A 115343-nucleotide genomic window follows, 5' to 3' on the forward strand; every position below is an offset into this window, starting at 1 on the left:
GTTCCAGCGGCGACGCCCGGATCGACCGGATCATGTGCGCGATGCTCAGCGCCTGCGTGCGCGAGGGCGTCAGCGATCCGACCGGTGGCAAGGCCTGCATCAACGCCAAGATCGCCAGTTTCGAGGATGAGGTCGTGCCGGTGTCCGCGCCCCTGCCCCCGCCCGCGCCGGCCGCCGTCGCCGCCATGGCCGGCCCGCCTCCAGCCACGCCACCCCTGTCCCCGGCCCCGCCGGACCAGCCGCCCGCCCCGCCAAAGGGGCCGCCGATCGTCGTCACCGGCCGCCCCAACCCGATCCTCGCGGGCCAATGGGCGTTCAGCCAGCACCAGACCGTGATCCGCGATTTCAGCACCCGCACCCTGCCGATCCGCACCTGGAACCTGTGCATCCCCGACGGCACGATCGACGCGACGATCGAAACCATGCTGGACGACAGTTTCGCCGGCCCCGGCACGTCCAGCTATTGCCGGCAATGGAAACTGGACGGCGACGGCGCCGCCATACACGGCAATCAGCGCTGCTGGCTCGGGCCGGGGGTGCGGATGCAGGGCAAGCTGGAAGGCGAAATCGGCCCGCGCAGTGTCGAGATAAAACGCAACATCCGCCTGTTCGAGGTCAACAGCGCGCCCGCCCGCGATCTGGGCAGCCCCATGGGTGGCGACGCAGAATTTCTCATGTCGATCACCGGCACCCGCGTCGGCAATTGCAGGCCCCGGCGCTGAGCGCGGCTCGGTGTCGAGCCGATAGCCATGTGGCTGAAGAAGGCATCGGATATCGAACAATTGCCCCGGATTGCCGGCAACAGTTCCGAATTGAAACCAAAATTGACAGGCCCCTGCTGTCACCATAACCTCCTTTCGTCTAGCGAAGGAGTGCCCCGATGCGTTTCGCGTTTCTTCTACCGGTAATCGCTTCCGTACTCGCCGCCCCGGCGACAGCCCAGTCGCCCGATCAGGCCCGCTCTTACGAAGGGCTCCGTCCCAGCTGGGACAATCTCTACAACGTCGATTCGGGCGTCTATGGGGATTTTCGATCGCCGCAATATGGCCAGGTCCGCCATTTGATGCAGCAAGGCCATTATGCCCAGGCCGACAAGGCGCTGGACAGGATCATGAGCGGATCGAACGATCTTGAGGCGCGCTTCCTGAAAGGGGTGACGGCGCTGGCGCTCAACAATCCCGAAGGCGCACGGCGCTATTTCGAACGGGCATTGCCCCATGGGCGCAGCGGCCATCCCGGCGCCATGTCGGGCCTAGCGCTGGCCGAAATCCGCCTCGGCAATCCCGATGCAGCGCGCGACCTGCTCCAGAAGCTGGAATATCAGAAGGGGAAATGCGCCGCCAACTGCGATCGGGCGCAGGCCATCGATCAGGCCATTGGTGTCGTGACCAAGGCGCTAGGCTGACCAGCAGGCCCGGCAACCATTCCCTGCCGGGCCAGTCGTGACTAGGGCGCCTCCATGGATGGCGACATGGAATTTCTCATGTCGATCACCGGCGCCCGCATCGGCAATTGCAGGCCCCGGCGCTAGCCACGCCAGACCACGCCAGCACCATAGGGCAAGCCCTGCGCAATTGGCCGCCATGCTTTCCAAGCCGGGCGGATCGATATAATATCGCGCGCACAAATCCGCCGTCCCGTCATCGGTCTCGCGCCAATAGGGGACTGGAGAAGGATCGACCGTCATGGCCAATCGCTACGGAACCAAGAATAACAATATTCTGAGCGGCACCACCGGTCGCGACCGGATCGTCGGGCGCGGCGGCAATGACATTCTCTATGGCCGCGGCGGCCGGGACGTACTGCTCGGCGGATCGGGTGGAGACCGCATCCATCTCGGCATTGCCAGCCGCTATTCGGACGTGTTCGGCAGCCGGATCGACGGTGGCGAGGGCACCGACCTCGCTTATCTCTACCTCAGCGAAATGACGCAGAAGCTGAAGATCCTGCCCAATTTCGAACGCATCACCGCCGATGCGGGCGACGGCACAGCCCCGCGCACCCTGGTCACGATCCACGGCATCGAAGTGCTGATCGCCTATCTGGGCACGGGCGACGATTATGTCCTGCTCGGCCCTCGCGAGGCGATCATCCGGGCCGGCGATGGCAGGGACAGGTTGATCGGCGGCGACATGCACGACGATTTCAGGGGCGATGGCGGCGATGACGTGCTGTTCGGCCGGGGCGGCGGCGACAGCCTGGATGGCGGCGCGGGCACGGATCTCATCCTTGGCGGCGCCGGCGCGGACGACATTGTCGGCGCCGACGGTGCCGATCGCCTATATGGCGGCGATGATCGCGATACGCTCTCGGGTGGCAACGGCGATGATCGCATCCATGGCGATGCCGGCGATGACATACTTTATGGCGGGTCGGACGCGGACATAATGTTCGGCGACGACGGCGCCGATATCCTGTGGGGCGAATGGGGCGACGACCGGCTCTATGGCGGCAGCGGCAATGACCAACTCGATGGCGGTGAAGGCCGCGACATAGTGGACGGAGGCGCCGGGGACGATGCCGTCGCCGGCGGCGCGGGCAATGACAGGACCTATGGCGGCCTCGGCGCCGATCGCCTGCTCGGCGGCGCCGGCAAGGATCGCTTCGTCTGGCGCGACCTGGCCGAAGGCGGCGATACCGTCCGCGATTTCGAACAGGGCGTGGATCGGCTGATCGTGGCCGGCCGCGCCGTAGGTGGCCTGACCAGCGTGGACGACAGCAATTTTTCCAGCAATGCCAACGGCGTGGCAACCGATGCCAATGATCGATTCCTCTATGCGCAGGACAGCAGGATGCTGTTCTTCGATCCCGATGGCAGCGGCGCGGCCCCCGCCGCGCTGATTGCCCAAATTCAGTTCAGCGTCGGCATCCAGCTTTACGCCAGCGACATCGTCATTGGATGAAGCCGGCATCGCGAAGGCGCCCCCGGCAAGCAAAGCTCAACCCATAACCGATCGATTATCGTATTTCGTCCATCTGTTCCCTAGCAGCCTTGGCTTCGGCGCAAAATTCCCCCGCCTCCCGGCAGCGCCGCTCCATCTTCTCGACGGCCACCTTCCATTGCTGCAAAACATAGGGGTCTCCCGCAATCGAGGGAGAGAATATCCGTCGGCCCGACGGCGACGATACCGGCCCGCCCGACGACATGGCAGAAGGCGGCGCCTCCTGCCGATGCGCCGCGCGCGGCGACACCCCTATGCCCAGCAGGAAAAAGCCCGCCGCCCCCACCACCAGCCCGCATCCGGTCAGCACGCGCCTGGCCTGGTTCATGATCGTTCTCCGCCGCTCGCCCTGCGCCCTATTTCACGAACCGCCTATTTCACGAACCGCTTGAAGAAGCTGTCGCTGTTCCAGCTCGGCCGCGTGTCCGCATTGGCGACCCGCAGCGTCACCGCGGTCACATAATCGTTCAGCTTCGCCGTCTCGGCCGGCATCACCGGCTGGTTCGCGTCGTCGAAGGGCGAATGATAGATGTTCGCGCGCCAGGCCTTCTCCACCGTCGCTTCCGGCGTCCCGGCCTTGAAGCCATATTTGAAGAACAGCGCCGGTATCCCCTCGCGGATGAAGGCATATTGGTCGGACCGGATGAAGACGTTGCGGTCGGGGAAGGGATCGGGCGTGATCGGCAGGCCCATCGCCTCGCTCACCGCCGCCGCATCCTGGCCCAGGCTGCTCTGGTCATAGCCGACCGGGGTCACGCTGGTCAGCTTGAAGATCGGCAGCGCCATGTCGAAATTGAGGTCGGCGACGATGCTCTTGCTCGGCACGGTCGGCCGCCGCGCGAAATAGCGCGATCCCAACAGGCCCTTTTCCTCGCCGGTGACGATGGTGAACAGGATGGATCGTTTCGGCTTCACCTTGCTCGCCTTCAACGCCTTGGCGATCTCGATCAGGCTGGCGACGCCCGACGCATTGTCCAGCGCGCCGTTATAGATGGCGTCGCCCTTGATCGGCGTGCCAACGCCATAGCCGTCCAGATGCGCCGACAGCACGACATAGTCCTTGGCCAGCTTGGGGTCGCTGCCCGGCATCACCGCCACCAGATTGGGCGAGGACAAGGCCACCCGTTTGGCCGCGACCGCCGCCTTGAGCCGCAGCGTCAGCGGGAAGCTGGCAACCGGCTTGGACGCATCGGCCGCCGCCGCGATCGCGGCGAAATCCTCGCCGCTGCCGGCGAACAGGTCGGCCGACCGGGCCGGGTCGAACTGGGCATTGAGGAAGGGCGTCTGCGTGTCGCGCATCGCCACATCCTCATAATAGACCGCCGGCGCGCTCGCCAGCGCCTTGCGCCGGTCCCAGGGAATCTCGACCTGCCCCGGCGTCACCAGGCTGATCATGCCGACCGCCCCCTGCGCCGCCAGCCAGTGGCCCCGCTCCGATCGGGCATGGGATTTGAGCGCGCCGCTGATCTCCGCCGGCCCGCCCGAAACGACCACCACGATCTTGCCTTTCAGGTCCAGCCCGGCAAAATCGTCATGGCCCACTTCGGGCAGATGCAGGCCATAGCCCGCAAACACCATCGGCGCGTCGATCGCGCCGGGCACCGGGCCGCCGCTGCCGGAAAAGATGATGTCGCCCGGCACTGCCAACGCCGTCTCGCCACTCGCGCCGACCAGGCTGGCCCTGCTCTCGCCCGACAGCACTGTCTGCTCGACAAAGGCGATCGGCTGCTTATAGCCCTCGACCCCGGCGGGTTTCAGCCCCAATGCCTGAAACTGGCCGATCACATAGTCGGCCGCCTTGTCATAGCCCGGCGTGCCGGTGCCGCGCCCCTGCATGTCGTCCGCCGCCAATATCTGGACATGGCGCCACCATGTCGCGCCGCGCGCCGTCAGATCATCCTCAGCCGGCGCGGCGCTGGCCGCCGCTCCCATCATCGCGACCAGCGGCAGGGCGGAAAACAGCTTGCGCATCGGTGGAATACCCTTCTTTTATCCTGCAGATATCATGCCTTATCCTGCCCGACGAACAAGGGGGCTTGGAACCGCCACGGCAAGAGTGTATTGTAAAGATAATACAGCATGGAGATAATGATGCCGCGCCTGCCCCTGTCCCATCACCTGACCCTCGCCACCCTGCTCGCCATCGGCCTTGCCACCAGCGCCTGCTCGCGCGGCAACGACCATCAGGCTGGCGGTGGCAACGGCGAATCCCCAGCCGCCGCCAGTACCCCGCAGGACTGGGCCGCACTCAAGGATTTCAGCCGCATCGACGTGACCGGACCTGACAATGTCGTCGTCACCATCGGCCCCAAATTCTCGGTCACCGCCGATGGCGATCCCAAGTCGGTCGCCCTGCTCGACATCCGGACCAAGGCCGACACGCTCCAGATCGGCCGCAAGTCCGAAGGCATGTGGAACAAGGTCGACGGCGGCAAGGGCGCGACCATCCATGTCACCCTGCCCGCCATCCGCGCGATCGACGTCACCGGCTCGGGCGACTTCACCCTCGACAAGGCGGAAGGGACCGAACTCGCCCTCTCGCTCACCGGTTCGGGCGATCTCGACATCGGCCAGGTGAAGCTTGGCAGCCTCAAGGCGGAAATCACCGGATCGGGCAGCATCACCCTCGCCGGCACCGCCGATCAGGGCGAATTGTCGATCACCGGCACCGGCGACATCTATGCCGCCGGGCTGAAGCTCGGCCGTGCCGCCGCCGAAGTCATGGGCACCGGCGACATGGACTTTGCCTCCGACGGTCCGGTCGCTATCAAGATCATGGGCACCGGCGACGTCAAGGTGAAGGGCAAGGCGCAATGCACGACGAACACGATGGGACCGGGCGAAGCGCATTGCGGCCCCTGATGCTGGCAGCGGCGGCGGCACTGGCCGGGGCTTCCCCCGCCAGCGCCGCCACCCGCGGTTATACCATCACCAGCTTCGACCAGATCCGCGTCGACGCCCCGGTCACGGTCATCATCACCACCGGCACCGGCGTCTCGGCGCGGGCGGAGGGGGACCAGCGCGCGCTCGACCGGCTGCGCGTCGATGTTTCGGGCCGCCTCGCCATCATCTCGATGGAGCAGCCCGAACCGGGCGAAAAGGGTCTTGGCCCCGCCACCATCCGCCTCTCCACCGGCGAAGTGAACCGCGTCGTCCTGACCGGCGGCGGCGCCGTCGCGGTCAGCGCGATGAAGGGCCTCAATGGCGAGATCGTTCAGGGCGGCAATGGCGATGTCAGCGTCGCCTCGCTCCAACTCGACAATCTCCAGGTCACGCTCGCCGGCGGCGGCCGCACCACGCTCGCCGGCACCGCCGGCGTCGCCAATCTGCGCATCAGCGGCCCCGGCGCGATCGTTGCCGACCATCTGGTCGCGCGCCAGGCCGCGATCCTCAACGACGGCTCGGGCAATGTCGCCCTCACCGCCAACGGCCCGGTCAGCATCCGCTCGACCGGATCGGGCGATGTCAGCGTCGCCGGCAAGCCGATCTGCACCGTCGAAAATCAAGGCACCGGCCGCATCCAGTGCGGCACCGAGGGTTTCTGAACAGCGCGGCGGCGGATCAACCTGCCGGAACATTACCATGCTTATGGAAGTCTTTACCCTGCCCGCGCTAGTCAGGGCGACCTGACCCCAACCGGACCTTCCTCCATGCGCCCAGCCCTTGCCCTGCCCGTTCTTGCCGCCCTGTTGCTGGCCCAGCCGGCCGCAGCCCAGGTGGCGGCGCCCGACAGCGGCGACACGGGCTGGATGATCGCCTGCGCCCTGTTGCTGCTACTCGCCGCGCTGCCGGGCCTGATGCTGCGTCATGCGGGGCTTGCCAATGTCCGCCACGGGCTCGCCGCCATGGCCCAGACGCTGGTCGCTGGCGCGACGATCCTGCTAGGCTGGGGCCTTGCCGGCTACAGCCTTGCCTATGCGCCGGGCAGCGAATGGCTGGGCGGCGGCAGCAATCTGCTGCTCGCCAATCTCGCCCCGCTGCGCGATGGCCTCACCGTGCCCGAATCCGCCTTCGTCCTGTTCCAGATGGGCTTTGCCGTACTGGCCGGGGCGATATCCGTCGGCGCGATCGCCGGCCGCGCCCGCCTTGGCTGGGTCGCCGCCTTCGCGCCGCTCTGGCTGCTGCTGGTCTTCGCCCCGATCACCCACTGGATGTGGGGCGGCGGCTGGCTGGCACAGCTTGGCGCGATGGACTTTGCCGGTGGCTTGGTCGTCCATGTCCTGGCCGGCTTCTCCGCCCTTGCCCTGGCCCTCGTCGCCGGGCGCCCCCGCGATGCCCAGGGTGGCGGCCATGCCCATATCCTCGCCATCGCCGGCGGTGCGCTCTTCTGGGTCGGCTATGCCGGTGCGGTCGGCGGCTGGGCGCTGGGCGCCACCGACGATGCCGCCACCGCGATCCTCAACCTCTTCTTCGCCGCCTGCGCCGCCAGCCTCGGCTGGGCGCTGGTCGACCGGCTGCTCGGCGCCCATGCCAGTGCCACCGGCCTGCTATCCGGCGCCATTGCCGGCCTCGCCGCCATTTCCGCATCGGCCGCCCTGGTCGGCACCGGCGGGGCGATGCTGGTCGGCCTCGCCGCCGCGATCATCGCCCGCATCGGCGCCGGTTTCGCCAGCGCCTGGATCGACGATCCCGCCCATATCTCCGCCGTCCATGGCCTGGGCGGCGCGACCGGCGCGCTGCTGCTGCCTTTGTTCGTCCTGCCGTTGCTCGGCGGGGTCGGGTTCGACGCCGGCATCACCGCCACCGCCAGCCTGCTCGCCCAGGCGATCGGTCTGGTCGTGATTGCACTGTGGGCGCTGGTCGGCACCGCCATCGCCGCGCTGATCGTCTCGATCCTGGTGCCGCTGCGTGCCACGCCCCAGGCCGAAGCCGATGGCCCGGACGCCGTCGAACATGGCCAGCAGGGCTGGGACTTCCGCTGATCTCGCCATGGTCGTCGCCGTCGCCATCTTCGCCCATCAGGAGGAACGTCGGATCGCCGGCTGTCTCGGCTCGCTGCCGCTCGACCGCCCGGACACGATCTTCCATGTGCTGGTGAACGGCACCACCGACCGCACCGTGGCGCGTGCCCGCGCCGCCGCCGCCGGCCGCGCCCATGTGATCGTCCATGACATCGCCGCCGGCGGCAAGTCGCGCACCTGGAACCATTTCGTCCACCACCTGCTCACCGGCACGGAGGATGCCGTCATCTTCCTCGACGGCGATGCCCAGATCGCGCCCGGATCGATCGACGCGCTGGTGGCCGACCTTGCCGCCCACCCGCAGGCCAACGCCGCCGCCGGCATGCCGGTCAATGGTCGCGAAGTGGAAACCTATCGCCGCAACCTGCGGATCGAGCGCGGCATCTTCGGCGATCTCTATGCCCTGTCCGGCCGCTTCGTCGCCGCCATCCGGGCGAGTGGCCTGCGCCTGCCCGACGATCTGGTCGGCGACGACGGGCTGGTCGCCTCCTGGGCGCATACCGATCTGGCAAGCGACGCCGACTGGCAACTGGAGCGGGTATTGGCCTGCGAGGGCGCCGGCTTCGCCTGCGAACCGGTCGGCCTCACCCGGCCGCTGACCTGGCGAATGCACTACAAGCGGCTGATCAACTATTCGGTCCGCTATTATCAAAACCGCATCGTCTCCGACATCATGAGCCGGGTCGGTCCTGCCGGCCTGCCGCGCGACCTGGTCAGCCTCTATCCCGACTGGCTGCCGCGCTGGCGCCCCCGCCCCGGCCCGATCGGCTGGTTCGACCGCAAGGGCCTCGCCCGGATGAAAGCACGGGTCGCAGCGACAAAAAAAGCGTGACCGGCCGGGCCGATCACGCTTCCCATTTTGCCAAGGCCGTCGGCCGGGATCAGCGATCCCGCGCCGCCAGTTCCTTGTTGACGTAGAGCGCCACCATCGTCGCAACCGCGCCCGACAGCAGGTAGATGCCCGACGCGGCCAGGCCGAACTTCACCGACAGCAGCAGCGCCAGCAGCGGCGCGAAGCCGGCACCGACCAGCCAGGCCAGATCCGACGTCAGCGCCGAACTGGTATAGCGCGCCTCGGTCGCGAAGTTGGAGGCGACCACGCCCGACGACTGGCCGAACGCCAGGCCCAGCAGCATGAAGCCCAGGATCATGAAGGCGACCTCGCCCAGATCCCCGCCATTGAGCAGCAGCGGCGCCACCACCGCGAAGATTGCGATGCCCAGGGCCGACCAGCCGAGCAGCGAGCGACGACCAATCTGGTCGGCGATGAAGCCCGACACCACGATCGCCAGCAGGCCGACCGATGCGCCGATCATCTCGATCACCAGGAAGCGATCGATCGGCTGATCGGTGAACAGCACCACCCAGCTGAGCGGAAACACGGTGACCATGTGGAACAGGGCAAAGCTCGCCAGCGGCGCGAAGGCACCGATGATGATGTTGCGCCCTTCCGCCTTGACCGTCGGCAGCACCTGCGACGGCACCAGATCCTTCTGCTCGAAAAGACGCTCGAACTCATGTGTCACCACGATGCGCAGCCGGGCGAACAGCGCCACGACGTTGATCGCGAAGGCGACGAAGAAGGGATAGCGCCAACCCCAGTCGAGGAAGTCCGCTTCCGATAGCGTCAGCAGGAAGAAGGCGAACAGACCGCTCGCCACCAGCAGCGCCAGCGGCGCGCCGAGCTGCGGCACCATCGCATACCAGCCACGCTGGTGCGGCGGCGCGTTGAGCGACAGCAGCGACGCCAGTCCATCCCATGTCCCGCCCAGCGCAATGCCCTGCGCCGCGCGCAGGATCACCAGAACGACAGCGGCATAGTGGCCAATCGTCGCATAACCGGGCATAAAGGCGATCGCCGCGGTCGACCCGCCCAGCAGGAACAGGGCCGCCGTCAATTTGGTCCCGCGGCCATAGCGCCGGTCGATCGCCATGAAGATCAGCGACCCGATCGGACGCGTGATGAAGGCGACGGCGAAGATCGCGAAGGAATAGAGCGTGCCCGTCAGGGCATCGACATAGGGAAAGACCAGGTTCGGAAAAACGATAACCGAAGCAATGGCGTAAACGAAGAAGTCGAAAAATTCGGAGGTGCGGCCAATGATCACACCAATGGAGATGTCTCCCGGTGCAATGCTGTGGTCGCGTGCATTGATTTTGCGCGCATCATCCTCAAGCGAACTGGAGGTGAAGGCAATGGCCTGTGAAGTCATAGGCATCCGCTCCCTGGCTGGGCCGACGGTGCCTGTTTTGGGTCTCCCGACGGCCAGAGAATGGCAACATAACAGAAAACCCACAGAGTCTAAGCAGTATCCCACATGTGAAACATTTTTTGCGTCCGCACATAATTGGACAAATTGCCCACTATCGCATGGCGTGCGGAATCGGTAACCGCGCGCCATGTCACACCCTCTCTCACCCAACTGGAGCCGGCTTCTGCGCTGGTCCTCCGCGATCCTTGCGGCGCCGCTGGCGGGCTGCAACTGGGTCGTGATGAACCCGTCGGGCGACATTGCGGTGCAGCAGCGCGATCTGATCCTGATCTCGACCGCGCTGATGCTCCTCATTGTCATCCCCGTCATGGCACTGGTCGTCTATTTCGCCTGGCGTTACCGCGCCGCGAACAAGGCGGTCGAAAAGGAATATGACCCCGACTGGGATCATTCCACCAAGCTGGAGCTGCTCATCTGGTCGGCCCCGCTCCTCATCATCATCTGCCTGGGCGCGCTGACCTGGGTGAGCACCCACAAGCTGGACCCCTATCGTCCGCTCGACCGCATCGACGCGCAGACCGCGATCGATCCCAAGGTCAAGCCGCTGGTCGTCCAGGTCGTGGCGCTCGACTGGAAATGGCTCTTCATCTATCCCGAACAGGGTATCGCCACCGTCAATGAAATGGCGCTGCCGACCAATGTTCCGGTCCGTTTCGACATCACTGCCTCGACCGTGATGAACAGCTTCTATATCCCTGAACTCGCCGGCCAGATCTACGCGATGCCCGGCATGAAGACGCAGCTCCACGCCGTTGCCAACAAGCCGGTCACCGGCACCGGCTTCTCCGCCAACTATTCGGGCGCGGGCTTCACCCACATGCGCTTCGGCTACAAGGCGCTGGACCAGGCCGGCTTTGACGCCTGGGTCGCCAAGGTGAAGGCCAGCAATGCGTCGCTCGACCGCAATGTCTATCTGAACCTGGCCAACCCCAGCGAAAAGGCGCCCGTCGCCTATTTCTCGACCGCCGATGCCAAGCTGTTCGACGCGGTCGTCAATCTCTGCCCCAAGCCCGGCCAGCGTTGCATGGGCGAGCTGATGCACATCAACCAGATGGGCGGCGCGGGCAAGGAGTCGGCCAAGGAGACCGAAGGCCTCCAGTACGACTTCCCCAACAGCCATGTGATCGACCAGACCGATCGCAACGAGGGCAAGGAAACCGCCCCCGATGCGCCCGGTGCCGAAAAGGCCCCGGCCGATCACTCCTCTCACAGCGGCGCTGACGCGCACGCGCAGCATCGGTAAGAGACATGACCGGTACACTCACAACAGCACAGATGATCTTCGGTCGTCTGACATGGGACGCGTTCCCATGGCATGAACCCATCGTCGTCGCGACATTCTGCGCGGTGGTGCTGGGCGGCGCGGCCGTCGTTGCGGCGCTGACCTATTTCAAGCTCTGGGGCTATCTCTGGAAGGAATGGTTCACCAGCGTGGACCACAAGAAGATCGGCATCATGTACATGGTGCTCGGCCTTGTCATGTTCCTGCGCGGCTTTGCCGACGCCGTCATGATGCGCCTCCAGCAGGCGCTCGCCTTCAACGGGTCCGAGGGCTATCTCAACGCCCATCATTATGACCAGGTGTTCACGGCCCACGGCGTGATCATGATCTTCTTCGTGGCGATGCCGTTCATCACTGGTTTGATGAACTATATCGTCCCGCTGCAGATCGGCGCCCGCGACGTCAGCTTCCCCTTCCTGAACAATTTCTCGTTCTGGATGACCACGGGCGGCGCGGTGCTGGTGATGGCCTCGCTGTTCCTGGGCGAATTCGCCCAGACCGGCTGGCTCGCCTATCCGCCGCTTTCGGGGATCGACTATAGCCCGGCCACGGGTGTCGACTATTATATCTGGGCGCTGCAGGTGGCAGGCGTCGGCACGACATTGTCGGGCATCAACCTGATCGCGACCATCGTGAAGATGCGCGCGCCGGGCATGTCCCTCATGAAGATGCCGGTGTTCACCTGGACCTCGCTCTGCGCGAACATCCTGATCGTCGCTTCCTTCCCGATCCTGACCGCCACGCTGGTCCTGCTGTCGCTCGACCGCTATGCCGGCACCAACTTCTTCACGAACGACTTCGGCGGCAACCCGATGATGTACGTGAACCTGATCTGGATCTGGGGTCACCCGGAAGTCTACATCCTCATCCTGCCGCTGTTTGGCGTCTTCTCGGAAGTCACCTCGACCTTCTCGGGCAAGCGCCTGTTCGGCTACACCTCGATGGTCTACGCGACCTGCTGCATCATGGTGCTGTCCTACCTCGTGTGGCTGCACCACTTCTTCACCATGGGCTCGGGCGCCAGCGTCAACAGCTTCTTCGGCATCACGACGATGATCATCTCGATCCCGACGGGTGCGAAGCTCTTCAACTGGCTCTTCACCATGTATCGCGGCAAGATCCGTTTCGAGCTGCCGATGATGTGGACCGTCGCCTTCATGCTGACCTTCACGGTCGGCGGCATGACCGGCGTTCTGCTCGCCGTTCCGCCGGCGGACTTCGTGCTGCACAACTCGCTGTTCCTGATCGCGCACTTCCATAACGTGATCATCGGCGGCGTGCTGTTCGGCCTGTTCGCGGCGATCAACTACTGGTGGCCCAAGGCCTTCGGCTTCAAGCTGAACGTGTTCTGGGGCAAGGTCAGCTTCTGGTGCTGGCAGGTCGGCTTCTGGCTCGCCTTCACCCCGCTGTACATCATGGGCCTGATGGGCGTGACGCGTCGCATGCGCGTGTTCGACGATCCGTCGCTGCAGATCTACTTCGTCATTGCCGCGATCGGCGCCGCCATCGTCGCGGCCGGCATCGGCGCGATGCTGCTTCAGTTCGCCATCTCCATCTGGAAGCGCGACGAACTGAAGGTCGAAGGCGATCCGTGGGATGGCCGTACCCTGGAGTGGGCGACCAGCTCGCCCCCGCCGGAGTATAATTTCGCCTTCACGCCGGTCGTCTATGACGCCGACAGCTGGGCGGACATGAAGAAGAATGGCTATCAGCGTCCGCTGACCGGCTATCAGGCGATCCACATGCCCAGCAGCACCGGCGCCGGCGTCATCCTTGCCGCCCTGTCGACGCTCTGCGGCTTCGCGCTGATCTGGTACATCTGGTGGCTCGCGGGCCTCAGCTTCATCGGCATCGTCGCGGTCGCCATCGGCCACACCTTCAACTACAAGCGCGACTTCTACATCCCCGTCGAGGATGTGACGCGCACCGAGGAAGAGCGCACGCGAATCCTCGCCGCTGGAGTCTGACTGACATGAGCAGCGCAACTGCAACCACGGAACCTCGGGCATATCATTTGCCCGAGGAGCCGCACCTCCACGAAGGCCACAGCACCATGCTGGGCTTCTGGATGTACCTGATGAGCGACTGCCTCATCTTCGCCATCCTGTTCGCCACCTATGCCGTGCTCGGCGGCAGCTTTGCCGGCGGCCCCGGCCCGAAGGATCTGTTCGACCTGCCGCTCATCGCGCTCAACACCGCGATGCTGCTCTTCTCGTCGATCACCTACGGCTTCGCCATGCTGGCGATGGAAAAGAACCGGATCAGCGCCACCCAGGGCTGGCTGTTCGTCACCCTCCTGTTCGGCGGGGCGTTCCTGTTCATCGAACTCTACGAATTCTCGCACCTCATCCATGAAGGTGCGGGTCCGTGGCGTTCGGCATTCCTGTCGGCCTTCTTCACCTTGGTCGGCACCCACGGCCTGCACGTCACCTTCGGTTCGATCTGGCTGATCACGCTGATGGTGCAGGTGGCCAAGAAGGGTCTGATCCCGGCCAACAAGCGTCGCCTGATGTGCCTGTCGATGTTCTGGCACTTCCTCGACGTCATCTGGATCGGCGTCTTCACCTTTGTCTATCTGATGGGAGTCCTGCGGTGAGCGACGCTGTCCATAGCCACGACGCCCACGGTCATGGGCACGATCATCACGATGACCATCATGAAGAAGGATCGCATGGCAGCTTCGGCAGCTACATGATCGGCTTTGGCCTGTCGGTGATCCTGACGGCCATTCCCTTCTGGCTGGTGATGTCGGGCGTGCTGGGCAATCCCCAGCTGACCGGCATCGTCATCATGGCCTTCGCCGCGGTGCAGGTGATCGTCCACATGATCTACTTCCTGCACATGAACACCCGCGTCGAAGGCGGCTGGTCGTTCATGGCGATGATGCTGACCATCGTCCTGGTCGTCATCGTGCTGTCGGGTTCGATGTGGGTCATGTTCCACCTCAACGCGAACATGATGCCGCACGCCGACATGTCGGCGATGCACAATATGAGCGAGATGCCGTGACATCCGCGAAGATCGGGGGGCGCCGCCGGCGCTCCCCGCGCTTTACGATCGGCCTGACGCTGATCGCCCTCATCCTGTTTTCCGGTCTTTGCGCGCTCGGCAGCTGGCAAGTCTATCGCCTCGCCTGGAAGCGCGACCTGATCGCACGGGTCGACGCCCGCATCCATGCCGCGCCCGTCCCCGCCCCCCGCAGCATTACCAGCGACGACGAATATCGCCGCATCACCGCATCGGGCCGTTTCCTGCATGACAAGGCGGTGCTGACCCAGGCCGTCACCGTGCGCGGCCCCGGTTTCTGGGTGATGACGCCGCTGGTGACCGACGCCGGCTTCACCCTGATGGTCAATCGCGGCTTCGTGCCGCAGGACAATCGCACCCGCTACAGCCGGCCTCTAGGCAAGGTCCAGATCGTCGGCCTGCTGCGCCTGACCGAGCCCAAGGGTGGTTTCCTGCGCAGCAATGATCCCGCCGCCGGCCGCTGGTATTCGCGCGATGTCGCCGCGATCGCCGCCGCGCAGCATGTCGCCCCGCCGGTCGCGGACTATTTCGTCGATGCCGGCGCCAATTGCGCGCCCGACACCGCGCCGGTCGGCGGCCTGACCGTCGTCCGCTTCCCCAACAATCACCTCCAATATGCCATCACCTGGTTCATACTGGCGGCGATGGTCGCAGGCGCCTACATCTTCCTCATGCGTCGGGATCCAGAAGACAGCGCGGAATGAGCGAGACCCAAGCCGTCAGGCGCCGCTGGCTGCCCAGCCAGTGGCCCGCCGATGCCGCCGGTCGCAAGAATATGGCGCTGCTGATCCAGCTGCGCTGGATTGCGATCGCCGGGCAGCTGGTGACGATCCTGATCGTCCAGTTCCTGATGGGTGTGCGCCTGCCCCTCGCCCCGATGCTGCTGGTCGCCGCCGTCGCCGTGCTGGTCAACGCCGCCAGCTTTGCGGCGCTGCGCCCCCGGACCGACATCACCCGCGCCGAACTGTCGGTGTCGCTATTGTTCGACGTGCTGCTGCTGACCGCCCAGCTCTATCTGTCGGGCGGCGCGACCAACCCCTTCGTCTCGCTCTATCTGCTCCAGGTCGCGCTTGGCGTGCTGCTGCTCGACCGGGCGAGCGCCTGGGGCATCACCGCCGTGTCGGCGCTGTGCGCCGGCCTGCTGGCGCTCGACTATCGCCCGCTCGACCTGAGCGACCGGCTGGCAGGCCGGCTGTTCGACCTGCACATCATCGGCACCTGGATCTGCTTCACCATGATCGCGGTGCTGCTGGTGCTGTTCATCACCCGGATCAACCGCAACCTTCAGGCGCGCGAAGCCTATCTCGCCAGCATGCGGCAGCATGCGGCGGAGGAGGAACATATCGTCCGCATGGGCCTGCTCGCCTCGGGCGCGGCGCATGAATTGGGCACCCCCCTCGCCCAGCTCGCCGTGGTGCTGGGCGACTGGCGCCGCATGCCCGAAATCACCGAGCATCCCGCTCTGGTCGAGGAAGTGGGCGAGATGCAGAGCGCGGTCCTGCGCTGCAAGGCGATCGTCACCGGCATCCTTCTTTCCTCGGGCGAGGCGCGCGGCGAGGCGCCGGCCGTCACCAATGTCCGCGACTTCATCGAGGGCATTGCGGCCGAATGGCGCCGCGCTAACCCCGGCATGCCGCTGCGCTGCGACTTCGGCCCGCATGATTATCCGCGCATCATCGCCGACCCGGTGATCCGCCAGGCGGTCGGCAATCTGCTCGACAATGCGCGTGAGGCCGGCGCCACCTATATCGACCTGCTGGTCGGACGCGACAGCGCCTCGCTCAACATCGCCGTGCGCGACAATGGCAGCGGCTTTTCGCAGGCGATGCTGGAGGATTTCGGCAAGCCCTACCGCTCCAGCAAGGGCAAGGAAGGCCATGGCCTCGGCCTCTTCCTTGTGGTCAATGTCGTGCGCAAGCTGGGCGGCAGCGTATCGGCCAGCAATGGCGCCGATGGCGGCGCGCTGATCCTGCTGCGCCTGCCGCTCGATACGGTCGCACTGGAAGAGGAAAGTGACAGCGAAGATGACAGCTGAACGGCTGCTGGTGATCGTCGAGGATGACGAGGCCTTTGCAAAGACCCTCAAACGTTCGTTCGAGCGGCGTGGCTATGACGTGCTGACCGCCGCCAGCCATGGCGCGCTGGAGGAGGTGCTCAAGGGCAACCGCCCCGGCTATGCCGTGGTCGATCTGAAGCTCGGCCCGGAATCGGGCCTGGTCTGCGTCCAGACGCTGCACGCCCATGATCCCGACATGCTGATCGTGGTGCTGACCGGCTTTGCCAGCATTGCCACTGCGGTCGAGGCGATCAAGCTCGGCGCGACCAACTATCTGGCGAAACCCTCCAACACCGACGATATCGAGGCCGCCTTCGCCCGCTCGGGCGGCGACCCCGCCGCGCCGCTGGCGCCGCGCCCGACATCGATCAAGACGCTGGAATGGGAACATATCCATGAGGTGCTGAAGGATTGCGACTTCAACATCTCCGAAACCGCCCGGCGTCTGGGGATGCACCGCCGCACCCTCGCCCGCAAGCTGGCGAAACGCCAGGTCGGCTAATTTCGCGCGCGTCCATCAAGCCCCGTTGACCGCGCCCCATGGCCATGCCATGGCCGGTCCAGACGCGGGTGTAGCTCAATGGTAGAGCAGCAGCTTCCCAAGCTGACGACGGGGGTTCGATTCCCCTCACCCGCTCCAGATTTTCCCGAAAATCTCAAAAGCCCGCTGAAGGGCGAGAGCCGAGATATATCCGGCTCGCGCCTTAGCCATGACGGCCGCGCTTGACCATTGGGTGCATCTGCTCAATCCTGCGCCGGTGAGCGAAGCCATCGTCGATCCCGCCCCGTCCCGTTCCGGCCCCTGCGTGGTGCTGCCGGCGCGCCCCGAAGCAATCCGGATCGATGCCGCGACGACAGCGCTGATCGTTGTCGACATGCAGAATGCCTATGCCAGCAAGGGCGGCTATGTCGACGAGGCCGGCTTCGACGTCGGCCCGGCGGCGGGCGTCATTCCCCGGATCGCGGAGGTCGTCGATGTGGCGCGGGCCGCGGGCATGCCGGTGATCTTCCTGCAGAATGGCTGGGACAGCGGCTATGCCGAGGCCGGCACGCCGCTGTCGCCAAACTGGCACAAGTCCAATGCGCTCAAGACGATGCGGGCGCGGCCGGACCTGGCGGGCAAATTCCTGGCGCGCGGCGGATGGGACTATGAACTGGTGGAGGCGCTGGCGCCGCGGGAGAACGACCTGCGCGTCCACAAGCCGCGCTATTCCGCCTTCTTCAACTCGCAACTGGATAGCGTGCTGCGCGCGCGCGGCATCCGCACCCTGGTCTTCACCGGCATCGCCACCAATGTCTGTGTGGAATCGACCCTGCGCGACGGTTTCCATCTCGAATATTTCGGCGTGCTGCTGGAAGATGCGGTGCATCATCTGGGGCCGGACTTCATCCGCGAGGCGAGCCTCTACAATGTCGAGAAATTCTTCGGCTGGGTGAGCAATGTCGCCGATTTCCGCACCGCCGTCGGCCAGCTTCCGCCCAAGGAGATCTGATGCCCTTCGAACCGATCGACCCGCCCCAGTTCCCGACGCCGATTGCCCCCTATTCGGCGGGTGCCAGGGCCGGGAATACGATCTATGTCTCGGGCGTGCTGGCGCTGGGCGAAGGCGGCACGGTGCTGCATGTCGGCGATGCCGCCGCGCAGACCCGCCATGTGCTGGACGTCATCAGGATCACGGTCGAGGCGGCCGGCGGCACCATGGCGGACATCGCCATGAACCATATCTTCCTCAAGGATCTGGGCGATTACGCGGCCTTCAACACTGTCTATGCCGAATATTTCCCCGGCGACAAGCCGGCGCGCTACTGCATCAAGTGCGAGCTGGTGAAACCCGATTGCCTGGTCGAGATCGCCTCGGTCGCGCATCTTGGCTGAGGCCGCCGGCCTCTATTATGAAACCCACGGGCGCGCAGACGCCCCGCCGCTGATCCTGTCGAGCGGGCTTGGCGGATCGGCCAGCTATTGGGCACCGAACATCCCGGCACTGGCAGAGCATTTCCGCGTCATCGCCTATGACCATCGCGGCACTGGCCGCAGCGATCGGACATTGCCGGAAACCACCTCGGTCGAGGATATGGCCGGCGACGTCATCGCCCTGATGGATGCGCTGGGCATCGGCAGCGCGCATTTCATCGGCCATGCGCTGGGCGGCGCGATCGGCATGGAACTGGCGATCGCGACCTCTCGGCTCGACAGCCTGATCATCATCAACGGCTGGCGGACGCTGTCGCCTCATACCCGCCGCTGCTTCGACACGCGGCTGGCCCTGTTGCGCCATGCCGGTGTCGAGGCGTTCCTGCGGGCGCAACCGCTGTTCCTGTTCCCGCCGGACTGGATCGCGGCCCATGACGACGCGCTGAAGGCTGAACTGGCGCATCATCTCGCTACCTTCCCCGGCGCGGCCACGATGGAAAAGCGGATCGCCGCCGTGCAGGCCTATAGCCCGCACCTGCTCGACCTGACGGCCGTGGCCAAGGTGCTGACCATCGCCACCCGCGACGATTTCCTCGTCCCCCATGCCAGCGCCCTCGATGTCGCGGCGCCGATCGCATGGGCCAGGACTGCCAGCTTCGATTGGGGCGGCCACGCCTGCAACGTGACCGACCCGGATGCTTTCCATCGCCTCGTCCTCCCCTTCCTCAGGAGTTGAAGCCATGCAGGTCGGCGTTTTCGTTCCCATCAACAATAATGGCTGGCTGATCAGCGAGAACGCCCCTCAATATCTGCCGAGCTTCGACCTCAACAAGGACATCGCCCAGCGCGCCGAGAAACATGGCCTCGATTTCCTGCTGTCGATGATCAAGCTGCGCGGTTTCGGCGGCAAGACGCAATTCTGGGAATATGGGCTGGAAAGCTTCACGTTGATGGCCGGCCTTGCGGCGGTGACGGAGAAGATCAAGATCTTCGCCACCTGCCCCACCCTGATCATCCCGCCCGCCTTTGCCGCACGCATGTGCAACACCATCGACAGCATCAGCCATGGTCGCTTCGGCCTCAACCTCATCACCGGCTGGCAGCCGCCCGAATATACCCAGATGGGGCTTTGGCCAGGGGACGAGCATTTCCGCAATCGCTATGATGTGCTCGACGAATATGCCCGCGTGCTTCGGGAATTGTGGGAGACCGGTCGATCGGACTTCAAGGGGCAATATTATCAGATGGATGACTGTCTGGTCCGCCCCCAGCCGCAGGCCGACATGAAGATCATCTGCGCCGGATCGTCCGACGCGGGCCTCGCCTTCTCGGCCAAATGGGCGGACTATGCCTTTTGCCTCGGCAAGGGCGTCAACACGCCGACCGCCTTCGCCTTGAACAATGACCGCCTTGCGAAATTCACGGCGCAGACCGGCCGGGACGTGTCGGTGTTCGTGCTGGTCATGGTGATCGCGGCGGAGACCGACGAGGAGGCCATGGCCAAGTGGCAAAGCTATAATGACGGCGTCGATATCGAGGCGATCGCCTGGCTGGCCGACCAGGGCGCGAAGGACACCGTCAACACCGACACCAATGTGCGCCAGCTTGCCGCGCCCGAAGGGGCCGTGAACATCAATATGGGCACGCTGGTCGGCAGCTATGCCAGCGTGGCACGAATGCTGGACGAAATGGCGCAGGTGCCCAATACCGGCGGCGTGCTACTGACCTTCGACGATTTCCTGGAAGGGGTGGAAGCGTTCGGCACGCGCATCCAGCCGCTGATGAAGAGCCGCGCCGAAAGCGCCCGACATTCCCAATCTTCCCACAGAAGTTAACCACCAAAGCCGTTGGTAGCCGGGACGCCTGGATGCACGCCTCCCCCTTTCCCACCACGGCAATTCCGCATGATTGTCCAAATCCCGCGCGCCCTGGCCACGACGCGGGCGCCATGTCCCTCTAGCTTGGCCCAAGGAGACGCCGACCCGCACGGCTGCGTCATGGCGGGAGGATCAACAGGGTGGCGAGCATGGATGCGCCGATCGTCGGCACATATCGCACCGTCCGCTTCCGCGCCGGGCCGGTCGATCCGATCGCGAGCGATGTCGATCTGCTGATCGTCGGCATGCCGGTCCTGTCCGCCACGAGCCGGATCGATCCTGGCGCCTGCGCGCTCGACGCCGCCCTGTCAGGCACCTTGTCGCAACTGCGCGCGGGCGGCCTGTTCGACGGCAGGTTCGGCGAGACGATGATCCTGTCCAGCCCGCCGCCGCCGGTGCGCTGCCGGTCGCTGATGATTGTGGGCATGGGAGAAATCGACGATCTGGATGCCGAACGGCTGGGCCGGCTGGCCGCCGTGGCGATGCGCGCAGCGCTCCGGCTCGACAGCTGTTCGATCGCCTGCCTGCTGCGGCTGCTCGATCCGGCGGCAACGAAGGTTGGGCAACGCGCTGCCGCCCGTGCGATGATGGCCGGCGTGCTGGCGGCGCTGGACGCCTATCTCTCTCCCGGTCCCGCTCCCGGCCGGTTCGCCGGCCTGAACTGGACCTTCGACCAGCCCGACAACGCCGCCGACGTGCTGGGCACGATCATCGCACAATGGCCGGCCGCGCCGCGATGAGGCGCGACTATCGCATGGACTTGGGAAGCGGAACACGCCACTCTGGCGCGATGCAGCCCGGTCCGATCCACAGCCACGACATGCAGCCTGCGATCACCCCCATATCGATCCTGGTGGTGGACGATCATGCGCTGCTGCGTGAGGGCGTGCGGGCGATGCTGGCGACCCAGGCTGACATGCGGATCGTCGGCGAGGCGGACAATGGCCGGCGCGCGGTAGAGGAATATGCGCGGTTGCGCCCCGACATCGTGCTGATGGACCTGCAGATGGCGGAAATGCCGGGGCTCGACGCGATCGCCGCGATCCGGGCCATCCATCCCGACGCCCGGATCATCGTGCTGACCACCTATTCGGGCGATGGCCGCGCAATCAAGGCGCTGCGCGCAGGGGCGATGGGCTATCTGCTCAAGGCCAGCCTGCGCAAGCAGCTGCTCGACGCGATCCGGTCCGTGCATCTGGGCGGCAAGCATCTCGACGCCACCGTCGCCACCGCGATCGCCCTGCATGTGCTGGAAGACCCGCTGACCGAGCGCGAGATCGCGGTGCTTTCGCTGGCGGCCTGGGGCAACAGCAACAAGCAGGTCGCGGCGCGACTCGATATCAGCGAAGAGACGGTGAAGGGCCATATGAAGTCGATCTTCTCGAAGCTCGACGCGACCGATCGCACCCATGCGGTGACGCTGGCGATCAAGCGCGGACTGATCGACCTCTGACGACACGGCGCGCGAGCGCCCCCTTTGCATCGGAATGATCGCTAACATGTCAGCCTGATCCAAGATCGGGCGGCGACGGACAGCTATGATCGCGCGCGTCAGGCCAGTGACTGACCATTTCTATTTTTTAGAACAAGCCGGTGCATTTTATCTGGATATTTCGGATCAGGCACGCCGGCTAACACTGTCTTCACAGCAGCGACGACTGCTCGAAACCAAGGAGCCGACCCATGACGATCACCGCCACGCCGACGCCGGGCAAGTCCCTCATCTCGCCGACCGACCATATTTTGGTCCTGATCGACTTCCAGTCGCAAATGGCCTTCGCCACCAAGTCGATCGCGCCGGAACTGCTGCGCAACAATGCCGCCCTGATCAGCCGCGCCGCCAAGTCGTTCGGCGTGTCGACCATCCTGACCACCGTGGCCGAAAAGAGCTTTTCGGGGCCGATGTTCAGCGAGATCACCGACGCCTTCCCTGGCCAGCCCCTGCTCGACCGCACCAGCATGAACACCTGGGAAGATGCCGCCGTGATCGAGGAAGTGAACCGCATCGGCAAGGAGCGGATCATCTTCGCCGGCCTGTGGACCAGCGTCTGCATCGTCGGCCCGGTCGCCTCCGCGATCGACCAGGGCTTCGACGTCTATTTCATCGCCGACGCCTGTGGCGACATCAGCGAGGAAGCACATGAGCGCGCCGTGCAGCGCATGATCCAGCTCGGCGCCAAGCCGATGACCTCGCTCCAGTACATGCTGGAACTGCAGCGCGACTGGGCGCGCACCGAAACCTATGAGTCCACCACCGGCATCGCCAAGGAATTTGGCGGCGCATACGGCCTGGGCATCAAATATGCGAAGGCCATGTTCGGCGCCTCCGAAGGCGGCCACTGACCTGCGCCAGGGGCCGGCGGTGCCTCCCCCTCTCCCCACGCACCGCCGGTCCCTCCCCCTCTCCCCTTTCCCCACCCGAGCAAAGGAAATCCCCATGAGCTTCGTGACCACGGATGACGGCGTCGACATCTTCTTCAAGGATTGGGGTCCAAAGGACGCCCAGCCCATCATGTTCCACCATGGCTGGCCGCTGTCGGCGGACGACTGGGACGCGCAGATGCTGTTCTTCCTGTCGAAGGGCTATCGCGTCGTCGCCCATGACCGTCGCGGCCACGGCCGCTCGGCCCAGGTGAGCGAAGGCCATGACATGGCACATTATGCCGCCGACGCCGCCGCCGTCGCCCGCCATCTCGACCTCAAGAACGCCATCCATATCGGTCATTCGACCGGCGGCGGCGAAGTGGCCGCTTATGTCGCCCGCCATGGCCTGCCCGAAGGCCGCGTGGCCAAGGCCGTGCTGGTCAGTTCGGTGCCGCCGATCATGCTGAAGACCGACCGTTATCCCGGCGGCCTGCCCATGGACGTGTTCGACGGCCTGCGTGCCGGCCTGGCCGCCAACCGTGCGCAATTCTTCCACGATGTCGCCGCCGGCCCCTTCTACGGCTTCAACCGCGACGGCGCGGACGTGAAGCCGGCCGTCATCGACAATTGGTGGCGCCAGGGCATGATGGGCAGCGCCAAGGCCCATTATGAAGGCATCAAGGCCTTCTCCGAAACCGACCAGACCGACGATCTGACCGCGATCACCGTGCCGACCCTGGTGCTGCATGGCGATGACGACCAGGTCGTTCCCTACAAGAATGCCGGCGTGCTGCAGGCGCAGATCCTGCCGAACGCGACCCTCAAGATTTACGAGGGCTATTCGCACGGCATGCTGACGGTGAATGCCGACGTGCTGAACGCCGACATCCTCGCCTTCATCCAGGCCTGATCGCAGACGCAGGAGACCGGCGATGAAAGTCTATCTTCTCTCCCTCGGCGCCGGTCTCCTGGTCGGCATCGTCTATTCGCTGCTGGGGGTGCGCTCGCCCGCGCCCCCGGTGGTGGCCCTGATCGGCCTGCTGGGCATATTGGTCGGCGAACAGATCGTGCCGCTCGCCAGGCGCTGGGCCGATGCCCATGAACTGACCCGCTTCGTGCGCAACGAATGCCGCGACCATGTGCTGGGCACGCTCCCGAATAATCAGGCCGACAATCAAAAGGGCGACGCGTGATTACCCGCCGCGACGCCATGGCCGGGGTGGCCGCCTCTGCCCTTCTCTCCCCCTTTCCTGCTCAAGCCAAGGACAGCCCCATGACCGACACGATCATCGTCAATGCCAAGGTGACGACGCTGGACCGGAGCAATCCGGTGGCGGAAGCGGTCGCGATCCGCGACGGCAAGTTCCTGGCCGTGGGCAGCGAAGCGGAGGTGCGCGCCGCCGCGCCGGATGCGACGGTGATCGATGCCAGGGGCCATCGCCTGATCCCCGGCCTGATCGACAGCCACATGCACATCATTCGCGGCGGCCTGAATTTCAACATGGAGCTGCGCTGGGACGGCGTGCCGACGCTGGCCGAGGCGATGGATATGCTTAAAAGCCAGGTCGCCCGTACCCCTGCTCCGCAATGGGTCCGCGTGGTCGGCGGCTTCACCGAACATCAGTTCGCGGAAAAGCGCCTGCCGACCATCGCCGAACTGAACGCCGTCGCGCCCGACACGCCGGTCTTCATCCTGCACCTCTATGATCGCGCGCTGCTAAACGCCGCCGCGCTGCGCGTCGTGGGCTATACCAAGGACACGCCCAATCCGCCGGGCGGCGAGATCGTCCGCGACGCGGCTGGCAACCCGACCGGCCTGCTGCTGGCCCAGCCCAATGCGACCATCCTCTATTCGACCCTGGCCAAGGGGCCGAAGCTGCCGCAGGACTATCAGCTCAATTCCACCCGCCACTTCATGCGCGACGTCAATGCGCTGGGCGTGACCGGCGTGATCGACGCGGGCGGCGGCTTCCAGAATTATCCAGACGATTATGAGATCATCGAGAAGCTGCATCAGGAGGATCAACTGACCGTCCGCATCAGCTATAATCTCTTCACCCAGAAGCCGAAGGAGGAGCTGGCCGATTTCTCCGGCTGGGTTCGCCAAGTCACGCCGGGGCAGGGCGACGATACCTATCGCCATAATGGCGCGGGCGAGATGCTGGTCTATTCCGCCGCCGACTTCGAGGATTTCCGCCACCCCCGGCCGGACATGGCGCCCAGCATGGAAGGCGATCTGGAGCCGGTCATCCGCCTGCTCGCCGAACATAAATGGCCCTGGCGCCTGCACGCCACCTATGACGAGACGATCGGCCGCGCGCTCGACGTCTATGAAAAGGTGAATCGGGATATCCCTTTGCAGGGCATCAACTGGTTCTTCGACCATGCCGAAACCATCAGCGACCGCAATATCGACCGGATCGCCGCACTGGGCGGCGGCATCGCGGTGCAGCATCGCATGGCCTATCAGGGCGAATATTTCGTGGAACGCTATGGCGCCAAGGCAGCCGAGCGCACCCCGCCGATTTCCCGCATGATCGCGGCGGGCATCCCGGTTGGTGCAGGCACCGACGCCACCCGCGTCGCCAGCTACAATCCATGGGTATCCTTGAGCTGGCTCGTCACCGGCCGCACCGTCGGCGGCTTCGCCCTCTATCGCGGCGACAATCGCGTCAGCCGGGAAAAGGCGCTGGCGATGTGGACGCACGAGAATACATGGTTCTCCAACGAGATCGGCAAGAAAGGGCAGATCAAGGCCGGGCAACTGGCCGACCTCGCCTTGCTGTCGGCCGACTATTTTGCGGTGCCGGAGGATCAGATCGTCCATATCCGATCGGTCCTGACCCTGCTCGGCGGCAAGGTGGTCCATGGCGAGGGCGATTATGCCCCGCTGGCGCCCGCCCTGCCAAAGCCCATGCCCGACTGGTCGCCGGTCGCCACCTTCGGCGGCTATCACAAGACCCGTGAGGCGCGCGCGCAGCTGGCGTCGGCCTGTGGCTGCCATTCGGCCTGCGGCGTCCATGGCCATGACCATGCCGCGGCGCTGGGCGCCGATGCGCCGGCCGCCGATGTCCAGACCTTCTGGGGATCGCTGGGCTGCGGCTGCTGGGCCGTCTGACGATAACCGCAAATCATTGTCATTCCCGCGCAAGCGGGAATCCATCTCGCAACCAAGCCCGACGGCGCAACGCCCGGAGATGGATCCCCGCCTTCGCGGGGATGACGAGAAAGACTTCCTGCCTGGAGATAGTCTATGAAGCGCTTCGCCTTCCAATTCGCCGCCGCCGTCCTGATGCCTATGCCGGTCGCCATCGCAAAGCCCGCCGCCAGCGCCGATTATGCGGTCGGCCCGCAATATGACACGACCCATGTCTATGTGCCCGAAGGCCAGTTCGACGCCTTCGTCACCAGCTTCGTCGCGACCTTCGGCGGCAAGACGTCGAAACAGGGCGAGTTCCAGGTGACACCGACGCCCAGCCTGACCAAGTCGCAACTGGCACTGACCCCGGCGGGCACCGTCTCGGTCTTCGGCTTCAAGACGCCGATCCCCTATCCGTTCGGCGATGAGCGGACCGGCTATCTGGTGAGCGACATGGACGGTGCCGTTGCCTCCGCGCTCAAGCATGGCGCGGTGCGCCGCATCACTACCTTCCCCGACCCCATCGGCCGCGACGTGGTGGTGCAATGGGCCGGCGGCGTGAACATGCAGCTCTACTGGCACACCGCCAAGCCCAGCTATCCCGCGCTGACCACCGTGCCGGAAAACCGCATCTACCTGACCGCCGACGTCGCTGACCGGTTCATCAGGGACTGGACCGGCTTTGCCCATGGCAGGATCGTCTCCGACGATCGCGCCGCCAAGGGCGAGGAAATCGGCCAGCCCGGCAAGACCATCCGCCGCGTCGCCATCGAGAGCGGCTATGGCAAGATGACCCTCTTCGTCTCGGACGGCCAACTCCCCTGGCCCTATGGCCGCGACATGACCGGCTATGAGGTCGCCGACATGGACGCCACGCTGGCCAAGGCGAAGACCGCCGGCGTCGAAACATTGGTCGCGCCGCAGAGCATCGCCGGTCGCCAGAGCGCGATCCTGCGCTTCCCAGGCGGCTATATCGCCGAAGTTCATGCGCCCGAGGCGAAGTAAAATGCGCGCCGACCGCGATCCCCGCTTCGTTGACGCGATCCTCGACTGGAAGCCGACCTGGTTCAACGCCCGGCTGCTGCTGGTCGGCGCCTATCTGCTGGGCGGCATCGTCAAGCTGACGGACTGGCCGGCGGCGGTTGCCGAGCAGGCGCATTTCGGCATGAACCCGCCAGCGCTCTGGGCCGCGCTCACCATCGCGATCGAACTGATCGGGCCGATCCTGATCCTGACCGGCCGCATGGCCTGGCTGGGCGCGGGGATGCTGGGCGTCTTCACCCTGCTGGCCGCCTTCACCGCCAACGCCTTCTGGATGATGCCGATGGGGCAGGAGCGGTTCATAGCCACCAATGCTTTTTTCGAGCATCTGGGTCTGATCGGCGGCTTCATCCTGGCGGCGCTGGTCGCCGAACAGGCGCAGCGCCGTGTGTAAAAAATCAGTCTGCCTTGCCCTCTCGCTCTGCGCTTGCCCGCCGCTGGCCGCGCAGACGCGGGAGGCCTGGCAGGCGCCGACCCTGTCGATCACCCGCTATGACGAGGATTGGTCGGATCTGGCGGACGCTCAAAAGCGCAACCATCACTGGACGGGGCAGTTCAAATATATCCCGCTGGGCGCCGATGTCTGGCTGTCCACCGGCGTCGAGCTGCGGCTGCGCAACGAAAATTATGCCGACAATCTCTGGGGCGGGGCCGATGCGCCCGACGACAGCTATTTATGGGCACGCGCCATGCCCTATGCCGACCTGCATGTCGGCGCGCCGGACCGGCTCCATGCCCGTGCCTTTGTCCAGCCGATCATCAGCCATGCGGTCGGCGTTGCGCCCTCGGCCAGCCCGATCGACCAGAGCCGGCTCGACCTGCTCCAGGGCTTTGCCGAAGTCGGCGCCGGCCCCGTCACCCTGCGCGCCGGGCGCCAGATGGTTTCACTCGGCACCGAAAGGCTGGTCGGCACCCGCTATGGTCCCAACACCCCGCTGGCGTTCGACGGCGTGCGCGGCAGCCTGTCCCTGGGCGAAGGCCGCGCGCTCGACCTGTTCCTGCTCAACCCGGTACAGCCCGGCCCCGCCAGTTTCGACGATCGCACGTCCGACACCCGCAGGCTGTGGGGGGCCTATGCGACGCTGCCGGATCTCGACCTCTATTATCTGGGCTATCGCAACCGCGCCGCGCGCTTCGGCGGGCTGACCGGGCGGGAGGAGCGCCACAGTTTCGGCCTTCGTTCGCACGGCGTGCGGGGCGACTGGCACTGGAATGTCGAGGGCGTCTATCAGTTCGGCCATTATGACGGGCAGCGCATTACCGCCTGGACGCTCGGCACCGAAGTCGGCCGCACCCTGCCCGGCCTGCCGCTGTCGCCCGACGCCACCTTGCGCTTCAACATCGTGAGCGGCGATCGTGACAGCGAAGATGACAGGCTGGGCACGTTCAACGCGCTCTTCCCCAAGGGCAAATATTTCGGCGAACTCTCGCCCGTCGGGCCGACCAACATCGTCAGCCTCAATCCCCGGATCAGCGCGCCGCTGAGCGACGGCTTTTCCGCCAGCGTCGCCGGCATGGCCTATTGGCGATACGCCCGCCATGACGGCGTCTACGACATTCCCGGCAACCTGATCCGTGGCCCCGGCGACAGCCGCGCCCGCTTCATCGGCAAGGAGGTGGAGGCGACGCTGGCCTGGCAGGCGACGGCAGAGCTGGAACTGTCAACTTCGCTGTCATTTTTCGCGCCGGGCGCCTTCATCCGTGAGACCGGCCCGGCCCAGACCATCGCCATGACCGGCCTTGAGGCCAATTTTCGTTTCTAGATCCTGTGAGGAGCATCATCATGCCGCCAGCGTCCCAAAGCGCATCCCCCCTGCCCGGCTTGCTGTTGCTGCTGTCGGCGACCACCGGCCTGGTCGACGCGGTCAGCGTGCTGGGCCTGGGCAAGGTGTTCACCGCCAACATGACCGGCAATGTCGTGTTCCTGGGCTTCGCCGCGGCGCAGACGCCGGGCTTCAGGGTGGCGCCCTATCTGGTCGCGCTGCTGACCTTCTTCATCGGCGCGCTGATCGCCGGCCGGGTCGGCCAGGGCTTGGGCAAGCGCCCGCTGCGCCACTGGCTCACCCTCGCCGCGCTGATCGAGGCGGCCTTGCTGTGGATCGCGGCGATCGTCGCGCTGAACTTCCATGTGCCCACGCTCCAGCCCGCCACCGGCCTGTTCGCGATCATTGCGCTGACCGCCATCGCCATGGGCTTTCGCAACGCCACCATCCGGCAGTTGAAGGTGCCCGACCTCACCACCACCGTGCTGACCCTGACCGTCACCGGCATTGCGGCCGATTCCAGCCTGGCGGGCGGCGCCAATCCCAATCTTGGCCGGCGGATCGCGGCGATCGTCGCCATCTTCGCGGGAGCGGCGGCCGGCGCGCTGATGGTGGTGCATATGGGGCTGGCGCTGCCGCTGCTGGTATCGGGCGCGATCGTGCTGGTCGGCACCCTGCTCTGCGTCCGCCACCCGGCCGCCGCCCTGCCCCACGGGGGCTGAAGATCAGGGCAGCGCGACCCGCGCGAACCGCCGGTCGGGCACGAACCAGAGCGCGACGACCAGCACATAGAGCGCGACCGCCAGCCAGCGGCTGACGAAGCTCAGGGGAATGGCCGCGCCATAAATGGCCAGCGTTCCCCACCCCTTCCAGTCCATGCCGAGCGCGCGGGCGAGCCTGGAGCCTGCGCCATTGCAGGCGATGATCGCCCGTTCGGTCAGGAAATAGCCGATCGCCGCCGCGCCCAACACCATGCCATAGGCCGCCGTCGCTCCGGTCGACCAGGCGCTCTCGTCCAGCCAGCGGATGACGAACGGAACCAGGCTGAGCCAGAAGAGCAGGAAGAGATTGGCCCACAGCACCCGCCCGTCGATGCGCGGGTTGAGCTGGAACAGATGATGGTGATTGTTCCAGTAGAGGCCGACATTCACGAAGCTGAGCAGATAGGCGATCAGCAACGGCAGGCATTGGGTGAGATCGGCGAGCGATCCCCCGCGCGGCACCTTCAGTTCCAGCACCATGATGGTGATGATGATCGCGATCACCCCGTCGGTGAACGCCTCCAGCCTTTTGCTGTTCATGCCTGTGCCGCCAATGGCGATCCCTGCCAGGTCCGGCGCCAGGACAGCGGCGTGGTGCCGACCAGCCGCTTGAACAGCCGGGTCAGGTGCGCCTGGTCGGTCAGGCCGCAGGCGCTGGCGATGTCCGACAGGCTGTGGCCGGTTTCCAGCATCAGCCGCTGTGCCCGGCGGATGCGCTGGCGGATGACATAGGCATGGGGCGTCTCGCCCATGCTGACCTTGAACGCGCGGCAGAAATGACCGGGGCTCAGGCTCGCCACCAGCGCCAGTTCCTCCGTCACCAGCGTGCGGCCCAGCCGCGTCTCGACATAGGCGGTCACCTTGCGCAATTGCCAGCCGGCCAGCCCGCCGGTCGGCGGTGGGCAATGGCTGTCGGGACGCCGGGCCAGCATGGCGACGCCGTCGTCCGCATCCGTGCCCTGCCGCAGCAGGTTGCGCAGTTGATCGAGGCACAGGTCCGCCCGGTTGGGGTCGCGATGCAGCAGCATCTGCGCCCGCGTCAGCAGGTCCAGAAGCGGCGCGGCGTCGAGCCGATGCGGCAGGTTGGGGCGCGTGTTGAGACTGGCGATATCCGGCATGGCGGGAATGATGCGGCTGCGTCACGATTTCCCAAAGCCCGGATGGAGGGGGCGAGCGTCCCTCTAACGGGGGGCTTGTATCGCATCGGCCCGCAGCGCTACGGCTGTCGATTCCTCCCGCCCCAAGGCCCCCATGTCGCGAACGAGCAGAAGATCATGAAGCGCCGGGCGATCATCACGGCGAGCGCGGCCATGCTGCTGGCCCAGCCGGGGCAGGCGCTGGACCCGAGCCAGTCGATCAGCCAGTTGCGCCACAGCCGCTGGACACTGAAGGACGGAGCGCCGGGCAATGTCCGTGCGCTGGCGCAGGGCAAGGACGGCTATCTGTGGCTGGGATCTTCGACCGGCCTCTACCGCTTTGACGGCATCCGGTTCGAGCGCATGCTGGCCGATCGCGACGACCCGCGCCGATCCTTGCAGGTCACCGCCCTGCTGGCGGCGCGCAATGGCGACATCTGGGTCGGCCATGATTTCGGCGGCATCGCCCTCTATCGCGACGGCCATATGCGCGATGCCAATCCCTGGCCGGCGCAGGGCGGCGTCGCCGGCATCGTGGAGGCGCGCGACGGATCGATCTGGGTCGCGGCGGAAGCCCGCGGCAAGATGCTGCTATCGCGTTACCAGCATGGCCGCTGGCGCCGCTATGGCGCGCAGCAGGGCCTGACCGACGGCATGATGGGGCCGATGCTGGCCGCGTCGGACGGCAGCCTCTACCTCGCCTTGCCGCCGCACCTGCTGCGGCTGGCGCCCGGTGCCGCGCGCTTCGCCCCGCTGGCGATGCAGGTCGCCCCCTTCGCCGCGCTGGACGAGGACAGGGCGGGCCGGATATGGCTGGCGGACGACAGCGGCATCCGGCCGATTTCCGGCGGGCAGGCCGCGGCCCGGCTCGATCCCGTCAACACCCCCTATGTCACCCGCCATATCCATGTCGATCGCCAGGGCACGGCCTGGATTACCGGTCAGAATGGCGGCCTGGCGCGGCTTCCTGCGGGCGGCGACAAGGTCGAGGCCGCGGCCGGGCACATGCCGCTGTCGCTCGCCGCGCTGGAGGACCGGGAAGGCAATATCTGGGTCGGCACCGAGACCGGGGTGGAACGCTATGCCGCCGCCAGCCTGATCGGCGCGGGCGAGGAGGCGCTGGTGACCGGCTTCGTCGCGCCGGCGCGATCGGCCCATATCTTCTATGCCGGTATCGGCGGCGTCTACCGCGTCGGGCCGGGCCAGCGCCAGCCCCGGCTGATCTTCCCGCGCGCCGACATTGGCGTGCTGTGCGGCGACGACCGGCAATTGCTGGCGATCAGCCTGGAAGGCGCCTTCTTGCTCGACCTGGACGACCGCGGCGATGTCCGCCGCACGACGTCGGTCGAAGGGCCGCTGTCGGTCAGTTGCGCACGCGACGATCGCGGACAGTTCTGGACCGGGATGGACCGGCTCTACCGGCTGGACGGCGGGCGGCTGGTGCCGGCGAGCGGCGCGGCGGGGCAGCCGGGCGGCACCATCACCCTGTTGCGCGCCGATGGGCATGGCGGCCTGATCGCCGGGCGCAGCCGGCGCGGGCTGCTGCGCATTCGCGATGGCGAAGAGACGGCGCTGCTGCCCGCCGGGACCAGCCCGATCGGGTCGATCCTGACGTTGCGCGCGGATGGCGAAAGCTGGCTAATCGGCGGGATGAAGGGGCTGGCGCGCCTGAAGGGTGGCCGGTTGCAGTCATTGGGCGAACGCACCCATCCCTATCTGGCCGGGATTACCGGCATCGCCCGCACCGCCGATGGCTGGACCTGGATCAACGGTGCAACCGGTATCGTGCGGATGCGCAGCGATGCGCTGGACAAGGGCCTTGCCCAGCCCGATCGCCCCATCCCCTATCAGCGGGTCGGCCAGGAAGCCGATTATCGGGCGCGATCCAACCTGTTCGAGGCGAACGACATCGCCCTCGATCGCGACGGCCAGCTCTGGTTCGCCACCGATCAGGGTCTGGCCTGGAGCGATCCCGCCCGGCTGGCCCGCAATGGCGTGCCGCCGCCCGTGGCGATCCGGTCGCTGCGGGTCGATGGCAAGGCCTATCCGCTGGCCGCGGGCCGCATCGCCCTGCCCGCCCATAGCGGCCGGGTGCAGATCGACTATAGCGCCCTCAGCCTGACCGATGCGGCGCAGAACCGTTTCCGCTATCGGCTGGAGGGCAGCGGCACCGGCTGGTTCGATGCCGGGACGGAGCGGCAGGCGCTCTATACCAATCTGGCGCCCGGCCAATATCGCTTCCTTGTGATCGCGGCCAACAATGACGGGGTATGGAACAGGCAGGGCGCAGCGCTCGCGTTCGAGATCGCCCCAGCCTTCTACCAGACGCGCTGGTTCCGCATCCTGTGCATCAGCCTGATCCTGCTGGCCGGCTGGCTGCTCTACCGCCGGCGCCTGCATGTCGTGACCGAGCGGGCACGCAGCCGGGTCGAGGCACAGTTGACCGAGCGCGAACGGATCGCACGGGAACTGCACGACACGCTGTTGCAGGGGTTCCAGGGGCTGATGCTGCGCTTCCAGGCGGTGGTCGAGTTGCTGCCGCGCGGCGAACGCGCCCGCACCGAGCTGGAAGGCGCGCTCGACCGGGCCGAGGATGTGCTGGTCGACAGTCGCGAGCGGGTCCATTCGCTGCGACAGGCATTGCAGCCGGTGGCGATGGCGGTCCGTCTGCGCGCGCTGTTGGACGAGATGGTCGGCGACCGGCTGGACTGGCGCGTCGAGGAGGCCGGCACCGTGCGGCTGGTCTGCGCCCCGGTCGCCGACGAGATGATGCGGATCGCGCGCGAGGCGATCAGCAACAGCCTGCGCCATGCGGCGGCGCGGACCATCATCGTCGAGCTGCATCATGGCACCGACCGGCTGTCGCTGGCGATCATCGATGATGGCATCGGCCTGTCCGCAGCGGTGCTGGCGGCCGGATCGCGCGAAGGCCATTATGGCATGGTCGGCATGCGCGAACGGGCGCAACGGATGGATGGCGCGGTGGAGATCATCTCCACCACCAGGACCGGCACGACCATCCGCGTGACCGTGCCGGCCCGTGTCGCCTATCTGTGAGCGTCAGGCGGTGGCGGCACGCGGCGCGCCGCTGCGGCGGCTGAGCAGCAGCGCGATCAGCCCGAGGCTGGACGCAGCGGCCCCGGCGATCGCGACGAACGGCAGGTTCAACCCAGCGGCGATCACAGCGCCGCCCAGGGCTGCGCCGATCGCATTGCCCAGGTTGAAGGCGCCGATGTTCATCGAAGACGCCAGATTGGGCGCATCGGCCGCGGCGCTCATCACCCTCACCTGCAGCGGCGGCACCAGCGCGAAGCTGGCAATCCCCCACAGGAAGATCAGCACCGCCGTCGGCCCGGCAAAGGGCATGGCAAAGGCGAAGGCGATGAGGATCGCCGTCAGCGCAGCAAGCGTCACGATCAGCGTCCTGTCCACCGACCGGTCGGCAAAGCGCCCGCCCAGCCAGTTGCCGATGGTGAGGCCCACGCCATAGAGGACCAGCATCGCCGTCACGAAGCCGATCGAGCCATGGGTCTGATCGCGCAGGATCGGCGTGATATAGGTGAAGACGGTGAACATCGCGCTGGCGCCGACCACGGTAAGGCCGAGCGCGGCGAGCACCGGCCCGCGCATCAGCACGCGCAGTTCGGACCGTGCATCGCCCTCGGTCGGGGCCGGCATGTCGGGCAGGGTCAGGCGCAATGCCGCGATGGTGAGCACGCCCAGCGCCGCGATGCCCCAGAAGGCCGCACGCCAGCCCATGACTTCCCCCGCCCAGGTCGCCAGCGGCACGCCGACGACATTGGCGATGGTCAGCCCCATGAACATGGCGGCGACCGCGCCCGCCTGCCGCTGGGGCGGGACCAGGCTGGCGGCGACGATCGATCCGACGCCGAAGAAGGCGCCATGGTTGAGCGAGGTGATGATGCGCGCGAACAGCAGCATCGCATAGCTGGTGGAGAGCGCCGCGATCAGATTGCCGATGGTGAAGATGGCGGCGAGGCCGATCAGCAGGGTGCGGCGCGGCAAGCGGCCGGTGGTCAGCGTCATCAGCGGCGCGCCCAGCATGACGCCGATCGCATAGGCGCTGATAAGCAGGCCGGCGGCGGGGATGGAGACGCCAAGATCGGTGGCGATGACGGGCAACAGGCCCATCGGCGCAAATTCGGTGACGCCGATGCCGAAGGCACCGGCCGCCAGCGCGAGCAGCGGTGGATTGATCTTCATGATGCTCCTCCCGTCAGACAAGCGGCGGGTTCAGCCGGGCGAAACCGGCCTGTTGGTGATAGGGGGCGTGGGGATAGGCCGGCATCTGGTAGCTGGCCCGGTCGAGCCGGGCGACCTGATCGGCGGTCAGCGACCAGCCGACCGCACCCAGATTCTGGCGCAACTGTTCCTCGTTGCGGGCGCCGATGATGACCGACGACACGGTCGGCCGCTGCAACAGCCAGTTGAGCGCGACCTGCGGCACCGTCTTGCCGGTTTCCGCCGCAATCTCGTCCAGCGCGTCGACCACGCGATAGAGATGCTCCTCCTCCACCGGCGGCGCGAAGGCGGCGGTCTGGTGCAGGCGGCTGCCCTCCGGGATCGGGCTGCTGCGCCGGATCTTGCCGGTCAGGCGGCCCCAGCCGAGCGGGCTCCACACCAGTGCGCCCACGCCCTGGTCGGCGGCAAGCGGCATCAGATCGGCCTCATAGGCGCGGCCGATCAGCGAATAATAGACCTGGTGGGCGACGAAGCGCGGCCAGCCATGGCGATCCGCCACGTCCAGCGCCTTCATCAGCTGCCAGCCGGGATAGTTGGACACGCCCACATGGCGCAGCTTGCCGGCGCGGACCAGCCCGTCGAGCGTCGCCAGCAATTCCTCGACCGGGGTCGACGCGTCGAAGGCGTGAAGTTGCAGCAGGTCGATATGATCGGTGCCAAGGCGCCGGAGCGCGGCTTCCACGCCGCCGATCAGCCGGTCGCGCGACACGCCCCAGTCATTGGGACCATCGCCGGTCGGCAGGCCGAGCTTGGTCGAGATCAGAAGCTGATCGCGCCGTCCCCTGATCGCCGCGCCCAGCACCTCTTCGGACGCGCCGTTCGAATAGACGTCGGCAGTGTCGAACAGGGTGATGCCGGCTTCGAGGCAGATGTCGAGCAGGCGACGGGCCTCCTGCGCGTCGCTATGGCCCCAGGCGCCGAACAAAGGCCCCGAGCCGCCGAAAGTGCCGGTGCCGAAACTGAGCGCCGGCACGCGCAGGCCTGATGCCCCCAATTGCCGATATTCCATCTTCATCCCTTTCCATTCCGTGATGGACGCATAAATGGAAGGCAGGACTCCCCGCGTTTAGAGGGCCGCAAGGCGAAGGATCTTTGCAATGGATGAAAAGATACCCTTTCATGCCGATCGGGCGCGGGCGCTGGAAACCTTTGCGACCGTGGTGGCTGAAGGCAGTTTTTCGGCCGCGGGGCGATTGCTGGGCCTCACCCCCTCCGCCGTCAGCCGCGCGGTCGACCGGATCGAGGATCGGCTCGGCGTCCGGCTATTGCTGCGCTCCACCCGCGCGCTGACGCTGACGGCGGAGGGCCAGGCCTATCTGGCCAGCGCGCGCCGCATCCTGGCCGATCTGGACGAGGCGGAACAGACGATCGCCGATCGCGGCGCGCCGCGCGGACGCTTGCGGGTCAGCGCCGCCCACTCCCATGGCCGGCTGTGCATCGTGCCGCTGCTCGGCGAATTTGCGCAGCTCTATCCGCATATATTGGTCGACATCAGCCTGAGCGACCGGCTGGTCGACATTGCCGGCGGCCAGGCCGACGTCGCGATCCGCTTCGGTCCGCTGGCCGACAGTCCGCTGACCGCCCGCAAGCTGGGCGAGAATGGCCGTGTCATCGTCGCCTCGCCCGCCTATCTCGCCCGCCATGGCACGCCGGTCGTGCCGGAGGATCTGCACGACCATAACTGCCTGAACTTCAATTTTCGCCGCGCCGAACCGGTCTGGCCCTTCCGCAAGGACGGGCGCGACTATGCGCTGAGCGTGCGCGGCACGATCGAGGCGAATAATGGCGAAACGCTGGGGCAGCTGGCGGCCGATGGCGTCGGCATCACGCGGGTCGGCCGGTTCAGCGTCCAGCCGGAACTGGCATCGGGCGACCTGGTGCCGTTACTGGAAGACTATAATCCCGGCGATATCGAGACGATCCATGCCGTGTTCCTGGGCGGCACCAATGTGCCGGCACGGCTGCGCGTATTCGTGGACTTCCTGGCGGAACGGCTGACGCGGCCCGCACCGGCGGCCTGAGCCGGGCGACGCCTATATATCCCCGCGGCGGACCAGTTGCCGGCTGATCCGGGCTGGTGCCAGATGGCGGCAGAGCGCGTCCAGTGCAGCCGTCATATAAGCTGCGCATCACTGTCATGCGCGCTTCATACTCCCCTCCTACCCGAGCGCCGAAAGGGGAGAAATATCATGCACTTCCGTTCTCTTGCTATGGCCGCTATCAGCCTGCCCGTTTTCGCTACGGCAACCGCCCATGCCGAAACGCCCGATGCCGCCCCGGCCGATTCGATCATCGTCACCGCGCAGCTGCGCGAACAGGACCCGATCGACGTGCCGATGGCGCTGAGCGTCGTCGGCAACGAACAGATGGACCGTATGGGCCTTTATGAGTTCGACGCGCTATCGCGCTTCGTGCCGGGCTTCGACGTGCAGAACCAGTCGCCCAACAATCCCGGCTTCGTGATGCGCGGCATCACGTCGGATAGCGGCACCGCCAGCAACGAACCGCGCGTGTCACTCTATCAGGATGGCGTTTCCATCTCCAAGTCGCGCGGCTCCTATGTCGAGCTGTTCGATATCGAGCGGGTCGAGATCGCCAAGGGGCCGCAATCGACCCTCTATGGTCGCGGCGCGCTGATCGGCGCGGTCAACATCATCCAGAACAAGGCGCAGCTCGACAATGTCGAAGCAGCGGGCCGGGTCTCCTATGGCAATTATAACAGCTGGCTGACCGAGGGCATGGTCAATGCGCCGATCGGCGAAGGCATGGCGATCCGCCTGGCCGGCCGCATCCGCAAGCGCGACGGCTATACCGAAAATCTGCTGGGCGGCGCCGACTTCAACTCGGCCGACACCAAGGCGGTGCGCGGCAGCTTCCATGGCGAGAAAGGCGATTTGAGCTTCGACCTGATCGGCAATTACCAGAAGGACACGCCAAGCGGCACCGGCTTCAAGTCGATCGCCTATAATCCGACCGATCCGGCCACCGGTGCCGTGATCGGCGATCGCGGCCGCAACAGCGGCGCCGCGCTGGCAGCCGCCGATGGCTTTGAGGGTGGCAAGGGGCTGGGCCTTGATCGCCAGGTCTGGGGCGTCACCGGCATCGCCAGGCTGAAGCTCAACGACCAGTTCAACCTCACGTCCACCACCGCCTTCCGCCGCTTCGACGCGCTGGAAATCTTCGACGCGGACGGCATTTCCCTGCCGATGCTGACCGCGGCGGAAGATGCGCGCGGTCGCCAGTTCAGCCAGGAATTCCGCCTGACCTATGAAAGCGGCCCGATCTCCGCCTTCCTGGGCGGCAGCTATTTCTGGGAAAATGGCACGCAGCGCGTCCCCACCCAGTTTGACGAGCGCGCCACCCTCGCCCGGCTGGCCGGCGCGCTGAACGGCGGCGGTGCCATCCCCGGCCGCGCCGCGAGTGATCCGGTGCCGGCCGCCCTACTCGCCAGCCCCGCCTTCACCGGCGCGCTGCTGCAGGGTGTCGCCAGCGCCTATGGCGTCGCGCTGTCGAGCGCGCAGGCCCAGGCGATCGCCGCCAACCTCAAGTCCAACCATCTCGAAAGCACCACCAATGGCGCGCGCACCCGCGCCTTCGACCTGTTCGGCGACGTGACCCTGCGCCTGTCCGACCAGTTCGAGCTTGGCGGCGGTCTGCGCTACACCCATGACGACAAGCGCAGCACCTATATGTCGTCGGTCGACAATGGCCGGTCTATCCTGGGCGGGCTGATCGGCGCGCTGAGCCAGCCGGCGGCGGTGCGCACCGCGCTGCTGCAGGCGCTGGCCGTGCCCGGCGCGGCGAACATCCCGACCTCGGCCGCCTATCCGGTGCCGATGTTCGGCCTCGGCGCCCAGCCGACCGCCGGCAATGGCGGGGTCGACAGCGACACGCTGCGCAATGGCGGCTTTTCCTGGCGCCTGACCGCCCGCTACAAGCCGGGCACCGACACCAGCCTCTATGCCACCTATGCCCGTGGCCGTCGCCCGCAAGTGCTGGCGGCCAGCGCGCCGTCCGCGCCGATGGGCGCCACCCGCTTTTCCGTGCTGGACTCCGAAACGGTCGACAGTTTCGAACTGGGCGCAAAGACCGCGCTGATGAACCGCACCCTGTTCCTCGACGGGGCGGCCTTCTTCTACCAATATGATAATTTCCAGACCACGGTGCAGCAAGGCACGCAGTTCGTCCTGACCAACGCCGGCAAGGCGGAAAGCTATGGCTTCGAAGGGCAGATGCGCTGGGTGCCGAGCGATGTGCTGACCCTGTTCGCGACCTATGCCTATAATCACAGCCGCTTCAAGACGGGCGTGCGCGACGGCAACCGCTTCCGCCTGTCGCCCGACCATAGCGCGTCCTTCGGTGCGCAGGCGTCCCTGCCCGCCGGCCCCGGCCGCATCGTCTTCACGCCCAGCGTCACCTGGCAGTCGAAGGTCTATTTCGACGATGACAATGACCGCCCGGACCTGCAGCAGCCGCCCGCCGCTCTGGTCGCCGACACTATCCAGGACGAATTTCAGGGCAGCTATGCGCTGGTCAATGCGCGGCTTGGCTATGAAGCGCCCGGTGGCGCCTGGCGGATCGAGGGCTTCATCGAGAACGCCTTCGACAAGAAATATATCATGGATGCGGGCAATACCGGCGACAGCCTGGGCATGCCGACCTTCATCGGCGGGGCACCGCGCTTCTATGGCGTGTCGGCCAGCTTCCGCTTTGGCGGTGCGCAATGAGCGAGGACAGCATGACGCTTGACCGTCGCGCGGCGCTGGGCCTGATCGGCTCGGGCGCTGCCCTCCCCGGCATCGGCATGGCGGCGACACAAGCCGCCGCCAGCTTCGTCCATGGCGTGGCCAGCGGCGACCCGACCCAGCGCGGCGCGATCCTGTGGACCCGCGTCACCCCGGCCGACCCGGCGCAGCAGGCGGCGATGGCGCTGCGCTGGCATGTCGCCGAAAGCGCCGGCGGCAAGCCGGTCGAAAGCGGCACCGCGCAGGCCCGCCCCGCCCGCGACTTCACGGTCAAGGTCGAGCCGCGCACGCTCAAGGCCGGCCATGACTATCATTACTGGTTCGAACTGGCGGACGGCACGCAATCACCCGTCGGTCGCTTTCGCACCCTGGCCAGGGGCGCCGCGGCCGATGCCGTGCTGGCGGTGGTCTCCTGCCAGCTCTACCCCGGCGGCTTCTTCACCGCCTATGACTCGATCGCCGCGCTCGACCGGATCGATGCGGTCGTGCATCTGGGCGACTATATCTATGAATATGGCGCCGACGGCTATGGCGCGGAGATCGGCCAGAAGATCGGGCGCGGGCTGGAACCCGCGCATGAGATCGTGACGCTGGCCGACTATCGCACCCGTCATGCCCATTACAAGGGCGACAGGAGCCTGCAGGCGGCCCATGCCCGTGCCGCCTTCATCTGCGTCTGGGACGATCATGAAACCGCCAATGACAGCTGGATCGGCGGCGCGGAAAATCACCAGCCCGCGACCGAGGGCGACTGGGCGAAGCGCAAGGCGGCCGCGATGCAGGCCTATTTCGAATGGATGCCGATCCGCGATCCGCAGGGCAATAATCCCTGGGAAGCGATCAACCGCCGGTTCGATTTTGGCGACCTCGCCACCCTGCTGATGGTCGAGACGCGCCTGCTCGCCCGCAGCGAACAGGCCGGCTTCAAGGGCGAGACGCCGGGCCGATCGGAAGTCGCGGCGGTGCTGGCCGAACGCAACCGGCCGGACCGCGAGATGCTGGGCGAGCCGCAGCGCGCCTGGCTGGAGAAGGAACTGGCCGCGTCGGTCAAGGCCGGCACGCCCTGGCAGATATTGGGCAATCAGGTGGTGATGGCGCGGGTCAACGGCCCGGACCTCGCCAAGCTGTTCGGCACAGAGAAGGCCGCGGCCATGATCGCGACGCTGGAACCGTCGGTGCGGGCGCAGGTGGAACTGGCGCAAGCGGGCTATCGCGCCGGCCTGCCGTTCAACCTCGATGCCTGGGACGGCTATCCGGCCGCGCGCGAGCGGCTGTACCAGAGCATCCGCCGGGCCGGCGCCCATCCCTTGGTGCTGGCCGGCGACAGCCATGCCTTCTGGGCCAATCAACTGGCCGACGCACAGGGCAATGCCATCGGCGTGGAATTTGGCACGTCATCGATCAGCAGCCCGTCGATCGGCGACATGCTGCCGAAAATGCCGATCGGCGACCTGCTGCAACAGGCAAGCCCGGAGGTCGCCTTCTGCGACCAGCGCGCCAAGGGCTATATCCTGCTGACGCTGACGCGGGAACAGGCGACCGGCGACTATATCGCCATGTCGACCATCTATGCACCCCAGGCAGAGGCTCGCACGCTCAAGCGCTTCTCGCTGCCAGCGGGCGCCACCCGGTTCGACGCGACCTGAAAGCGCCGGGGGCTGCGGATGCCCTGCCCGCAGCCCCCGATCTCGCGAGACTTACCGCTCCCTGATGACGAGCGATTTACCCGCATATTTCGCCGGATCGACGTTCGGCAAGGTCTGGATCTTGCGCCCCTTGCGGCTCATCCAGGTGACTTCGACCTTGACCGCGTCCATGGTTTTCAGGCCGAAATGCAGAGGCGCCGCATTTTCCGAATTATAGCCGTCGCCCGTCGACAGCTGTCGCGTGGCCAATATCTTGCCGGCCTTGTCATAGAGGCGCACTTCCGCCCCCATGCGGGTGAAACGCCCCTTCGCGTCGAGCAGCGTAACCGACAGGCTGCGCCTGGCCGCTGCCCGGTCCAGATCATTGTGGAACAGGAAATGGCCGCCCTGGCTGGTATAACCACGCATCACCGACAGATCGAGCGCACCGTCCCGGTCATAATCGACCCATTGCACGCCATGGTCGCCGACATTGAGCTGCGACGTTTCGGTCAGAACCTGGCGGAAGCCCTTGCCCGCTTCATTATGGAAGAGACTGTCCCTGGGCTGCTGCTGGTCGCGCGGGCCATGATAGGAGGTGACATAGAGGTCGAGATAGCCGTCATTGTCATAATCACCCCACACCGCGCCGACGGCATGATTGTCGATGCCGACCCCCATCTCCTTGGCGACGTTGGTGAAGGTGCCGTCGCCATTATTATGGTAGAGCGCATTCACGCCATAATTGGGGACGAACAGATCAAGATAGCCGTCATTGTCATAGTCGCCAACGGCGCAGCCGACACCGCCTTCCTCCTTGGAACGGCCCGGATTATCCAGGCCCAGTTCGGGCGCGACATCGGTGAAGCTGCCGTCGCCATTGTTGCGCCACAGCGCATCGGCCGCGCCTGACTGATTGGCCAGGAAGACGTCCAGAAAGCCGTCGCGATTATAGTCGAACCAGCAGGCGCCCACGGTCGGCCGGCTATCCGACACGCCGGTGCCGGCCAAGACCTGCACGAACTTGCCCTTGTCGTTGCGATAGAGGCTGTTGGGGCCGATGCGATTGGCAGCATAGACGTCGAGGTCGCCGTCATTGTCATAGTCGACCCAACTGGTCTGGCGCGCGGAACGGTTGGGGATGGTCAGCCCCAGTTCGGGCGCGACATTGGTGAACTTCCTGCCGCCTTCGTTGCGGAACACAAGGCTCTGTTCGCCCGGCATGGTCGCCCCGCCCAGCAGGTCGATCCAGCCGTCGCCGTCATAATCGCCCCAAGCGACGCCGCGCATTTCCGGGCCGGATGTGGGAAGTCCCAGTTCCGGCCCGACGTTCACGAACGTGCCATTGTCATTGCGATAGAGGCGGATATCGCCCCCCTTGAGCGAGACAACGAGATCGAGGTCGCCATCATTGTCGAAGTCGGCCCAACTGTTGGACAGGGATCCGGCGATGGCGAAATCGCCCGGCTGTATGGAGGTGAAGGGTGGCTCGGCAGGCGGTGCCGCATCCTGCGCCGTTGCCGGCTGGCACAGCAGCATCAGCGGCAGGATATGGCAAAGCGTCCGGTTCAGCGATGGCATGGATATTCCCCTCTTTCTGTCAGATTTGGCTGGTTTTGCGCGTGTCGGGCATGCGCAGATAGACGATCAGCGACAGCGCGATCATGGCGGTGACGTACCAGTAGAAGCCGTCTTCCATCCCGGCATGCTTCATCCAGAGCGCGGCATATTCGGCGGTGCCGCCGAAGAGGGTGTTGGCCAGTGCATAGGGAAGCGCGACGCCCAGCGCCCGGATATTGGCCGGGAACAGCTCTGCCTTCACGATCGCGTTGATCGAGGTGTAGCCGGTGACGATCACCAGGCCGCCCAGCACCAGCAGGAAGGCGCCGAAGGAGGAGGTGACGCGTTCCAGCGCCGTGAAGATCGCGGTGGTGAACAGGACGCCGCTGATGCCGAAGCCGATCAGCAGCGGTTTGCGGCCGATGCGATCGGACAGCCAGCCGGCCATGGGCTGCAGCAGCATGTAAATGAACAGCGCCGACGCCATGATCGCGGTCGCGGTCTGGCGGCCGAAGCCAGCGCTGTTGACCAGGAATTTCTGCATATAGGTGCTGTAGGCATAGAAGGCGAGCGTGCCGCCGGCGGTGAGCGCCATGACCAGCAGCACTTCGCGCGGATGGCGGCGGATGAGGTTGAGGCCGCTGGAGCGGGGCTGTTCGCTGACCGCCGCGCTTTCCTCGAAGGCTTCGGTTTCCTTGAGGCCCCGGCGCAGGCGATAGACGCCGACCGCCATCACTCCGCCGATCACGAACGGCACGCGCCAGCCCCAGCTTTCGAGCTGATGTTCGGTGAGGAAAAGCTGGAGCAGCAGCAGGACGCAGAGCGCCAGCAACTGGCCGGCGATCAGCGTCACATATTGGAAGCTGGAGAAGAAACCGCGTTGGTCGCTCTGCGCCATTTCCGACAGATAGGTGGCGCTGGCGCCATATTCGCCGCCGATCGACAGGCCCTGCATCAGGCGCGCGAGCAGCAGCAGGGCCGGCGCGGCGACGCCGATGCTGGCATAGCCGGGGATGGCGGCGATCATCAGCGATCCGCCGGCCATCATCATGACGGACAGGGTGAGACCCGCCTTGCGCCCCCTGCGGTCGGCATAGATGCCCATCGCCCAGGCGCCGATCGGCCGCATCAGGAAGCCGACGGCGAAGATCGCCGCGGCATTCAGCAGTTGAGCGGTGCTGTCGTCCGACGGGAAGAAGACCGGCGCGAAATAGAGGGTGAAGGCGGAATAGACATACCAGTCATACCATTCGATCAGATTGCCGATCGATCCGCCAAGGATGGATTTCAGGCGATCCTGGCGGGAAAGACTGGCTGGGGAGAGAGACGCAACATGTTCCATCCCCGTTGATACGGACGGCCCGGTGCGTTCTGCTAAAAGCCTGATTGGAAAATGCGCGGAAGAGCGCATGTTCGATGCGGCACCGGCCTTCAAACGAGGCACGTGACTCGTTTGAACCCCACCCGACCACCCATCAGGATACCATGTCTGGGCGGTCGGGTGGGGATGCGGGCCGGTGCGGATGCGCCAGAGGCGCATGCCCAGACAGGCTCTAACTGCCTTCGGCAGACACCAAAATTATCGAATTGTCGCTGCCCGGAACGGCGCGGATGCCGAAGCCGCTTTCGAGCGCGTCGACGAAATCCTGCGACCGGTCGAGGCGGAAGGCACCGCCGACCCGCAGGCTGGCGATCGCCGGATCGCCGATCACCAGCGGGGTGGGGCGATAGCGGTTGAACTCCTCGACCGCCTGGGCGAGCGTGTCGCCTTCGAACTCGACCATGCCGGCCTGCCAGGCGGTGCGCTGCCGGATCTTGGCCGGTTCCAGATGGGTGACGGCGATGCTGCCGCTGCGCACGGCGGCGCTGCGCCCGCTTTCGATCCGACGGACGGCGGAGTCGCCGTTGCGGACCGCCACAATCCCCTCGATCACGGTCAGTTCGGTGACATCGGCGCGCAGGCGGACGTTGAACATCGTGCCCACGGCACGCACCAGCGTCCCGTCGGCATTGACGATGAAGGGCCGTTTCTTGTCATGCGCGACATCGAACTGCGCCTCGCCCTTCAGCAGGGTGATCTGCCTGATGTCGTCGCGCAGGGCGACCTCGACCGAGCTGTTGGTGTTGAGATGGATGCGGGAGCCGTCGGCAAGCTGCACCGTGCGGGTCTCGCCCAGGGCCGTGCGATAATGATCGACCGTGCCGAGCAGGCGCAGCGCGACGGTGGAGGCGACGCCGATCGCGGCGGCGGCGGTCGCCAGGCCGATGAGCAGGCCACGCCGGCCGACCAGTCGCGGCCGGATTTCGGCAACGGGTTCTTCCGGGGCGGGATCGTCGGGCAGCGCGATTGCGGGCGCTGCAGGTTCGTCCTGCTGGCTGGCGGGCAGCTCATTGAGCCGCTCGGTCAGTTCCCAGCCGGCCTCGGCCTTGGCAAAGGCGAAACCATGGGCAGGGTCCAGCGCCACCCAGGCATAGGCGTCATTCCAGTCTTCCGGGGCGTCGCTCGCCCGCGCCTTAAGATACAGACGAGCCGCTTCGGCCTCGATCGCCTGCATGTCCTCCGCGCTTCTGTAGCGACCAACCAAATCCAGAACCCTCAAACTGTCCGATGGCTTGCATTATCTTCACAGCCGCGCGCGTCAAATGCTTGTCCACTGTAAAGACGGATAGCTGCATCTCCTCTGCTATCTCCTTGACCGATTTCTCATGGACCCGGCGCAGGATGAAGGCCCGCCGGCATTGCGCCGGCAGCGTGTCGAGAATGGCCTGGAGATGGCGCAGCTCATCGCGCGCGTGCAGCGCTTCCTCGGTCGAATTGTCGGTCTGGAGCACGTCGAATTCGGCGACCAGTTCGAGCGATACGATCTTCTCGCGCCGGGCTTCGTCGATCAACAGGTTGCGCGCGATCTGGAACAGGAAGGCCTTGCCGCTCTGTGCGCGGTGAATGTCGCCATTCGCATAGGCGCGGGTCATGCATTCGGCGACGATGTCATCCACATCCTGGCGGTGGGACACCACCCGGCGCAGGCGGGAGCGCAGGACCCCCTCATGGGGCAGGATGGCCTGTTTGAACCAATCCAGCCTTGCCCTGATCGAGTCCACATCCACAGCCACGCTCGTCCCCCTGTGCTTATCATTCTCCCCTCCGGCGCGCCCGATCCGGCGCTGCGTCGAGGCAGTGCCAGACCGATAGCGAAGGCCCCCTCGTCACAAAAATGAGATATTTTTAAGCGTCGTTAGCAGAAACGCGATCGGCCTCCGTATCCACCACCGAAGGGCAAATAATTTCGCAGCCCAATCATTTCACGGGGGATATGATGTCGCGTAATTTTCGGAACGTTTCTCTGTACGCGGTCGCAACAGTTGTTGCCCTCAGCACCCAGTCGGCGGCAGCCGCGGAGCCGGCGAAGTTCAAGATTCCGGCCCAGTCGATGCAGACGGCGCTGACGCTCTTCGCCAAGCAGTCTGGCATCCAGCTTCTCTTTCCCTATGACCAGGTCGCCGGCCTGCATGCCCAGTCGGTCAACGGCAAGATGGCGCCCGATGTCGCGTTGCAGCGGCTGATCGCCGGATCGGGGCTGAAGATCACACTGTCGAACAACAATGTCATTGCCTTGTCGCTGAGCGCCCAGGCCCACAAGAGCCGCGCCGTCGAAGTCGCGAGCCTGGGCGTCACGGCACTTCCCTTCGCGATGCAGGCCAGCGCACCGCCACAGGCCAGCACCGCCGCGGCCGAGGAAGACCCCGGCCCGGCGATCGTCGTGACCGGGTCGCGCGGCCAGGCCCGTACCGTGACCGACAGCCCGACGCCGATCGACGTTATTTCCGGCGCGGATCTGACCCGCACCGGCAAGGCGGGCGTGTTCCAGGCGCTCAACACGCTGGTGCCATCCTTCAACCTGCCGGTGCGAGCGGGCGGCGCCACCTCCACCGTCATCGCGACCGGCGGCCTGCGCGGTCTCAATCCCGACCAGGCACTGATCCTGGTCAACGGCAAGCGTCGCCACAAGACCTCGCTCATCAACGCGGTGTCGACGCTCTACAACGGCTCGGTCCCGGCCGATCTGGACATGATCCCGACCGCCGCGGTCGATCATATCGAAGTGCTGCGTGACGGTGCCGCCGCTCAATATGGGTCGGACGCCATCGCCGGCGTCATCAACATCATCCTGAAGGATGACAGCAGCGGCGGCTCCGCCAATTTCACCGCCGGCCAGAATTTCGACCGGTCCGATGGCGAACTCTATCAGGCCGACCTCAATTTCGGGATGAAGCTGGGCGAGAACGGTTTCGCCAACCTCTCGCTCAACCTCAAGAAGCAGGAAATGTCGAACCGTGCGCTGCCGCTCGCCGACTGTTCGGTCACGGCCACCACCACCTGCCTCTATCCGCTGGTGAACGGGCAGCTCGATCCGCGCGACGCAGCCGCAGTCGGCACCGAACGCATCGTCACCACCAGCTATGGCGTCATGCCCTCCCGCAGCATCAATACTGCGCTCAATGCCGGATATGATCTGGGCGGCGTCGAACTCTACGCCTTCGGCACCTACAGCCAGCGGCGGTCGGACCTGTGGTACAGCTATCGCTACCCCAAGGACATCAACAATGTCATGGGCATCTACCCCAACGGCTATCGCCCCCATATCATGATCGACGAGGAGGATTTCGAACTCACCGTCGGCGCGAAGGGCGAAGTCGCGGGCTGGGACTGGGACTTTTCCACCGGCTATGGCCGCAATCGCGCCCGCCAGTCGTCGGAAGGCACGCTCAACCCCTCGCTGGGCACGCTCAGCCCCACCGAATTCTATATCGGCACCCTCAAATCCTCGGAGTTCGTCACCTCGCTCGACGTGACCCGCGGCTATGATGTGGGTGGCGGCAACCTGCAGGTGTCGGCAGGCGCGCAGCAGCGCCATGAACGCTACCAGACCTTCGCCGGGGATGAGGCCAGCTATGCCGTAGGCCCGGCGATCGTGTCGGGCATGACGCCGGGCGCGCAAAGCTCGGCCGGCTTCCAGCCGGGCGACGCGGCCTATATGTCCCGCGACAATGTTTCGCTGTATGCCGACGTGGCGTGGGATCCCAACAAGGATATCACGATCGGCGCCGCCGCACGCTTCGAACATTATGACGATGGCAGCGGCAACACGCTGATCTGGAAGGTAAATGGGCGCTATGCCGCGACCGACTGGATCGCCTTTCGCGCGGCCGCCAATACCGGCTTCCGGGCGCCCGCCGTCGCCCAGCAAATCTATACCCAGACCACCAACCAGTTCCGCACCGTCAACGGTGTTCCCAACCAGTTGCTGCAGATCAAGACGCTGGCCGTCGACGATCCGGCCGCGATCGCGCTGGGCGCCAAACCGCTCCAGCCCGAAACATCGTTCAACATCTCCGCTGGCGTGGTGCTGACCCCGCTCCCCAATTTCAACCTGACGATCGATGCCTATCAGATCGACGTGGATGACCGCATCACCATCACCAGCACCCTGACCGGCACGGCGATCTCCAACATCCTGATCGCCAGCGGCGTACCCGAAGCGGAGGCGCGGACGCTGACAGCGCAATATTATACCAACGCGATCGATACCCGTACCCGCGGCATCGACGTCGTCGCATCCTACAAGCATGGCCTGTTCGACACGGTGAACATGCAGTGGAATCTGGGTTTCAACTACAACAAGACCAAGATCACCCACATAATCGACAATCCGCCCGAACTGGCCGCGCTGGGCAGCGACTATGTCCTGTTCGATCGCGCGCGTCGCAGCAACATGACCAACAATCTGCCGCGCACCAAGCTGTCGATCAGCAACCTCGCCACCATGGGCGACTTCACCCTGTCGTCGCGCCTGACGCGCTTCGGCGGCTTCAAATCCTACCAGAACGGCGTCACCAGCAATGGCGTCACCACCTATCCGAATGATCGCAGCTATGGTGCCAAGTGGATCACCGACCTGGAGGCCAGCTGGCAGGTCACGCCACTGGTCAACATCGCGATCGGCGCGAACAATATCTTCAACGTCTATCCCGACAAGAACCAGGCCAGCGACGTCAGCGCCACGCTGGGCCAGGGGCTCTATGCCGGCACCTCGCCGATCGGGTTCACCGGCGGCTTCTATTATGGCCGCGTCGGCCTGAGCTTCTGATCCATCACCGACCAAGGCGCCGCTTCGCACGGGGCGGCGCATTTTCTGCACTGACGGGAGAATGATGGCGATGCGCCATATGACGATCTGGCTGGCGGCCCTGGCTGCTTCCTCCGCGATGACCGCCTCGGTAGCGGCCCCCTCCACCCGTTGGGGCGGCGGCGAAATATTATGGGACAGTTTCGGCGTGCCCCATATCTACGCAAAGACCGAGGAAGGCGGCTTCTACGGCTTTGGCTATGCCCAGGCCCAGAGCCACGGCAACCTGCTGTTGCGCATGTATGGCGAAAGCCGCGCTCGCGCTGCCGAATATTGGGGCGAGAAATATGAGAGCCAGGACAAATGGCTGGTCGCCAATGACGTGCCGGCCCGCTCCGCCCAGTGGTTCAGACAGCAGACGCCGCAAATGCAGAAGAATCTCGAAGCCTTTGCAGCCGGGGTGAATGCCTATGCCGCCGCCCATCCCGACAGAATCGCGCCGGAAGTGAAGGTCGTGCTACCGCTCCGGGGCGTCGACATCATCGCCCATGCCCAGCGGCTGATGAATTTCGGCTATATCGCATCCGACCGGAAGGTGCTGACCGATCCGTCGATCAACGAGGCGGGCGGGTCGAACGCCTGGGCGGTCGCGCCTTCGCGCTCGGCCAGCGGCAAGGCGATGCTGCTCGCCAACCCGCATCTGCCCTGGGCGCCGAGCCAGCTTACTTATTATGAGGCACAGATCACCGCGCCGGGCCTGGCCATCTACGGCGCGACACAGGTCGGCCTGCCGGTGTTGCGCTTCGGCTTCAACAATGATCTTGGCTTCACCAACACCGTCAACACGATGCAGGGTTTCACGAGCTATAAGCTGGTGCTGGAAGGCGATGGCTATCGCTTCGACGGCAAGACGCTGCCGTTCGATACGGTGACGAAGAGCTACAAGGTCAAGCAGGCGGACGGCACGCTGAAGAGCGTCAGCTTCGAACAGAAGAGCACGGTCCATGGCCCGGTCTTCACCCTGCCTGACGGCAAGACGACGGTCGCGCTCAAAGTCGCCGGCCTCGACCGGCCCGGCGTGCTGGAGCAATATCTGGAGATGGGCAAGGCGCGCGACTGGGGCGCGTTCGAAAAGGCGCTGCGCAAGATGCAGGTGGTGATGTTCAACATCATCTATGCCGACCGCGCCGGCCATATCCTCTATCTCGACAACGGCCTGCTGCCCAAGCATGCGAGCGGCGACCTCAAATATTGGTCGGCGCCGGTGCCGGGCGATACCTCGGCCACGCTGTGGAAGGATGTCCACAGCTATGACGACATGCCCAAGCTGCTCGATCCGGCCACCGGCTTCGTCCAGAACGCCAATGATCCGCCATGGCTGGCGACCTGGCCCCGCGCGCTCGATCCCAAGAGCTTCCCTGCCTATGTCGCGCCGGTCGGGCCGATGAGCCAGCGGGCACAGATGTCGGTCAAGCTGATGAGTCAGACGCCCAAGATCAGCTTCGACGATTTCGTGTCGCGCAAGCTGACCACCACCTCGCTGATGGCGGAACGGATGCTGCCCGACCTGCTGGCGGCAGCCGCCGGATCGAACGATGCCGATGTGCAGGCGGCCACGGCATTGCTCAAGGGCTGGGACCACCGGTTCGAACCCGACAGCCGCGCTGCGCTGCTGTTCGAAACTTGGGCCGGCCTCTTCGCGCCCAAGAATTTCACCGACCAGTCCAACTATGCCGTCAAATGGACGCTGGATGACCCGCTGGAAACCCCACGCGGCCTGAAAGACCCGGCGGCGGCCGTCGCCATGCTGAAGGAAGCGGTGGCGAAGACGAAGCAGCTTTATGGGGCGATCGACCGGCCGTTCGGGGAGGTTTCACGCTTCCATATCGGCGATGTCAGCGTGCCGGCCAATGGCGGCTTCGGCAATACCGGCGTGTTTCGCACCATCACCTGGGGGCCGATGAAGAATGGCGAGCGCACGCCAGTCCATGGCGAGACATGGGTTTCCATGGTCGAATTCGGCACGCCGATGAAGGCCGTCGGCCTGATGAGCTATGGCAATAGCAGCCAGCCCGGTTCCCGGCACAATAGCGACCAGTTGCAATTGCTGGCCGACAAGAAGTTCCGCACCCTGTGGATCAGTCGTGCTGACGTGGAAGGGCATCTGGAAGAGAAGACCGCGTTCTGACAAGCAGCGCGCGCCGGGGTGCAGGTGCTGCATCCCGGCGCGCGCGAATGGATGCGGCTGTGCTGCATCACGCAGGCACAAAGCCGCTCCCCTTTTACCCCTCTTCGCCCATCAAAGCCTCGTCGTCGCAACCCCGCGTTGCGGCTCAGTGATGCGCACTCCCCCTGCCCAGACCGCTCGCCATCCGAAAATATGACCCTCAACGCATATTTGCGTTGACTTCAATCAACTGCGTTAATATCAAAATTGCACTATCGGATAAAAATAAACCGAGAGGATGGGGAGAAGTGCAATGCGAGGACGAGCGTCTTCATTATTCCTGACGGGTACCGCCCTGTTCACGATGGCCAGCGCGGCCGCCGCCCAGGAGGCCACGCCGCCGGCGGACGCCCAGAGCGGACAGGCATCAGCCCAGGATATCGTCGTCACCGGAACCCGCATCGTGCGCGATGGCTATACCGCGCCGACGCCGGTGACCGTCGCATCGACCGAAGAGCTGGTGAAGGCGACCCCATCCAACATTCCCGACGCGCTCAACAAGCTGCCACAGTTCCAGAACTCGTCCAGCCCGTCGCGCAGCTCGATGAATTTCGCCAATACCGCGGCGCACGGCAATGTGCTGAACCTGCGTGGCGTCGGGCCGTTGCGCACGCTGATCCTGTTCGATGGCCAGCGGGTGGCGCCGACCACCTATCTCGGCACGGTCGACGTCAACGTCATCCCCAACCTGCTGATCCAGCGGGTGGACGTGGTGACCGGCGGCGCTTCGGCGGCCTATGGCTCCGACGCGGTCTCGGGCGTGGTGAACTTCGTGCTCGACAAGAAATTTACCGGCCTGACCGGCGTCGCCCAGGGCTCGACGTCGCAGCGCGGCGATAATCAGGGCTATCGCTTCGGCATCGCCGGCGGCTTCGACTTTGGTGGCGATCGCGGCCACCTGTTGCTGAGCGCCGAGACATTCCGAAATGACGGCATGCTGCGCAGCGACCGCAAACTGGGACGCGGCGCCTATAGCTATGTCGGCAGCACGGTCGGCTGCACCAATCCCAATGCTGCGGCCGATCCCACCGCCTGCTCGCCGGGCGGCTCGCTCAATCCCTATATGATCGCCTCCGGCGTGACGCTGAGCGCTGCATCGGAATATGGCAAGATAACGTCGGGGCCGTTCACCAATTACCGGTTCGACGCCAATGGCGCGCTGGTGCCGTTCAGCAACGGCACGGCAACCGGATCGCCGGGCTATTTTGTCGGGGGAGACGGTTATGCGATCTCGCCCGATACCCAGGCGGTCGCCCCGCTGCACACCTATCAGGCCTTTGGCCGGGCGAGCTGGGACTTCACGCCGGACGTGACCGGCTATGTCCAGGGCAGCTTCTCGCGCAGCGACCTGTCCTACACCTCGCTCGCCAACAGCCTGGTGCCGCCAACGGCCGCCACGCTCTACAGCGGCAATCCCTATCTGCCGGCCGAACTTCAGGCCGCCTTCACCCCGACCAGCCAGTCGATCACGCTCGCCCGCTATGGCGCCAATTCACCCCGGCCCCACACGACGGAACGCACCGATTACTGGATGGTCAATGCCGGGTTCGAAGGGACGCTGGCGGACAAATGGAAATGGAATGTCGCCTTCAACCATGGCGACTCCAATTTCTCGGTCGCACAGGAAGGCGTCTGGGATTGGCAGCATTTCTATGCCGCGACCGATGCCGTGCGCAATGGCAGCGGCCAGACCGTCTGCCGGGCCAGCCTGAGCGCCGATCCGACGATCGCGGCCCGCTACGCCAACTGCCAGCCTTTCAATCTGCTGGCCACCGGCGACGCCTATGCCAGTCAGCCTGGCTATGACTATGTCGTGGGTACGTCGCGGTACCGCGCCCGCATCTGGCAGAACGCCATCTCGGCCAGCATCCAGGGCGCCCTGTTCGACCTGCCCGCCGGTCCGGTCGACGTCGCGCTGGGTGCGGAATATCGCCGCCAGAGCCTGCGCCTGACCAGCAATGCCAACCCCGCCGATCTCGACACGACGGCGGAACGCAGCGCCTATTTCGCCGGCCTGCGCGGCGTGCCTTCGTCGGTTTATCATTATTGGCTGACCAATGTCGGCGAGGCGTCGGGCGACCTGAGCGTCAAGGAAGTGTTCGGCGAATTGGCGGTGCCGCTGCTCAAGGACCAGCCCTTTGCACAGGAACTGAGCCTGAACGCGGCCGGCCGCTACACCGATTACAGCACGTCGGGATCGGTCAAGACCTGGAAGCTCGGCGCCACCTGGAAGCCGATCAGCGACCTGCTGCTGCGCGGGTCGGTCTCGCGCGATATCCGCGCGCCCAATCTGTTCGAGCTGTTTGCCGGCGATCAGAGCGCGATCAGCCTGCTGGTCGATCCGGTCAGCGGCATCACCGCCAATGTGCCGCAGGTGACGGGCGGCAACCCCGATCTGAAACCGGAAAAGGCCGATACGCTGACCTTTGGCGCAGTCATCACGCCTTCCCTCCTGCCGGGGCTCAGCCTGTCGGTCGATTATTACCGGATCAAGATCAAGGATGCGATCGGCACGTTGAGCCTGACCCAGATCGTCAACAATTGCAGCCAGAGCGGCGGCACCGCGCCCGAATGTGCGCTCGTCACCCGCGACACGCCGACATCCTTCCCCAGCCAGATCCGGGTGGCGCCCGCCAATATCGCCTATCTGGAAACCAGCGGCATCGATTTCGACGCGTCCTACCGGACCGAACTGGCGGGCGGCAATCTGGGCCTGCGCCTCTATGCCAGCTATCTCGACACCTATCAGACCCAGCAGTCGTCGACCGCGCCCGTGCTGGAATATGCCGGGATCAGCACGATCAGCAGCACACCGGAAGGCCGCCCGCGCTGGCGTGGCACGCTCAGCGTCAATTACGAGATTGGCCGGGTCGGCGTCTTCCTCAACCAGCAGCTGATCGGCAAGGTGAAGCTGGGCATCCCCGGCGGGCTGGGAAACGGCCTTGGCCAGACGATCGGCGCGGTCGGCTATACCGACATGACGCTCAGCTACCGCTTGCCCGTGGCCAACGGTCACGTCGAATTCTTCGGCACCGTCAACAATCTGTTCGACAAGGATCCGCCGTTGATCCCCGGCACCATTCCAGGCGTCAACATCGCCACCAATTTCGCGCTTTACGACACGGTAGGCCGCGCCTTCACGGGCGGCATCCGCTTCAAGTTCTGAAAGCCGGACGGCGGCCTGGTGCCGCCGTATCTCTCTCCCTGGGCGCCGGCTGCCAATGCAACCGGCGTCTCTTTTTTGTCCAAGGAGGTCGCCTTGCCCCATGCTTCGCCCCGTCCCTTCCATCGCCCGTCCAGCAGGGTCTTGAGCGCGGCATCCTCCCTGGCGCTGCTCATGGCGCTCTCAGCGCCTGCCGTCGCCCAGACCTCCGATGCTTCGGCCGCGAAAATCTATGGCCGCACGCCAGCGGAATCCTCGCCACCCAGCTGGCCTCAGCCAGTCCGCGCCGCCAAGGGGGCTCCCAATATTCTGATCGTCATGACCGATGATGTCGGCTTTGGCGCCAGCAGCACCTTTGGCGGCCCGATCCCGACGCCGACCTTCGACGCGCTCGCGCAGGCCGGCCTGCGTTATAACCAGTTCAACACCACCGCCATCTGTTCGCCGACCCGCGCCTCGCTGCTGACCGGGCGCGATCCGCAGGCGGTCGGCATGGGCTATGTCGCCAACTGGGCGAGCGGCTATGACGGCTATAACAGCGTGATCCCCAAAAGCGCCGGCACCATGGCCCAGATCCTGAAGGAAAATGGCTATAATACGGCGATGATCGGCAAGGGGCATGTCACCCCGGAATGGGAAATGAGCCGCGCCGGACCGTTCGATCGCTGGCCCACGGGCCTGGGCTTCGAATATTTCTACGGCTTCCTGGGGGCCGACAGCAGCATGGCCGAACCCAATCTGGTCGAAAATACCGCGCAAGTGCAGGCACCAGCCGATCCCACCTATCATCTGGAACATGACCTGGCCGATCACGCGATCCGCTGGATCGACGAGCAGCATGCGGCCGCCCCGGACAAGCCCTTTCTCCTCTATTATGCGACCGGCACCGCCCATGCCCCCAACCAGCCGCCCGCCGACTGGATGGCACGCTTTCGTGGCAAATTCGATGCCGGCTGGGACGCGATGCGGGCGGAAACGGTCGCCCGGCAGAAGCGGCTGGGCGTGATCCCGCAGGGGACGGACGATGCCCCCCGGCCCGACACATTGCCGCGCTGGGACAGCCTGACCGCCGATCAGAAGCGCCTCTATGCCCGCTATATGGAGGCTTATGCCGCGTCGCTCGCCTATGCCGACGCGCAGATCGGCCGCGTCATCCAGCGGCTGCGCGACAATGGCGAGATCGACAACACGCTGATCATCTATATCCAGGGCGACAATGGCGCGAGCGCGGAAGGCAGTTTCGACGGCAAGCTGTTCGAGCAGTCGGCGCTGAGCGGGGTGAAGGAAAATCCCGATTATGCCCTTGCCCATATCGACGATATCGGCACGCGACATGCCTATAATCTGATCCCCGGCGGATGGGGCTGGGCGCTCAACGCTCCCTTCCCCTGGGCCAAGCGCTATGGCTCTCATTTCGGCGGCACGCGCAACGGCATGGTCATGTCCTGGCCGCGCCATATCCAGGATCCGGGCGGGCTGCGCAGCCAGTTCCACCATGTCAGCGACATCATGCCGACCGTGCTGGAGGCCGCCGGGGTGAAGGCGCCCGAGATACTGGACGGCGTACCGCAAAAGCCGATCACCGGAATCAGCATGGGTTACAGCTTCGCCGCGAAGGACGCCCCCTCGCACCGCACGACCCAGGTGTTCGCGATGGCGCAGAATCTGAGCGTCTACAAGGATGGCTGGGTGGCCGCGACCGCGCCGATGGTGACGCCGTGGGAACGCACGCCGCCGCCGCCCGTGCCGATCGACCAGCGCGTCTGGCAGCTATATGATACCCGTTCGGACTTCAGCGAAGCGCATGACCTGGCCGCAGCCAATCCGCAAAAACTTGCAGCGCTCAAGGATCTGTTCTGGGCTGAAGCGGCGACCGCTGGCATCCTGCCGATTCATGGCAGCGAAGGCGGGCAGAAGGGGCGCCCCGACCATAATGCCGGGCGCGCCCACTTCACCTATCATGGCCCGGTCGGTCCCATTCCGGAAAGCGCAGCGCCGGGCCTGGTCGGCCATTCCTTCACCATCAGCGCGCAGGTCAGCGTGCCGGCCGATGGCGGCCGGGGCGTCATCGCCGTGCATGGCGGCCGCTTCGGCGGCTACAGCCTGTTCCTGGACAAGGGGCGGCCCAGCTTCACCTATAATCTGACCCCGGCCCATATGAGCCGGATTGCCGGCACCGCGCCCCTGACGGCGGGGCGGCACGATATCGGCCTGCGCTTTGTCATGGACCGGGAAGCGCCGACCAGCGGCGCCACCGCCACGCTGCTGGTGGATGGAAAAGAGGTCGCGCGCGGCCGGATCGACCGCACCTTCGCGCTCGTCGTGTCGCATACCGAGGATTTCGAGGTCGGCCAGGACAGTATCAGCCCGGTCGATCCTGCCTATGATGTGGTCAGCAGCCACTTCACCGGGACGATTGAGCAGGTGGATATCAGCCTGCCCTAGGGGCCCTTTGCTTTCCGCATTTTGCGAGCCGTCAGCTGTGCCAGCTGACTTCAAAATGCTCTAGCAATAGCGCGCCAGCCAGGCCTCCACCGACACCGGCAGGTCCGGTTCCCCCGGCGGGGCCAGCAGGCTGGCGCGCGCGCTCATCATCACGTCGCGGACATGCGCCTCCAGCGGCACGGTGCGATCCTCGGGCGGCATATGGTCCCAGCGGACCAGCAGGCTCTGCAGCATCATGTTGCACAGCAGGATGCGGTTGCGCGCGACGTCGGGATGCACCCCCTCCATCAGCGCGCGCAGATGACCGATAACCCGGAACAGGTTCTGCGCCCTGTCTTCGACCGCCGCGAACAGGCTGGAGGTCAGCGACCAATATTGGGTCGCGAAATGCAGCAGGAAATGGGCATAGGGATGGGATCCGGCCTCATCCTTCAGGTCGAGCTGCGGCAACAGCAATATGCCCAGCAATGCCATCGGATCGCGCAGATGGCCACTCGCTTGCGCCTGCGCCAGCATCCGTCCGCGCACCGGATCCATCTGCTCCACACGGGCGCCGAAGACGGCGGCGAGCAGCCCATCCTTCGACCCGAAATAATAGGTGACGGCATTGGTGTCGCCACAGCGGGCGGCCGTGGCAATCTCGCGCATCGACACGGCATCGATGCCGCGCGCCGCGAACAATGTTTCGGCGGCACGGACGAGCCGCACCATCGGCGGCTCTGCATGGCGCACCCGCTTCCTGGCGGCGCTCAACTCTGGCAAGGCAATCCTCTCCCGGCAACTCCAGGTCAAATTATTGCCGGATGGCGCTGGAAACCAGCCCCTTTCGACAAGCGGGGAGCGCGGAATTTACCGCACCGGCCCGCTTTCGCGCATCGAGCCGCCGCCAGGATCATGCCCCCCTGCGCATCAGATAGATGTCCATGATCCAGCCATGCCGGGCCCGTTCCTGCGCGCGGAGCCCCGCGATCCTGTCCCGCACGACCGCCAGCGGCCCTTCGATCAGGAGTTGATGCTCCATGCCGAGATAGGCCCCCCACCAGATATGGATGCCGGCGGGATCGAGCGCGTCGAAGGCACAGCCCTGATCCAGCATCACGGCGACGCTGTCGCCGTCAGCCGGCCAACCATCGTCGCGCAGCCGGCGCCCGGTGGTGATGACCACCGGCGCGCCGAGCCGGTTGAGCGGGATGGCGTGGGCGGCGGTCAGCGCCTGCAGGCTGGTGATGCCCGGCACGACGCTTACCCGGATCGCCAGCCCCCTCTCCGCCAGCCGGTCGGCGATCCGCAGGCTGCTGTCATAGAGGGAGGGGTCGCCCCAGACCAGCAGGGCAAGGCGGCCGCCATCGGGCAGGTGGCGCGCGATCTGCCCGGCCCAGGCCTGCGTGATGGCATCGTGCCAGTCCTGGACGCCGCCCATATAGTCGCCGCGCGCATCGCGCACGGGCAGGTCGAACTCCACCACGCACACCGCCCGCGTCAGCACGGCCGCGCAGATGGTGCGGCGCAGGTCGACAAGGTCGGACTTGGCACTGCCCTTGCGCGGCAGCAGGATGAGGTCGGCGCCGTTCATTGCCCGCACCGCCTGGGCCGTCAGATGATCGGGGTTGCCGGTGCCGATGCCGATCAGGTGCAGGTCGATCATCATGCGCTCGCGATCATGTGGAAGAAGGAACCGCTGGCCCAGCCGCGCCGCGTGCCGGTCTCCGCGACCGCAGCACCATCGGCATCGGTCACCCGCATCAGGGACGCGTCATCTTGGCCCACGATGGTCGAATAATGGAACTCATGGCCGCGCAGCATGGTGCCGGCGCGCAGCCCCGCGACAGGCGCCAGCAGCTCCGCCCGCCGATAGCCCAGATGCAGCCGGCGATCCGCATGGCTGGTGACAAGGCCGAGCAGCCCGGCCATGCGATGGGCGGTGCCGTCCCGGTCGATCAGCGCATCCCCCAGAACCATATAGCCGCCGCATTCGCCATGGACCGGCCGATCCTCGGCATGGCGGCGCAGGCCCGTCAGGAAGTGCTGCGCGCCGGCGATGGTCCCGGCGTGCAGTTCGGGATAGCCGCCGGGCAGCCAGATCAGATCGGCATCGTCGGCTGGCGCCTCATCGGCCAGCGGGGAGAAGGGCATGATCTGCGCCCCGGCCTGTCGCCAGCCTTCGAGGAGATGCGGGTAGAGGAAGGAGAAAGCCACGTCCTGCGCCACGGCGATCCGTTGCGCCGGGGGATCGGGCAGGCGCCCGCCGGCCCTGACGCCGTGCGCCCGTGCGGCGTCCCGAACCGCGGCGAGATCGACCCGCTCCCGCATGAGTGCGCCATGGCGCTCCAGCGCCTGATCAAGCCCCTGCTGCTCGCCGGCCTGCACCAGCCCCAGATGCCGCTCGGGCAGGCTGAGGTCCGCGTGCCGGGGCAAGGCGCCGAACACCGCAATGCCCGCCGCCGCCAGTCCCGCGCGCGCCAGTCGCTCATGGCGCGGGCTCGCTACGCGATTGAGGATGACACCCGCAATCGTCACATCGGGATCGAAACGGGCAAAGCCGAGCGCCGTCGCCGCACAGGATTGCGCCTGTCCGGATATGTCGAGCACCAGCAGCACCGGCCAGCCCATGCGGCGCGCCACGTCGGCGGCGGTGCCATGGCCAGTGGCGCCCCGACCCGCCACCCCGTCGAACAGTCCCATCGCCCCTTCGGCCACGATCATGTCGGCATCGCCGGCCTCAGCCGCCACCCGGTCCAGCAGCGCGCCGTCCATCGCCCAGCTATCCAGGTTGAAGGACGGCCGGCCACAGGCAACGCGATGGAAGGCCGGATCGATATAGTCCGGCCCGCATTTGAACGGCTGCACCGTCACGCCCGCGTCGCGCAGCGCGCGGAGCAGGCCGAGCGTGACGGTCGTCTTGCCGGTGCCCGATGCGGGCGCCGAAACGAGCAGGCCCGGCACCGTCACTCGGACGACCCGGCGTAGCGCGATCCGGCATGCCGGGGCCGGAAACGCCGGTCATAGCCCTGCGCGTAGAGGCTGCTTTCGGCAAAATCCGCGGCGTCCAGCGCCGGGCCGACCAGGATGATGGCGGTGCGCTCCATGCTGCCCGCGACCGCCGCCTCGATCGACGAGAGGGTCGCCCGCACGATCCGCTGGTCGGGCCAGCTTGCCCGCCACACGACCGCGACCGGGCAGGATTGCCCATAGGCCGGCATGAGATCGGCCACCACCTGCGCCAGATTGTGGATCGACAGATGGATGGCCAGGGTCGCGCCCGTCACCGCGAAATTGGTCAGGCTCTCGGCCGTGGGCATGGTGCTGGCCCGCCCCGGCGTGCGCGTCAGGACGAGCGACTGGGCCAGTTCAGGCAGCGTCAGCTCCACCTCCAGCGCCGCGGCCGCCGCAGCGAAGGCGGGCACGCCGGGGGTCACGGTGAAGGGGATGTCCAGCGCCCGGAGGCGGCGGATCTGCTCGCCCATGGCCGACCAGACCGACAGGTCGCCGGAATGGAGCCGCGCCACATCCTGCCCGGCGGCGTGGGCGGCGGCGATCTCCGCCATGATGGCGTCCAGGTCCATGGGCGCGGTATTGACGATGCGCGCGCCGGGCGGGCAATGACCCAGCACCTCCGCCGGGACCAGCGACCCGGCATAGAGGCATATCGGGCTGGCCGCGATCAGATCGCGGCCGCGCAGGGTCAGAAGGTCGGGCGCGCCAGGGCCGGCGCCGATGAAATGGACGGTCATGATGATGCTCCTTGAGCGATGGCGCAGGTCGCCATGCGATCGGGGGAAAGGCTGCGGGCGGCGCGCAGGCGGGCGCCTTGCCCCGCGCCGGCCAGGGCACAGGCCTCGGCGACGCTGCCGGTGCCGCGCGCGGCCAGCGAGACCGGCGACCGGGTGATGGTGGGCAGGGAGGCTAGGCGATCCGCCGCAATCGGGATGAGCGGCAGGGCCAGTTGCGCGGCGAGTTCCGCCAGTGCCGGCGCCTTGTCCGCCAGCGTGGCGAGATGGGTGACATCCCGCCCGCCGCCGGCCGACACCAGCGCCGCCCGCAGGGACTCGGTGGTCGCGCCGGCACGGAAACCGAAGCCCGCGACGATCATAGCGTGACGCTCCACTGCACCACCGGATAGCGCGACCGCCAGCCATGGCGATTGCCGAGCGGCGCGGCGTCGGCCAGTTCGATGCGCAGCAGGCTGCCGCCCCGCCGCCCGTGCCAGAGCGCCAGAAGCGCCTCCGACTCCAATGTCACGGCATTGGCCACCAGCCTTGTGCCGGGTGGCAGCAGCGCCTCCAGCCGTTCCAGCAGCGCCTGCGACAGACCGCCACCGATGAAGACCGCCTGCGGCATCGGGCCATCGGGCAACATGTCCGGCGCGCGACCGATCATCAGCTCCAGCCGATCCACGCCCAGCGCACGGGCATTGGCGCGGGCGCGATCCGCACGGGCCGGATCGGCCTCCACCGCGCAGGCGCGATTGGTCGGATGGGCCAGCAGCCATTCGATCGCGATCGACCCCGACCCGGCGCCGATGTCCCACAGATATTCCCCCGGCCGGGGCGCCAGCGCCGACAGGGTCAGGGCGCGCACCGGCGCCTTGGTGATCTGTCCGTCATGGTCGAACAGCGCGTCGGGACGACCGCTGGCGACGGTCAGGACGGGGCCGTCACCGGCGACCTCCAGCCCGACCGCCACGGGATGAACGATGTCGGCCGGTATCGTCGCCCCCGCCTCGATCGACCGGATCCGTTCGCGCGGGCCGCCGAGGCTTTCCAGCCCATGCAGGCGCGACGCGCCAAATCCCCTGGCCGACAACCAGGCGCCAAGCCCCGCCACCGCCGCCCCGTCGCGCAGCAGCACCAGCGCCCGCGCGCCCGGCGCGAGGTGCGGACGCAACCGATCCAGCGGCGCGGCATGCAGGCCGAGGCACGCGACATCCTGTATCGCCCAGCCCAGCCGCGCCGCCGCCAGCCCGAAGGTGGAGGGCGCGGGATGCGCGCACCATTCATGGACGGCCAGATGGCGCGCGATGCTGCTGCCCGAGCCGAACCAGAAGGGGTCGCCCGACGCCAGCATCACCACCGGCCGCCCACGATGCGCCAGCAGCCGCGCGATCCCGTCCGCGAAGGGCACTGGCCATTCGACCATCGGCGCGCTAATCCCACCCAGCAGCGCGAGGTGCCGGGCCGGCCCCATGACCAGGTCCGCCGCCGCCAGTGCCGCGTGGCTTGCCGCAGATAGGCCGTCCATCCCGTCCTCGCCGATGCCGACGATCGTCAACCAGGGGGGAGAATTGATGTCATCCATGCCCAATATCCTGCTGCTGGGCGGCACGACGGAGGCAAGCGCGCTGGCGGCCTTGCTGGCAGCGCGCGGCATGCGCGCGACCTTCAGCTATGCCGGACGCACGGCCAGCCCGCGGGCACAACCCCTGCCCGTGCGGATCGGCGGTTTTGGCGGGGTGGCGGGACTGGTCGCGCATCTGCGCGCGGAAGGCATCACCCATCTGGTCGACGCCACCCATCCCTTTGCCGCGACGATGAGCGCCCATGCGGTGGCGGCTGCGCATGGGGCGGGGATCGCCCATGCCGCACTGACCCGTGCGCCCTGGACGCCGGTCGCCGGCGATCGCTGGACCACGGTGCCGGACATGGCAGCGGCTGTGGCCGCGCTCGACGGCCCGCCTCAGCGGATCATGCTGGCCCTGGGGCGCATGCATGTGGAGGACTTCGCCGCCCAGCCCCAGCATCATTATCTGCTGCGCTTCGTGGATGCGCCGGACGCGGTGCCCCCCCTGCCCGATCATGCCCTGATCGTGGATCGCGGCCCGTTCACGGTGGCGGACGACACAAGCCTGCTGCGCGATCATCGCATCGACCTGATCGTCGCCAAAAATGCCGGTGGCACGGGCGCAGCCGCCAAGCTGGACGCCGCGCGCGCGCTGGGCCTGCGCGTGCTGATGATCGACCGGCCCGCGCTGCCCGATCGGTGGGAGTTCCACCGGCCCGAGGATGTGCTCGACTGGATCGCTCATCCCGCCGCCTCGTCGGGGATGCCGCGCGGCGTGTAGAGGATCGGCCCGCGCGGCCGCTCGATGATGCGGGTCCGGCTCGACCCGACGATCACCATGGTGCGCATGTCCGCCATGTCCGCCCGCGCCTGCCCCAGCGGCACGATATGCAGTGTCTCCTGCGCGGTGGTCACGGCGCGGGCGAAGAGGATCGGGCGTGCATCGCCACAAAGTTCCCGCAACAGCGCCAGCGTGCGCACGAACCTTTCCGGCCGGGACGCCGAGCGAGGATTGTAGAAGGCCATGGCGAAATCCGCCTCCGCCGCCAGCCTCAGCCGCTTTTCGATCAGGGACCAGGGCTTGAGATTGTCCGACAGGTTGATCGCACAGAAATCATGGCCGAGCGGCGCGCCCGCACGCGCCGCGGCGGCCAGCATCGCGGTGATGCCGGGCAGCACGCGAATGTCGATGTCGCGCCAGGGAGCGGGGCCGGCCTCCAGCGCCTCGAACAGGGCGGACGCCATGGCAAAGACGCCCGGATCGCCCGAGGAGACGACGACGACCCGACGCCCCTGCGCCGCCAGCTCCAGCGCATGGGCCGCCCGGTCCAGTTCCACCCGATTGTCCGAAGGATGCAACGCCAGCCCCGCACGCGGCGCGACCCGCGCGACATAGGGGATATAGCCCACCACGTCGGTCGCGGCAGCCAGCGCGGCGTCGACCTCCGGCGTCACCAGCGCTTCGTCCCCCGGCCCGAGCCCCGCGATCGCGATCCAGCCGCCCTCTCCCTCCGCAAGACTCATGGCCGGCGCCCCTGGCCGTGGATCAGCAGGATCGAGAAATAGGGCGTCACTCTGTCGACATCGGCCAGCCGGGTCACGCGCTGTTCCGGCATGGCGGCATGTTCGACCAGCCATGCTTCATCGCTGCGCCCGGCCGCCGCCACGGCACGGCGCAGCTTGGCGAGGTGTCGGCCGATCTTCATCACTACCAGCGCGTCGGTATCGCGGATGCGGCGGACCAGCTCCTCTTCCGGCAGGGTCGCCATCGCGACGGTCAGCACATCGTCACCCCAGGTGATCGGCAGGCCGGTCGCATTCCAGGCGCCCGACATGCCCATGATTCCGGGGACCACCTCGACCGGGACCAGCCCCGACAACCGACTGTGCAGATGCATGAAGGAGCCGTAGAAAAAGGGGTCGCCCTCGCACAAGACGACCACATCCTCGCCCGCCTCCGCAATCGCCAGCAGCCGGTCGGTGCAGTCGGCATAGAAGGCGGCAAGACAGTCATTGTAGCGCGAGTCGGTGACCGGAATTTCGGTCGTCACCGGATATTCCATCGCCAGTTCGATCGCATCGTCCCGCAGCATGCCCTGCGCGATGCGGCGCGCCTGGCCCGGTCGGCCGGCCTTGCGGAAATAGGCGACATGCCGTCCCCCCCGCACCAGCCGGTCGGCGCGCACGCTCAGCAAGTCCTGCGCGCCGGGGCCAAGGCCCACGCCATAGACGGTGCCGCTCATTCCGCGCGGCTCGCCAGCGCATTGATCGCCGCGACCGTGATCGCGCTGCCACCCAACCGCCCGTCGACGACGCAGCAGGGGACCGGCTGCGCCGCCCATAAAGCGGCCTTGGATTCCGCCGCGCCGACGAAGCCGACCGGACAACCGATGATCGCCGCCGGGCGCGGACAGGCCGGATCTTCCAGCATGTCGAGCAGGTGGAACAGCGCCGTGGGCGCATTGCCGATGGCAACCAGTGCCCCGTCAAGATGCGGCCGCCACAGTTCCAGCGCGGCGGCGGACCGGGTATTGCCCATCGCCCGCGCCATGTCCGGCACGGCGATCTCGTGCAAGGTGCAGAGCACGGCATTGTCGGCGGGCAGGCGCGCGCGCGTGACCCCTTCCGACACCATGCGCGCATCGCACAGCACCGGCGCCCCTGCGGCCAGGGCCTGCCGCGCTACCGCTGCAAAGCCCGGTGAAAAGCGGATATGGGCCGCAAGGTCCACCATGCCCGCAGCATGGATCATGCGCACGGCGACCGGCTCCTCCTCGGCAGCAAAGCGCCCGAGGTCGGCTTCGGCGCGGATGGTGGCGAAGGACTGGCGATAGATCGCCGCGCCGTCCCTCTCATAATCATGGGGCATCAACAGGCTCCGAAATGGGCAAGAAGGTCGGTGGCGGTGAGGTCAGGACGGACGGGCGCCGACCCTGCGCGGGCATGGAAGGCAAGGTCGTAGCGCCCGTCCCGCCCCGTCAGCACGATGTCGGCCGGCATCGAACAGGCACAGCCCTTGGCGCAGCCGGAGACATGAAGACGGCCCGTCACATGGGGCGCCAGTTGGCAGGCGAGGTCGCGGCTCTCCACGCTCGCCTGCGGGCAGGCAGGCGCGCCGGGGCAGGCCTCCACATGGATCAACGGGTCGGCAGCGTCGGCGGACAGGCCGGGCAGCTGTCCTTCGGCCAGCAGCATGCGCCACGGGGTCAGCCGCATGGCCGGCGCGTCGAGAAGATGCCGCGCGTCGATCCGGCCAAAGGGAAGACCATAGGCCATGCCGCCATCCCATGCGCCGGGCATCAGCCGAGCACGCGGCGACGCCGCCTCTGCCGTGCCCGTTGCCCAATCCGGCAGGGGCGCATCATGCCGGGCCATGCGCCCCACGCGCGCGCCGTCGCTCTCCACGAACCATCGGGCGAGCGCGAGCAGCGCATCCACTTCGCCGCCGCTGTCCACCGGCACGCCTTGTGCCCGCCCCTCCGCACGCAAGATCAGGCCGCCATCGCGCGCCCGTTCGATGCGAAAATCCCCCGCTTCGCTGGGCAGGAGCGGCGCGGCGCCGGCATCGATCACGAAGCCCATCTTGCCCGGCAAGTCCGGTAGTTCGTCCAGGCGATCGAGCAACTGACTGGCGATGCGATGGCTGTCGTCGCCTTCGCGCCAGTCCGGCGCGACCATCATCATGCGCGCGCCCTCGCGTCGGGCATCGCGGTCCACCAGGCCAAGGTCGAGCAGCCGGTCGAGCAAGGGGCGCCAGCTTTCGTCGCGCACGCCGCGGATCTGGAGGTTCGCGCGCCGGGTCATGTCGATCAGGCCGTTGCCATGGGCGATCGCCGCTTCGCCCAGCGCCGCCAGATCATCGGCCGAAAGACGGCCAAGGCGCGGCTTCACGCGCACGATCAGCCCGTCGCCCGCCGCCATCGGGCGCCAGGCATCGGGACACCAGCCCCGAACGGCCGGCCCGTGGGCCACAGCATGGTTCGCGGTCGCCCTATCACTGCCCGCGCCGGTCTGGCTCACAGGCAAATCCTCCGCGCGCCGGGACGCAACCAGGCGGGGCTTGCCGGCATCGCCGGTCGGCGCGAGGCGGCAGGCAGGCGCGACAGGCGCCCGACACCACGCGGCCGTGCAGCCCCAGCCACACGCTTCGCCGCCCAGACGGAAGAGAGACCGTCCCATGACCAACCCCTGGGTCAGGACAAGAGCGACCGAAACGCCGGCAGGTCTCCTGGCTCGCGGGTCGTTGCGGGATGCACGCCTTCCCGGACGCTCTGTCCAGTGGCTGCCCTCATGGGCTTGTGCATCGCGCTATCCGCTTACAGTTGCAGGGACAGCCACGGAATAAGGGGCCAGGCCCCCGCACCGCATTCCCGATTAAGTTCCTTGCGGAACACCGGCGTCAGTTATGCAATGCACCAGCATGAACCGGCGCATCGATGATGCCCTAGTCGAAACATCGGGCTTCGCCAAGACATGGAATGTGTATCGGCAGTCCCGCTGCCGGCTCGACGCCCAAGGCATACCGACGGAGGATGCCGAAACGGAAACCGGAAGCAAGGAAAGCGACGCGGCGTCGGATACCGAAATTATGGCTGGGGCGGCAGGAGCCCCAGTCAAATTCTCACGCCCTACAAGGCCTTGAAAACGCTGGCGTACAGCCAACGGCTGCACACCCTGTTGCTACAGCGTGTTGGCACAATCGACAACCCGGATTTTTCGCTCTCCAGCCACATCCTAGGCGCATCAAGCATCAAGCTATTTGCACCACTGTGACAGAGGAACTCGCGCAGGAGGGTAAGGTCAAATGGCCAGCTCGCATGAAGCTGCCGTTCGCGTAGCAACGGGCTATCCCCCTATAATGAACCGCGCCGGGTTTGCCGGAGGCTCCAACTCCTGAGAAGGTGGAGCCTGTATGAGCAAGACAACGAACAAGTTTGCGCCGGAAGTCCGCGAGCGCGCGGTGCGTATGGTGATCGATCATGAACGTGATTACCCCTCTCGCTGGGCAGCGGTGGTTTCGATTGCGGAGAAGATCGGCTGCGTTCCGCAGACGCTGCATGAGTGGGTGAAGAAGGCTGAGGTCGACAGCGGCAAGCGCGCGGGCGTCCCGACCGAGGTAGCCGACAAGATGAAGGCACTGGAGCGCGAGGTCCGCGAGCTGCGACAGGCCAATGAGATCCTGCGCCAGGCATCGGCATATTTTGCCCAGGCGGAGCTCGACCGCCCGTTCAAGCGATGATCGCGTTCATCGACGATTACCGCGATGCCTATGGGGTCGAGCCAATCTGCAGCATCCTGTAGATCGCCCCATCCACCTATCACGAGCGCATCGCACAGCGGCCTGATCCGTCGACTCCTCTCGCATTCCCGGCAAGGCCGCCCCCGCCCCTGCGGGATGCACACGGAAAAAGATCTGGAAACCACTCTGCTGGGGCCCGTCCTGCCTGACCGGACGTGTGGCGATTGCATGATCTACGGTACCGTTCTCACCGTAGACACGCCTGATTTCAATAAGCCGGCCGGCTCCGCATGTGCTCACCTTGCCGCCGACCGATGCAGCATTGACGCCGTGCGCCCGCACGTTTTCCGGACCTGGTGCTGCGCCGGCAATGCCGCAACAAGCGGCGCTGCATTTCCTCCTCCCTGTCAGACGAGTGCTACGCCAATCCGAAATTCTGGAACGTCAGCGTCGGCTTTGTGCTGAGGAAGGCGACCTGGACCATTGCCTGGGAGCCGGAGCCGTCGGGGTCGTAATATAGCGCGCCGGTCGATTTGTTATAGACGAGATACTGGTCCGGTGCGGTTGCCGCGGTTCCGGCATAGAAGGCCGATGACGGCAGGCTTCCGCTCGGCATCGAGGCAAAGGCGGTGAAGATGCCGCGCGCGAAAACGAGCATGTCCTCGCCCGGCGTAAAGTCCTTCACCGTGTCGCGATCGGCCGATACGGTCAGCGAATCGAACAGGAAGCTGTCCGACCCTGCCCCGCCGGTCAGCTCATCAAGGCCAGCGCCGCCGACCAGCAGATCATTGCCGTCATTGCCCTGCAGGAAGTCGTTGCCTTCTTCGCCATAGATGCCGTCATCGCCGCCCATGCCAACGATGAGATCGCCACCCAGGCTGCCGCGCATCAGGTTGTTGCCGCCATTGCCGGTCAGGGTATTGGCGAAATCATTGCCGACCACCGCGATACTGGCCGAGCCGGTCTGCGTCAGCTTTTCGAGATTGTCTTCCATCGTAAAATCGACGCTGGCATAAGCAATGTCGGTGCCTTCGCCATAATATTCGACGATCCGGTCGCCCAGATTATCGACATAGAAAATGTCGTTGCCGATGCCGCCATAGAGCATATCGGCGCCACCAGCGCCGTCGAGCGTGTCATTCCCCGAACCGCCGTAGAGGATGTCGCTGCTGGCATTGCCGGTCAGCACATCGGCCCCGCCCAGCCCGTTGATCGTCCACAGATCGTTGGTGGCAGCGGTGAAGATATTCACGCCATTGTCGCCGATAAAATATTTCGGCTCTGGCATGTTGTTGAGGCCGATGGTGAAATTCGATTCCACATAGGCCCCCTGGCTGTCGGTCACGCGGCCGACCACCTGGTAGGAGGTCGCCGTTTCATAATCGAGCAAGCTGCCATTGGCGACCGATATCAGCCCCGTTGCCCCATCCACCGAAAAGCGTCCGCCCGCCGTGTTGGTCAGGCTGAAAGTCAGCACATCGCCGCTATCGATGTCGCTTGCGCTCAATGTGCCTATGGTCGTGCCGTTGGCCGCATTTTCATTCACCATGTTCCCGGTCAGCGCCAGCGTCGTCGGCGCATCATTGGCGCCCATCACCGTCAGCGTCACGGTGGTGCTGGATTGCATGCCGGCATTGTCCTTGACCGTATAGGTGAAGGAATCAGTGACGCTCTGCCCGACGGCCAGTGACTGATAGGCCGAACCGGACGCATAGCTGATCGTCCCGTTCGACAGGGTCAGCGCGACACCGTTGGTTGTGGTCGCCGGCAGGGCTTGCAGCATCAACACATCGCCCGGATCGGGATCGACATCATTGGCCAGCAAGGTGGCCGACGAGAAGGTGGAGCCGTCCTCCGATACGCTGACAATGTCGGCATTCGCGGTGGGGGCGTCATTGACGCCGGCCACGACCACGCTCACCCGCCCGGTCGCATCGACCCCGACGGTGTTGACGACCTCGTAGGAAAAGAGTGCCGTGCCGCTGAAATTGGCATAAGGGGTGAAAACGATATTGCCATCGGTATCGAGGCAGATCGTGCCGCCGGAAATCGCCGATGCACCGACCAGCGAGATGGGCAACCCCTCCGCATCGACATCATTGGCGAGCAGGGTCGAGGCGAGGATTGTGATGCTCTGATCCTCCACGCCGGCCACGCTGTCCGCCGTGGCGATCAGCGCGGGTGGGCCACCTTGCGGGCCGAGCGGTTCGAACAGCTTATATTTGACCGATGTTCCCAGATTGTCGCCGCCCTGGCCGCTATAATCGGTCCATACCAGCGCGAAGCCGCCATCGGTGCCACCGGCGACCGCCGGATCGGCCTGAGCACCGAGGGATTCAGTATTGACGAGAAATTCGCCACCAATGCGGGCGCCGTTGATGTCGAAAATCTGTCCCTTGATCCCTGCGGTGCCATTTTCTGTGGCCGCGCCGCTATAGTCGGACCAGCTGACCATGATATTCCCGCCAGCCATGACGCTGATGCTGGGCGCCAATTGGCCGCCGGCTATGGTCGTGTTGACCAGTTTCTCGCCGCCGACCTTGGCACCGCTGGCGTCGAATATCTGCAGTTTCAGGCCATAATAGTCATTGTCGCCGCCAACGCCGCTATTATCGGCCCAGACAATGGCGAAACCGCCATTGGCAAGGCCGATGATCGCCTGCTGCTGCTGATTGCCGGCGGTCGTCGTATTGACGAGAAATTCGCTGCCGACCTTGCTGCCACTGGCCGAGAAGATCTGGGCCTTGACCGCGTCCTTGTTGTTGTCGCCGCCCAAAAGACTGGAATCATGCCAACTGACAACGAATCCGCCGTTGGACAGTGCAGCCACCACCGGCGTATCCTGCGCGTTGGCGGTGTTGGTGTTGACCAGCAATTCCGTGCCCAGCCGGTTGCCAGCGGCATCATAGACCTGGACCTTGACCGATGTCGAACTGGCGTCTCCACCCTGCAGGCTGGAATCGGCCCAGGTGATGACGAAGCCGCCCGAGGAAAGCGCGGTGATGGCGGGTGTGCGCTGGGCGTTGGCGGTGGCCGTGTTGACGAGAAATTCGGTGCCGGTCGCATTGCCGCTGGCATCATAGACGCGTGCCTTGATGCTGGACACCGAGGCATCGCCGCCTGTCAGGCTGGCATCGACCCAGCTGACGACGAAGCCGCCTGACGCGAGCGCGCCGACCACGGCGCCGTCCTGGCCGTTCAGGGTCGCGACATTGACCAGAAATTCCGATCCGACCTTGACCCCATTGGCGTCGACGATCTGCGCCTTGATACCGCTGCCGCTGGTATCCGTTCCCTGCGCGCTGCCATCGCTCCACACCATCACGTAGCGGCCATCGGCAAGACCGACGACCGACGCCTGTTGCTGGCTGCCGGTGGTCATGCTGTTGGCAAGCTGTTCGGTGCCGCCGGTATAGCGTTGTTCATTGACCGCATCGGTCAGGTTGAGCGTCACCACCTTGTCGAAGCTGTTGCCGAACGTATCGGTGGCGCGGATGGTGAGGGTCGCCTGAGTGGACGTCTCATAATCCAGCAGCAGGCTGTCCTGCACCACCAGCTTGTCCTTGTAGACCGCAAAGGCGCCGCCGGTGGAATCATCGAGTATCTGGTAGTTATAGACTGCGTTGGATGCGCCATTGGCGGTGAGACTGCCGATGCTGGTATTTTCGACCGCCGTTTCCGACAGGGTCGTGTTCGACAGGGTCAGATCGCTGATCGCGGCGGTGGTCGGGGTCAATATCCGAGCCTTGATCGATCCATCGCTGTCGCCGCTCTGGCCGCTATAATCGGTCCATGTCACAAGCAGCGCGCCGGATTGCAGAGCGACGATCGTCGGCATTTCCTGATTGCCGGTGGTGATGCCGTTGACCTGGAACTCGCCGCCCAGCCGATCGCCGGAGGCATCGAATATCTGCGTCTTGATGCCAAAGCCGCTTGCATCCGATGAGAGGATGCTGTTGTCGCGCCAGCTGACCGCAAATCCGCCATCGACCGTGGCCGTCACCGTGGGCTGATCCTGCGAATTGAGCGTGGTGCTGTTGACCAGCATTTCGGTGCCGACGCGATTGCCGGCGGCGTCATAGATCTGCGCCTTGATGCCCGACGCGCTACTGTCTCCCTGAAGGCTGAGGTCGCGCCAGACGATGACGAAGCCGCCGTTCGAAAGGGACGTGATGACCGGCTGGTCCTGGGTCGCTGCCGTCGCGCTGTTGACCAGGACTTCGCCGCCGACCTTGGCACCGCTAGCGGTGAAGAGCTGAGCCTTGATACTGGTCGCCGAACTGTCGCCGCCCAGCGCGCTGTAATCGACCCAGGTCGCCACGAAGCCGCCCGAGGCCAGACCGGTGATCGCCGGCGAGAGCTGGCTGTTGGTGATGGTGTTGTTGATGAGGAATTCGCCGCCGACCTTCGCGCCGCTGGCATTATATATCTGGGCGCGGACGCCGGTGCCCTTATTGTCCGGCGCAGTGGCGCTGGCGTCGACCCAGCTGATGACGAAGCCGCCCGAGGCCAGGCTTGTCACCACCGAATTGGACTGTCCCATCTGGGTGGTGCTGTTGACCAGGAATTCGCCGCCGACCCTGCTGCCATCGGCGGCGTACATCTGCGCCTTGACGCTGGTCTTGTCGGCATCGCCGCCCTGACCGCTATTGTCGGTCCAGGTGACGATGAAGCCACCCGAAGCCAGCGCCGTGACGGCGGAGGAATCCTGCGCATTGAGCGTGGAACTGTTGACCTGGAATTCGCTGCCGACCGCCACGCCATTCGCATCATAGCGCTGGGCCCGGATGCCGATCCCGCTGCCGTCGCTGCTGGCGTCGGTCCAGGTGACGATAAACCCGCCGGAGGACAGCGCCGCAACCGAAGCATCGGTCTGTATGCCGCTCAGAACCGAATTGATGCGGAACTCGCTGGATCCCAGCAAATAGGCTCCCGTCGCCATGGCCCGTGGCACTCCTCTCACCGATTGCGGTTGGACAGGCGCGCTTCCCAGTCCGCCCGCCATCGCGAAAGGCTAACGCAGCGCAGAAGCCGACGACATGAAAATTCCGGGTGGAATCATGCCATCGGGATAGGCTCACCCTACCCCTTTAGGAGATTTACTTAAGGACCGACCCGCACCACCACCGTATCGATCGCATCGCCCCCCTGGGGGCCGATACAGGCAATCTGGTAGGTGGTGGTCCGGGCCGCCGTCACATGCCGCGATCCGTTAGCCGGAACGCCCAGCCCCAGCAGCTTGCAGCTCTTGATGTTCTGGCCGGTCCAGCTGAGCGTCGTCGTCCCCGCCGCCGCCAATTGGCTCGGCTGCGCCTTGATGCTGATTTCGGGCAAGGGGCCGACATCCTTGATCGCAAAGCCACAGGTCGGATCGGGCAGCATGGCCGAAGGCGCGCGCTGCACGATATCGTCGCCTGCCAGAGAGGAGAGATAATGTTCGAGGTTGGAATAGCCGTCGGAGGCGATCTGTGCGCCATCGCGCCCGTCCGTCGGCGACAGGCCATGCGCGCTCTCCCACGTGTCGGCCATGCCATCCTTGTCCTGATCCAGCGGCGCGGCGCCACCCGGCAGGACCGGCCAGCCACCGACCTGGGACGGCGCGTTGAGAATTTGCCCCTTGCAGATCGCCATGTCGTTCAGGAGCCTTTTATCGGCGGTGTCGCGAACCGGCCTGGTCGCGCCGGCAAAAGCCAGGATGTCGCGATAGGCCTGCCCCGGCCCGGTGATGGCCGCAGGCGACAGCGACACCGGAAAGACTGGTGCAGCCCGGATATATTGCCAGTCGCGCGAAGGCATGACGAGCCGCTGATCGCCACTGTTGGCAGGGCGGTGAATATCGACATTATCCCGGACATAGATATCGAATGGCGCGGGATAATCGCGAAAATAGGCGGCCAGATAGAGTTGATTGGTCTTTTGCGAGGATGGCCCCACGACCGCAACGTTACCGATCATGTTGATCGCGAGTGCCCCGAAGCGGGTGTAGAATTCGCCATTATATTGTTGCGAATTATAGATCACATTGTTGATCATGTCGAAATTGCCGCGCAGGTTGACCAGCGGGTTGCGCCGCACATTGCTGGCGATCAGATTGTGATGGAAGCTGACATTGCGGGCGCCATAGCCGAAATAGCTACCCCGGCTGTGCGGACCGCGATTGGCGTCATTCAGCCCTTCGGACAGGATCGACCATTGTACACTGATGTCGCGCGTCTCGCCACAGGGAAAGGGTACATCCCCCGATCCGACGATGTTGATGCCCTCGTCCGTCGGCCAGGAGGTCGACAGATGATCGAGGATCACGTCATGGGCCGCGCCGCTGATCTGGATCGTGTCGACATTATCCGACGCTTTGGCCGATGCGCCGGGACGCAGGCGGATGTGGCGGATGACGACATCATGCGTCTGCACCAGCATCGGTGAATTGAGCGAATTGCGGATGCGGATGGCGATGCCCCCCGGAGAGGTCTGTCCGGCGATCGTCAGATAGGGCTGCATCACCTTGATCCAGTCGTCGACGACGATCGTGCCGCTGACACGAAAGACACAGGTCCGCGGCCCCGACGCCTCGGCACATTCGCGCAGCGTTCCTGGTCCCCTGTCCTGCAGGCTGGTCACCAGATAGACCATCCCGCCACGCCCCCCCTTGGCAAAGCGACCAAAGCCTTCCGCTGTGGGAAATGCCGCCTGTCCGCTCGTGCGCGGCACGGTCTCTTCGCAATTGTCGCTGTTGAAGGAGGAGGATTGCGCCCCCGACTGGCCGGTCGCCTGGGGGCCTGGCAGCATCAGTGCGGTTGTGACGGCAAGGCCGGCGGCAGCAGCGGCAGCGGTCATGATCCACATCGTGACTTTCCCTCTTGCCGCCCCTTCTTCCCGTCGCGCCATCGCATCGCTCCCGCCGTCATGATCGGCCGGGCGCGGCGAAGACGAAGAGGCGCGATACCAGGAAATTGAGACAGAGCGTGGCGCAGATGGCCAGGCCCTTGGCCGGCACGGCACCGATCGGCGTCGCGAACAGCCAGACCAGAAGCGTGGAAAGCACCAGCCCGGCCAGGACCATCAACACGAAGCGCCCGCCCTGCGACAGCAATAGGCCATCCCGCGCCCGGAAGGTCCAATGGCGATGGAGCAGGAAGGCAAGGATCGCCGAACCGCCATAGGACAGGATATTGGACAGCCGCGCATCCAGCCCCTGCCCCGTCAATCCCAGATAGAGCAGGGCATCCGCCAGCGTCGCGCCGCCGCCGGCGACCAGGAAGCGCATGGCCTGCCATCGCGCGCTCATGACGGCGCGATCCCACCTGCCGCTTCCCGAGCCGATCTTGGTCGCAGGTTGAGGGCGAACTCGACCGGCGGCGCTGCGGTGCGCTTTACCTGCAGGAATATGCGGCCGACATATTCGCCGAGTATACCCAGGAACATCGCATTGAGCGTGATCGACATCAGAAGCAGCACCGTCGTCGTCGCGAAACCGGCCGGCCACCCCGCGCCGATGGTCAGGCGCCAGAGCAGATAGACGAAAGTCAGGAGGAAAGTGGTGCTGCCCACCAGCAGGGCGACGAGAGAGGCAATGCGCAATGGCAACAGCGAATGGTTGAGCAGGCCATCCACCGCCAGCCCGATCATCGGCCATAGCGAGAATTTGCTCTGTCCGGCCTGACGCATGCCGCGGTCATATTCGATACCGACCTGCGAGAAGCCCATCGCGCTGATGAGCCCGCGCACATAGGGCGTGGTGTCGGCGACGGCGGCCAGTTCCTGCAGGATGCGGCGATCCACCAGCCGGAACTCGCCGGCATCGATGGGCAGATCATCCTCGCTGACCGCATTGATGATCCGGTAGAAACGGCGCCGCGCCCACTGGGTCGCCGGGCCATCGCCCAGCGAGCGGCGGATGCCATAGACGACCTGATGTCCCTCGCGCCAGCGCGCCAGCATCTGCGGGATCATCGCGGGGGGATCCTGAAGATCGCAATCGAGCTGGATCGCGCATTCGCCGCTTGCATTCTTGTAACCGACCAGCACCGATCGCTGATAACCGCAATTGCGGGAAAAGCGGATGACCCGGACGTTGTGATCGACGGCCGCTATCCGCGCAAGAAGCCCGAACGTGCGATCCGTCGAATGATTGTCGGTGAAAATGATCTCATAATCATAATCGGGCAGCCCAACGAATACATCGACGATCGCCCGATAACAGCGTTCGACATTATCCTCTTCATTATAGGCCGGCACCACGACCGAGACCAGGGTTCGCAAGGGCCCTTCCATCTTCATGCCTGCACCGCCTTGCTGGCGCGGACGGCGGAGATGGTTCTCTCCAGCCCGTCATCCAGCATGATGCGCGCCCGCCAGCCCAGGTTCATGGCAAGCGCCTCCACGGCGAGGCGCAAGGTGACCGGATCATCGATCGTCTCGCGGCGGACCAGTTGCGGATTCGCCCCCGTCAGGCCGACCACACGATCCGCCAGGTCACCGACGGCCACATCCGTGCCTGAACCGACATTGAGGATGGTTCCGCCGCGCACATTGCTTTCCGCGATGCACAGCAGGGCATCAACGGCGTCCCCGACATGGATCAGGTCGCGTCTGTCCGTCGGCCGGCTGAGGATGATCGGCCGGCCGGCGATGCAGGCCCCGATCAGGGCGGGAACCAGGAAGTCGGCGGCCTGGCCGGGCCCATAGACCAGCGCCAGTCGCGCGGTCACAATTGGGAATGGCAGGTTGCGGGCCAGTGCCTGGGCATAATAGGTGGCGGCGGTGAGCGATGCGGCATAGGCCGTCAGCGGCCGCTCCCGCTGATCCTCGCGGAACGGCACCGCCTGCGCGCCATATTCCGCGATCGATCCCGTCCGAACGACCATTTGCGGTGGTCGCCCGGTCCGTGCCACAGCTTCGAGCAGCGCCAGGAACCCCGCCAGCGTCTCGACCGATGCGCCGGCCTGCGTCACCGCACCATCATGACGCCACGCGGTATTGCCCACCAGCCAGAAGATATGGGTCGGCGCGCTATCCTTGATACAGGCCTGCAAGGCCGGACCGTTCGAGAGGGCAAGTCGGTGCTGCGTCACGTCGGGCAGCGTCGCCAGTCGCCAGCCATCGCTATCCGGGCGGAGCAGGACATGCACCTCCCACCCCTCGGCGAAAAGGCGTCGTGCCAGATGCGACCCTATAAAGCCTGCTCCGCCGACCAGCAGGGCGCGCATGGGCCTGCGCTCCTCAAGCGACCGCAGCGGAACGCGCGCGCGGCCCCGCCTGCTGATCGGCAAAGGCAGCGAAGGTCTGTTGCAGATAGTCGATCTGCGCCTCGTCGAGCCCATGATGGCAGGCCAGCAATATGCCGCCGCGCATCACGGCATCGGCAACCGGATAGCCGCCCTCTTCCGTACGGCAGGCCACGCCACGCATGGCCGGCTGGCGCAGGATATTGCCGGTGAAGACAGGGCGGGTCTGGATGTCCCAGCCCTCCATCCACATCTGCATCTCGCGCCGGGTGAAGGGCGCATTTTCCCGGACGGTCAGCGGGAAGGACAGCCAGCCGGTGACCGACTCATCCAACTGACGGGGCAGTTCGAACCAGTCTTCATATTGGGCGAAGAACGCATATTGCCGTGCAAAATTGGCGATGCGCGCGGCAATATTCTCCTGCAGCCTGTCGAGCTGCACGAGACCGAACGCCGCGCCCATTTCGGAAGGCTCGATATTGAATCCCAGCGCTTCGAACAGGAATTTCGCATCATATTCGATGCCATCGACCTGCACACCGAAGCGGTTTTCCGCAGCTTCGGAGTCGACGAACAAGGACGAGGTGCGCCCCCAGGAGCGCAGCAGTCGCGCCCTGCGTGCCATTTCGTCATCGTTGATGCAGATCATGCCGCCATTGCCCGCAGCATTGATGACATGCGAGCCATAGAAGCTGGTGGTGCTGATATGCGATCGCGTACCGGTGCTCTTGCCGCGCAATGTAGCGCCCAGGGTATCGGCGCTATCCTCCACCAGCATCAGCTCATGCCGGTTGGCGATGTCCATCAGCACATCCCAATCGGGCAGATTGCCGATCAGCGAAGGGATCATCATCGCCCGAGTCTGGGGACTGATCATCGCCTCGATGTGCGCGACATCGATATTATAGGTTCCCGGCTCTGCATCAATGAACACCGGCACCAGCCCGGCTCGGACGATCGGCGCGACGGTGGTGGCAAACGTCAGGGCCGGCGTGATGACCTCACTCCCGACCGGCAAGCCGAGCAGTTCGATGGCAAGATAGTTGGCCGAAGAGCCGGAATTGACCATCAGCCCGTGATGCTTGGCAAACAGCGCCGAGACGCGTGCCTCCATCGCGCGCACCTTCTCGCCCATCTGCGTGGAGGACCGCAAAACGTCCACCACGGCGGCAATTTCGGCCTCGCCATGGACGCTCTTTCCGTAACTTACGTGCATTGCAGAAGCTCCTCCGAATGGGCGGCGGTACGCAGATCGAGATAGGCCGCCAGTTGCGCGCACGAGAAGGCGGCCATATCGGCCTCTCCCCGCAGATAGTGCGTGTACCAGTCGGCGGTCAGGCGGATGGTGCTGGCCATTGAAAGGCAGGCGCGCCAGCCGAGCACATTGGCCGCCATGCTGCTGTCGAGCCGCAACGTACGTGCTTCATGCGGGGCGTTGCTGTCGGCGGAGAAGCGGATCGGCAGGTCCAGTTCCGGCGCGCTCGCGATCAGCGCACGCGCCAGTTGCTCTACCGTCACCGCATCATTGTCCGACGGGCCGAAATTCCATGCGGCTTCGGCAGCGGCAGAGGTGCGGGCCAGCATCTGTTCCGCAACCAGCAAATAGCCTGAGAGCGGTTCCAGCACATGCTGCCAGGGACGGATGCTGAGGGGATTGCGAATGATCATCGGATTTTGCGCGGCGGCGGCACGGATGATGTCGGGTATCAGTCGGTCCTCCGCCCAGTCGCCGCCGCCGATCACATTGCCGGCCCGCACGGTCGCCAGCATCGGCCCATCCGGATCGGAGAACCAGCTGCGCCGATAGCATTGCGCGACCAGTTCGGTGCAGGCCTTCGACGCGCTGTAAGGGTCGGTGCCGCCCAGTCGGTCATTTTCCCGATAGGGCCAGGACCAGTCGTGATTTTCATAGCATTTGTCGCTGGTAACGACGATCACCGCCTTGAGCGAAGGCATGGTCCGCGCCTGATCCAGCACATGGGCGGTGCCGATGACATTGGTCGCGAACGTATCGGCGGGTGCCGCGTAGGAGCGGCGGACAAGCGGCTGTGCCGCCAGATGGAATATGACCTCCGCATCGAAGTCCCGGGCGGCGGCGCGCAGGGCGGCCTCATCCCTAATATCGGCGAAGCGGCTATCGATACGCTCGGCGATGCCCGCCGCCGCATAGAAGGAGCGCGATCCCGTCGGTGGTAGCGAAATGCCCCTGACGATCGCCCCGACATGCGCGAGCCAAAGGCACAGCCAGCCGCCCTTGAAGCCGCTATGCCCGGTGACGAGGACACGCCGACCGGCAAAGGCGGTGGCGATCCGATCGGAAATGCCGGCAGGATCAGGCATAGATTTTCGGCCGCAGTTCCGCGCCATGCGCATTTTCGAACTGAAGCCAGGGAGGCGTGCCCTCAGCGCTCAGCCTTTCGAGCTGATCGCGATCGCGGATGGTGTCCATCGGGTGCCAGAAACCGCGATGCTTGTAGGCAAACAATTCCCCATCGGCTGCGAGCCGGGCAAGCGGGGATTGTTCGAGCGGCTCGGTATCGTCGCCCAGATAGTCGAAAATGCCCGGCTCGAAGACGAAGAACCCGCCGTTGATCCAGGTTTCGTAACGTGTCACCTTCTCGGTGAACCGGGCGACGCGATCATCCTCCAGGTCCAGATTGCCGAAACGGGCTGGCGGCTGGACCGCCGTCACCGTCGCGATCTTGCCATGGGCACGATGGAATGCGAGCAAGGCGTCGATGTCGACATTCCCCACGCCATCCGAATAGGTCACCATGAACGGCTCGTCGCCGAGCCAGTCGCGCAACCGGCGAATGCGTCCACCGGTCATGGTGGTTTCGCCCGTATCGACGACCGAGACGTTCCAGTCCATGCTGCGGCACGGACGCAGGTTCATCTGCCCGGTGCCCAGCGTGACCGTGAAATCATTGTTCATCAGATGAAGATTGTTGAAGAACGCCTTCATCGTCATGCACTTGTATCCACAAGCCAAGACAAAATCCTTTTGTCCGAAATGGCTGTAGATATCCATGACGTGCATCATGATCGGGCGACCATTCACCTCCACCATCGGCTTTGGAATGCGGACGGTTTCCTCGGACAGACGAGATCCCAGTCCTCCTGCCAACAATACGGTTTGCATCGTCGCTCCCCCTTCCTTGGCGTCAGGCCCATATCGGCCCACCCCGCCATGATATCCTGTTGCGGCACCGCCGCGCGTGCGCAGGTGGGTTAGTCGGCGGTCCGTTCGGACAGGGGGGCACCATTATGGGAAACGCCCCTCTCCAAAAGGGCTAGACCGTCCGCGTCCGGCCGCACGAACAACCGGGTTTCGTCGCCGCCGATGGGCAGCAGCCGATAGCCACGCAGCCGGGCATAGCTGGCAAAAGCGGCATCGAGTTCCCCTTCCTCACCGACGAGGATCGCCGCTGGCGGATCGGCGTCGAGAAAGGCGGACAGGCCATGCGGAGTCGTCGTGGTGAAATAGGGGCGATCGGCAGCCGGCAGATATTGCGCGACGCGGTAGAGGAAAGGTCCGGCGGCAAATTCGCGATAAATCGGCAACCCGCCTTCCAGCACCGCGATCGGCGACAGGGTTGCGACCCTGCCCCGTGCCCCAGCCCTGTCCAGCACTGCCCGGATCTGTTGGCCCTGTTCATGTGTGACCGTGCCCGTCCAGCGAACCGGTTGCGCCACGCCCGGCACGGCCGCGGCAAGGCGCGGCGTCACGCTGATGAGCGCGAGCGCCCCCACGCTTCCCAGCACGGCCGCCATCCAGTGCCGCGCCTCGGCATCGAGCCGGCGGTAGAGAAGGATGAAAAGGAGAATGAAGAAGGGCACCGGCGGTTCATAATATTGCGGGAAGGCCGGCGTCGGCACGAATGCGCCGAGTGCGCCGAACGCCGCCAGCGCGGCCGCGAGAGGGATCGGCCACCAGGCCAACGCCGCCGCCCCTGCCCTGCGCACCAATGTTCCCGCAAAAACGCCCGCAAGAATAAGTGCAAACAGCCCCGATCCGGCCAGCCACACGCCTTCGGCCACCATGATCTTTTCGGGAAAGGACATCGCCTTGGCGGCGGTCGCCTGCTCCCAATAGGCAAGATGGCCGTGCGAGAAATAGCGGACCGTGTGGGCAAATAATCCGTAGGGATCGCTGATCAGCACCACCAGCGCGGGCGAGCAACCGACCAGCCCGCCGATGATCAGCGGCACGAACACCTGCCGCACTCTTTCCCCAAAAGGCAGAGCGCGTGGCAGCAACAGCGCCGCCAGCGCAAAAGGCGGTCCCAGGAACACATAGCTGACCTTCAGCACGGCCGCGAAGCCCATGGCCAGCCCGGACAGGAAAAGCAGGCCCGGGCGGATCCGGCTTTCGTCCAGCCCGCGCAAGAAAAGATCGAACGAAAGGATCGCGAACGGGACGGGCAGGAAATTATTGGTGACCAGCATTCCTGCCGGGCCCATGAGCACACCCGCCACCAGCACCAGCAAGGCCACCAGGGCAACATGCCGATCCCCCGTCTGCCGCAGCGCAAAGCGATAGAGCAGCAGCCCGGTGGCGATCCAGCACAGGAAGATGAGCAGACGCCCCTTCAACAGCAGATAGCTGTCGCCGGTCAGCGCATAGAGCGTGTGCAGCAGCAGGGGCAGGCCCGGCAGATGATTATATCCCAGCGCCTGATACAGCGGCGCCTGGAACAGCAGCCGACCGGCACTGACGTGGATCTGCTCGTCATGCCCCAGCGGAAAGGTGATGATCCGCCCGAACAGGCCGATCAGCACGAAGGCGAGGATCGCATAGATCAGGAACCTGGCCGGCGTCAGGGCATGCCAGCGCTTGGGCACCCATCCCAACGACGGGCGCCAGAGCGCCGCACGGCTATCCCCGTGCATAGCGCAAGGCCCGCATCCGCCTGGACGAAAGCGCACGCCCACTGCGTCGCCGCAGGTCGGCCTCGCCGCCATGCAGCGCGATCGCCAGTGCCAGCAACACCGGCACCGCCCACAGCCGTGCGTACATATGCGGGCTCGCGGCGGAAAAGAGCAGGAAGGTCGCCAGGACGGACAGGGCAAGCGCCCCGGCCAGCCTGTCCCGCTTCAACGCCGTGAACCCGATCACGCCGCCAACGCCAATCATCGCGATCCAGCCGACAAGGGCGAGAAAGCCGCCTTCCACCCACAGCAGCAGATACATGTTATGCACCGGCGCGCCGGCCGGGCTGATGACGCGATCCTGATCCACACCGACACCGACGAACATATGGTCGCCGACGCGCTGCCACGCATCCTTGGCCAATCCCAGCCGGTCCTCGAACGTGCCCGCCTCCGCTATGTCGCCGGCCTCCAAGGCGTTCGCGACGCGCTTCTGGAACACGGCGGGCAAAGTGACATTGACGGCGTTCAGAACGATGCCCAACGCAACGATACCGACCAGCCCGCCAAGAACATAAGCGCGAATGCGACGGTCGCCGAACAGGACGAAGAACAGGATCGCGACAACCATGCTGCCAAAGGCGGTTGCGGACGCGCTCAGCAGCAAGGCATAGAACAGGACGCCTGCGATGACGAGCATCTGCCAGAGGCCGATGACCCGGCGTGCGCGCAGGTAGAAGGCAAAGGGCAAGGCCATCGAGATGGTTGCGCCATTCCAGTTCGCGTCGGTCGCGAAAGCCCCCAGCCGCCCGCTGCCGGACAGGAAATCGAGGCCCAGCGTGGCGCGCGCGTCTTCGAACGAGCCCGAATAGGTAAAATAGACGATGATCCCGATCAGCTCCATCAGGAACACGCCGAACAGCAAGGCGCAGGCCAGCCGGTTGGTGTTGGCGGCACCATGCCCCATCAGGAGGAAAGGCAGCACCGCCCAGGCCACGCTATATTGCAGGGCGACGATGATCCAGCGCGTGGGATCATGGCAGAAGAGCGAACTGACGAGCAGGCCGCCCATCATCAGGGCGAAGGCCGCGAACCAGAGCGGCGACAGCAGGCCGAAGGGTTCAAGCGGAATATGTTTCCGGACCAGCAACTGCGCGCCCCCGATCAGCAGGCACAGGTCGCTGACCGTGAACATGATGTCGATCGACGGGCGCCATGACAGATAGGCCGCCAGGAATATGCCGACCATGATCGCCGTTGGCGGGCTGTCTGCCATCGCCCGCGCATCGGCCACGGTGCCTTCAGACGCACTGCTCATGCCTCGCCTCCCGCTGGCTGCGCCTGGGCCGTCGCGCTGCTCTTTTCCCGATAGATACGCTGCCCGAAAAAGCGTTGATAGGGCCAGATTTCCAGGCTGATATGGACGAGATGGGTGAGCGGCATGGTCACGGCCACCACGACCGCAGCGAAGATCGCGATCGATCCCAGCACATTGTCGGTGAACCAGCCGAAATGGTCGAATATCCTGCGTATCCCGTAATAGCTGTAGGGATGCACGAGATAGAGGCTGTAGCTGACGGTACCGAGATAGCGGAACAGCGGATTGTCGAGCGCGCGGGCGGTCAGGCTGCCCGGCTGGACCGCGCAATGGAAATAGAGTCCGGCCGACAGGATGATCGGCACCAGGACCGGATCGGCAAAGTCGCTCCAGCTATATTCGAAATGGCCGCGGCTGGCGAAGGCGATCATCGCGATCAGGCTTGCAAGCTCCAGACCGCGCGCCGGGATGGGCCAGCGCCACGGCCTGGAACTGGCCAGTCGGATCGCGGCGCCGATGACGAAATAGATGGCGATCGGATGGGTCAGCAGGAAGATCAGTCCGACGACGATTGCGACGGCGGCGCCCGCGCGATTACGATGATGCACCGTAAAATAGACGATCCCGTACATCAGCAGGTAGAAGATCACCTCGTAGGTCAGGCTCCACGCATTGGGCGTAAGCTGCTCGGTGCCAGTGAAAAGGTTGATGAACAGCAGGCCCGAAATCACCGCTTTCGTCGAATTGAGCGCAGGATAGGCATTGGTGATTGCGTTCAGCGCGATGAAGAGCAGCGAAAGCACGAAAAACAGCGGATAAAGCCGCAGGAAGCGGCGCAGCGCAAATTGCTGCGCGCCATAACGCATTGCGCTTGGCAGGATGACATAGCCGCTGATGATGAAGAACAGTTCGACACCAAAAGTGCCTAATGCCCAGGCGCCTGCAATGCCCTGCACATAGGCATCATTCTGGGCATAGATATGTTTGGCGGTGCCGCCCAGAATATGCGCCAGCAGCACCATCATCGCTGCCAGGCCGCGCAAGCCGTGCGCCGCCACATTGAACCCGCCCCCGGCTGTGTCGCGCGGCGAAGCAGGCCGGGTCGGACCGGATGAGCGCGCCAGCAAGGCAGAGGTCGCCTCGCTAGCGATGGGGCGTCTCCTGCCCGGCGCCAGCATGAAGCATGTCGTCATAGATCGCCATGATCGCATCGGCATGGCGCGCTTCGCCGAATTTGAGCAAGGCATCGGCCCGCGCAGATTGGCCGATGCCTTCCATCATCGCAGGATCGCGTAACAGGGTGGCGCAAGCATCGGCCAGCGCCTGAGCGTCCTCTGGTGGAACAAGACGCCCCGTCTCACGGTCTCGGATAGCTTCGACATTGCCACCCGATGCAGTCGCGACGACCGGCGTTTCGACCAGCATCGCCTCGATCAGCGTTCGTCCGAAAGGTTCGTCGATCGCCGGCACCATCAGTAAATCGCACCCCGCCAGCCAGAAGGCGCCGGGAGTGCGAAAACCCATCAGATGGATCGCGTCGCCGACGCCTTGCCGCCGGGCACGATCCGCAACCTGGGCGTCCATGCCATCAAGCGCCTCGCCGAAGAGCACACCCCGCGCATCGAGTTCGGGCGCGACACGGCGAAGCGCAGCAATTGCATCGACGAACAGCAATGGCCGTTTGCGGTCGATCAGGACGCCCGAAAAGCCGACAAGATTGGCGGTGGGCGGTGCATTGATGAGTTCGAGTATCGCCTGCCGGGCCGCCCACCGATCGCATTGGATGGATGTATCGAAAGGGCTGTGTACCACATCGGTACGCAGCCTGCGGCGCAGGCCGCCCGCCTGGTCGCCGGCGAAGTGCGACACCGCAACCACCCGGTTGGCCAGCAGCGGCGCAACCATCCTCAATCCCAATGCATCGGGTGCGCCCCGGTGATGCCAGAGCAATTGGGCTCCTGCCAGCCGAGCGGCCAATGCCCAGGTCGCATGGGTGCGCCCGTCATTGCTGTGGACGATGGCAACCTGGCGTTTGCGCAGGAACCGGGCCAGAGGAATGGCGCCTCGCGCTAGCTCCAGTGCCCGCAACGGGCCGACCCTGCGGCCGTGCTGGAGAGAAATGGAAGCGGGGATGGCCTCGACAGCAATGCCCCTGTCCGCAAACAGCCGGGCGATGATGCCCTGCGGATTCTGGACGATGACGAGCGGCGCGTAACGCTGCTGATCGATCTTGGCGATCAAGCTGCTGGCAGAGATATGGCTGCCCCCCACCAGGTCTCCGACGAAGGGAAAGCATATGGTGACGGCCGACGGCATGCTAGATGGCCCATTGCTCGGGCAACGGGGTTTCAAGCATCAGCCATTCCACTTCCGACCCGCCGCAGAAACGGTCTACGACGTCCAGAAAACGGCCATTAGCAGAAACCTGGAACAGCGTGCCGACATGGCATCCCCGAGCAGAGCGGGCGATCAGCAGGAAGGCCCCAGGACCGGTCAGATAGCGCACGATGTTGGCCATCGCCCGGCGCAGCGCCTCTTCATCGAAATAGCCGCGATTTAGGATGTTGCAGGCCCGGATGAAGTCAAACCGATGGCGGAACGCGGGGGTATCGACAAAGATGTCATTCTTCTCGATCTGCACGTTCGACGCGGCCTTCACCCGCGGACTGATGAGGCGCACGGGCGTGATATCCCCGCCCCCCTGCTGCACGAGGCGCTGGGCACGTCCGCCCAGCCAGGCATTTGCCAGGGCGCGCACCGCGAGCATGCCGGTGGCATAGTCGGCCCGACGACCCCAGGGGCGTACCACCCGGCCCAACACATCATATTGCAACGGATGTCCCGCCTCGTCGGTCAGCACCCGCACGCCCGGATAGGCCTTCACCAATCTGCCGTCGATGGCGATGTCGGTGCCGACCACGGCCGGCATATGCCCACAGGCCAGCAATCGCTCATAGAGGGCAAGCGTCGTCGCACCGGACGATATGCCGATATCAAGAACCTGCCCAATGGTGGCGCCACTCAATTCGAAACTTTCCAGACAACGCGCATCCAGATCATGGAAGCGATCGCTTGCTGTCCGTTTGAAGGTCGAGTTGCGCGTGCGCAGATCCGAAAAGAAACGATCTTCGACATCGGTCGAAGTCGGCTTTCGGGCTGGATGAAAAAAGGCTTTGGCGGTGATGGACATAACGTCTCCCCTGCCTGTTCCTTATCATCCAGCGTCGCTGCGGTGATCGGCAATTTGGGATTACATCTACAGGAAAGCTGCGCTTTTATCCTGATTGGTTCCATGAACTAGCGACGATCATGGTGGAGGGACATGGCTATGGAGAGGGCGCACCCGCTATTGTCGTTCATCATCTCGACCCACGCATGGGGGCTTCGAGCCATGTCGCACCGGCGCGTGCGCGCCGTCACCCACCTGCTGAGCGGAACGGCGGCGACACTGGGCATCACGCTACTTTCCATCGCCCTTACGGCTCGACTGCTACATCCCGCGGCCTATGGCATCCTGGCAATGATCCTGACACTGGGACAGGCAAGCGAGCGCTTGTTGAGTTTCCAGTCTTGGCAACCGGTCATCCGCTATGGCGCCAGCCTTGATCACGAAAAGGATTCCGCCGCGTTTTTCGCGCTGCTCAAATTCGGACTGTTGCTCGACCTGGGCGGCGGCGTTGCGGCGTGGGTGGTGGCGAACGGGATTGCGCTGACGGGGCAATGGCTGCTCGGCTACAGCGACGAAACCCTGCAAATGGCCCTCATCTTCCTGGTGTCGCTGCTGTTTAGCTATAATGGTGTGGCCACGGCGATATACCGCCTGACCGACCAATATCGCATGATCGCACGCATTCAGGTCGCCAATGCGCTGCTGAGACTGGCGCTGATCGGTATTGCCTTCGTGATGGATGCAGACCTGTTCGAGATGGTGCTGATCTGGACATTTACCCAGATCATCATGTCGATTTCCAATTTCATCTTCGCGATACGCCTTCTGCCCGCGCCAGGCCTGCGCGCCATTTTCGACGCCAGCGTCGAAGGCATCAACGAGCGCTTTCCGAAGGTATGGCGCTTTGCCCTGGGATCCAATTTTTCCCTGACCGTCTGGTCGAGCGCCCAGCAGGTCGACACGCTGATCGTCGGCTGGCTTGCCGACCCGGCAAGCGCGGGCCTGTTTCACATTGCCAAGCGGATCAGCCGAGTCGTGCAACAGATCGGCAGCCAAGTGGAATCGGTCGTCTATCCAGACCTCAGCCGGTTGGCGGCGGCCGGCAATCGCCGCGCCTTCGTGCGGGTGGTGATACAAACCGAGCTAATCTTGCTCGCCTTTGGCATGGCCTGTTTCCTCACCATCCTGATCGCCGGCGCGAGCCTGATGCGCCTGATCGTTGGAGCGCAATTTGCGGGGGCGGTACCGCTCCTCATCGTCCAGATCCTGGCGGTGACGATGACGATCAGCGGCGCGGCCAGTCGCGCCGGGCTGCTGTCGCTGGGGGAACAGCGGGGCGTCCTACGTACCGTGGTGGCCTGTGCCATGGCCTTCTACTGCTCGGTCGCCCCGCTGATCATGGAATTCGGTGCCATGGGTGCCAATCTAGCCCACCTGGCCTTCGGCATCGTCTGGCTGGGCGGTCTCAGCTTGAACCTTCGCCGCGCGATCAAGGTCGCCCCCTGGCAACAGCGATAGGGCCACAAGGCTTTTCCGATCACACGCAAAAAGGACCGATCAACCCATGCGGTTCACCGGTCCTGTTTTGGTCCTGTTGGGACGGCACCTCAATTGAAATGCAGCGCTTCCACCACGCGACGCTTGGAACGGCGCCAACTGCGCAACAGGCGCTTGTGCATCGCACCAGCCTCCGCCGGATCATCGGCATCATAATATTTGGTCAGTCGAGCGATATGGTGGATCGCATCGCCATAGCCGCGTCGTGCATGGGCCGGATAATCCACCATGTTGATGACCGCTCCGGTAATCGGCCGCTCGAACATCTCCATCGCCACCCGCGCGGCTTCGGGACTGGTCATGCCCCAACGCAGTACCAGGATCGTCGAATCGGCATATTCGGTGAGCGTCTTGGCATCGCGCACCGGCAGGATCGGCGGCGCATTCAGGATTACCAGATCATAATGCTGCCGCAGCGCATTGACCATGCGTGGCAGGCGAGGCGAGGCGATCAGCGCCCCCGGATCCATGGGTGTATCGCCGACGGCAATTACCGAAAAATGGCTGTCTTCCTGGATGACGGGCAGATCCTCCAGGCCAGCACGACCAGTGAGATAGCCAACGACACCATTGCCCTTGCAATCGGCCTCGATATTGGGGCGCCGCAAATCGAAATCGACGACGACCGCGCGCCTGCTGACGGCGCCAGCCGCAGCCGCCAGACTGGTGGCGATGGTGCTCTTTCCCTCGCCATCCAGCGGAGACGTCACCACCACCACCTGGGAGCCGGGGCCATGGCGCGATTCCAGTTCGATCAGCAGATTGCGGATCGCCTCGGCAAAGCGGGACCGGGGTTTGGATTCGACGACCGCATGAACCGGTTCATCTTCGCGACCATCACTGAGATCGGGCACCATCGCAAGTGTGGGAATGCCGAGCAGGCGCCGGACCTGCGCCGCCGTGCGGATCGTCGTATCCATCGTATCGACCACGAAGGCGACGATCAGGCCGAGCAGAAGAAAGGCCAGCATCGCCACCGCCAGAACCCGTTGCGGGATCGGATAGCTGGGCACCGCTGGCAGAGAGGCGCGGGAGATGATCGAGATGTCGGGATCCACATCGACGGGCGCCGTGATCTTTGCGTTCAGCGCGGCGACCAACGACATGTACAGCGTGTTGGTTGCCTCCGCCTTGCGTTCGAGCCCCCGCAGCGCGACCGCCTGTCCTCCCGACGCCAGAGCCTGCGAACGGATGCTGCTGATGCTGGCATCGATTGCACCGCGCCGGGCGGCGCTGGCCGCCGACACGGCCGACAATTCGCCCTGCAACCGCGTCGTTTCCGCCGCGATGCGCGGGCCGATCGTGGCCAGTTCCGCCTTGGTCTTGACGACATCAGGATAGCCCGGACCGAACATCGTGCTCAGTTCGCCCAGACGCCGCGACAAGGTTGCCTCCTGCTGCCGCAGTTCGATGAGCAGCGGGGATGTCGCCGTCGCTGGTCCTCCACTGAGTTGGGCAAGCCGGCTGGCATAAGCGCTTTCCGCACGGGCCTGGGCCAGAATGCCGGCCGACTGGTCGACCTGGGCAGCGCCGCTGACTTCGGGATTGGATGCCAATATGCCATGGGCCGCGCGGAAACTGGCGGCGGCGCCATCAGTCTGCTGCATGGAGGTACGCACCTGCACGACCCGCGCGGTCAGCGCCTGGATTTCCTTATCGCGCGATTCCTTGGCGTTCTTCAATCCACCCTGAATATAGGTTTCGACCAGCCGATTGGCGATCAGGGCGGCCTTTGCCGGGTCTTCCGAAGAGGCCGTCACCTTGATCGTGCTCGACCGGCCGACGCGCATGATGTCGACCTTGTCGAGCAAACGATCGACCACCCCTTCGCTCCGCGAGCGTTCGGCCGCCTCCGCCCGAAGGCCGGGATCCACTTCCACCGGACGGTTGCCCAGGATCACTTCCCGGACCCAGGATCCGACGCCCCTGGCTTCTCCCGGCTTGCGGGCAAATTCGGGATCATCATCCAGATGCAGCGTCGTCGCCGCCGCCCGCGCAAGACGCCGGGAGCGCAGCATTTCGACTTTCGTCTCGATCTGCGTTTCCTGGTTCGGGCTGAGGATGGTCGTGCCGGTGACCGATGTTTCCGCGTCAGGCGGCTGGACCACCACGGTCGCCGAACTGCTGTAGATGGGCGTGATGTTGATCAGGACGATGATCGTCATCGCCATGCCCAGCACGGTCAGCGTGGCGATCAATATCCAGCGCCGCCGGATCATCCGGAAAAAATCGTGAACGCCGAAATAGCCCGTACGAGTGCTTGGCTGCGGTGCCCGCGCCGCCCCCATGAATATCTCACCTGGGCTCAAATTAGAAGGAACGATGAGGGCGTCGCCTGAAGACATAGGATATCCCCTTCCAACAACGATATCATTCGAAGGCGGACCTGGAGCAGACAAAGCTCGCTTCAACAGTCGCCCACAGCACGAAACGCCGACGCAGCCCTGGAAAATCCGACTGGCTAGTCGTCACTCAAGCCACGTCGGCCAGCCTTAAAGGGAGGCGCGGTACCGCGGCCGGAGTTACGGCTGGCACGGCCCGGCATGGCGGCTGCTCGCCGTTTTGCTGAACTGGTTCACCCAGCAAACCGCGGCTTAACGCCCAGATTGCGGCCTGCGTCCGATTAACCACATGAAGCTTCCGTAGAATGGATTTGACATGAACCTTCACCGTGGCCTCGGTAATGTTGAGCCGGCGGGAAATGATCTTGTTGGGTTCGCCCCGGATCAGACCACGCAATATTTCTACCTCACGGTCCGACATCTTCACATCTTCAATGCGGCCGTCATTATCGTTCCAGCGCAAATTGGTATCGAGCCCTGCAAGTTCGAAAATGATGCGAGAGGGCACGATCTTTTCGCCGAGTGCGACCAGATTGATCATTGCTGCAAGACTGGCGCAGGATGTGTCTTTGCCAATATAGCCGGCCACACCCGCCTGAAACGCCTGGGCAACCATCGCGCATTCACAATCATGTCCCAGCATGACGATCAATGCCTCGTCCTGGAGCATATGAGCCTCTCGACACATTTCGAGCGTCGCTTCATCGGACGAGGAGGCCATCACCAGAAGGTTGTTCACGCCGTGGCTGTCAGTTTCCAGCGGAATATCGGCCAAATTTCGGAAAACGCCGACGACATCCAACGATCTTTCCGTCAGAATACGTCGCAGGCCTTCGCCTTCGATCTCATTTTGCGTGACGATGATCACTTGCAGTTGATTGCTCAAAGTCGCCTCCGAGAAATTAGGAGCGCCTTCGCTTTCACGCAGCGAACTCGACTATGGCATCAACTGCCAGAGAGCGAGGAACCCCTTCAGAGGGAAAGCCTGCTTTTTGCAGCATCCGGCTTTCCGATCGCGACCCTTCCCTGCCTAAGAGCTATAGTAATCGGAAAAACAATCAAGCTTTTCCAATAGGTGCATTTGAAGGGCAAACTCAAAAGTATTAGTAAATTTTGTAAATTCCTTTGAAGGAAAATCATAATTCACCAAGGTTTTCAATAACCCTTTGTGCATCGCAATGCCGGGCAGGATGGTCTGCATGGTCGATCCGACCCGGCCGCACTATCCTTATGGTACGCCAGCCCAGCGCCTTCGGAGCGATAAAATCCTTCACCGGATTGTCGGCAACATAAGTGAAACAGTGATTCGCCAATCCGAAATATTCCTGCATATGCAGGAAGGCGCGCCGATCCGGCTTCCAATGCGCACGCCCCCAGCGGTCAGTACAGATACCTAGGCTGACACCACGCCGGTACAGATCCAGTGCGCGGATCTTCCGTCTCTGGGCATCGAGATACCCGTCGGTGATGACGCCGATTGCAATATGCGGCGCGATATTCGTCAGAAAATCCGCGGCATCTGGCGCCAGCTCGATAATCGGTCGATGCTGTCGATAGACGGCAAGCATCCGCCCCACCAGGGACGGCGTAGGATCAATGTCCAAGTCGCGCAGGCAGTCATCGAACAACTGTGTCCTGGCACCCGCCTCGAACTTTCGGCGCAGAAAAGTCCCGTATTCGACAAGGCCCAGGCGTTCGCGCGCCCATGCACCTACGGCGCCCAATCCGCTCAGCACATAGTCCCGTTCCAGATAGAGTGTGTCATCAAGGTCGAAGACAAGCACGTGCTCCGGCGCGCACTTCACCCGCGGCCGGGCCATCAGACGAACACGGCATCATCGAACCGGAGCATCAGCATATCGGACTGCCATTCATCATTGGCGGTACGCGGCAAGTTCAGACATTCCTCCAGCATCCACGTCGTGAACTGCGCGCCGGCATGATGCGTCAACGGATAACCGCCGCCGAAGCGGGCATTGATCTCGAACACGAACGGCATCCCGTTCTCGGCCAGACGCACCTGGAAACACAGCGCCCCGCGCGCACCCTTGCACGCAGCGGCGATCTGGCGGGCCATGTCCGCCAGCGGCTGGCTGCGCAGCGTGACCCCTTTTTCCACTTCGCCTGCGCGGACCTTCAATCTTTCATGCGGCACGGCACATTTCAGCCGTCCTTCGGCATCGAAGTAGAGATTGACCGTGAATTCCCGTCCCGGAATGAACTGCTGGACGATATAGGGTTCCTTGGCATCGAGCGTGAGCAATTCGTTCAGCGTCTCGACCATCATGATACCGCGGCTCGAACTCCCGTGGCGCGGCTTGGCAAGCAAGGGAAAGACCATTTCTTCGCGCCCGCGCAAGACATCTTTGGCCGATGCCGTCCGGGGCGTGTGAACGCCTGCGGCGGAGAGGAAGCGGGCTGTCGCCAGCTTGTCGCGCGCCATCGTCACGACCTGCTCGCTACTGACGGCAACATGGCAACCAAGCGCCGCGAACTTGTCCCGGGCACGGGCAAAGGCGATCAGTTCGGTATCGATGGTCGGCACGATCAGGCCGATATTTTCCTGTTCGCATATCTCCAGCATCGCTGGAATGAATGCGGTGCTTTCCGCTGAAGGCGCTGCGAATGCCTTGTCCGCCTCGATACAGGCCGGGCTCCATTCCGGCTGCAAATCACAGCCATAGATACTGAGATCCGCGCCCAGTTGTGCAGCCGACTGGCGGAAGCTGCGCAGCAGACTGACCCGGCGGCCGGCCGAACTCATCATCATGCGCAAGGATCGCCGGGAAGACGCGCGTCGTCCTGAATTTGCCACCAGGGTGACCGCCCCCTCTTGAGTAGGTTCGAAAACGACCGGCATGTTCATGCTACCTCCCTTATCAGGGTGAAAGCCTCGGCCGCCGCGCAGGAAACGCAGGATCCTCTCACCATTGCCAGTGCTCTCAATGTTTCTAGCGACCGTTCATTGGGAAACGGTCGAACCTGCGACCGGAAGCAGGCAAACGCATCCAATTTCTGATCCAGATGGCTGGAGATGTCGATAAAGACATTGGGCTGGAACGCGGGACCAAGATAGGGCGCGGACCAGTTTGTTTCCGACACTGTTTCATAGGCGAGGATGCGCCGGGGATAATCCCGCCCCAACGGACGCGCCGCCACCATGGCCGCATCGAAGACCAGCTTATGATCGAAATGCAGATCGCCCACAAAGGGGACCAGCAACATATCGGGCCGGCTCGTCATAACCGATTTCGCAACGGCGGCATTGAGCGCGGCACGCGATACGCCGTCCAGCCCAGCCGCCGGAAAATCAAGAAACTGTGTCTGGGTGACGCCCAGCAGCCAATGCGCCTGGCGGGCCTCATCGCGCACCTGGTTAGCCTGAGCCTCGTCGAACAACGGCGCCATGCCGCGCGTAACCACCAGGATTTCGACCTGGCACCCCATCGAGACCAGTCGCGCGATCGTTCCCCCACAGCCTAGAACCTCGTCATCGGGATGCGGTGCGATGACCAGCGCCCGCTGCACGGAATCGAGAGCCGTCATCGCGTCATCGGCTCCCGCCCCAAAATGGCGTGGACCGGCAAGGCGCCATCCGCCTTGCAGCACCATTGCGTGACCTGCAGCCCGCCCTCATCGCCGCAGCGCACCGTAAAGCTGCTGTCGGTTCGCTCGACAATCTGCCCCGGCATGGACGCCCTGTAGCGCGACAGGGATACGGGATGCGCCGCCGCGATGACGACCTTGCTGTCGTTCAATATCGTCCAAGCGCCCGGATAGGGCGCGCCACAGGCGCGCACCATGCGCCAGATATCGTCCACCGGCGCCGTCCAATCGATACGGGCATCCTCGGGCCGTCGGCGCGTACCATAGCTGCTGTGCCGCTCGTCCTGCGGCACCCCAGGCGCACGCCCATGGGCCAGTTCGATCAGCATGGGCGGCAATATTTCGGCCAGCATCATCATATGCTTGGCATAGAGAGATTCTGCCGTCTCATCCGATGCGACATGGAAGAAACGCTGTGCCAGGATCGGGCCGCTGTCGACCCCGTCGTCGATCCTGAACAGGGTCGAAGCGGAAATCGGCTCATCGAGCAGGATGGTCCATGGGATGATCGCCCGCCCGCGCAACCGGGGCAGCGGCGCAGGGTGAAAGCCGATCAGGCCGCCGGGCGCGCTGGCCTGCACGCGCGCGCCGCACAGTTGCGACCAGCCGATGACGAAGATGTAGTCGGGCGCGAGATCCTCGATCAACTCGAGACTGGACTGTGCGTTGATGTTCGACACCGTGACGAGCCGCGTCGCCAGCGCCGCCGCATCGCCGGACAAATCCACGAAATCGGAATGACGATGGCCAAGCGTGACCGGCAGGGTCAAGACCGCCGCCAAATCCCATGCCGACGAAGCCGCAAGGCATTTCAGCGCAACGCGCGTGCTCTCAACTGCGCCAACGAGCACCGCTCTCATAGGCCCTCCTTATGGATGTTGGATCGGTTCGCTCCCCCGTCAATGCGACGAGGACGGTGCGCCAGAGTATGTTGATGTCGAGCGACAGGCTGCGATGATCGATATACCAGAGATCGAGCGCCATCTTGTCGGCATCGCTCAGCAGCGTGTTGCCGTTGACCTGCGCCCAGCCGGTGAGCCCAGGCCTGACGGCGCACCGTGCTTGACCAGTTTTCCCGGCCGCCACGATCGTTTCAGGCAGCAACGGTCGCGGCCCGATCAATGCCATATCGCCCGTGAGGATGTGCCATAATTGCGGCAATTCATCGAGCCGCACCGCCCTGAGCGCGCGACCGACCGGCGTCGTCCGGGCCGCATCGGGGAGCAAATGACCGTCCGCATCGTGCATATTCGTCATGGTGCGGAACTTGACCAGCGTGAACAGCCGCCCGTCCCGCGTCACACGGCGCTGTCGGAACAGGATCGGTCGGCCATCGGTCAGGGCGATCACGCCTGCCACTGCGGCCATCACCGGCACGGCCACCAGCAGCCCGACAGCCGATATCCCCACATCGAGAAGCCGGATCGATGACATCACCCTCCTCCCGTCGCAAACGCCCGCACAGGTGCAGCGGATCGATCGGGTTGAACAGGGACGCCCGTCGGATGGGCAACCAGGCCCATCGTGTCGAGCAGCATCGCATTCACCTTCTCGACCGAGAAATGCTCCTCCACCGTCCGCCGTGCCGCCGCGCCCATGGCGACGACCAGCCCCGGATCCGCCGCGATACGCAACATCGCATTGGCAAGTGCCTGGTGGTTGCGCGGCGGGACCAGAAAACCATTCTCCCCCTCGACCACGGGCTCCCTGCAGCCGGGCATGTCGGTGGTGATCACGCCTCGCCCCGTTGCCATCGCCTCCAACAACGTGCGCGGCAGCCCTTCGCGATACCAGCTGGGCAATACGAAGACGCTCGCCTGGGCAAGATGCGGCCGGACGTCCTGCGTCTCGCCGCAATATTCCAGCAGGCCATCCCGGTTCCATTGCGCGATCGTCTCGCGCGAAATGGCGGCAGGATTGCTGTCGAACGGACCGAGCAGGCGGAAACGGATGTCAGGCCGCTCCGCCCGGACCAGACGCGCTGCTTCGGCATAATCATCAAGGCCCTTGTTGCGCAGCAGCCGGGCGATCATCAGGAAGCTCAGCTCCACTTCGGGGAGCGGCTGGCAAGCATAATGATCGAGGTCGACGCCCGATCCGGGCACCTGAATGACCTGGGCGCCCTCATCGATGATGCCATGGGCCAGCATTTCGTGCCGATCGTCGCGATTGAACACGAACACGGCCTGGGCGTGCGCCAGCGCGCGACGATAGAGAAAGGAAACGAGACGCCGGACATGGCGCAGGCGGCCGGACATGTCGTCGCTGAACACATGCCCCAATCCACTCACCATCGCATAAAAGCGCGTCCTGCCGACACAACGGGTCGCCAAACCGCCATAGATGATCGGCTTTTGCGTATAAGCGAGCACGATATCTGGCCGTTCGCGCCACAGCATCACCAGCAGCCAGGAAAAAGTTTGCACGTCGCGAAACGGATTCATCCCCGTGCGCGCCATCGGCATGTGGCGGAAGCGCACGCCCAGCGCGGCGAGCCTCGCCTCGACCGCCGCATCCCGATCAGGAGCACAGGCGATGACCTCATGTCCGTTCGCCACCATCGATGCGAGCAGGCGCCCGCGAAAATTGATCAGCGAGAAAGCCAGGCTGGAGACGACGACGATCTTCATAGCGCCTCGCACTGCATGGCACGCGGCGATGGCCCCGGCTCGTCGCTCTCGATCCGTCCCGCAACCTGTCGAAACAGCGCATCATAGCGCTTCACGACCTGATCGATCGCAAACATCTCGCTGATACGCTGGCGCGCAGCACCGCCCAGCATCACCCGTTCCTCCGGCCGCAAATGGCATAGTTCCATCAACGCCAGCGCGAGGGCTGTCGGATTGCGCGGCGGCACGGTGCGGCCCGTCGCTCCGATGACCCAGCCCGTGTCGCCGACATCGGTACCGACACAGGGTATGGCCTTGGCCATCGCCTCACCCACGATATTGGGGAATCCCTCGCCCCAGGCCGAGGGCAAGGCGAGGATATCGACGCCGCCGAGCCACTGCGCGACATCGCTCCGTTGCCCCGAAAGCGTCCAGTACCCGGTCGGCAAGGCCGAGAGCGCGTCCGCGATCTCCGGCGTCGGCCGGTCCATCCCCTCTCCCACGATCAGCAGATGCGCCGGCATACGGGCGGGATGCAGCCGGGCGAAGGCCGATACCAGATTGGCGGCATCCTTCATTGGATGCGCCCGCGCGACCATCGCGATCACGATGCGGTCGGGCGCGATGCCGAAAATCCGGCGAAGCCGATCCTGGGCCTCCGCCCGCTGCCCGTCCGCGTCCAGATCGAACCCATTGGGGATGACCATCGCCCGCGTGGGATCAAAGCCTATGGCCCGATATTGCTGCATCGCCACCCGGGCATTGTAGATGATCGCCTGCGGCCGCCGTGAAAGCAGCGCCTGGGTCCGCAGGACGAGGCGGGTCAGCCTCTTTTCATGCACATAGCCACCGCCAAGCGAATGACGAACATTCCAGATCACCGGTGCGCCGGTACGCGCCAGCATCGTCGCGCACATGGTCGCCAACTGGGCATGGTGCATCCACGCCATGATCACGTCGGGACGCTCGCGCCGGACAAGCGCAGCCAGCCGGAGCGTCGCCGGCAAGGCGGTCGCAACGCTGGTCATCCCCAAGGCATGGAACCGCACGCCATTGTCCTGCAGGCGCTGGCCGACAAAGCCTGGCGGCATCAGCGAGGCCACCACCACGTCCTGGTCCTGCGCGGACGAATGGTGGAGCAGGCGCATGAGCATCGTCTCGGCTCCGCCCACGTTCAATCCGGTTATGACATGAAGCAGCTTCATGGACGTGCCGGCCCCAAAAAATCGCCCGAAGATGGCTTCGCGACGTGCCCCTGATGGAAGCGTCCCTATTAGATCGAAGCGCAGCGCCAGCCTGCTCGCTATTTTAGGCCCTATCCATGGGGGCAAGGCACCGCGACCGGCAGCACTACTTTTGAGCATGGCAGGGCATTTGGGGGGAGGCGCCCCACCACAAGAGCCATCACCATACCCCTCTTCGGGATGTCCCTATGCCCAGCTTACCGCAGGCGGCCATCGACCTAACCTGTTCAAGGAGGCCGTGTTCGGATGGATCTCGTGGCCTGAGCGCCCGGGCGCTCAGGCGGTCACCGAAACTTGGCTTGCATCGACAAGGGGAAAACCATGCCTGTAGCCGGTGAACTTCGCGCCCTGTTTCGCAAATGGCGCACACCTACCTATATGGCCTATGATTCATGGGCGATAGCAACCTCGCTCGGCATTGCCCTCATCCTGCGCATGAACGGTGCCGTCCCGGAGCATATGGTCGACGGCGCGTTGCACAGCCTGCCGATCTTCATCCTTGTGGGCCTGGTGACCTTTCATTGGAGCGGGCTTTACAACCGCATCTGGCGCCTCGCCTCCCTGCCGGACCTGATCCGGCTGGTCGAGGCCGCGATCCTGGCCATCACCGCAACGATGATCGTCCTGATGCTGAGCCAGGGACAGCGCTGGATGCCCACTTCGGTGCCGTTCATCCAATGCCTGGTCCTGATCTCGCTCCTGTCCGCCGGGCGCCTGTGGCGCCGCGTGCTGCGCAACATGACGCGCGGCCTGAACCGCATCAATCTGCCCGGCATGCGCGACAATGCGCGACGCTCCGACATCGCCGTCAGCCAGCAGCGCGCCCTGATCGTGGGTCATCCCGAATATGTCGAAACCATCCTGCGCCATCTGGAGATGCTGCCGACGCCCCCCTATCTGCCCGTCGGCATTCTCGACCTGGACAGCGGCGAGGCGCATTTGCGGCTGCGAGGCGTGCCGATGCTGGGCGGGGTCGAAGCGATCGAGCATGTCGTGTCGCACCTCACCGCGCGCAATCAGCGGCCCACCTGCATCATCCTGGCCACGGGTCCCGAGGACGTGGTCGGCCCGCAAAAGCTGAAACTGGTCACGGCAGCGCAGACGCTCAATCTGTCCGTCTTGCGTGCACCGCCGGCAACGGAGATCAACAAGCCGCTCGACCTCCAGTTGATCAATCTCGCCGACCTGCTCGACCGGCCCCAGACCCAGCTCGATGCGCAAATCGTCCATCGGGCGATCAAGGGGCAGCGCGTGCTAATAACCGGCGCCGGGGGATCGATCGGTCGGGAACTGGCACGCCAGGTTGCCGTCTTCGAGCCGTCCGAACTGCTGCTGCTCGATTGTGGCGAGTTCAATCTTTATTCGGTCGAAATGGAAATCCGGGAAAATTATCCCGCCATTTCCTGCCATGCGCTGCTCTGTTCGGTGCGGCAGCGGCAACATGTGATGGCCGTTTTTGCCGAATGGAAACCCCATTTCGTCTTTCATGCCGCCGCACTCAAACATGTACCGTTGGTCGAGACCAATGTCTGCGCGGGCGTGCAGACCAACGTGCTCGGCACATGCAATGTCGCGGACGCGGCCAAGCGCCATGGCGTCAGGGCCATGGTCCAGGTGTCGACCGACAAGGCCGTCAATCCGGTCGGCGTGATGGGCGCCACGAAGCGGCTGGGCGAACTTTACTGCCAGGCGCTTGATCTCGAGGGCGCCGGAAATCCCGGTGCACCACGCTTCATGACTGTCCGCTTCGGCAATGTGCTAGGCTCCAGCGGCTCGCTCATTCCCCTGTTCCAGCGCCAGCTGGAGAGCCGCTCGCCGCTCACCGTGACGCATCCGGAAATCACGCGCTTCTTCATGACCGTGCACGAGGCCGTGCAACTCATCCTGCACAGCACCGCACGCGCCATGGAATATGGCCTGAAACGCGGGCGCATCATCGTGCTCGACATGGGCGAGCCGGTGAAGATCATCGACATCGCCCGGCGCATGATCCGCCTGGCCGGCCTCGCCCCCGAACGCGACGTGCCGATCAAGATCGTCGGCCTTCGCCCCGGCGAGAAGCTGTATGAGGAATTGTTCGACGAACGCGAACGCCAACTGCCGTCCGACCTTACCGGCGTGTTCGAGGCCGAACCGGTGCCCGTACCGCCGGCACGGCTGCAGGCCGGCTTTGAGCAATTGGAACGCGCCGTCCTGGCCCATGACCAGGTCGAGGTGCGTCATCTGCTGTTCGAGATGCTGGATGCCGTGACCCGGGAAGCCCCACTGCAGCCCCGCCCTCTGGACAAGGAAAATTGCCTCACGGCGATCAAGAAATCGCCGATCGCCAAGCCGATATGGCCGCAGGACGGCGCCGTGCGCCAGATGCAATAAGGAAGGGAAAGGATGCTGGCTCGCCCCCATCATGACGCCATCCCGCAGCGCTCCATGTCGATCGTGTCGCAATGGCCAGTCTATGCGCCGGACGAGATCGCCGCCGTGACCGGGATATTGGAGACCGGACGCGTCAACGCCCTGCATCATGGCGAATGCTGCGCGGCATTGGAGCAGGGCTTTGCCGAACTGTGCGACATGCCCCATGCCATTGCCCTGGCCAACGGAACGCTCGCCCTGGAAGTGGCGCTAAAGGCGCTGGGCATCGGCCCTGGCGACGAGGTGATCGTCCCCGCACGCAGCTTCATGGCTTCGGCGAGTTGCGTCGTGGCCTGTGGCGCCACCCCCGTCTTTGCCGATGTCGATGAAGTGACTCAGGGGCTCAGCCCCGATACGATCGCCGCCTGCCTGACATCCCAAACTCGCGCGATCATCGTCGTCCATCTGGCCGGCCATCCCGCCCCGATGGAGGAAATCTGCGCGCTCGCCGCAGTCCGGGATATCCGAATCATAGAGGATTGCGCGCAGGCCCATGGCGCGACGCGCCACGGCCGGGTCATGGGTGGGTTCGGCGACGCGGCCGCATTTTCATTCTGTACCGACAAGATCATGTCGACTGGCGGCGAAGGCGGACTGCTGCTGCTGCGCGATCCCGACATATGGAAGCGGGCCTGGGCGTTGAAGGATCATGGCAAGGATCCCGAACTGATGGCGCAGGGGGGCGATGGCGTGTCCTTCCGCTGGCTCCACAATCATTTCGGTAGCAACTATCGGATGACCGAGATGCAGGCCGCGATCGGCGTTGCGCAGCTCAGGAAGCTGCCGACCTGGCTTCGGCAGCGGCGCGACAATGCCCGGATATTGCGGCACATATTGGCAGATATTCCAGCGCTCCGCCTGATCGACCCGGAACCTGGGATCGACCCTGCCTATTATAAATTCTATGCGTTCCTGCGGCTCGAACGGCTGAAGCATGGCTGGTCGCGCGATCGGATCATCGAAACGGCGCGAGAGCTAGGCGTGCCGTGCCAGTCGGGCAGCTGCCCTGAAATCTATCTCGAACGCGCGTTCACCGATGCCGCGATGGGCCCGTCAAACCGACTGCCCGTCGCCAGGCGACTGGGTGAAACCAGCCTGTTGCTGCCTGTCGATCCCAGCCTGTTCGCCGCCGATTGCGTCTATATGGGCAATATCCTGCGCACCGTCATCCAACAGGGAGCCCGATGATGTTTCCGGACGGCCGTCGCCCGCATTTCATCATCATCGGTGCGGTCAAGGGGGCGACCACCTGGATCGCCCATCAGTTGCGCTGCCATCCCAATCTGTGGCTGCCCAAGACCGAACCCCATTATTTCAGCAGTGACTATGCCCGCGGCACGGACTGGTATGCCACGCTGTTCGACGAAGCGCCGCCGGACCGCATTCTTGGCGAAAAGTCGGCTGACTATCTGGCGCATCCCGATGCCGCCGATCGCCTGTTCCAGACGCTGCCCGGAGCACGGTTGATCGTGCAATTGCGCGATCCCGTGCAGCGCGCCTATTCCGATTACTGCATGCTTTACCGGCGCGGGATGGTCGGCGGCGATCCCCGCAAATATCTGCAGGGCCAGCGCAGTGCTGAGCGGCGGTTCCTAGCCAGCGGTCTTTATGCGCGACACCTCGATCGCTTCCTGAAGCAGTTCCCGCGCGAGCAGCTGCATGTGCTGCTCTACGAGGACCTGGCCCATTCCGCCGAACAGATGATCGTCGACATATGCAGACATATCGGCGTCCCTGCCCATATCGCGCCCGATCAGCTGGACAGCCGGAAGAATGACAGCAGCACGCCGCTATTGCCGTTGACGCTGCGACGGCTGCTGCGCCCCATGCGCCCGGCCCTGGACCCGCTGCGGAGCAATCCCGTGCTCGCCAGGGTGCGCGCATCGTTGGCATCACCGGTGCGCTATCCACCACTGGATGGCGAACTGCACAGGATGCTGAGAGCTTATTATCGTGACGATGTTTTGCGGCTGCAGGACATGCTTCAACGGGATCTGGGTACGTGGCTCGGCGGCGGCATTTCCACGCCGGCGGGCGATACGCGTGCTCGCGCCTGAAGCGGCAACCAAGGCCATAAGGACGGGAGGATAGCATGGAAAAGCGCTTGTTGATCTCAATAGCCCTTGCCCTGTTCGCCACGGGACCGGGTGGCTGCGCCGGACCGGAAGCCAAGCTGACGCCGCTGGCCACTGCCGCCCCTACCCCCTATCAGTTGGGTCCGGGCGACCAGGTCCGCCTCAATGTCTATGGGCTGGACATGATGAGCGAGACCTATCTCATCTCGGACACGGGCATGCTGTCCTTGCCGATGGTCGGCAACATCCCGGCGTCAGGCAAGACCGTCGACGGACTGCAGGCCGATGTCGCCGCCGCCTTGCGCGCGCAACAATTGGTGCTCGATCCCAAGGTCAGCGCCCAGATCATCGCCTATCGCCCGTTCTTCATCACCGGCGAGGTGCAAAAGCCCGGCCAATATCCCTTTGTCCCGGGCATGTCGGTGATGACCGCCGTGTCGGTCGCCGGCGGTTTCACTTTCCGCGCCAACACGAAGACGGTGAAAATCACGCGTGCCAATATGGCCGGCAGTGCGACCCAGACCAGTCCGGTCCAGCCCGGCGATCTGATCGAGATTCGTGAAAGCTGGTTCTGAGCGTGTGCCAGAACGGGTCTGGTCGCGCAGCGCGTTTGCGCTGGCGCTATCGTCGCCTGCCGCTCGTGATCGCGTTCGCGCTCGGCGGCTCGCCCCTGGTCGCGCAGGATATCACCCGCACGACCCCGATCGACGATCTCCCGCGCCCCGGCTATGAGCCGCGCACCATTCAAACCGGCGGCTTTGTCATCGAACCCCGGTTGGACCTGGGCGTGCGGTTCGACAACAATATCTTCGCCACCGACGAAAACCGGAAATCCGACACCATTTTTCTGGTGCGGCCAAGCGTGGAGGTGAACCGCGACACCGACACGTCGATGTTCTTCCTGCGCGGCTACGGCGAATTTTCGCGCTACGCCAAGACCTCACAGGAAAATACCGATCAGTTCGGCATTCGCGCAAGCTATCGCAAAGGGTTCGGCGACCGGCACTGGGTGACGGCAACGGCATCCTTTGACCGGACTTTCGACAGACGCGGCGCGCCAGAGGCCAATCCCGACCTGACGCAATCGCCAGCGCTTATCAATGTGACCAACGGCGATCTGGAATATCGCTATGATGGTCCGCGCATCGGCGTGACAGCCACAGCCGGGGTGACGAAGCTCGACTATCTCTCGCTCGAGGATTCCGATCGCGACATGCTGACATATCGCGTGGCGGTGAAGGGACAGGTCAAGCTGTCACAGCGCGTGGCCGTTTTCGTCCAGCCCTATCTCAACGATCGCGAGCCGCGCCTCAAGACAGACCGCAACGGCGTCGATCGCTCGACAACGACCTATGGCGCACTGGCCGGCGTGTCCCTGGAGCTGGGGGACAAGCTGAACGGCAACATCGGCATCGGCATATTTCATTCCAATCCCCGCGACCTGGCACTCGATGCCTTTACCGGCCTGTCCGCCAACGGCCAGCTGACCTGGCGCCCACAGACCCGTACCGCTGTCCGCCTGGATATTTTCCGGGGCGATGTTGCGACAATCCGCGCTGGCGCCATGGGACGGATCGACACGCGTATCGACCTGGGCATCGACCAGGAAGTACGGCACAACCTCATCATGCGCGGGTCTGTCGGGATGCGAAATGTCCATTATCGCGAGAGTTTCGATGCCGATCAGCGCTACTGGACCGGCGAAGGCGGCGCACGCTATCTGCTCAACCGCCATATGTGGATCGAGGCGGTGGCCACCTATACCCGCCGGACAGCCGATACGGCGGCCGACGAATTCAGCAAATGGCAGGGCATGATCCGGTTGGGCCTGACCTATTAGGCGCCGGCGACAGCGCGCACATCGTCGACCAGCCTGTCCCATTGTTCGATGATCGCCGGCGACGCGAAACGGGTTGCCGATTGCCGGGCCGCGATGCCGAGGCGCATGCGCAGCGCAGCATCTCCCATGATCCGGTCGAGCGCGGCCGCCAGCGCGCCGGCATCGCCGTCGGGCACGAGCAGGCCATCGACGAGATTATCGACCATTTCCGCAGGGCCGAAATCGCAATTGAAGGCGACGACCGGCAAGCCCGCCGCCATCGCTTCGCCCAGAACATTGGCAAAGCCTTCATAGCGGGACGACAGGACCATCGCATCCGCCTTGGCCAACCAACCGCCCGGCGTCTCGCTCTTTCCGGGTAGTTCGATACGATGGGAAAGACCGAGTGAGGCGACCTGCCGTTCCAGCATGCCGCGCATTTCCCCCTCTCCCCAGATGCGCAGGATCCAGTCCGGATGCAGGCGCGCGACCTTGGCAAAGGCCTCGATCAGGAGATCGAACCCCTTTTGGTGGGTCAACCGCCCGACCCCCACCAGGACCCGCTGCGCACCAGCCGCCGAGGCAGGCGGTGCGATGGCCTCGATCGGGTTGTGGATGACGCGCGCAAGCGACCGCGCCGACTGAGGCAGACAGTCCAGGCTGGCCCGGGTCTGCATCACGATCCCCGCCGCCCGCGGATACAGCTGTGCCAGCAGCGCATTCCAGGCACTATTGGCATTCTGCGCACGGGGATTATTCCGCTCCGAGACGATGATTTTCCGTCCGGTGCCGATCGCCGCCGTCAGCGTGAGGACGTTGATCTTGGTCAGGAGCGAGATCACGACATCGGGCCGCGCGTCCTTCAGTTGCCGGCGGATAGCAAGAATACGCCGCCCCTGCGCCATCAGAGTCAAAGCGGGGTTGCGTCCGGGCGGAATGTCAAAGCGCCGGATTTCCACTGCGGGGTCGAAGCGGTGATAGACAGGATCCTGCGGCCGATCAAAGGCCATGATCGTCACCCGCCAGCCGCGCGCGATCCAGGCGGAGGAGATGAGGCTGACAACGCGCTCTGCCCCGCCCGCGCCCAGTCCGGCGATCACGAACAGGACATGGCATGGCCGCGGGGCGGGAGCGGCACTCACCGTTCCCGTCCCGCTTCGTCACGCACCGCCTGGAGCGGGCTCAGCAGATAGGAGCCGACGCTGCGCCGACCGGTGCGGATATCGGCCGTCACCTCCATACCCGGCACCAGCTGGACCAGCCGACCGTCGCGGGTATGCCATTGACGGTCCATCGTAATCCTGGCGGTATAGACGAGGCCGAGCTTTTCGTCCTCGACCGCATCGGTGCTGATGCTTTCGATCCGCCCCTCGACCACGCCATGGCGCGTGAAGGGAAAAGCCGCGAGCTTGACGCCCACATCCTGTCCGGCGCGCACAAAACCGATATCCTTGTTGAATATCTTGACCATAGCCACCAGTTGCCCGCGCGCCGGGACGATCAGCATCAGCGGCTTTCCGACTTCCACAACCCCGCCCACCGTGTGCACCGACAATTGGGCAACCGTGCCATCGATCGGGCTGACCAGCCGCTGCAGGGCAGAGCGCCGACTGGCCTTGACCATCTCCTCGCGACGCAAGCGGGCCTCCACCTCGGCCTTTGTCAGATCCTCCAATATCCTGGCGCGGCTCGTCCCGACGGACTGGGTGCGACTGGCACTGGCCTGCGCCATCTGCGCGCGTGCCTTGGCCGCGGTTTCGAGCGCGATCTGCCGATCCCGAGCCAAGCCCAGCCGCTGTCGGCGCATCTCGATCACGCGCAATTTGGAGACATAGCCCTTGGCGAGCAATTTCTGGTTGGCTTCGATCTGTTCGTCCACCAACGGCAGGGTTTCCGCCAGCTTGGTGGCCGACAATGTCGCTTCGGCATAGGTGGCCGAGGCTGCCTGGCGGTCGGCATCATGCGCTCCGGTCTCGCCCATGATGCCCTCCAACTGCGCCCGGGCGAGTGCGATCTGCAGCTCCGTCATCTCCGGCGAGGTGCCCGGCGGCGGCACGAAGCGCAGGCCCTGGCCGTCGAGCGAGGACAGCATGGCCCGCCCCCGTGCCGCATCCAGCTCGGCCGCTTCCAATGCCCTGCGCGCCTGGATCGCGTCGGCCGAGGACATAGTCGGGTCCAGTTCGATCAGCGCCTGGCCGGCATGAACGGACTGGTTGTCCCGCACCAATATGGAGCGCACCACCCCCGCATCGGCAGGCTGTATCAACTTCACATTATCGGCCGGGATCAACTGTCCGGGGGCCGAAGCCACGACGTCGATCTGGCCGAAGATCAGCCATAACAGGGCGACGGCGAGACCCAGCATCAGCAACCACGCCGTATAGCGCGCCGTGGGCGACAGCGGTCGTTCGACGATCTCGATGGCCGCAGGCAGGAAATCGACTTCCTCGGATCGGACCAGCGTGCGCGCCCGCGCCCTTTCGTCACGCCATGCCTGCCGGCTCGTCGCCCATATGCCCTGCGCGCCCATCACACCGCCCGCGCCATGCCGGTCCGCGTCTGGGTCCGATAGAGTTTGGCATAGCGGCCATTGCGGGCGATCAGTTCCTCATGCGATCCGCGCTCGACGATATGGCCCTGTTCCATCGTGACGATGCTGTCGCAATCCCGGATCGCGGACAGGCGGTGGGCAATGATGATGACCGTGCGTCCCGCGGCCATCGCCTTGAGATTGGCCTGCACGATCTCCTCGCTCTCGGCATCGAGCGCCGATGTCGCCTCATCGAAGATCAGGATACGGGGCTTGCTCATCAACGCGCGGGCAATCGCAATCCGCTGGCGCTGGCCACCCGACAAATTGACGCCACGTTCTTCAATCATGCTGTCATAGCCGAGCGGCAACCCCATGATGAAGTCATGGGCACCGGCCAGCCGGGCGGCGGACATCACCTCAGACAAAGGCGCGATCGGGCTGGAAAGCGCGATATTTTCGCGCAGGGTGCAGTTGAACAGCAGATTTTCCTGGAGGACCACGCCGATCTGGCGGCGCAGCCAGGTCGGATCGATCTGCGCAATGTCGATATCATCGATCAGGATGCGCCCGGCTGCCGGGAGGTAGAGGCGCTGAAGCAGCTTGGCGAGTGTGGACTTGCCGGAGCCCGAGGATCCGGCGATGCCCAAAGTCCCGCCTGCAGGCAGGCCCAAATCGATATTCTCCAGCGTCCAGGGGCCTTCATCGCCATAGCGGAAGCGGACGCCCTCGAAGCGGATATTGCCTCTGATCGACGGCAGCGTCGTCCGCGAGGATCCGATCCGCTCGATCGGCGCATCCAGCACCAGCCCCAGTTGCGCCACCGACAGCCGGACCTGCTGAAAGTCCTGCCACAATTGCGCCATGCGGATGACCGGAGAAGACACGCGTTGGGCAAACATGTTGAAGGCGACGAGCGCCCCCACCGTCATCGTGCCCGCGATCACCTGCCCTGCCCCGAAAAACAGGATCGTCGCCGCCCCCAGCTTCGAGATGAGCTGAACCAGCTGGCTGCTGTTGTTGGCAAGGTTGATCGCGCGCTGATTGGACGTGCTGTAAGCCGCCAGCTGCAATTCCCAGCGATGATTCCATTGCGGCTCGACAGCCGCCGCCTTGATCGTCTGCATGCCCGATATGCTTTCGATCAGCAGGGCATTATTGGCCGCGCCTCGATCGAATTTCTCGGCAAGGCGCCGACGCAGCGGCCCTGTCACCATGATCGAGACCGCGACATAGGCCGGTATGGTGAGCAACACGATTCCGGTCAGCAGCGGCGAATAAAGCCACATGGCCAGAAGGAAGACCAGGGTGAACGCCGGATCGATCAGCACCGACAGCGAGGCATTGGTCAGAAATTCGCGGATCGCCTCCAGCTGTCGGACGCGCATCACCGTATCGCCGACACGTCGCCCCTCGAAATAGGTCAATGGCAGGCGCAGCACATGGCGGAACAGGCGCACGCCCAGTTCGACATCGATCTTCTGGCAGGTCTCCGAATAGAGGCGGGTCCGCAACCAGCCAAACCCCACTTCCCAGAAGGACACCAGCACGAAGCCCAGCATCAGCACCTGCAGGGTGGCCAGCGTATTATGGACCAGCACCTTGTCGATGACATTCTGGAAAAAGAGCGGCGCGGCAAGCCCCAGGAGATTGATGCACAAGGTGATGAGCAGAACCTCGCCCACCAGGCGGCGGTAACGCACAATCTGGGGAATGAACCAGCTTATGTCGAACCGCTTCATCTCACCGCCGGTGCCGGCGCGGGTGGCAAGCAGGATCAGCTCTCCGGACCAGATTTCATCCAGCGCTGCCCGATCCAGCGTCTCCACAGGATGCCCGGGCCGCTGGATCAGGACGCCATGCTCCTTGATCCTGCCCATGATGAACCATTGCCCATTGGCCGCTTGCGCGAGCGCCGGTAGCGACAGGCGCTGCAGGCGATCATAATCGGCCCGAACGCTGCGTGCGCGCACGCCGGGCTGACGCTTGCCAAGGCGCAGCAGATCCTTGCTGTCCAATGGATTTGAATGCCCCAGCTCCTGCCGCAATACCTGGGGATCGACGACGACATAGTGCATGGCGAGCAGGGTCGCGAGCGCCACCAGCCCGGTTTCGTCCGGGGGGATCGGGCGCTTCCTGTCTGGATCGATCGTCGCTGCGTTCATCCTCGCCGGCGCCTCATTCTCACTGTCTCGACCGCCGCCTCGCACCGCGCGGCGCCCCGATCCTGCCCCGAAACTAGCATGGCGGCGCGGGATGGCAGGGGCGATAAAGTCCGATTTGCGATTAGAAGGTATTACCGCTTCGGGAGAGTGCCCGCCCGTATTGTCTTCGCACGGCCTTGCAGGTTTCCGTCAAAATTCGACCATCGCAGCCATCTTCTCGGCTGATCGTCAGCCCATATCCGCGTCGAACCAGTCTCTGGCCAATCTCGAACCCAGCGTCGGCGCTTGCAGCCGAAACATTCGGCTATCGCGCACCGCGACAGCCCGCCATCAACCGCCGCGACAACCCGAAAACGAAGTGCCTCCGAAATCGACCTTGTCATGCCAGGCTGGCCTCCTCGTCCAGCTAGCCTGTTGAATCGGATTTCCAGGCCCAAGGGAATCCTCAACGATCCTGTCAGATCGGATGAAGCGCTAGAACGCCTCAATCAGTGCAGTCCGCGGCGCGCCCGCGCATACCCCATTTGCCAAGTCGGCTCTCAAACACCGACAAATAGCAATGGCGAGATTGCGCCATTTGGCAGGGCAATTGGCAACGTATCGCGAACGAAACGAAATAAATTAAATTATTTCAATGCATTATGGCTGGGGCGGCAGGATTCGAACCTGCGCATGGCGGCATCAAAAGCCGCTGCCTTACCGCTTGGCGACGCCCCAGCAATGCGCCGATCCAAGTCAGCGCGGGACCGCCATATAGCGGCTGATGCACGAAAGAAAAGCCCTCCTGACGATGGACTTCGCCTTTCCCTTTCCTTCCCGCCCAACCCATCTTAGGGATCAACGCCACACCCCCTCCCCTCCCCTCCAGCCGGAAACCCGCGCCGATGTCCGTCCAAGCCCCCTCGCCCAGCCAGATCGCACCGGCCTCGCCGCTGTTCCTGCGCGAGGACGAGATACGGCGCGGCATCGAGATGCTCTATTTCGGCTATTTCGCGCTCACCCGCTCGATCGACGAGGGGCTGGCGGCGCAGGGCCTGGGCCGCGCCCATCACCGCGCCCTTTATTTCATCTCGCGCCAGCCTGACCTGACGGTGAAGGATCTGTTGCGCCTGCTGGCGATCACCAAGCAATCGCTCGGCCGGGTGCTCAATGACCTGATCGAGCGCGGCTATATCGAGACCCGGCCCGGCAGCAGCGACCGACGGCAGAAACTGCTGCGCCTCAGCCCCGCCGGCCGCGCGCTGGAGGCCGAGCTTTTCCGCGCGCTGCGCGAAAAGATGGCGGCCGCCTATGCCCAGGCCGGACAGGGTTCCGTCACCGGTTTCTGGCGGGTGATGGAGGGTCTGATCCCCGATGCCGACCGGTCGATGGTGTTCGGCCTCAGCGGCGGCTGATCGCGAAACCACGCAACCTTATGGCCGCTGCCGCGCTTTTAGGAGCGTCGTGCGGAAAAGCGGGAACCGGTTTTCCGCTTAAAACGGCGCGACAACAAGAGATTAGGCAGCGCCGCGTCAGATATGATGCGGCGCTGCCCAAGCCTTGCCAACGCAATGAGGAGACATCATGCGCGCACCCCTTCTGGCCATCACGGCCCTGTCCGCCCTGGGCCTGAGCCTGTCCGCCTGCTCGGAAAAGGCATCGGACAATCTGGAAAATGCCGGCTCCGCGATCGGCAATGACGTCAGCAACGCCGTCGACGATGCCGGCGCCAAGATCGACAACGGCCTCGACCGCGCGGGCGCCGCGATCGACAATGGCGCGGACCGGATCGGCGCCGCGACCGACCGGGCGGCCGACGACGCCAAGCGCGAGGGCAAGGAAGCCAAGCAGGATGTCGGCGCCTCGCTGGAGCAGGCCGGCAAGGACCTGCGCAACGACAGCCATTGAGACGTGCCGGGCCTCCCCATGGGGAGGCCCGGCCTCAGGCCGCGAGGCTATATCCGGGCGGCCTGGACGCGACTGGGCGTTGCCATTTCCATCTTCGTCATGCCGGCCCCTTCGACAGGCTCAGGCCCGGCTTGATCCGGGGTCGCTTCAGCGCTCCCTATCTGGCGTAGTGCAGAATGAATCCTGACTTTCGTCAGGATGACGCCTGTGGGGAGTGTCGGATTTCGACCATTTGTAGTCATAAAACCAGATTTTCGGCTTCGCCGATTGCGGACATTCCTGTCAGGTGCATAATGCCAATATGACTTCTGTGCGTCCAAATCTGATAGCTATGCTTGAACGGGTTGCTGACGGCGGAGACGTTACTGCGCATGAACTCGATAAAGCGATACCCAACCCGCTAGTCCTTGATGAGCGGGAAAAGGCTGCATGGGAGGAACTCAGTCACTGGGCCGATGACGATGACATCCGCGCCAAGAATACCAAATATGCCGCATCCAAGCGCGAATGGATGCGAGGACATCTATCGACATTGCGAGATATTGACTGGCATCCACAGCCACCATCATCTCATCAGCGGATCAAGGTAGGCATTTGGCTTGCTTTGTTTCTGTTTAGTGGAGCAAGCTATCAACTCGGCTGGGGTATCTTCGGCGGATATGACAAGCAGGTGTCTGTTGCGCTGTTGTTTATCGGGCTTTGGATAATGCTGCCCATGCTTGGTTCACTCAAACGACACTGACGCTCGCTGAGCGGTCATGTCGGCAAATTATCCCACGCTTCCCCATAACGGACTGTCCGCAACCCACCCAACTCCGTCACCCCAGCGAAGGCTGGGGTCTTAGGCGGCAGCAGAAGGAGGCCAGCCGTCTAGCGCTATCCGTTTATGTCGCGTTCGCCTGCCTGAGATGCCAGCCTTCGCAGGAACACCTATGTCGTAACTTTCTTCGGACAGAAATATGAAATGAAGGAATGGCTATGGCCGATTGAGGCAGGTCGGGTTTCAGCTAACCAGCGTGCTATAGCTGACGGTGCTTTTTCAGAACTGGCGATCGGTCGCGGGTGGAAGGATGGGAACGACGAGCGGCGAACAAAAAGGGCGGCAACCTTTCGGTGCCGCCGTCTCGTCGTTTCCATGGTGTTTCGAACAAGCCCGACGGCGAATCTATCTCGATTGGCGTCCCGACTAGAGGCAGGAAGCCTTCATGTGAAATAATTAATGAAGTCCAATGCAGAAAATATATCCAAAAAGAAATTTTTTACTTCAAAATCATTAATATTGATATTGTAGTTCTCCAGAACTACGTACAGTAATTTCTAGTACAGGTGGCTGCGCAGATGTTTAAATTATGGACAGCATTCGCAATGCAAACTGTATTTGTTTGCGGATTTGCATTGCAGTATGTTACCGAAATATTGTATTGCTGGCTGCATCCCTGAGTGCAACTCAGCAAATCAGGATTGTTATTGCATTCGCCTTGAGTTTTCTTGGAAAGGCTTTTAATTAGCTCCGCTTCCTTTCCGGGCGGAATGAGCAACTGCGCCGGCTCTAAGCGGGCCTCCTGAGCTCTCAAGTGGACTGCGCCGGCGCCTAACATAGAGCCACTGATGAGGGGGAGTAGAAGCGCATAAACTAGCTTTTTCATAAAACTTCCCTGTTTAATTCGATAGAATTATTTACGAAAATTCGTTACCGCTTGATTTTCCACGACTGCTTGATCAGAATCAATAGAATGAAGATACACCGTTCTTTCTGGCGTATTTCGTTTAAACCGCTTTAATTCTTTTGCTTGCTTTTCAGTAAGCTGAATACGAATATACCCCCGATCAATTAAGCATTGATCAAGAGATTTTTGTAACTGCCCTCTTACATCGGAAGATGTCATGGCGACAAACTTCCCTCCGAAATTTGCGCTACGTCTAGCTATGTCATTTTCGCTATTGGTCACTGAAATATCTTCGACCACCTTAAGTGCGCTGGTTTCGGGGCCAGACAACTGCTGAACGACGGAAATTAATTGTGCAGAGCTAAGCGCATCCAGTACCTTGAGGGTTTCGGCCTCGATATAAACAGGCGTTTCTTTCGATGTGTCCGCACATTCGCGCGAGTCGGCAACGAATTGCTGCAAAGAAACGCCCGATTTTGCCCAAGACTCGACGGCTTCCGGCTTAGCAGAGGCGCACTGGCTCCAAGCTAACAGCCCAAGAATAGGCATCAGGTGCATATGTCGCGACATATCAGTCTCCAGATGCACGCCTCGCCCCCGTTTGCGAGGGAGAGAAATTTCTGTCGTTACCGCGAGATAATAGCAGAGTTTTTCTGGCTTGTCACCGCGACCAGTGCCAAGAGCAGCAAATGCGCAGGCGTGCCGGATACGGCGATGCATAGGTGCTCGAACTGATCACCGCGCATCTCTCAGGCCGTCAGAGAATGTCGCTCTTCCGCGCAAACGAATGGCGGCTCTGGGGCTCGCTATTCGCCGGTTTGGATGGCGGCATTGGGCGCGTTGTTGCCAGGCAGCTTTGCGACTTAGGAATGACGAGTCCGCGCGCAAGACATTCAGCGATCTATATGGGTAGGGTCACTTTCTTCCAGGCCGGACGATCTCCCGCGCTACTAATTAGAGGGGGCATTGTGTTCTTTAACAAGGAAGCTCCAAGAACCGTCGGTAAATAGCCACATTCCATCCCACGTTTTGAGTGGGCTCCCGTGGCATGGTTCGGAACGGGGACGTAACTGGGCCTTTTCAGCGGCCAGCGCTGCTTGTCCTTGCGACGTGACCCATTCTGTTGAATGACGGCGAAATGGGAATTTATCGCCTGATAGCTGTGCTGACGCTGCTACTGACCTCGGAGGCCAACGCGCAATCGACAGATGTTGCGCCGCCGTCATTCGATGCATCAGCAGCATGGCTGTCCTTCGAAAAATTGCTGCATGAGAATTACGGCTATTTTAATCGACCGGGAATCGATGGAGATGCAATCCTTGCCACTTTCGCGGAAAAGGCCAAGGCGGCATGCTCCGACAAAGAATTCATCGACACGCTTCAGCTGATATCCCACAACTTTGCCGATCCGCATTTCATCGTCGGACCATTCGACGCTGATGACTGGGCAATCATCCCAACCTCGTCCGATCTCTTCGGCATCTACGATGGAGCATCCTTTCGAATAGATGAGGTGCGGGGCGGCGGTGACGCAACAACCAAAGGCGTTCGATCCGGCATGATGTTACTACGGATCGATGACCAGCCGCCTCGCATTGCCATTGAGGAAATAACAGGCCGCGCTTTCTCGGAACTAAGCCCTGCGCAAATTGGCTTCGCTTTCAATGTTGCTCTTGCGGGCCATCGGCGGAGACCACGAAAGCTGGATGTTCTGGACGGCGACAAGCAGCGCTCATCGCGCTGGCCGCCACGTCCGACCAAGCGAACCGCATTGCCGACGGACAGCTTTTGGAAGTCGAGCGCCGGGGCGAGCTTGGCATCATCCGGATCAACAATTCGCTTGGTGAGCAAAAGCTGATTGCTGAGTTCGCGAACGCCCTGGCTTCGCTCACGGATACGAAAACCCTGCTGATTGACCTTCGAAACACTCCAAGTGGCGGCAACACGAGCGTAGCACGGGGCATCATGGGGCATTTCATCGACCATGATAGACCGTATCAAATGCACGTAATTCCGTATGAAACCCGCGTCCTCGGACCGGCACGTAAATTCATCGAATTCGTCGAGCCATTCGGCGCGCGCTATCCCGGCAAGGTGTATGTGGCAGGCGGGCGCTGGACCGGTAGCATGGGTGAAGGATTGATGATCGGCTTCGATGCGATCGGCGCGACGACGATAGGCAGCGATCTTGCTCACCTCCTTGGCGCGTTGAGCAATGAAACGATAGAAGGCTCGTCTGCTAAAGTGGACCTTGGGACGGAGCAGCTTTTCACGGTCAACGGCCTTCCCCGTGAAGCATATCATCCGCAAATCGCCCTCGAACGGGTTGAGGTAGATGATCAAAGCGATCCCGTGATCAGCGCAATCCAGCGCCAGCCTGACGCCCCCGGCCCTTTGACGGGCGGCGCGTGATAAGCCGATACTCTCCATCTATCGTGCTTATCTCGACTGGATCAGCAATCTTTCAATGACGGATCACAAAGCTTCTGACTTACAGGCATGAACCAGAGGAATCGAAAATGTGCGGGAAATCGGTGATCGGCGCCGTATTGATGATGACCACTGCTGCGGCGCCTGCGGATATCCAGCGGACCGTCGAGGTTCGCACGTCGGATGTTGCGACTTTCTACAGGATCTATGATGCTGCCAACGGCAAGCCTTCCGCCGATTTGCTTCAGCGGGAATACATCGATGAGGGAACAGACGGCGTCCGCCAGTTTGTTCCTTACCGCATTATCTCAGGCGAAGCCCTTGCCAAGGAAGTCGGCAACAACGGATCGACATACAGGCAAGCCCGATCCTGTATGGAAGCCCTGCCTGCCGTTAAGGTGAAACTTCAAGGCGCATTTCAGCGGCTTGCGGACCTCGACCCTCAGGCGACATTCCCTCCCGTCACCATTCTTGTAGGCCGGAATAACAGCGGGGGGACGACCGGGAAGTCAGGCGTCCTGATCGGGCTGGAAGTAGCTTGCCGCTCGTCCTGGCTGCAACCTGACCTGGCAGACAGGCTGTACCACCTAATCGCCCATGAATATGGCCACGTTGAGCAGTCAGTTGCGCTTGAGGAGGATAGTGACAACACTACCGTTCTCAAGCAATCGCTCATCGAAGGGGTCGCTGAACTGGTAGCCGAATTGATATCGGGACAAGTGAGCAACATTCATCTGCAAACATGGACGGAAGGCCATTCCAACGACATCGGGCAGCGTTTCCTGGCTGAGGCTGACAATACCGATATTTCAGACTGGCTTTATAGCGGCGTGGGGACACCCGAAAAGCCCGGAGATTTGGGGTATTGGGTGGGATACAGGATCGCGAAAGCCTATTACGATAAAGCCACTGACAAACGTGTTGCGCTCAGGAATTTGCTTGACCTTGAAGACCCTAAAGCGATCCTGGGAGACAGTGGATGGCAACCGGGATCGTAACGCGATCATCAAAGTTCTTGGCGGACGGCGGCAATCATCTGATTTCTGCGACTATCGCACAATGCATCAGCGTTCCGGTGTTGGTGCGCCTGCATCCGGAATGGTGCTTTCCACGGAAGGCCTCGCGGACGCCGATACGCTGACGTCTGCATCGGGAGGAAACAGAACCAACCTCTGCTTTGGCATGTCGAGAACAGTCGTCGTCGCCCC

At 64.4% G+C, this 115343-nt stretch carries 97 protein-coding genes, 2 tRNA genes, 1 pseudogene, 1 riboswitch and 1 other annotated feature (1 of these 102 running past the window's edge); of the genes and pseudogenes, 51 read left to right on the forward strand and 49 right to left on the reverse strand.

The features are described 5' to 3' along the window. The 3 genes from ACUCV3_RS20885 to ACUCV3_RS20895 form a co-directional block, all read left to right on the forward strand. Nucleotides 1-722: hypothetical protein (locus ACUCV3_RS20885; protein WP_279730864.1), on the forward strand; the 722-nt coding region annotated here is incomplete at its 5' end. A 158-nt stretch (nucleotides 723-880) separates the two neighbouring features. Then, nucleotides 881-1405, forward strand: a complete 525-nt coding sequence (locus ACUCV3_RS20890) for a tetratricopeptide repeat protein (RefSeq protein ID WP_004207831.1) — start codon at nucleotides 881-883, stop codon at nucleotides 1403-1405. A 280-nt stretch (nucleotides 1406-1685) separates the two neighbouring features. Next, on the forward strand, nucleotides 1686-2903 hold the full coding sequence (locus ACUCV3_RS20895; protein ID WP_482241107.1) for a calcium-binding protein: 1218 nt from the start codon (nucleotides 1686-1688) through the stop codon (nucleotides 2901-2903). Between the two features lie 55 nt (nucleotides 2904-2958). Here the strand turns inward: ACUCV3_RS20895 and ACUCV3_RS20900 are convergent, their stop codons facing one another. Together ACUCV3_RS20900 and ACUCV3_RS20905 are read right to left on the reverse strand one after the other, a co-directional pair. After that, complete coding sequence (locus ACUCV3_RS20900) at nucleotides 2959-3270, reverse strand: hypothetical protein (protein ID WP_279730860.1); 312 nt, start codon at nucleotides 3268-3270, stop codon at nucleotides 2959-2961. Nucleotides 3271-3314: 44 nt separating this feature from the next. Next, the gene (locus ACUCV3_RS20905) at nucleotides 3315-4913 is read right to left on the reverse strand and encodes a M28 family metallopeptidase (protein ID WP_482241108.1); all 1599 of its coding nucleotides are present in this window, start codon (nucleotides 4911-4913) and stop codon (nucleotides 3315-3317) included. Between the two features lie 108 nt (nucleotides 4914-5021). Between ACUCV3_RS20905 and ACUCV3_RS20910 the strand changes: the two genes are divergently transcribed. The 4 genes from ACUCV3_RS20910 to ACUCV3_RS20925 all read left to right on the forward strand — a co-directional run bounded on the left by ACUCV3_RS20910 (nucleotide 5022) and on the right by ACUCV3_RS20925 (nucleotide 8735). After that, on the forward strand, nucleotides 5022-5804 hold the full coding sequence (locus tag ACUCV3_RS20910; protein WP_482241109.1) for a head GIN domain-containing protein: 783 nt from the start codon (nucleotides 5022-5024) through the stop codon (nucleotides 5802-5804). Then, nucleotides 5756-6487, forward strand: a complete 732-nt coding sequence (locus ACUCV3_RS20915) for a GIN domain-containing protein (protein WP_482241110.1) — start codon at nucleotides 5756-5758, stop codon at nucleotides 6485-6487. Before ACUCV3_RS20910 ends, ACUCV3_RS20915 begins: the two co-directional genes overlap by 49 nt. 105 nt (nucleotides 6488-6592) lie before the next feature. Further along, on the forward strand, nucleotides 6593-7864 hold the full coding sequence (locus ACUCV3_RS20920) for an ammonium transporter (RefSeq protein ID WP_482241111.1): 1272 nt from the start codon (nucleotides 6593-6595) through the stop codon (nucleotides 7862-7864). A 7-nt stretch (nucleotides 7865-7871) separates the two neighbouring features. Further along, nucleotides 7872-8735 (forward strand): glycosyltransferase, encoded by an 864-nt coding sequence (locus tag ACUCV3_RS20925; RefSeq protein ID WP_279730853.1) that lies wholly within the window; start codon nucleotides 7872-7874, stop codon nucleotides 8733-8735. Nucleotides 8736-8784: 49 nt separating this feature from the next. On the opposite strand, the gene ACUCV3_RS20930 is transcribed toward ACUCV3_RS20925, so the two are convergent. Continuing rightward, on the reverse strand, nucleotides 8785-10116 hold the full coding sequence (locus ACUCV3_RS20930; protein ID WP_010338183.1) for an MFS transporter: 1332 nt from the start codon (nucleotides 10114-10116) through the stop codon (nucleotides 8785-8787). A 187-nt stretch (nucleotides 10117-10303) separates the two neighbouring features. Here ACUCV3_RS20930 and cyoA point away from each other — a divergent pair, with 187 nt between their 5' ends. From cyoA to ACUCV3_RS21040, 22 genes are all read left to right on the forward strand, one after another. Then, nucleotides 10304-11419: a ubiquinol oxidase subunit II gene (gene cyoA / locus ACUCV3_RS20935; protein WP_482241112.1), complete on the forward strand. Its 1116-nt coding sequence runs from the start codon at nucleotides 10304-10306 to the stop codon at nucleotides 11417-11419. 5 nt (nucleotides 11420-11424) lie between these two features. Then, complete coding sequence (cyoB, locus tag ACUCV3_RS20940) at nucleotides 11425-13425, forward strand: cytochrome o ubiquinol oxidase subunit I (protein WP_026108880.1); 2001 nt, start codon at nucleotides 11425-11427, stop codon at nucleotides 13423-13425. A 5-nt stretch (nucleotides 13426-13430) separates the two neighbouring features. Continuing rightward, the gene (cyoC, locus tag ACUCV3_RS20945) at nucleotides 13431-14054 is read left to right on the forward strand and encodes a cytochrome o ubiquinol oxidase subunit III (protein ID WP_004207842.1); all 624 of its coding nucleotides are present in this window, start codon (nucleotides 13431-13433) and stop codon (nucleotides 14052-14054) included. Further along, nucleotides 14051-14467, forward strand: a complete 417-nt coding sequence (gene cyoD / locus ACUCV3_RS20950) for a cytochrome o ubiquinol oxidase subunit IV (RefSeq protein WP_017499771.1) — start codon at nucleotides 14051-14053, stop codon at nucleotides 14465-14467. The genes cyoC and cyoD overlap by 4 nt, the downstream gene beginning before the upstream one ends. After that, nucleotides 14464-15189 carry an SURF1 family protein gene (locus ACUCV3_RS20955; protein ID WP_279730849.1) on the forward strand — a complete coding sequence of 242 codons (726 nt, stop codon included), beginning with the start codon at nucleotides 14464-14466 and terminating at the stop codon, nucleotides 15187-15189. The genes cyoD and ACUCV3_RS20955 overlap by 4 nt, the downstream gene beginning before the upstream one ends. Beyond that, on the forward strand, nucleotides 15186-16520 hold the full coding sequence (locus ACUCV3_RS20960; RefSeq protein ID WP_048937550.1) for an ATP-binding protein: 1335 nt from the start codon (nucleotides 15186-15188) through the stop codon (nucleotides 16518-16520). The genes ACUCV3_RS20955 and ACUCV3_RS20960 overlap by 4 nt, the downstream gene beginning before the upstream one ends. Continuing rightward, entirely contained in the window at nucleotides 16510-17043 is a 534-nt protein-coding gene (locus ACUCV3_RS20965; RefSeq protein WP_017499774.1) for a response regulator transcription factor, read from the forward strand. Before ACUCV3_RS20960 ends, ACUCV3_RS20965 begins: the two co-directional genes overlap by 11 nt. Before the next feature lie 64 nt (nucleotides 17044-17107). Continuing rightward, nucleotides 17108-17181, forward strand: a tRNA-Gly gene (locus ACUCV3_RS20970). Nucleotides 17182-17251: 70 nt separating this feature from the next. Beyond that, on the forward strand, nucleotides 17252-18034 hold the full coding sequence (gene rutB / locus ACUCV3_RS20975) for a pyrimidine utilization protein B (RefSeq protein ID WP_279730847.1): 783 nt from the start codon (nucleotides 17252-17254) through the stop codon (nucleotides 18032-18034). Continuing rightward, entirely contained in the window at nucleotides 18034-18417 is a 384-nt protein-coding gene (gene rutC, locus ACUCV3_RS20980) for a pyrimidine utilization protein C (RefSeq protein ID WP_279730845.1), read from the forward strand. Before rutB ends, rutC begins: the two co-directional genes overlap by 1 nt. Then, entirely contained in the window at nucleotides 18410-19192 is a 783-nt protein-coding gene (gene rutD, locus ACUCV3_RS20985) for a pyrimidine utilization protein D (protein ID WP_279730843.1), read from the forward strand. Before rutC ends, rutD begins: the two co-directional genes overlap by 8 nt. 4 nt (nucleotides 19193-19196) lie before the next feature. Beyond that, the gene (gene rutA / locus ACUCV3_RS20990) at nucleotides 19197-20291 is read left to right on the forward strand and encodes a pyrimidine utilization protein A (RefSeq protein WP_482241113.1); all 1095 of its coding nucleotides are present in this window, start codon (nucleotides 19197-19199) and stop codon (nucleotides 20289-20291) included. Nucleotides 20292-20482: 191 nt separating this feature from the next. After that, nucleotides 20483-21073 (forward strand): M17 family peptidase N-terminal domain-containing protein, encoded by a 591-nt coding sequence (locus tag ACUCV3_RS20995; protein WP_279730866.1) that lies wholly within the window; start codon nucleotides 20483-20485, stop codon nucleotides 21071-21073. 50 nt (nucleotides 21074-21123) lie between these two features. Beyond that, nucleotides 21124-21786 (forward strand): response regulator, encoded by a 663-nt coding sequence (locus tag ACUCV3_RS21000; RefSeq protein ID WP_052076695.1) that lies wholly within the window; start codon nucleotides 21124-21126, stop codon nucleotides 21784-21786. A gap of 230 nt (nucleotides 21787-22016) precedes the next feature. Then, nucleotides 22017-22676, forward strand: coding sequence for a hydrolase (locus tag ACUCV3_RS21005; protein WP_037512509.1), 660 nt, complete (start codon nucleotides 22017-22019; stop codon nucleotides 22674-22676). 94 nt (nucleotides 22677-22770) lie between these two features. Continuing rightward, nucleotides 22771-23607 (forward strand): alpha/beta fold hydrolase, encoded by an 837-nt coding sequence (locus ACUCV3_RS21010; protein WP_482241114.1) that lies wholly within the window; start codon nucleotides 22771-22773, stop codon nucleotides 23605-23607. A 22-nt stretch (nucleotides 23608-23629) separates the two neighbouring features. Then, nucleotides 23630-23890 (forward strand): XapX domain-containing protein, encoded by a 261-nt coding sequence (locus ACUCV3_RS21015; protein ID WP_125987670.1) that lies wholly within the window; start codon nucleotides 23630-23632, stop codon nucleotides 23888-23890. 80 nt (nucleotides 23891-23970) lie between these two features. Then, nucleotides 23971-25815 (forward strand): amidohydrolase, encoded by a 1845-nt coding sequence (locus ACUCV3_RS21020; RefSeq protein WP_279731723.1) that lies wholly within the window; start codon nucleotides 23971-23973, stop codon nucleotides 25813-25815. 135 nt (nucleotides 25816-25950) lie between these two features. Then, complete coding sequence (locus ACUCV3_RS21025) at nucleotides 25951-26841, forward strand: VOC family protein (RefSeq protein WP_279731724.1); 891 nt, start codon at nucleotides 25951-25953, stop codon at nucleotides 26839-26841. 1 nt (nucleotide 26842) lies between these two features. Next, the gene (locus tag ACUCV3_RS21030) at nucleotides 26843-27271 is read left to right on the forward strand and encodes a DoxX family protein (RefSeq protein WP_482241115.1); all 429 of its coding nucleotides are present in this window, start codon (nucleotides 26843-26845) and stop codon (nucleotides 27269-27271) included. Further along, nucleotides 27264-28640: an alginate export family protein gene (locus tag ACUCV3_RS21035; protein ID WP_279731725.1), complete on the forward strand. Its 1377-nt coding sequence runs from the start codon at nucleotides 27264-27266 to the stop codon at nucleotides 28638-28640. Before ACUCV3_RS21030 ends, ACUCV3_RS21035 begins: the two co-directional genes overlap by 8 nt. A gap of 20 nt (nucleotides 28641-28660) precedes the next feature. Then, the gene (locus tag ACUCV3_RS21040; protein ID WP_279731726.1) at nucleotides 28661-29362 is read left to right on the forward strand and encodes a YoaK family protein; all 702 of its coding nucleotides are present in this window, start codon (nucleotides 28661-28663) and stop codon (nucleotides 29360-29362) included. A 3-nt stretch (nucleotides 29363-29365) separates the two neighbouring features. Here ACUCV3_RS21040 and ACUCV3_RS21045 read toward each other — a convergent pair whose 3' ends face one another. Further along, the gene (locus tag ACUCV3_RS21045; protein ID WP_010338162.1) at nucleotides 29366-29941 is read right to left on the reverse strand and encodes a TMEM175 family protein; all 576 of its coding nucleotides are present in this window, start codon (nucleotides 29939-29941) and stop codon (nucleotides 29366-29368) included. Continuing rightward, nucleotides 29938-30519: a helix-turn-helix domain-containing protein gene (locus ACUCV3_RS21050; RefSeq protein ID WP_279731727.1), complete on the reverse strand. Its 582-nt coding sequence runs from the start codon at nucleotides 30517-30519 to the stop codon at nucleotides 29938-29940. The genes ACUCV3_RS21045 and ACUCV3_RS21050 overlap by 4 nt, the downstream gene beginning before the upstream one ends. A gap of 156 nt (nucleotides 30520-30675) precedes the next feature. Here ACUCV3_RS21050 and ACUCV3_RS21055 point away from each other — a divergent pair, with 156 nt between their 5' ends. Beyond that, on the forward strand, nucleotides 30676-33594 hold the full coding sequence (locus ACUCV3_RS21055) for a ligand-binding sensor domain-containing protein (RefSeq protein ID WP_482241116.1): 2919 nt from the start codon (nucleotides 30676-30678) through the stop codon (nucleotides 33592-33594). A gap of 3 nt (nucleotides 33595-33597) precedes the next feature. Here the strand turns inward: ACUCV3_RS21055 and ACUCV3_RS21060 are convergent, their stop codons facing one another. Both ACUCV3_RS21060 and ACUCV3_RS21065 read right to left on the reverse strand, forming a co-directional pair. Further along, on the reverse strand, nucleotides 33598-34761 hold the full coding sequence (locus ACUCV3_RS21060; protein ID WP_048937536.1) for an MFS transporter: 1164 nt from the start codon (nucleotides 34759-34761) through the stop codon (nucleotides 33598-33600). A 13-nt stretch (nucleotides 34762-34774) separates the two neighbouring features. After that, a complete protein-coding gene (locus ACUCV3_RS21065) occupies nucleotides 34775-35809 on the reverse strand; it encodes an aldo/keto reductase (RefSeq protein ID WP_279731175.1) in 1035 nt (344 codons plus the stop codon). Between the two features lie 88 nt (nucleotides 35810-35897). On the opposite strand from ACUCV3_RS21065, the gene ACUCV3_RS21070 reads away from it, so the two are divergent. The 3 genes from ACUCV3_RS21070 to ACUCV3_RS21080 all read left to right on the forward strand — a co-directional run bounded on the left by ACUCV3_RS21070 (nucleotide 35898) and on the right by ACUCV3_RS21080 (nucleotide 41191). Next, on the forward strand, nucleotides 35898-36821 hold the full coding sequence (locus ACUCV3_RS21070; RefSeq protein WP_069336468.1) for a LysR family transcriptional regulator: 924 nt from the start codon (nucleotides 35898-35900) through the stop codon (nucleotides 36819-36821). Between the two features lie 168 nt (nucleotides 36822-36989). Next, complete coding sequence (locus ACUCV3_RS21075; RefSeq protein ID WP_482241117.1) at nucleotides 36990-39527, forward strand: TonB-dependent receptor; 2538 nt, start codon at nucleotides 36990-36992, stop codon at nucleotides 39525-39527. Between the two features lie 11 nt (nucleotides 39528-39538). After that, nucleotides 39539-41191 (forward strand): alkaline phosphatase D family protein, encoded by a 1653-nt coding sequence (locus ACUCV3_RS21080; RefSeq protein ID WP_482241118.1) that lies wholly within the window; start codon nucleotides 39539-39541, stop codon nucleotides 41189-41191. Nucleotides 41192-41242: 51 nt separating this feature from the next. On the opposite strand, the gene ACUCV3_RS21085 is transcribed toward ACUCV3_RS21080, so the two are convergent. From ACUCV3_RS21085 to ACUCV3_RS21100, 4 genes are all read right to left on the reverse strand, one after another. Further along, nucleotides 41243-42751 carry a CRTAC1 family protein gene (locus ACUCV3_RS21085; RefSeq protein WP_279731166.1) on the reverse strand — a complete coding sequence of 503 codons (1509 nt, stop codon included), beginning with the start codon at nucleotides 42749-42751 and terminating at the stop codon, nucleotides 41243-41245. 19 nt (nucleotides 42752-42770) lie between these two features. After that, nucleotides 42771-44072 carry an MFS transporter gene (locus ACUCV3_RS21090; RefSeq protein ID WP_279731165.1) on the reverse strand — a complete coding sequence of 434 codons (1302 nt, stop codon included), beginning with the start codon at nucleotides 44070-44072 and terminating at the stop codon, nucleotides 42771-42773. 211 nt (nucleotides 44073-44283) lie between these two features. Continuing rightward, a complete protein-coding gene (locus ACUCV3_RS21095; RefSeq protein ID WP_072895656.1) occupies nucleotides 44284-45285 on the reverse strand; it encodes a FecR family protein in 1002 nt (333 codons plus the stop codon). Further along, the gene (locus ACUCV3_RS21100) at nucleotides 45245-45844 is read right to left on the reverse strand and encodes an RNA polymerase sigma factor (RefSeq protein WP_279731161.1); all 600 of its coding nucleotides are present in this window, start codon (nucleotides 45842-45844) and stop codon (nucleotides 45245-45247) included. Before ACUCV3_RS21100 ends, ACUCV3_RS21095 begins: the two co-directional genes overlap by 41 nt. Nucleotides 45845-46044: 200 nt before the next feature. Between ACUCV3_RS21100 and ACUCV3_RS21105 the strand changes: the two genes are divergently transcribed. The 4 genes from ACUCV3_RS21105 (at nucleotide 46045) to ACUCV3_RS21120 (ending at nucleotide 56693) form a co-directional block, all read left to right on the forward strand. Next, complete coding sequence (locus ACUCV3_RS21105; protein WP_279776212.1) at nucleotides 46045-48879, forward strand: TonB-dependent receptor domain-containing protein; 2835 nt, start codon at nucleotides 46045-46047, stop codon at nucleotides 48877-48879. A gap of 79 nt (nucleotides 48880-48958) precedes the next feature. Then, nucleotides 48959-51046: an acylase gene (locus ACUCV3_RS21110; protein WP_234415619.1), complete on the forward strand. Its 2088-nt coding sequence runs from the start codon at nucleotides 48959-48961 to the stop codon at nucleotides 51044-51046. Between the two features lie 343 nt (nucleotides 51047-51389). Next, the gene (locus ACUCV3_RS21115) at nucleotides 51390-54251 is read left to right on the forward strand and encodes a TonB-dependent receptor plug domain-containing protein (protein ID WP_482241125.1); all 2862 of its coding nucleotides are present in this window, start codon (nucleotides 51390-51392) and stop codon (nucleotides 54249-54251) included. Nucleotides 54252-54422: 171 nt separating this feature from the next. Further along, complete coding sequence (locus tag ACUCV3_RS21120; protein WP_482241119.1) at nucleotides 54423-56693, forward strand: sulfatase-like hydrolase/transferase; 2271 nt, start codon at nucleotides 54423-54425, stop codon at nucleotides 56691-56693. Between the two features lie 60 nt (nucleotides 56694-56753). On the opposite strand, the gene ACUCV3_RS21125 is transcribed toward ACUCV3_RS21120, so the two are convergent. The 6 genes from ACUCV3_RS21125 to cbiE all read right to left on the reverse strand — a co-directional run bounded on the left by ACUCV3_RS21125 (nucleotide 56754) and on the right by cbiE (nucleotide 61988). Beyond that, nucleotides 56754-57455 (reverse strand): TetR/AcrR family transcriptional regulator, encoded by a 702-nt coding sequence (locus ACUCV3_RS21125; protein WP_279728884.1) that lies wholly within the window; start codon nucleotides 57453-57455, stop codon nucleotides 56754-56756. Between the two features lie 130 nt (nucleotides 57456-57585). Then, the gene (gene cobF / locus ACUCV3_RS21130) at nucleotides 57586-58338 is read right to left on the reverse strand and encodes a precorrin-6A synthase (deacetylating) (protein ID WP_279728889.1); all 753 of its coding nucleotides are present in this window, start codon (nucleotides 58336-58338) and stop codon (nucleotides 57586-57588) included. After that, entirely contained in the window at nucleotides 58338-59642 is a 1305-nt protein-coding gene (locus ACUCV3_RS21135; RefSeq protein ID WP_279728882.1) for a cobyrinic acid a,c-diamide synthase CobB, read from the reverse strand. Before ACUCV3_RS21135 ends, cobF begins: the two co-directional genes overlap by 1 nt. Next, nucleotides 59639-60424, reverse strand: a complete 786-nt coding sequence (gene cobM / locus ACUCV3_RS21140; RefSeq protein WP_279728881.1) for a precorrin-4 C(11)-methyltransferase — start codon at nucleotides 60422-60424, stop codon at nucleotides 59639-59641. The genes ACUCV3_RS21135 and cobM overlap by 4 nt, the downstream gene beginning before the upstream one ends. Beyond that, nucleotides 60421-60783 carry a cobalamin biosynthesis protein gene (locus tag ACUCV3_RS21145; protein WP_279728880.1) on the reverse strand — a complete coding sequence of 121 codons (363 nt, stop codon included), beginning with the start codon at nucleotides 60781-60783 and terminating at the stop codon, nucleotides 60421-60423. Before ACUCV3_RS21145 ends, cobM begins: the two co-directional genes overlap by 4 nt. Continuing rightward, nucleotides 60780-61988, reverse strand: a complete 1209-nt coding sequence (gene cbiE / locus ACUCV3_RS21150) for a precorrin-6y C5,15-methyltransferase (decarboxylating) subunit CbiE (RefSeq protein ID WP_482241120.1) — start codon at nucleotides 61986-61988, stop codon at nucleotides 60780-60782. Before cbiE ends, ACUCV3_RS21145 begins: the two co-directional genes overlap by 4 nt. Between cbiE and ACUCV3_RS21155 the strand changes: the two genes are divergently transcribed. Beyond that, the gene (locus tag ACUCV3_RS21155; protein ID WP_279728888.1) at nucleotides 61987-62751 is read left to right on the forward strand and encodes a cobalt-precorrin-6A reductase; all 765 of its coding nucleotides are present in this window, start codon (nucleotides 61987-61989) and stop codon (nucleotides 62749-62751) included. The genes cbiE and ACUCV3_RS21155 overlap by 2 nt on opposite strands. Here ACUCV3_RS21155 and cobJ read toward each other — a convergent pair. Genes cobJ through ACUCV3_RS21175 form a run of 4 tightly spaced genes read right to left on the reverse strand, consistent with a single transcriptional unit; the run spans nucleotide 62712 to nucleotide 65891 of the window. Beyond that, nucleotides 62712-63494 (reverse strand): precorrin-3B C(17)-methyltransferase, encoded by a 783-nt coding sequence (cobJ, locus tag ACUCV3_RS21160; RefSeq protein ID WP_482241121.1) that lies wholly within the window; start codon nucleotides 63492-63494, stop codon nucleotides 62712-62714. The genes ACUCV3_RS21155 and cobJ overlap by 40 nt on opposite strands. Next, nucleotides 63491-64213 (reverse strand): precorrin-2 C(20)-methyltransferase, encoded by a 723-nt coding sequence (gene cobI, locus ACUCV3_RS21165; RefSeq protein WP_279728877.1) that lies wholly within the window; start codon nucleotides 64211-64213, stop codon nucleotides 63491-63493. The genes cobJ and cobI overlap by 4 nt, the downstream gene beginning before the upstream one ends. Further along, nucleotides 64210-64839 (reverse strand): precorrin-8X methylmutase, encoded by a 630-nt coding sequence (locus ACUCV3_RS21170; RefSeq protein WP_279728876.1) that lies wholly within the window; start codon nucleotides 64837-64839, stop codon nucleotides 64210-64212. Before ACUCV3_RS21170 ends, cobI begins: the two co-directional genes overlap by 4 nt. Beyond that, nucleotides 64839-65891 carry a cobalamin biosynthesis protein CobG gene (locus ACUCV3_RS21175; RefSeq protein ID WP_482241126.1) on the reverse strand — a complete coding sequence of 351 codons (1053 nt, stop codon included), beginning with the start codon at nucleotides 65889-65891 and terminating at the stop codon, nucleotides 64839-64841. Before ACUCV3_RS21175 ends, ACUCV3_RS21170 begins: the two co-directional genes overlap by 1 nt. 280 nt (nucleotides 65892-66171) lie before the next feature. Continuing rightward, nucleotides 66172-66383, reverse strand: a riboswitch (cobalamin riboswitch). Nucleotides 66384-66882: 499 nt separating this feature from the next. On the opposite strand from ACUCV3_RS21175, the pseudogene ACUCV3_RS21180 reads away from it, so the two are divergent. Continuing rightward, nucleotides 66883-67268: pseudogene (locus ACUCV3_RS21180) on the forward strand (transposase); the annotation flags it as partial. Next, nucleotides 67164-67280, forward strand: a sequence feature (AL1L pseudoknot). It overlaps the preceding pseudogene by 105 nt. A 347-nt stretch (nucleotides 67281-67627) precedes the next feature. Here the strand turns inward: ACUCV3_RS21180 and ACUCV3_RS21185 are convergent. From ACUCV3_RS21185 to ACUCV3_RS21245, 13 genes are all read right to left on the reverse strand, one after another. Beyond that, a complete protein-coding gene (locus ACUCV3_RS21185; protein WP_279728875.1) occupies nucleotides 67628-72151 on the reverse strand; it encodes a beta strand repeat-containing protein in 4524 nt (1507 codons plus the stop codon). A gap of 161 nt (nucleotides 72152-72312) precedes the next feature. Further along, entirely contained in the window at nucleotides 72313-74052 is a 1740-nt protein-coding gene (locus ACUCV3_RS21190) for a pectate lyase family protein (protein WP_482241122.1), read from the reverse strand. A gap of 58 nt (nucleotides 74053-74110) precedes the next feature. Then, entirely contained in the window at nucleotides 74111-74494 is a 384-nt protein-coding gene (locus tag ACUCV3_RS21195) for a GtrA family protein (RefSeq protein WP_279728873.1), read from the reverse strand. Continuing rightward, nucleotides 74491-75486 carry a glycosyltransferase family 2 protein gene (locus ACUCV3_RS21200; RefSeq protein ID WP_048937518.1) on the reverse strand — a complete coding sequence of 332 codons (996 nt, stop codon included), beginning with the start codon at nucleotides 75484-75486 and terminating at the stop codon, nucleotides 74491-74493. The genes ACUCV3_RS21195 and ACUCV3_RS21200 overlap by 4 nt, the downstream gene beginning before the upstream one ends. Continuing rightward, a complete protein-coding gene (locus ACUCV3_RS21205) occupies nucleotides 75483-76415 on the reverse strand; it encodes an NAD-dependent epimerase/dehydratase family protein (RefSeq protein WP_279728872.1) in 933 nt (310 codons plus the stop codon). Before ACUCV3_RS21205 ends, ACUCV3_RS21200 begins: the two co-directional genes overlap by 4 nt. A 13-nt stretch (nucleotides 76416-76428) precedes the next feature. Then, nucleotides 76429-77649: a DegT/DnrJ/EryC1/StrS family aminotransferase gene (locus ACUCV3_RS21210; protein WP_279728871.1), complete on the reverse strand. Its 1221-nt coding sequence runs from the start codon at nucleotides 77647-77649 to the stop codon at nucleotides 76429-76431. Continuing rightward, a complete protein-coding gene (gene rfbG / locus ACUCV3_RS21215; protein ID WP_279728870.1) occupies nucleotides 77640-78773 on the reverse strand; it encodes a CDP-glucose 4,6-dehydratase in 1134 nt (377 codons plus the stop codon). The genes ACUCV3_RS21210 and rfbG overlap by 10 nt, the downstream gene beginning before the upstream one ends. Then, nucleotides 78766-79575 (reverse strand): glucose-1-phosphate cytidylyltransferase, encoded by an 810-nt coding sequence (rfbF, locus tag ACUCV3_RS21220; RefSeq protein WP_279728869.1) that lies wholly within the window; start codon nucleotides 79573-79575, stop codon nucleotides 78766-78768. The genes rfbG and rfbF overlap by 8 nt, the downstream gene beginning before the upstream one ends. A gap of 89 nt (nucleotides 79576-79664) precedes the next feature. Next, entirely contained in the window at nucleotides 79665-81326 is a 1662-nt protein-coding gene (locus ACUCV3_RS21225) for a glycosyltransferase family 39 protein (protein ID WP_279728868.1), read from the reverse strand. Continuing rightward, nucleotides 81313-82623 carry an O-antigen ligase family protein gene (locus tag ACUCV3_RS21230; RefSeq protein ID WP_080993568.1) on the reverse strand — a complete coding sequence of 437 codons (1311 nt, stop codon included), beginning with the start codon at nucleotides 82621-82623 and terminating at the stop codon, nucleotides 81313-81315. The genes ACUCV3_RS21225 and ACUCV3_RS21230 overlap by 14 nt, the downstream gene beginning before the upstream one ends. Next, on the reverse strand, nucleotides 82620-83681 hold the full coding sequence (locus tag ACUCV3_RS21235) for an acyltransferase family protein (RefSeq protein ID WP_279728867.1): 1062 nt from the start codon (nucleotides 83679-83681) through the stop codon (nucleotides 82620-82622). Before ACUCV3_RS21235 ends, ACUCV3_RS21230 begins: the two co-directional genes overlap by 4 nt. Before the next feature lie 85 nt (nucleotides 83682-83766). After that, a complete protein-coding gene (locus ACUCV3_RS21240; RefSeq protein ID WP_279776211.1) occupies nucleotides 83767-84894 on the reverse strand; it encodes a glycosyltransferase family 4 protein in 1128 nt (375 codons plus the stop codon). 46 nt (nucleotides 84895-84940) lie between these two features. After that, the gene (locus ACUCV3_RS21245) at nucleotides 84941-85813 is read right to left on the reverse strand and encodes a hypothetical protein (RefSeq protein ID WP_161731729.1); all 873 of its coding nucleotides are present in this window, start codon (nucleotides 85811-85813) and stop codon (nucleotides 84941-84943) included. 159 nt (nucleotides 85814-85972) lie between these two features. Here ACUCV3_RS21245 and ACUCV3_RS21250 point away from each other — a divergent pair, with 159 nt between their 5' ends. Beyond that, complete coding sequence (locus tag ACUCV3_RS21250; RefSeq protein ID WP_234831870.1) at nucleotides 85973-87310, forward strand: lipopolysaccharide biosynthesis protein; 1338 nt, start codon at nucleotides 85973-85975, stop codon at nucleotides 87308-87310. 89 nt (nucleotides 87311-87399) lie between these two features. Here the strand turns inward: ACUCV3_RS21250 and ACUCV3_RS21255 are convergent, their stop codons facing one another. The 9 genes from ACUCV3_RS21255 to ACUCV3_RS21295 all read right to left on the reverse strand — a co-directional run bounded on the left by ACUCV3_RS21255 (nucleotide 87400) and on the right by ACUCV3_RS21295 (nucleotide 97111). Next, nucleotides 87400-89568: a GumC family protein gene (locus ACUCV3_RS21255; RefSeq protein ID WP_279728864.1), complete on the reverse strand. Its 2169-nt coding sequence runs from the start codon at nucleotides 89566-89568 to the stop codon at nucleotides 87400-87402. Between the two features lie 253 nt (nucleotides 89569-89821). Next, nucleotides 89822-90577, reverse strand: a complete 756-nt coding sequence (locus ACUCV3_RS21260) for a response regulator transcription factor (RefSeq protein WP_048937506.1) — start codon at nucleotides 90575-90577, stop codon at nucleotides 89822-89824. 250 nt (nucleotides 90578-90827) lie between these two features. Beyond that, complete coding sequence (locus ACUCV3_RS21265) at nucleotides 90828-91511, reverse strand: HAD family hydrolase (protein WP_048937505.1); 684 nt, start codon at nucleotides 91509-91511, stop codon at nucleotides 90828-90830. Then, nucleotides 91511-92557 carry an ATP-grasp domain-containing protein gene (locus ACUCV3_RS21270; protein ID WP_048937504.1) on the reverse strand — a complete coding sequence of 349 codons (1047 nt, stop codon included), beginning with the start codon at nucleotides 92555-92557 and terminating at the stop codon, nucleotides 91511-91513. Before ACUCV3_RS21270 ends, ACUCV3_RS21265 begins: the two co-directional genes overlap by 1 nt. Further along, nucleotides 92554-93237 carry a PIG-L deacetylase family protein gene (locus ACUCV3_RS21275; protein WP_048937503.1) on the reverse strand — a complete coding sequence of 228 codons (684 nt, stop codon included), beginning with the start codon at nucleotides 93235-93237 and terminating at the stop codon, nucleotides 92554-92556. Before ACUCV3_RS21275 ends, ACUCV3_RS21270 begins: the two co-directional genes overlap by 4 nt. Then, nucleotides 93234-94067 carry a methionyl-tRNA formyltransferase gene (locus ACUCV3_RS21280; RefSeq protein ID WP_234415623.1) on the reverse strand — a complete coding sequence of 278 codons (834 nt, stop codon included), beginning with the start codon at nucleotides 94065-94067 and terminating at the stop codon, nucleotides 93234-93236. Before ACUCV3_RS21280 ends, ACUCV3_RS21275 begins: the two co-directional genes overlap by 4 nt. A gap of 61 nt (nucleotides 94068-94128) precedes the next feature. After that, nucleotides 94129-94731: a sugar transferase gene (locus ACUCV3_RS21285; RefSeq protein ID WP_048937501.1), complete on the reverse strand. Its 603-nt coding sequence runs from the start codon at nucleotides 94729-94731 to the stop codon at nucleotides 94129-94131. After that, the gene (locus ACUCV3_RS21290) at nucleotides 94731-95927 is read right to left on the reverse strand and encodes a glycosyltransferase family 4 protein (RefSeq protein WP_048937500.1); all 1197 of its coding nucleotides are present in this window, start codon (nucleotides 95925-95927) and stop codon (nucleotides 94731-94733) included. The genes ACUCV3_RS21285 and ACUCV3_RS21290 overlap by 1 nt, the downstream gene beginning before the upstream one ends. Further along, the gene (locus tag ACUCV3_RS21295) at nucleotides 95924-97111 is read right to left on the reverse strand and encodes a glycosyltransferase (protein WP_048937499.1); all 1188 of its coding nucleotides are present in this window, start codon (nucleotides 97109-97111) and stop codon (nucleotides 95924-95926) included. The genes ACUCV3_RS21290 and ACUCV3_RS21295 overlap by 4 nt, the downstream gene beginning before the upstream one ends. A gap of 360 nt (nucleotides 97112-97471) precedes the next feature. Here ACUCV3_RS21295 and ACUCV3_RS21300 point away from each other — a divergent pair, with 360 nt between their 5' ends. The 5 genes from ACUCV3_RS21300 to ACUCV3_RS21320 are packed head-to-tail and all read left to right on the forward strand — an operon-like array spanning nucleotide 97472 to nucleotide 103477. Next, nucleotides 97472-99523: a nucleoside-diphosphate sugar epimerase/dehydratase gene (locus ACUCV3_RS21300; RefSeq protein WP_137405212.1), complete on the forward strand. Its 2052-nt coding sequence runs from the start codon at nucleotides 97472-97474 to the stop codon at nucleotides 99521-99523. 12 nt (nucleotides 99524-99535) lie between these two features. Continuing rightward, entirely contained in the window at nucleotides 99536-100750 is a 1215-nt protein-coding gene (locus tag ACUCV3_RS21305; RefSeq protein WP_482241123.1) for a DegT/DnrJ/EryC1/StrS family aminotransferase, read from the forward strand. Then, nucleotides 100747-101619 (forward strand): sulfotransferase family protein, encoded by an 873-nt coding sequence (locus ACUCV3_RS21310; RefSeq protein WP_240700497.1) that lies wholly within the window; start codon nucleotides 100747-100749, stop codon nucleotides 101617-101619. Before ACUCV3_RS21305 ends, ACUCV3_RS21310 begins: the two co-directional genes overlap by 4 nt. Before the next feature lie 35 nt (nucleotides 101620-101654). Further along, complete coding sequence (locus ACUCV3_RS21315) at nucleotides 101655-102212, forward strand: polysaccharide biosynthesis/export family protein (RefSeq protein ID WP_004207875.1); 558 nt, start codon at nucleotides 101655-101657, stop codon at nucleotides 102210-102212. A gap of 35 nt (nucleotides 102213-102247) precedes the next feature. Continuing rightward, entirely contained in the window at nucleotides 102248-103477 is a 1230-nt protein-coding gene (locus ACUCV3_RS21320) for an outer membrane beta-barrel protein (protein WP_279776207.1), read from the forward strand. Here ACUCV3_RS21320 and ACUCV3_RS21325 read toward each other — a convergent pair. The 4 genes from ACUCV3_RS21325 to ACUCV3_RS21340 form a co-directional block, all read right to left on the reverse strand. Further along, nucleotides 103474-104598, reverse strand: coding sequence for a glycosyltransferase family 4 protein (locus ACUCV3_RS21325; protein ID WP_279728858.1), 1125 nt, complete (start codon nucleotides 104596-104598; stop codon nucleotides 103474-103476). The genes ACUCV3_RS21320 and ACUCV3_RS21325 overlap by 4 nt on opposite strands. Then, complete coding sequence (locus tag ACUCV3_RS21330; RefSeq protein ID WP_482241127.1) at nucleotides 104595-105986, reverse strand: HlyD family type I secretion periplasmic adaptor subunit; 1392 nt, start codon at nucleotides 105984-105986, stop codon at nucleotides 104595-104597. The genes ACUCV3_RS21325 and ACUCV3_RS21330 overlap by 4 nt, the downstream gene beginning before the upstream one ends. Further along, entirely contained in the window at nucleotides 105986-108151 is a 2166-nt protein-coding gene (locus ACUCV3_RS21335) for a type I secretion system permease/ATPase (RefSeq protein ID WP_099234542.1), read from the reverse strand. Before ACUCV3_RS21335 ends, ACUCV3_RS21330 begins: the two co-directional genes overlap by 1 nt. A 642-nt stretch (nucleotides 108152-108793) precedes the next feature. Next, nucleotides 108794-108868 (reverse strand) — tRNA-Gln (locus ACUCV3_RS21340). A gap of 167 nt (nucleotides 108869-109035) precedes the next feature. On the opposite strand from ACUCV3_RS21340, the gene ACUCV3_RS21345 reads away from it, so the two are divergent. The 3 genes from ACUCV3_RS21345 to ACUCV3_RS21355 all read left to right on the forward strand — a co-directional run bounded on the left by ACUCV3_RS21345 (nucleotide 109036) and on the right by ACUCV3_RS21355 (nucleotide 110780). Beyond that, a complete protein-coding gene (locus ACUCV3_RS21345; RefSeq protein ID WP_279728856.1) occupies nucleotides 109036-109545 on the forward strand; it encodes a MarR family winged helix-turn-helix transcriptional regulator in 510 nt (169 codons plus the stop codon). A 169-nt stretch (nucleotides 109546-109714) separates the two neighbouring features. Next, the gene (locus ACUCV3_RS21350; RefSeq protein ID WP_010338154.1) at nucleotides 109715-110038 is read left to right on the forward strand and encodes a hypothetical protein; all 324 of its coding nucleotides are present in this window, start codon (nucleotides 109715-109717) and stop codon (nucleotides 110036-110038) included. Nucleotides 110039-110339: 301 nt separating this feature from the next. Continuing rightward, entirely contained in the window at nucleotides 110340-110780 is a 441-nt protein-coding gene (locus tag ACUCV3_RS21355; protein ID WP_279727458.1) for a hypothetical protein, read from the forward strand. A 931-nt stretch (nucleotides 110781-111711) separates the two neighbouring features. Here the strand turns inward: ACUCV3_RS21355 and ACUCV3_RS21360 are convergent. Continuing rightward, on the reverse strand, nucleotides 111712-112425 hold the full coding sequence (locus ACUCV3_RS21360) for a hypothetical protein (protein WP_159365489.1): 714 nt from the start codon (nucleotides 112423-112425) through the stop codon (nucleotides 111712-111714). A 403-nt stretch (nucleotides 112426-112828) separates the two neighbouring features. Here ACUCV3_RS21360 and ACUCV3_RS21365 point away from each other — a divergent pair, with 403 nt between their 5' ends. The 3 genes from ACUCV3_RS21365 (at nucleotide 112829) to ACUCV3_RS21375 (ending at nucleotide 115133) form a co-directional block, all read left to right on the forward strand. Further along, on the forward strand, nucleotides 112829-113563 hold the full coding sequence (locus ACUCV3_RS21365; protein ID WP_159365490.1) for a hypothetical protein: 735 nt from the start codon (nucleotides 112829-112831) through the stop codon (nucleotides 113561-113563). Beyond that, complete coding sequence (locus ACUCV3_RS21370; RefSeq protein WP_159365491.1) at nucleotides 113494-114117, forward strand: S41 family peptidase; 624 nt, start codon at nucleotides 113494-113496, stop codon at nucleotides 114115-114117. The genes ACUCV3_RS21365 and ACUCV3_RS21370 overlap by 70 nt, the downstream gene beginning before the upstream one ends. 107 nt (nucleotides 114118-114224) lie before the next feature. After that, entirely contained in the window at nucleotides 114225-115133 is a 909-nt protein-coding gene (locus ACUCV3_RS21375; protein WP_159365492.1) for a DUF2268 domain-containing putative Zn-dependent protease, read from the forward strand. 66 nt (nucleotides 115134-115199) lie between these two features. On the opposite strand, the gene ACUCV3_RS21380 is transcribed toward ACUCV3_RS21375, so the two are convergent. Beyond that, on the reverse strand, nucleotides 115200-115343 hold the final stretch of the coding sequence (locus ACUCV3_RS21380) for an aspartyl protease family protein (protein ID WP_159365493.1). 924 nt of this gene lie beyond the right edge of the window; 144 of the gene's 1068 nt are visible here — the last part of the coding sequence; its start codon lies off the right edge, out of view; its stop codon occupies nucleotides 115200-115202.

The sequence above is a fragment of the Sphingobium sp. VMM genome (genome assembly GCF_056790315.1).

Bases quoted from the DNA above. Each gene is read 5' to 3' on its own strand.
- ACUCV3_RS21155 (WP_279728888.1), top strand. From the start codon at position 61,987: ATGCCCAATATCCTGCTGCTGGGCGGCACGACGGAGGCAAGCGCGCTG.
- cyoA (WP_482241112.1), top strand. From the start codon at position 10,304: ATGTCACACCCTCTCTCACCCAACTGGAGCCGGCTTCTGCGCTGGTCC.
- cbiE (WP_482241120.1), bottom strand. From the start codon at position 61,988: ATGGATGACATCAATTCTCCCCCCTGGTTGACGATCGTCGGCATCGGC.
- cobM (WP_279728881.1), bottom strand. From the start codon at position 60,424: ATGACCGTCCATTTCATCGGCGCCGGCCCTGGCGCGCCCGACCTTCTG.
- ACUCV3_RS21285 (WP_048937501.1), bottom strand. From the start codon at position 94,731: ATGTCATCGATCCGGCTTCTCGATGTGGGGATATCGGCTGTCGGGCTG.
- ACUCV3_RS21315 (WP_004207875.1), top strand. From the start codon at position 101,655: ATGGAAAAGCGCTTGTTGATCTCAATAGCCCTTGCCCTGTTCGCCACG.
- ACUCV3_RS21300 (WP_137405212.1), top strand. From the start codon at position 97,472: ATGCCTGTAGCCGGTGAACTTCGCGCCCTGTTTCGCAAATGGCGCACA.
- ACUCV3_RS21040 (WP_279731726.1), top strand. From the start codon at position 28,661: ATGCCGCCAGCGTCCCAAAGCGCATCCCCCCTGCCCGGCTTGCTGTTG.
- ACUCV3_RS21020 (WP_279731723.1), top strand. From the start codon at position 23,971: ATGACCGACACGATCATCGTCAATGCCAAGGTGACGACGCTGGACCGG.
- ACUCV3_RS21255 (WP_279728864.1), bottom strand. From the start codon at position 89,568: ATGATCCGGCGGCGCTGGATATTGATCGCCACGCTGACCGTGCTGGGC.
- rutC (WP_279730845.1), top strand. From the start codon at position 18,034: ATGCCCTTCGAACCGATCGACCCGCCCCAGTTCCCGACGCCGATTGCC.
- ACUCV3_RS21335 (WP_099234542.1), bottom strand. From the start codon at position 108,151: ATGAACGCAGCGACGATCGATCCAGACAGGAAGCGCCCGATCCCCCCG.
- ACUCV3_RS21330 (WP_482241127.1), bottom strand. From the start codon at position 105,986: ATGGGCGCGCAGGGCATATGGGCGACGAGCCGGCAGGCATGGCGTGAC.
- ACUCV3_RS20910 (WP_482241109.1), top strand. From the start codon at position 5,022: ATGGAGATAATGATGCCGCGCCTGCCCCTGTCCCATCACCTGACCCTC.
- ACUCV3_RS21175 (WP_482241126.1), bottom strand. From the start codon at position 65,891: ATGGCGGCGGGCGACGGGCTGATCGTGCGCGTGAAGCCGCGCCTTGGC.
- ACUCV3_RS21230 (WP_080993568.1), bottom strand. From the start codon at position 82,623: ATGAGCAGTGCGTCTGAAGGCACCGTGGCCGATGCGCGGGCGATGGCA.
- ACUCV3_RS21065 (WP_279731175.1), bottom strand. From the start codon at position 35,809: ATGGAATATCGGCAATTGGGGGCATCAGGCCTGCGCGTGCCGGCGCTC.
- ACUCV3_RS21090 (WP_279731165.1), bottom strand. From the start codon at position 44,072: ATGGAACATGTTGCGTCTCTCTCCCCAGCCAGTCTTTCCCGCCAGGAT.
- ACUCV3_RS21085 (WP_279731166.1), bottom strand. From the start codon at position 42,751: ATGCCATCGCTGAACCGGACGCTTTGCCATATCCTGCCGCTGATGCTG.
- cyoC (WP_004207842.1), top strand. From the start codon at position 13,431: ATGAGCAGCGCAACTGCAACCACGGAACCTCGGGCATATCATTTGCCC.
- rfbG (WP_279728870.1), bottom strand. From the start codon at position 78,773: ATGCCTGATCCTGCCGGCATTTCCGATCGGATCGCCACCGCCTTTGCC.
- rutB (WP_279730847.1), top strand. From the start codon at position 17,252: ATGACGGCCGCGCTTGACCATTGGGTGCATCTGCTCAATCCTGCGCCG.
- ACUCV3_RS21075 (WP_482241117.1), top strand. From the start codon at position 36,990: ATGCACTTCCGTTCTCTTGCTATGGCCGCTATCAGCCTGCCCGTTTTC.
- ACUCV3_RS21270 (WP_048937504.1), bottom strand. From the start codon at position 92,557: ATGAACATGCCGGTCGTTTTCGAACCTACTCAAGAGGGGGCGGTCACC.
- ACUCV3_RS21355 (WP_279727458.1), top strand. From the start codon at position 110,340: ATGACTTCTGTGCGTCCAAATCTGATAGCTATGCTTGAACGGGTTGCT.
- ACUCV3_RS21210 (WP_279728871.1), bottom strand. From the start codon at position 77,649: ATGCACGTAAGTTACGGAAAGAGCGTCCATGGCGAGGCCGAAATTGCC.
- ACUCV3_RS20920 (WP_482241111.1), top strand. From the start codon at position 6,593: ATGCGCCCAGCCCTTGCCCTGCCCGTTCTTGCCGCCCTGTTGCTGGCC.
- ACUCV3_RS21310 (WP_240700497.1), top strand. From the start codon at position 100,747: ATGATGTTTCCGGACGGCCGTCGCCCGCATTTCATCATCATCGGTGCG.
- cobF (WP_279728889.1), bottom strand. From the start codon at position 58,338: ATGATCGACCTGCACCTGATCGGCATCGGCACCGGCAACCCCGATCAT.
- ACUCV3_RS21115 (WP_482241125.1), top strand. From the start codon at position 51,390: ATGGCCAGCGCGGCCGCCGCCCAGGAGGCCACGCCGCCGGCGGACGCC.
- ACUCV3_RS21030 (WP_482241115.1), top strand. From the start codon at position 26,843: ATGCGCGCCGACCGCGATCCCCGCTTCGTTGACGCGATCCTCGACTGG.
- ACUCV3_RS21005 (WP_037512509.1), top strand. From the start codon at position 22,017: ATGACGATCACCGCCACGCCGACGCCGGGCAAGTCCCTCATCTCGCCG.
- ACUCV3_RS21205 (WP_279728872.1), bottom strand. From the start codon at position 76,415: ATGCGCGCCCTGCTGGTCGGCGGAGCAGGCTTTATAGGGTCGCATCTG.
- ACUCV3_RS21350 (WP_010338154.1), top strand. From the start codon at position 109,715: ATGCGCGCACCCCTTCTGGCCATCACGGCCCTGTCCGCCCTGGGCCTG.
- ACUCV3_RS21120 (WP_482241119.1), top strand. From the start codon at position 54,423: ATGGCGCTCTCAGCGCCTGCCGTCGCCCAGACCTCCGATGCTTCGGCC.
- ACUCV3_RS21015 (WP_125987670.1), top strand. From the start codon at position 23,630: ATGAAAGTCTATCTTCTCTCCCTCGGCGCCGGTCTCCTGGTCGGCATC.
- ACUCV3_RS20900 (WP_279730860.1), bottom strand. From the start codon at position 3,270: ATGAACCAGGCCAGGCGCGTGCTGACCGGATGCGGGCTGGTGGTGGGG.
- ACUCV3_RS21000 (WP_052076695.1), top strand. From the start codon at position 21,124: ATGCAGCCCGGTCCGATCCACAGCCACGACATGCAGCCTGCGATCACC.
- ACUCV3_RS20890 (WP_004207831.1), top strand. From the start codon at position 881: ATGCGTTTCGCGTTTCTTCTACCGGTAATCGCTTCCGTACTCGCCGCC.
- ACUCV3_RS21195 (WP_279728873.1), bottom strand. From the start codon at position 74,494: ATGAGCGCGCGATGGCAGGCCATGCGCTTCCTGGTCGCCGGCGGCGGC.
- ACUCV3_RS21110 (WP_234415619.1), top strand. From the start codon at position 48,959: ATGACGATCTGGCTGGCGGCCCTGGCTGCTTCCTCCGCGATGACCGCC.
- ACUCV3_RS21190 (WP_482241122.1), bottom strand. From the start codon at position 74,052: ATGTGGATCATGACCGCTGCCGCTGCTGCCGCCGGCCTTGCCGTCACA.
- ACUCV3_RS21225 (WP_279728868.1), bottom strand. From the start codon at position 81,326: ATGCACGGGGATAGCCGTGCGGCGCTCTGGCGCCCGTCGTTGGGATGG.
- ACUCV3_RS21375 (WP_159365492.1), top strand. From the start codon at position 114,225: ATGTGCGGGAAATCGGTGATCGGCGCCGTATTGATGATGACCACTGCT.
- ACUCV3_RS21010 (WP_482241114.1), top strand. From the start codon at position 22,771: ATGAGCTTCGTGACCACGGATGACGGCGTCGACATCTTCTTCAAGGAT.
- ACUCV3_RS21060 (WP_048937536.1), bottom strand. From the start codon at position 34,761: ATGAAGATCAATCCACCGCTGCTCGCGCTGGCGGCCGGTGCCTTCGGC.
- ACUCV3_RS21265 (WP_048937505.1), bottom strand. From the start codon at position 91,511: ATGGCCCGGCCGCGGGTGAAGTGCGCGCCGGAGCACGTGCTTGTCTTC.
- cobI (WP_279728877.1), bottom strand. From the start codon at position 64,213: ATGAGCGGCACCGTCTATGGCGTGGGCCTTGGCCCCGGCGCGCAGGAC.
- ACUCV3_RS20965 (WP_017499774.1), top strand. From the start codon at position 16,510: ATGACAGCTGAACGGCTGCTGGTGATCGTCGAGGATGACGAGGCCTTT.
- ACUCV3_RS21360 (WP_159365489.1), bottom strand. From the start codon at position 112,425: ATGCATCGCCGTATCCGGCACGCCTGCGCATTTGCTGCTCTTGGCACT.
- ACUCV3_RS21070 (WP_069336468.1), top strand. From the start codon at position 35,898: ATGGATGAAAAGATACCCTTTCATGCCGATCGGGCGCGGGCGCTGGAA.
- rfbF (WP_279728869.1), bottom strand. From the start codon at position 79,575: ATGCAAACCGTATTGTTGGCAGGAGGACTGGGATCTCGTCTGTCCGAG.
- ACUCV3_RS21245 (WP_161731729.1), bottom strand. From the start codon at position 85,813: ATGTCCATCACCGCCAAAGCCTTTTTTCATCCAGCCCGAAAGCCGACT.
- ACUCV3_RS21145 (WP_279728880.1), bottom strand. From the start codon at position 60,783: ATGATCGTCGCGGGCTTCGGTTTCCGTGCCGGCGCGACCACCGAGTCC.
- ACUCV3_RS20960 (WP_048937550.1), top strand. From the start codon at position 15,186: ATGAGCGAGACCCAAGCCGTCAGGCGCCGCTGGCTGCCCAGCCAGTGG.
- ACUCV3_RS20995 (WP_279730866.1), top strand. From the start codon at position 20,483: ATGGATGCGCCGATCGTCGGCACATATCGCACCGTCCGCTTCCGCGCC.
- ACUCV3_RS21095 (WP_072895656.1), bottom strand. From the start codon at position 45,285: ATGCAGGCGATCGAGGCCGAAGCGGCTCGTCTGTATCTTAAGGCGCGG.
- ACUCV3_RS21295 (WP_048937499.1), bottom strand. From the start codon at position 97,111: ATGAAGCTGCTTCATGTCATAACCGGATTGAACGTGGGCGGAGCCGAG.
- ACUCV3_RS21305 (WP_482241123.1), top strand. From the start codon at position 99,536: ATGCTGGCTCGCCCCCATCATGACGCCATCCCGCAGCGCTCCATGTCG.
- ACUCV3_RS21170 (WP_279728876.1), bottom strand. From the start codon at position 64,839: ATGCCCCATGATTATGAGAGGGACGGCGCGGCGATCTATCGCCAGTCC.
- ACUCV3_RS21345 (WP_279728856.1), top strand. From the start codon at position 109,036: ATGTCCGTCCAAGCCCCCTCGCCCAGCCAGATCGCACCGGCCTCGCCG.
- ACUCV3_RS21080 (WP_482241118.1), top strand. From the start codon at position 39,539: ATGACGCTTGACCGTCGCGCGGCGCTGGGCCTGATCGGCTCGGGCGCT.
- cobJ (WP_482241121.1), bottom strand. From the start codon at position 63,494: ATGAGTCTTGCGGAGGGAGAGGGCGGCTGGATCGCGATCGCGGGGCTC.
- cyoB (WP_026108880.1), top strand. From the start codon at position 11,425: ATGACCGGTACACTCACAACAGCACAGATGATCTTCGGTCGTCTGACA.
- rutA (WP_482241113.1), top strand. From the start codon at position 19,197: ATGCAGGTCGGCGTTTTCGTTCCCATCAACAATAATGGCTGGCTGATC.
- ACUCV3_RS21105 (WP_279776212.1), top strand. From the start codon at position 46,045: ATGATGTCGCGTAATTTTCGGAACGTTTCTCTGTACGCGGTCGCAACA.
- ACUCV3_RS20895 (WP_482241107.1), top strand. From the start codon at position 1,686: ATGGCCAATCGCTACGGAACCAAGAATAACAATATTCTGAGCGGCACC.
- ACUCV3_RS21185 (WP_279728875.1), bottom strand. From the start codon at position 72,151: ATGGCGACGGGAGCCTATTTGCTGGGATCCAGCGAGTTCCGCATCAAT.
- ACUCV3_RS21290 (WP_048937500.1), bottom strand. From the start codon at position 95,927: ATGAAGATCGTCGTCGTCTCCAGCCTGGCTTTCTCGCTGATCAATTTT.
- ACUCV3_RS21200 (WP_048937518.1), bottom strand. From the start codon at position 75,486: ATGAAGATGGAAGGGCCCTTGCGAACCCTGGTCTCGGTCGTGGTGCCG.
- ACUCV3_RS20915 (WP_482241110.1), top strand. From the start codon at position 5,756: ATGCACGACGAACACGATGGGACCGGGCGAAGCGCATTGCGGCCCCTG.
- ACUCV3_RS21025 (WP_279731724.1), top strand. From the start codon at position 25,951: ATGAAGCGCTTCGCCTTCCAATTCGCCGCCGCCGTCCTGATGCCTATG.
- ACUCV3_RS21045 (WP_010338162.1), bottom strand. From the start codon at position 29,941: ATGAACAGCAAAAGGCTGGAGGCGTTCACCGACGGGGTGATCGCGATC.
- ACUCV3_RS20905 (WP_482241108.1), bottom strand. From the start codon at position 4,913: ATGCGCAAGCTGTTTTCCGCCCTGCCGCTGGTCGCGATGATGGGAGCG.
- ACUCV3_RS20930 (WP_010338183.1), bottom strand. From the start codon at position 10,116: ATGACTTCACAGGCCATTGCCTTCACCTCCAGTTCGCTTGAGGATGAT.
- ACUCV3_RS21055 (WP_482241116.1), top strand. From the start codon at position 30,676: ATGAAGCGCCGGGCGATCATCACGGCGAGCGCGGCCATGCTGCTGGCC.
- ACUCV3_RS21050 (WP_279731727.1), bottom strand. From the start codon at position 30,519: ATGCCGGATATCGCCAGTCTCAACACGCGCCCCAACCTGCCGCATCGG.
- ACUCV3_RS20925 (WP_279730853.1), top strand. From the start codon at position 7,872: ATGGTCGTCGCCGTCGCCATCTTCGCCCATCAGGAGGAACGTCGGATC.
- ACUCV3_RS21275 (WP_048937503.1), bottom strand. From the start codon at position 93,237: ATGACGGCTCTCGATTCCGTGCAGCGGGCGCTGGTCATCGCACCGCAT.